Source organism: Acinetobacter genomosp. 33YU, from assembly GCF_001990725.1.
Classification (GTDB): Bacteria; Pseudomonadota; Gammaproteobacteria; order Pseudomonadales; family Moraxellaceae; genus Acinetobacter; species Acinetobacter seifertii.
Genome location: NZ_LFZQ01000011.1, coordinates 403,701 through 519,043, shown reverse-complemented (window position 1 = coordinate 519,043; position 115,343 = coordinate 403,701). Strand labels below are relative to the sequence as shown.

Sequence of the window (115,343 nt, the reverse complement as noted above, 5' to 3'; positions counted from 1 at the left end):
TTAAATTTGACCCGCAAGCCCGAGTCGAAACATGGGTTGAAACAGGTTCAACGGTGTCGTCTTTTTATGACCCAATGATTGCTAAAATCATTGTGACCTCTGCAACACGGGACCAAGCCATACAGGCAATGAGTGCTAGTCTTGCCAACACACAAGTGGCAGGCATCGAAACCAATCTGGAATATTTACAAAACATTATTGCTTGCGATGTGTTTGCTTTAGGTACCCAAACCACTCGTTTTTTAAATACGTTTGAATGGAAAACTCAAAAAATTGAGGTGTTGCAGGCTGGTATTCAAACTGCCATTCAAGACGTAACAGGTCGGTTAGGTTATTGGGATGTTGGGGTGCCGCCATCAGGTGCCATCGATCCACTCAGTTTAACTGTGGCAAACCAGCTTTTAGCCAATCAACCAAATACCGCAGGGCTTGAATGTACCTTGCAAGGGCCAACTTTAAAGTTTCACTGCGATAGCCAAATTGTGATTACGGGCGGTGATATGCCATCAAAACTTGAAGGTGAACTTGTACCGATGTGGCAAACCATCAATGTGAAAAAAGGCCAAGTTTTAAAATGTGGGATTATCCGTTCAGGTTGCCGTAGCTATATTGGCGTTAAAGGTGGTTTTGATGTTCCTGACTACTTAGGGTCACAGGCAACTTTCACTTTAGGGCAGTTTGGTGGGCACGCAGGCCGTAATTTATTAATTGGCGATATGCTGCCAATTACTGAATATTCAGCTCAATCGACCACTGCTTTGGCTCAAGCGCAAATTCCTAGCTTTACCCAAAACTGGGAAATTGCCGTGATGTATGGGCCACATGGCGCACCAGATTTTTTCACCAAACAAGATATTGATACGTTCTTTGCCAATGAGTTTGAAATTCACTATAACTCAAGCCGTACAGGCATTCGTTTAATTGGGCCAAAACCTGAGTGGGCACGTGAAGACGGTGGTGAGGCAGGCTTACATCCATCCAATATTCATGATAACGCTTATGCAATTGGGGCAATTGATTTTACGGGCGATATGCCAATTATTTTGGGTCCGGATGGTCCAAGCTTAGGTGGTTTTGTTTGCCCAGCTGTGGTGATTCATTCCGAGCTTTGGAAAATCGGGCAGCTAAAAGCAGGCGATAAGGTCAAATTTGTACCCGTGAGTTATGTGCAAGCAAAAGCGCTCGACCAAAAATATTATCAAAGTTTAACCACGGCTGATACGACTCAGATCGATTTTAATCCAATCATTCAAGCAGAACCCGACACTTTAAAAGATGCCGTTTTAGCCACTTTATACGGTGAAGATGATTTACCAAGCGTGACCTATCGACCAGCAGGAAATAGCTATTTGTTGGTGGAATATGGCGAGTTAGTACTCGACCTAAATTTACGCTTCCGTATTCATGCGCTTATGCAATGGGTCAAAGATCAAAACATTCAGGGCATTATCGACTTAACACCGGGCATTCGTTCACTACAAATTCATTTTGATTCAATCCAGCTCGATCAACTGGAGCTTCTACAGAAACTTCAACAAGCAGAAGCCGAATTACCCGATATTCAAAATATGCAGGTGCCTTCACGGACGGTCTATTTGCCTTTGGCTTGGGAAGATTCACAAACTCAACTTGCCACCGAACGCTATACACAAATTGTTCGTCCAGATGCGCCGTGGTGCCCAGATAACGTCGAGTTTATTCGCCGTATTAATGGCTTAGCTTCTAAGCAAGCAGTTAAAGATGTGGTCTATAGTGCGAACTATTTAGTGATGGGTTTAGGTGATGTGTATTTAGGTGCACCCGTTGCGACACCACTCGACCCACGTCAACGTTTAGTGACCACAAAATATAACCCTGCGCGAACTTGGACACCTGAAAATGCGGTCGGCATTGGCGGTGCTTATATGTGTGTATACGGCATGGAAGGGCCGGGTGGCTACCAGTTTGTTGGTCGTACCACTCAAATGTGGAGTCGTTACCGTAAAAATGCCGACTTCGAAGAAGGCAAACCGTGGTTATTACGCTTTTTTGACCAAGTCAAGTTTTATGAAGTTTCTGAGACTGAACTTCTGCAAATGCGTGAAGACTTCAAGGCGGGTCGTTTAAAACTTCGTATTGAAGATGGCGTACTCAACTTAAAAGAATACAACGCGTTTTTAAAAACGCATCAAGACAGTATTCAAGCTTTTAAAGACACGCAACAAGCTAACTTTGAGGCTGAGCGCCGCCGTTGGCATGAAGCAGGCTTGCAAGAATATATCTCTGAAAGTTTAGATGCTGTTGATGAAGGCGAAACCGTAGTTATTCCTGAAGGGGGCTGTGCAGTCGAATCACACATGCCAGGCTCAATCTGGAAAATCGAATGTGCATCGGGAGATATAGTTGAAGAAGGTGCAACCCTTGCGGTGATTGAGGCAATGAAAATTGAAATTCCAATTATTGCGCCCGAACGCATGAAGGTTGAAACTATTACTATTGAAAAAGGGCAAACCGTAAAAACAGGACAAGTGCTATTTACCTTGGCACCTGTGGCCTAAATTAAAAAGAGAGCATCAATATCGATGCTCTCTTTAAATCTTATGCTTCAGATAAATGCTTTAATACTTTATGACCATGTTCAACCGCTTTTAACTTAATTTCAGACTCTGAATGACCTGATAACGGAGAAACTTCGTAAAGCAAGAATGTGCTGCTTAATTGCATTTGCGTATATTGAATTGAATATTGAACCGCTTTTAAAAAGCTATCGATTAAGTTTTCTCGGTCGTTCACCATATCGGCTTCTTTTTGCCCGACTGTCATACTAATAATGACTTTTTTATCTTTTAATTTGTCGCCTTGAGAGCCATAAGCAAACTGATAAGTAAAAACTTCATCAAACCATAACTTCAAAATTGCCGGCATATTAAACCAGAACATTGGATATTGCAGAATGATGATGTCATGGCGTAGCAACGCTTCTTGTTCAGCACTCACGTCAATTTTATAGTCCGGATAAAGCTGAAAAATATCTCGCACTTCAAGGTCTGGATAGGTTTTTGTAAGTTCATTCACTATCGTTTTATTTGCAATGGATTGAGCGTAGTAGGGATGGGCCAAAATAAGTAAAGCCATAATAATGCCTTGTAGCTATAAAAATCATAGTCACTATAATTTTTATAGTATGGGTGTACAATAACTATCAAAGTTGATAGGTGGCGTTAAAAATGGCAAATACTGAAAATAAATGTGAAATCACCATGAATGGAAAAACTTATCCATGTCATATCAGTATGGCTATGGATTTTGTGGGTGGAAAATGGAAAGGCGTTATTTTGTATTACTTAAAAGATGGGCCAAAACGTTTTAATGAAATCAATCAATTAATGCCCACCATCACAGAAATGACCTTAAGCCTTCAACTTAAACAATTAGAGCAAAGTGGCTTAATATCTCGAACTGTTTATGGTGAAAAAGCACCGATTAAAGTGGTCTATGAAATGACTGAATTAGGCCAGTCTTTTAAACCTGTTCTAGAGTCTTTATCGCTATGGGCACATACGATGATTGGTCGGTAATAATAAAGATTCACTTTGTTTTAGAAGAGACTCTTTTAAAATAAATTTAGTTTTAAAAGAGCTCTTATTTAATTTACGAAGTTTTAGAAGCATTGCTGGTACTAATATGAATAAAAATTTTATCACAAAGCTCTCTTGCCGATTGAGTTAGTTCCCAGTCCATATGATCCATAAGTGTTAAAATTAAACGGCAAAATTTTAATTTTTCTTTAATTGTTCCTGATTTATCAGCGAAGCATCTCTTGGGTTTGTCATCTGAAGTTTGAAGTTCATCTACTTTGATTTGGTTATCTATTATTTGTCCAATACCATGTTCTTGATGAAAATAACTTACATCTTTTGATAAACGACTAATATCAAAACCTTCTTTACTTGAATTTTGCATACCATCAATAGACAGATAATCACTAAGTATAGTTTTTAAATTTTCATCTGTAGCTAAAGCTTCTTTTAAACCGGAAAATTTAATATGACATGCTAAATTTACTAGACTTGATGGAATTGTATTTTCTGTCTCTTTACATTCTAATAATAAAAACTTATCACCTAAACTTTGGTTTAATTGTTCTACACGGTTGCTTTTATTTTTTATATCACCATCTGCAATTAATAAAACACTGCTTGTAGTAAGTAAGGCATTCATACCTCGGTCATCTAAGTGCTCTGTAAATTCATCACTAAAATCCCAATGAACTAAATTACTTCCAGCGTACTCGACAAAGGTATAGTGATAATTGGGCATAAAACGACGATACTGTTTATATAATTCTGTCTTTTCTGTTTTTAATTCACTTAAGAATTTCTCCATATATTTTGTGATATAAAGCCGATCAGTTATGCCTTCAACCCAAATTGTACAGTTGGCTAAATAGACTGATGAGGGTTTTACGCCTAATGAAGCAAGTAAGTCTCGATCTCTATCACAACGGTAAATTTTAAATTCAAATTTTTTTGGATCTTCAGGTTTAGGCTGTTTAACAAATTTTTGGATAATAACTTGGTCCGATTCATCTGCCATATCTAAAAGATGATTCGAGTGTGTAGTAAAAAAATAATAATGTTTAGTTTCATTTAAATAAAAATTCATGAGCTGGCGAACCATGCCAGCATGCATATGTAACTCAGGTTCCTCTATAAAAAAGGAATAGATTTCATCTTTTTTGGTGAAAGCTTCATAAGTCAAAATAATAGCTTGTTGTAAACCGTCGCCTAACTGTGAAATAGGGAATTGCTTATCCCTTCCAATTTTAATATTAACAACATCTTGATCATGTTTAGGAATGAGAGAGACTGGTTCATTATCAAAGAAATATTGACTTAATTTCTCCTCATAAATTTTAATCAAGTCACGTTGTTCTGGTTCACCTAGTAGGTGGACTTTGAGTTCATAATAAAGGCATTCTCCAGTAATAATATTTTCTTCATTAACATCTTGTAAATCTTTAAAATAATCTTTTTTTGCTCGCTCAGTATATGGTTGCTTATTTTCTATTTCTGTAACAGGGCGCATTCCTCTAAGCGTAGGAAGATAGAATTTTTTAGTACCTAGATTTAAATTTACACTATCTTTATATTGTGTTTGGTATTCATTTTTTAAATTACTAGTATGGTTATTCGGACCAAATTTATGTAAAAGGCCCATCCTTTCTAAGTAATCAAGGCAGTATTTAAAGTAGTCACCAGAGTTATCAGCTAAAGAGTTTAAGTTTTTTTGAAAGCTATTCATTTGAGCAATGAAGTCATTATAAATTTCTTTCCCATGTAGATATTTATATTCATTTTTTTCTTGAAGTTCTTGTGAAACAGATAAAAGTTGTCTAAATAGTTTCATTTGATAACGGTGGAACGATGTTTTACTAATAAAAAAACTTCTTAGAAATCTACTTTTTCCAGCATTATTTTTACCAATAAAAAAATTTAATCTTTTTATTTCAATAATTTTATTATAATTATCTTCATTGTCAGAAGTATAATTATCAACGTTTTCAGGCCAATAATATAATTTGTTATTCATATTTCAAAACGGATAAAGGTTTCATTGTTAAATTAATGATATTACAAAATAATTTTAATTTAAAACTTATTTAATCAATCGTACTATATTTTTATTTCACTTTTGTATGCCCTGATTTAGCACAAATTTAAAGAATTTGCCCAAAAAACACTCATAAATTCCTACCAAGCCCATCAAAACGACGCTTAAAAACTGGCACATTTTCTGCATCTCTTATCGGTAATACAAAAACTGAATTTGGTAATACTAAGCTAGAGGTGTGATATGAACGATGTAAAACCCGTGGTTCAACCAAAGCAATCCTTAAAAGCCTTTTTAGTCGAATTGCTTAGCGTACGTGCAGGCGTATATATCAAACAAAACAATCAGCCGCCTAAAACAAAAGGATAAGACTGTGGCAAAACAAAAGTTGGCTCGAATCAGTATTACCGTACCTGAAACGACCCTCAACGCACTCGACCAAAAAATTGTCGAGCAGAACTATGAAAGTCGCTCGCAAGCGATTGTCGACATGATTAATAAACACTTGATTGCAGAGCAGGCGCAGGCCAATGAAGTCATGGTGGGCACATTAACGCTACTTTATGACGCGAGCCAAATGACCTTGCGTAATCAATTGGTCGATTTACAACAACAGTTTTTAGCGCAGGTGATTAGTTCACTTCATATTCAACTTGACCAACAAAAGATATTGCAAGTCATGTTGATGCAGGGCGCGAGTTCTGAGCTCAGACAAATTAGCCAGCAATTTATTGTGCTGAAAGGGGTGATTAAAGGGCATTTAGAACTAATGGATGCCGTGATGCCGCCTATACAGCAAAATGACTAAATGAGGAGTAGCGTGTTGAAAAATTTATGGACCATCCAAGACTGGAAAACAGCATATCAAAACGGACAAATCCATCTTGAAGATCTGATTAGTTACGTTGCAGAAATTAAAAATGATGATCATGCGTGGATTGAAATTGCATCGAACGAGCAGATTCAATTGCAAATTGATATTTTACAAGACCAGAATGTTGCTGACCTACCTCTATATGGTGTGCCATTTGCAGTTAAAGACAATATTGATGTTGCTGGTTTTCACACTACCGCTGCCTGTAAAGAGGTTCAATATTTAGCGAACCAAGATGCTGCCGTAGTTGCCAAGCTGAAAAAAGCAGGGGCAATTGTGGTCGGTAAAACCAACCTAGATCAGTTTGCGACTGGGCTGGTTGGCGTTCGCTCTCCCTATGGTGCAGTAAAAAATAGCTTTAACCCTAAATATATTAGTGGTGGTTCAAGCTCAGGTTCTTCTGTAGTAGTGGCTAACGGTATTGTGCCTTTTAGTTTGGGGACAGACACGGCGGGATCAGGCCGTGTACCTGCGGGCCATAACAATATTGTGGGCCTTAAACCGACAAAAGGCTGGTTTTCTACTACAGGTTTAATTCCTGCATGTCGCACCATTGATGTCATTTCTATTTTTGCGCTGCATATTGATGATGCTTGGACAGTTGCCAATTTAATGCAGGGCTACGATGAAACAGATGAATATTCACGAGCACATCCAGCCAATGTACCGACTCAATTTTCTAAACGAAAAATAGCTATTCCAGCTCAGCTTGAGTTTTATGGTGATCTTGAATCTGAAAAAGCCTTTTTAGTTGCAGTCGAACGCGTAAAAAAACTGGGCTATGACGTTGAGAGTATTGATTTCAGCGCGTTTAATGAGCTTGCTGCTGCACTGTATAACGATGCTTGGGTGGCAGAAAGAACAGTCGCCGTTGAACGCATGACAACACGTGAAAAGGCTCATCCAGTTATTGCTCAAATTATTGCGCAAGCAGATAAATTCAAGGCAACAGATGCACTTCAAGCAGAATATAACCGCGCCGTGCTTTCTCGAAAAATTAATTTGGCTTTACAACCTTTTGATGCATTGATGGTCCCGACAGCGCCAACCATTTATACCATTGCAGAAGTTGAAGTCGATCCTTTAACTAAAAATGCGAACATGGGTGCCTATACTAACTTTGTCAATTTTGCAGATCTTTCTGCTTTGGCTTTACCTAATGTACTCCGTGAAGACGGCCTTCCAAGCGGAGTAACCTTTATTGCACCAGCTTGGTACGATCAGGCACTCGCTAATTTTGCGCAGCTTTGGCAAGCCGAAACATCACTGAATTTAGGTAAATCAACTCAACATTATCAAAAAAGTATAAACATCCAGTCGAATCATTCAGTGCAGCTAGCTGTTGTGGGAGCACACTTAACAGGTATGCCGCTTAATTTTCAGCTGACTAGTCGTAAGGCCACTTTGCTTAAGAAAACCCAGACAGCAGACACTTATAAACTTTTTGCCTTAAAAAATACCACGCCACCAAAACCGGGGCTGCAATACGATGCAGCAGGGAAATCAATTGAAGTTGAAGTGTGGGATGTTCCCTTAGCAAATTTTGGAGCCATTGTGGCTGAAGTACCCGCACCACTTGGCATTGGGAACCTGAAATTAAAAGATGGCACATGGGTCAAAGGTTTTATTTGCGAAGCTTATGCCATTCAAGATGCAACCGATATTAGCCATTTTGGAGGCTGGCGAGCCTATATACAGTCACTCAATCAAACCGCTCAAAGTGTTGTTAGTAAAAATGTTGGGGAAGTTTCTATATGATTAAAAAAGCGTTTTTATCCGTATCTATTTTATCGGCAGTTGTATTGGGTGGTTGTGACAATACCGCTAAAGTGCCTGAGGCTAAACAAGACGCTCAGGCATCTACAAATACAAAACCAATTACCATTGGATATAGTGATTGGCCGGGCTGGGTGGCTTGGCAAGTGGCTATTGAAAAAGGCTGGTTAAAAGAAGCAGGGTTAAATGTAGAGTTTAAATGGTTTGATTATTCGGCTTCGCTTTCAGCCTTTTCCGCAAATCAGCTCGATGCTGTGTTGGTTACCAATGGCGATAACTTGGTAACCGCTTCTGGCGGTACGCAAGGCATGATGATCATGGCAACAGATTATTCTGCGGGCAATGATGTCATTATTGCAAAAGAGGGTATTAATACCATTCAAGACCTAAAAGGAAAATCGATCGGCGTCGAAAAAGGCTTGGTTGATCATCTTTTATTAGCAACTGCTTTAACCGACCATAACATTAAAGCGAATGAGGTAAAGCTGGTAAATTCAGCGACGAATCAATTACCTCAAGTATTTAATAGCCCCGATATTTCTGCGATTGCTGTTTGGCAACCTGTTGCAGGTCAGGCATTAAAAGCAGTGGCAGGCTCTAAAATTATTTATACTTCTAAAGACAAGCCGGGTTTAATTTATGACACCTTGACCGTCAACATGAGCCATTTAACTGCTCATCAAGAAGAATGGAAAAAAGTCATTCAGGTGTGGGACAAAACAGTTAAATATATTAATGATCCTGCAACCCATGCCGATGCAGTTAAAATTATGGCAAACCGTTCAGGGGTCGACCCAAAACAATATGAGCTGATGGTCAGCGGTACGCATTTATTAGATATCAATGCCAATAAAAAAGTATTTGCTAAATCTCAAGGCTTTGACTCAATTTATGGCTCGACCTATCACGTCAATAAATTTAACGTTGAAAACGGTATTTATAAAACCGAACAAAATGTAGATGGGCTGATTTATCCAACACTCATAGAGCAGCTCAAATAAGCCTAGTAAATAAAAAAGCCCAAGTTGAACTTGGGCTTTTTAATGTGTTTCTTATTTTTCTGTACTGACCTGAGTCATACGTGGAATTTTTGGTAAATCTTGTAAAGCTGGGTCAAGCTCATCTTCTTCGGCGTGAACTAAATAATCTACCCGTGAGCGGAGTTGTTTAAACTCAGGTGTAGTCATTAAGTCGAGTGAGCGTGGACGCGGTAAATTAACTTCAATAATTTCCTTAATTTCACCGGGGTTGGCTTTGAGTGCCACAATTCGGTCTGCCAGTAAAATGGCTTCATCCATGTCATGGGTCACAAAAATAATGGTGATATCAATGTTTTGCCATAAATCCATTAAGTGCTTTTGCATTTTTTGACGAGTGTGCGGGTCGAGTGCACCAAAAGGTTCATCCATGAGTAAAATTTTAGGTTGATTAACTAAAGCTCTTGCAATTGCAACGCGCTGTTTCATACCACCAGAAAGTTGGTGTGGATACTGATTTTCATACTTTTCCAAACCAATAATATTAATCCATTCACGTGCTTGCGCCTCTGCTGTCATTTGACTAGCGCCGCGCATTTGCGGACCAAACATCACGTTTTCTTTTACAGTTTTCCACGGGAAAAGGGTATAGCCCTGAAACACCATACCGCGTTCAGGACATGGACCCGTAATGCATTCTCCGTCTACTAAAACTTCTCCACTATGGTATGGGTCTAAACCTGCAATAACACGACTTAGAGTCGATTTGCCGCAGCCAGAAGGGCCAATCACACAAATAAATTCTCTTTTATGAATTTTTAAATCGAGCTTATTTAAAACAGTGCGTTCGCTTTGACCATGCTTAAACACTTGGCTCAGTTGTTTAGCTTCTAAAATCACAGGACGTTCATAAATTTTTTGAAAGTATTCATGCGCGTTAAATGTTGAATCGTTCATTATTTTGCTCCTACTTTCCAAGTGAACATCCGCTCACCTAATTTCATTAATAGCCAATCACAGACCAGACCAATCACCCCAATAATCAAAATAGCTGCATAGACATTGTCAAAGTTTTGATAGCGTGCCTGTTGGGTAATAAACCACGTAATACCTGAAGTCGTACCAATCAACTCGGAAACAATTAAATAGGTCCAAGCCCAGCCCAGTAACACACGTAAGTCACGGTAAATATCAGGTAAGGCAGCAGGAATCACCACATGAAATAAACTTTTGAGCTTATTGGTGCCAAGCGTATAGCCAGCTTCAATTAAGCTTCGATCTACCATTCGGGTGGTATTGGCAATAATCAGAATTTGTTGAAATAGCGTACCAATCACAATAATCGCAATTTTAGGTGCGTCATTAATCCCTAAAATTGCTACTGCAAGTGCGCCAAAGGCGGGAGCGGGTAAGTAACGGAAAAACTCGACAAACGGTTCAGTCAATAGGGATATACGCTTAGAAAAACCGCACAAAATACCCAGTGGAATCCCAATCAGGGAAGAAATAAAAAACGCTGAAAATACCAGTTTAATGCTGTGCCATAAACTTTGGTGAAACCACGGCGAATCAGGTTGTTCAGGTGGTGTGGTAAAGGCAGTGACCAAAGCCTTAGCGACCTCATGGGGAGCGGGTAAATAAATCGGATTGACCAAAATACCTTGTGGTGGTGCAGAATTTCGATTGACTGCATTTTGTGCTTCGAGATAGAACACATTTTTATCAACGCGACTTCCTACTTGTAAGTAAGGAACACTTCCCGAACTCGTGATTTGTACTTGAGGATGCCAAACAAAAGGTAAGTAACTGATTGCGCACCAAAGACATATTGGAATAACGAAAGAACAAATACTGAGAATCAGCTTGTTCTTTCGCGTAAATTCCTTTGCAACATAACCCATATCGAGAGCTCCCCATTTTGATCAGTATTACGATTTTCATAAAACGTAATATTGTTAAGCAAAATAGGTGCCATCTTTAAGGTGCTCCAGATGAGTTAAGAAGATGAGGGAACTAAAGTTTCATGTAAATAAACCCAATAACACTTTTCGTCTTCTACTTTAATGCAAGCTGTAGAGGTACGTAATGTTTCGGTTTCATCAGTTTGCTGATGTTCCTGATATTGCACCCAACAATAATTTTCAAATTCGTATAAAGCTGTACTCTTAATAATGTCGATTTTTAAAGATGGTTTGTTCCCGATATTCTGGCTAAATAAACTATGCACTTCGGCGAAACCAATGCTGTGACCTTGAACGGTAACCATCTTAAAATTTTGATCAAAGCTATCTAAAAGTGGGTTTAGACTTTGCTCTGCATTTTTTCCTGCAAATACATTTTCTATTAAAATATGTAGGTCAATGACACTTTGAATGGCCTGATCCATTTGATTAGACATGGGTTTTCTCCTTTAAAACGGGAATGAGTGAAAGTAAGCAGAACAAAGCTGCAATTAAAAAAGTATGTTGATAGCGCAGCAGATCGCTTGAGCCAGACATCAAGTTATATATCGAAATGAGAACGACAGTACCGACACTAAATGAAACCTGTCGATTAATATTCCAGAGCACGCTGCCTTGTAATAAATCTTGGCCTGAAAAATCAATCAATGAGCTAATTTGGGCAATATTGGCACTTAAGCCCCCTCCCATACCCATCAATAAATAAGCAATTACTAAAAAGCTCAAAGGGGTAGTGTTTGAAATACAAAACAAAAGAAATATGCCAAGGCTATGTAGGGTTATTCCAATAATTAGAAGAGACTTTTTTCCTAACCGTTGATAGAGCAGGCCACCACTAATCATGGCTGCAAGTGCCCCAGTTGCATAGAGCAACATGAATAAACCAGTTTGTTTTGCATTAAAGCCAAAGTTAAGTTGTAAATTAAAAATATTGAGTAAATTTACGCCTGTAAAAATACCTGGAACGGCATAATAGACAATAAATGCATGACGTAAATTTTTATTTTTTAATAACTGAAGATTAAGAACAGGACGGGAAATTTTCTTCGCATGTCGAATATAAAAAATAAGCATTCCGATCGAAAGTAGAAAACTCGTTAGAGTGAATGAGGCGTTATGGTAATTACTATAGAATGAAAAGGAGAGTAACAAACATAACAGGCTCATATTAAAAAAACCTAAGCCTTTTATGTCTGGTTTTTCACTCGACATATTCTCTGTTTTTTTAACCCATAACCATGCCAGAGCTGCCGCCAGTAAAGAAAAAGGAAGGTTAGATAAGAATACCCATCTCCAATTCAATGAATCAATAATTATGCCGCCAATCGCAGGTGAAAAAGCTGGTGCAATCAGAGCAATTGCCATAATTAATGTAGAAATGCGTTGGCGTTCTTGGTTCGGGAAGAATGCATACACGAGAGCTTGCCCGACTGGAATTAATAAACCTCCAGCTACACCTTGAATAAATCGCCAAAAAATTAAGCTATAAATCGATTCACTAAAGCCAATAAAGCAAATGCTTATCGAGAATAACAGCATTGAATAACATAATAATTTTTGGTTCCCCAGTTTGGTGGCTAACCATAAACTCATGGGCATAATTAAAATGAGGCCGAGAATATACGCATTTGTTACCCAAGCGACCATGGATTGGCTAACTGAAAATGATGATGCAATATTAGGCAATGCAATTGCAGACATAAAAATGTTGATGCAATCAATAAAGAACCCAAGTAAAAACACTGTTGCTATTTTATATCGATATGACATACCTACCTCCGTGCAGGCAGGGTAAGATCCAGCTCTTTTATTGTCGATGCAAGCGAAGTAAAATCATTGTTTGATAATTTTAAACAATTGGCTTAATTGTGCAAAAAAACCTCAAGCAAATTACCAGCTTTTTACAAGTCGTTGATTCCGGTTCTTTTACTAAGGCTGCTGAAATTTTAGGCTTAAGCCGATCAATGGTGAGTATTGATATAAAACAATTAGAAAAGCAGCTCAATACAAGCCTATTAATTCGCAACACCCGTAATATTGCATTAACTGAAATTGGCCAGCATTTTTATGAAGATTTTAAACAAATCCAACTTCATATTGATGAAGCATTTGAACGAAGCCAACACTTAGGGACAAGCATTACAGGCACTTTACGGTTTTCGTCTACCAATGAGTTTGGCCAACGTTTTATTCTGCCTTTATTTCCTGAGTTTTGTAGGCTTTACCCAGATTTACGTTTACAGTATTCATTTAATTCATCTCTCGATGATTTAGTCACTGAAAAATTAGATCTGGTTGTTCGCTTAGGAAATTTAAAAAACTCATCTCTAAAAACTCGGAAAATTGGGGAATATCCCATCTATCTTGTAGCTACTCCGCAATTTATACAAAACCATCCTGTAGAAAATATATCCGATTTGGCAGATGTCCCTTGGATTGGGCACACCTTATTAAATTGGCAAGATTCACAATATATTTTGCAAAACAGTTTAGGGGAGCAATATGCATTACCTTTTATTCAAAGTCAGTATGAATCAAATTCGGTAACAGCTATTCATCAAATGGCTCTTTCATCTTTAGGGGTTGCCATTTGTCCAGCGTGGTTAGTCGATGAAGATATTCAACAAAATCGCTTAATTCGGTTATTGCCCGAGTTCTCATTACCACTACAAAATATTCAATTACTTTATCCTCACACCTCTAGTTTGCCTGCCAAAACACGTGCCTTGATAGACTTTTTGGTGGCTCATCTTTCGTTTAAGTAAACTAAAATATGTAAGTTGCTGAAGATAAGTTATTTTAAATAAATAGACAATTCTGTCTTTTTTTTATAAAATGTTTTCCATCGAAATGGAGCAATACTTAAAAGCTATTTCGTGTACCACTAGGTTGTGCTTGTACTGACGTGGTATCCAAAAGTTGTGAGGCATTCGACTAAAAAGATGCTTTAAATAAAGCAGCGCAACGCTGACTTAATAATCAGTAAAAGAGTCTGAATGAAATGAAGGTTGAATAGACTTAAAAGTGTGAGAAGCATTCAAGAGTTTATTTTGAGATTTTTAAAATATATTAATGCTTATTTAAAAATAAATCTCATAATGCGACTATGCTTAAGATTCAGTATCATTTACCAAGCATATTTTGACTAAAAATAAGTTGATTAGGATTGGAAAATCCAGAGTAAATTAAGTTTTTACAAATATAGATTAACTTTATAAATTAAAATTTTAGACTATGTAAAGTGCAAAATTTATCTTTAGTTAGAATAAATTTTTCTATCTCAATTTTGATATCAATAATAAAAAATGCATCAGAAAATTCTTTTATGTGATAGTGGGTTATGGTTTTTTATATTTTATAAAATAAGTAGACAGATTAGTCTTGACAACTTCAATTATTTTATGTAATAAGCGGTGCTTTGTGACTCGATCTGATTTGTTACTAACCAAACAGAATTAACTTTAATGTCATTTAAGATTAAATATTTTTAAGAAAATGTTTCATATACAATATGAAGCCAATAATTTAATAAATTTCAAATAATTTTTATATTGTAAAAAAATAATAAATATCAATTGTTTATTTTTATTTACAAAAATAAACAATATTATTTTTTTGTTAGAAAAACTTTATTAAGCTATATTTTATAAGCATCTTAACTATTTGCTTTTAGTTTAAGTCGATATGATTTTTATATAAAATATGTTTGTTTATATGATAAACTGCGATCAAATTTTTTGAATATAAGGTTTAAACTTGATTTTTTAATATTTATAAAATGTTAATTTTTCAATAAAACCTTGATTAAATAAGAAGATAGAGGAATGAAAGTTGTGTTAAAGCAAAGTGTTTTGATACTTTTTTTAATTGGTAACTATGTTGGTTTATCTTGTGCACAAGCTGCAGAATTAGAGCCTATAAAACTAAAGAAAAGTTGTATTAAGAAAAATCCTATAATCGAGGGTCAAACTGATCCAGAGTTGTTAAGTCTTTTTAAACAAGTATGTGATACAGATAATTCTACTCAAAAGAATGATTTATTAGCTAAAGCAGCTATGCGGTTTTATCAGACCAACCAACCAGTTAAAGCATTAAATTTAGCTAATCAATTGCAGAGCCAAAACGTTCGTGGTTCATTATTAACAGATGTAATGTTTTTATCTGGTGTAAGTGTTGCAAATAACTCTTTGCAACAAATGCGCGGACAGGAAATGCGTTATTTAACAAATGACGTGACATATCCTCCAGCAAAGCAGTTAATTGAAAATATTCATACGGCAATGCCAGCACCTGATCCGTCAAGTTTTAAAAGTAGTTCGGAAGGTAGTTCGGCTGATAATGAAAAAAGAAGTTATAGAAAACAAAATGTAGTGCGTAATCGAGTTTCTAGTTCTCGATCAACAACTAAACATACAGTAACGCCAGTAAAAACACCTGTGGTTAAACCAAAAACTGCGCCTGTTGCGAGTGTTAGTAAATCAAAAAGTTCGCCTTTTGACCCTTTAACTAAATAATCTGGGATAGAACCTTATGGCTAAAAGAGAAAGCGTACAAAAGAAGCTTCAACGAATTCGACCTCCTCGTGTTCAGCTTACTTACGATGTTGAAATCGGTGATGCAAAAGAAGCAAAAGAACTCCCGTTTGTTGTTGGTGTGATGGGTGACTTTTCCGCAGCATCTGAGCTTGAACGTACAAAGTTAAAAGATAAAAAATTTATTAATGTAGATTTAGACAATATCGATGAAGTAATGGAGTCGTTGTCTCCAAGAGCTGCTTTTCAGGTAGATAATACGCTAACTGAAGAGGGTGGGCGAATGGCTGTTGATTTAACATTTAAGTCAATGGAAGATTTTCGTCCAGAAAACGTTGTTCAACAAGTTGATCCATTAAAGAAACTCGTTGAAGCGCGTGAACGTTTAACTGATTTAAGAAACAAAATTTCTAACAGTGAACGTTTAGAAGATTTGCTTGATGAAGTTCTTAAAAATACTGATCAAATTCGTAAATTAAGTGCGGAGGCTGATCATGAATAATACTCAATCAGCAGCGATGCCACTTGTTGAAAATGAAGAAGTTAATCTTTTAGATTCGATTGTTGAGCAAAGTCGTATTGCACGAAATGACGAAGAGCATACGCGTGCTAAAAGTCTAATTGGTGAACTTGCTAAAGAAGTAATGGCTGGAACCATTACTGTTTCTGAAAATATGACTTTATCAATTGATAAGCGTATTGCAGAAATTGATGCACTGATTTCAAGTCAGTTAAGTCAGATTATGCACAATGAACAATTTCAAAAAATTGAGTCAACGTGGCGTGGTCTTTATTACTTTTGCCAAGAAACTCCTTCAAATCCGCTCATTAAAATTCGTATGTTAAATACGACAAAGAAAGAGTTGGTAAAAGATTTTCAGGGCGCTACAGACTTTGATCAAAGCACTTTATTTAAGAAAATTTATGAAGAAGAGTACGGCTCTTTTGGTGGCGCACCATATTCAGCATTAATTGGTGATTTTGAGTTTGATCGCACACCATCTGACATGTATTTGCTTGAACAAATTTCTCATGTTGCTGCAGCAGCGCATGCACCATTTGTTTCGGCTGCTAGCCCAAGTATTTTAGGTCTAGAGTCATTTACAGATATTGATCGTCCTAGAGATGTTTCAAAAATCTTTGAAACGGCTGAATATGTTCAATGGCGTTCATTCCGTGACAGTGAAGATTCACGTTATGTTGCATTGACGTTGCCGCATGTTCTAGGTCGTCTCCCATATCATCCAAAAGAAGGTACTGCGACAGAAGGCTTTAACTTTATTGAGGATGTTTCTGGTGAAAACCACAATGAATATTTGTGGATGAACGCAGCTTATGCTTTTGGTACTCGTTTAACAAATGCATTTGATATGCATGGTTGGTGTGCTGCTATTCGTGGTGTTGAAGGTGGTGGTTTGGTCGAAGGTTTACCAGTCCATACATTTAAAACACAAGATGGTGAAGTCGTATTTAAATGTCCAACTGAAATCGCAATTACAGATCGCCGTGAGAAAGAGCTAAGTGATCTAGGCTTTATTCCGTTAGTACATTGTAAAAATACAGATTACGCAGCTTTCTTTGGTGCGCAATCAACTCAAAAACCTAAAAAATATGACAATGATACTGCCAATGCAAACTCGGCTTTATCAAGTCAAATTCAGTACATCATGGCTGTTTCACGTATTGCACATTACTTAAAAGCAATGATGCGAGATAAAGTGGGTAGTTTTGCTTCTGCTGGCAATGTTGAAGCATTTTTAAATGAGTGGTTGTCACAGTATGTATTACTTGATGACGGTGCTTCTCAAGAAGCAAAAGCTCAATACCCATTACGTGAAGCGTCTGTAAAAGTTGTAGAAGATCCTGCTCAACCAGGTCACTACAAATCTGTGGTTTTCTTGCGACCACATTTCCAGCTGGATGAGTTGTCGGTTTCTTTACGACTTGTCACTGAGTTACCTCAGTCCTCAAATTAATCAAGGTCAGCTAAAGAATAACTTTAAATTAAAAATAGGAAAGTTCTAAATGAAAGATATATACGTTGAGTTTCGCGGTAAATACAAAGTTGATGGAGAATCTCGTGATTCTGAGCACAAAGGTTGGTTAGAAGTTAACTCTTGGTCTCATAACATTCGTCAACCTAAATCTGCTACTTCAAGTAGCGTAGGTGGCCACACTGCTGAACGTGTTGAACATTCTGACATGGTTTTCGTGAAAGACTTAGATGCTACTAGCCCGAAATTATGGGAAGCATGTTCAGCTGGTTATACATTTGATGAAGTACAAATCGACTTTTATCGTGCAAATGGCGATAAACGTATCAAGTACTTACAAATCAAATTGAAGCACGTTCTAGTTTCTAGTGTGACTCCAACTGTTAACGAAGAAGGCGTTCCTACAGAAGCATTTGGCTTGAAATATGCTGCTGTTGAGTGGACTTATAACCAACAAGATATTAACGGTACTGCTAAAGGTGCTGTTACTAAGAAATGGTCACTTTCTAATAATACAGCTTCTTACGCAGCTTAATTATTTAAGTGAATATTTGGTGGAGGCTGACACAAAGTTAGCCTCTGCTGTCTCTAAATATGCTTTGTTGTGAACTCGAATGAACTTAGATCGGCTTTATCCATACGGATTTCGTTCAACTTTATTTGATCGCTTAATTCCAGAAAGTGAAGATTATGCAAAAGGTCTTTCTATTCAGCAATTAAGAGAATCAGTCGCAAACGATTTAGAAGACTTGCTCAATAGTCGGGTAGCAAAGTTAGATCATGTGGTTGATGACTATCCGCTTGTAAGAAAATCGATACTTCAGTTCGGGATTATTGATTTTGTTGGGCTTTCTACAGCCAATCCTCTGGATCGGGATAAAATCTGTCAATCAATTGAGCAATCAATAGCAGCTCATGAACCTCGGCTAAGACAAATACGGGTAGAGATGTTGTTAGATGGACATAATATGGGCGCATTATGTTTAAGTATTCAGGCTTATCTAAATATTCATCCTCTATATGAACCTGTTGTATTTGATGCATTGTTAAAACCAACAACGCAGCAGTATGTAATTTCAGCGAGAACTTAAGCGTAGTGGGTGTGTTGTGATAGAAGAGCTTTTACCGTTTTATGAAAAACAATTACAAGAATTTGGTCAGCAATCTCGAGAATTTGCCCAAAAATATCCAAAAATTGCTCAGCGCTTATCTTTAAATCAAGAGCAAATTGATGACCCGCATATTGAACGTCTGATACAGGCTTTTTCACTGATTGCCGCTCGAATCGATAAAAAGCTTACAGACAGTTATGATGTTTTTACTCGTTCTTTATTTGAGGTGATGTTTCCTCAATACTTGCGTCATTTTCCTGCTTGTTCAGTTGTTAGCTTTGAAGATATTAATAAAATTAAACAGCTTACAGAACCTCATCTTGTACCTGATCATACGGTTTTAAAATCTTGTAGTTTCAAAGGGGTACAGTGTGAGTTTAATACAACTCAAGATGTTAAATTACTACCTATTCATTTAAGTGGTTTAGATTTTAAAACTACACCTAGTGCACATATGCACTTAAACCAAAATGCGACGTTGAGCCTTAAATTTGAAATTTTTAATAGTGCTCATGCATGCTTAATTCATGAGAAGCTTCCTATTTATTTAGATGCTATCTCTAATTTTCCTTTACAAGTACTTGATAGTATTTTCAAAAAAGGGACCAGTTTTGCGGTTAAACATGGTCAAACGATTGTAGAGTTGGATAAGAATCCATTCGAGTTAATAGGTTTTTCTGAACAAGAAAGTTTATTACCTCTCGATCAACATACGCATCATGCTTATCGTTTGTTGATGGAGTATTTTTGTTTCCCAGAAAAGTTTAGCTATCTTAAACTCGATTTAGATTTCTTAAAGGCTGTACCTCAGCAAGTGTCAGAATTTGAGCTTTTAATTCATTTTAAATTAAATTTAAATGATCAAGCCGTTGTTAGAAACTATTCTGAATTAAATATTGCAAACTTTAAATTGTTTACTACCCCAGTAATCAACCTATTTGAAAAATATGCGGAACCTCAAAAAATAGTTCATAAGCAACTCGAATATCCACTCGTTACAGACGCTCACCATCCTGAATTTTATCAAGTATATTCAATACTTGAGATGAATATGGTGCGTGAAAAAACAAATCAGGAAGAAAGCTATGTTCCTGTTTTACCATTTTTTGCGATGAGCCATTATCACAATGATACAGCTCGCTTTTTTTACTCAGTGAATTATCAAAAGTTACAGTCTAATTTTGTTGAAATGGGCTATTCGATTATTTCTAAAAATCTAAATCCATTTTCAACACGTTCAGATTTTATTAGCACCAAATTATTATGTTCAAACCGTGACTTGCCTCATGAAGCGCTGGGTCAGTCTAATAACGTATTAAATTTAAACGATAGTAGCTTGGCGAGACGTGCCATTGTCTTAAAGCGGCCAACAAAGCCTTATAAGTTTGAACAAGGCCAAAGTGAGCAATGGCGTGTGATTTCGCATCTTTCATTAAATAGCTTAGCGCTTATGAAAGGGGATGCTGTTTCTCATGTTAAAGAGCTGTTGGCTTTATATAACTTACCTCAGTCAAAAGAAAATTATTTAATTATTGAATCAATTAAAAAATTAGAATTTTCACTTACCCATAAACTTGTAGATGGCAAACCATTTCCAATGTTTGTGAGAGGGGTAAAAGCTGAATTACAAATTGATTCATCAGTGTTTAGAGGGCATAGCTTATATATTTTTAGTCAACTATTAAGTCGTGTTTTTAATTTAAAGGTTCAAATTAATAGTTTTGTTGATTTGGTGGTTAAGGATTATTCATCTCAGCAGGAGTTATACCAATGCAGTCAGAACGTTGGTGGCAAGACTCTTCTATAACGGCTGAGTTATTTCAATGCCCTAAATCTTTTGAATTTATTCAAGCAACAAGGTTATTGCGTCATAGCCCAGCTAATGATGCTTCTTCGTCGTGGACTGATCATTTTAAGTTTGAGACCTCATTTAACTTAAACTTTCCGGCCACTGAGATTGAAAGTTTAGAATTAGTAGAAGAGCGTGTTCATTTAACAAACTTGATCGTTGGTCTTACTGGTATACAAGGTGCATTACCTTATACCTATACAAATAAAATTAAGCAGGCTCCACGGCAGCAACGCGCTGAAACTAAAGAGTTTTTGAGTTTATTTAATCATAAGCTGACGAGTCAGTATGTCGAGTCAAGTATTACTTATCACTTGCCTGTGCGATATGAAATAGAAAATAAAAATGATTATTTAGATATTCTGCATGCTTTAAATGGTTATGTTAGATCACAACATCAACAACAAGATTTAGATGAATATTTTGCCGAATTTTCAGGCTTAATGCAGGGGCAAAATAATACCGTTCATGCTTTGAAAACAATGTTGAGTTGTATATTTAAGCATGACATTACAATTAAAGAATTCATACAAGAATCATTTAAGTTGGCAAGTGATCAGTTAACAACTTTGGGCGGAAGCCAGCCTAGCTTACTTGGTATAAATACGTTTTGTGGAGAAACGATTCAACAAATTGATGGAAAAATTGAGATTCAGATTGGTCCGCTTAAGCGTCAGCAATATTTAAAGTTTTTACCTCATCAAGAGCTTAGTTTAAAGCTCAAAAAAATTGTAGAAACATGGTGCAGTCCAACTCTATCAATCGATTTAAGATTGATATTGGATGAGTCGGAAATACAACCCATTCGCCTAACTCAAAGCCAAGAAAGTGGCTTAGGGCAAGGTGCTTTTTTAATGTCTCGTAAGCCTAGTACACATAGCCATGAAACATGTTATAGCCTTATTGGAGAGCAAATATGATTAAAAAAATATTACTCTCATTCATCGCTATTTTTACAATTGTTAGTGGATTGATTATTTTCTACTGGCGTGATGTTCAATATAACCCTGATAAAGGAGATTTTTTCCTTTATTTTCTTTTGTTACCGGCAATCATTACACTGGCGATTTTATCGCCTTGGCTGATTTATAGTGCTTATAAAAGCTATAAAGAAAAGAAAGAGAAAGATGCAAATCAACGTCAAGATGATGATAGTCAAAAACAACAGACTACACCTGATCAGCCTTTAGAACAGTTAGATTTTCATATTTACTCTGCTTTCGCTATACATGCGTTAGGTGAGAATGAAACGATTATTGATGAAATACAAGATTTCAAAAGCCCAGAACTTGATGATCAGTTGTTAAATTCTTATGGATTGCCTCTTCTATCTTATCGAATTAAAGATTTAGCTGAGTCGAGTGAAGAGGATTTTCAATACACCGCTTCACCGAGACAAGTTCGTATCATGTCTTTAATAAGACAGCAATTAGAACAAAACATAGAGAATTTGTACCACTTGGCTGAACATTTAAAGCGTTCAATTTTATTTTATGAATCTCATCAGATCCGTGAATATCACATGCATCCTGCATGGGTTGATCCAAATTCTGAATATGAAGATACAGAAACACCTGTAGTTGAAGTACATCGTTTAAATCGTCTGAATTTACATATTCTTCTTCCAGAGGATTTATTGCATATATGGAATGATGAGCAAAGTAATGATTTGATTTTAGAATTCTTTACTGAAATTGGCATTATTTCCCAAAAAGTTCATATCGAATATCACTTTTTGGGAGAGCGTGTGGCTTATCAAGAATTTATTCATTTATTAAAACGTATTCAAAAGAAAGAGCATGAAGTATTTCTCGTGCTTGCTGTTGATTCAGAAATAGATCAAGACCTGATTGATGAAAAGTCTTGGATGGTTAAGGACTATATTCCGGCGGAGTTCGCGGCAAGCTGCCTTATTGCAGATCCCTCTTTAAAAATTGAAGAACTTGAACCCGCTAAAAATTTAAAAATTGTGATGGGTCAAGAAAAAACAGCAAAAGTTCTTAATACTCTGAACTTAAATGAATTGCCGCAGTACGCTGGGGAAGAGCCATATGTACTTATTCTTTCAGACCAGACAGATATAAAAGCAGCGAAGCATTTGCAGCAGCAATTTACACAAACTTCTGTTGAACCACATCACTTTATTTATGTGAAATCTTCATTGGGGCATACCCAGCATTTAGTTGATATTTATGGCTTTATGCTCAGTATGCATTTTCCTGAACATATCGTTCCTTTTGTCTTTGGAGAAAATACGGTGTCAGCACATACCTTTGTGCAGAGTGTCACTGAAAATTCAGAAGATGATGCGATGGTGTTGAATAGCTAATTTAAACTTTGAACTTAGAACGAGAATAGAATGCATACAATTTTAGGCTACTTGTGGCAGTACATCACGAATCCTAAAGCAATTATCGCCTTGTCATTGTTCGTGGCATTGATGTCTTCCTATACTTCAATTCCTCGCCATATATTTTGGGCTTTAGCATCTGCATATGCTTTAGGGCTCATTGTTTATGGAATTTATTGGCTAATTCAGCGCAAGAAGCATGCGGTTCAAGGTGAAGAGCTTGCTGAAGCGATTGAAAAAGATACTCAAGCAGAGTACGGTAAAAATAAAGATAAAGAAGAACTGCAACTTATCAGCCAACAAATGAAAGAATCTATTCAATTGATTCGTAAGTCAAAGTTAGGCGATAAGAAGGGTAATGCAGCACTATATGAATTGCCGTGGTATATGGTTATTGGTAACCCAGCTGCTGGTAAAAGTTCTGCGATCTATAATTCTGGTTTAAAGTTCCCTTTTGAAGAAACCCATCAAAAAATGGTTTCGGCTGGTTTAAGCGGTACCCGTAATTGTGACTGGTTCTTTTCTACAGAGGGTATTTTATTAGATACGGCTGGTCGTTATTCGGTATATAGTGAAGATCATTCAGAGTGGTTAGGTTTTTTAAATATATTAAAGAAGAACCGTTCTAAAGCTCCGGTAAATGGCTTAATTCTTATTGTAAGTATTGCTGAGCTGGTGAGCCAAAGCCCTGAACACTCATTGAAACTTGCTAAAAATTTACGTGCTCGTATTCAAGATTTAACTGAACGTTTAGAAGTTGTAGTGCCTGTTTATTTAGTCTTTTCAAAAATGGATTTGATTGCAGGTTTTACCGAGTTTTTCGAATTCTATGAAGTACAAGAATATAATCAGGCATGGGGTGCAACATTACCATATGAGCAAAACTCTTCTCATAATGCGGTAGATCTTTTTGAGAAACATTACACTATTCTTTATGACGGCTTAAAAGGGGTAAGTTCGACTCACCTTAGTCGTCGACATTCTCAAAATATCTCACCGAGTGTGATGACTTTCCCATTAGAATTTAAAACATTAAAACCTGCACTCAAAAGTTTTATTGCTACATTGTTTGAAGACAATCCTTACCAGTTCCAGCCAGTTTTCCGTGGTTTCTATTTCACAAGTGCCTTGCAAGAAGGTGTAATAGAAAGTCCAATGACTGAGCAAATTGCACAAGAATTTCAGCTTTCTCAAATTGCTCAAAATGAAGTAAGAGATCAATTAAAAACAACGCCTAACCATGGTTATTTCTTAAAAGGCCTATTTTCAGAAGTCATTTTAAAAGATAAAGATTTAGTGAAACAGCATGTTAATACAAGCAGAAAACGTCAACGCTACATTGCATTTATCGGTGCTTTAGCGGGTGTTTCAATTATTCTGGGTGTATGGATTTGGTCGTATCGCAATAACCAACAGCTTATTTCTGAAGTTCAAGCTGATTTAAATAAAGTCGTTCAGTTAGAGAAGGGTTCAAGCCAACAATTATCAACTCAATTGGAAGCGCTACTTATTTTACAAAGACGTCTACAACAATTAGATGAGTTTGATGAAAATAGACCTCTAAAATTTAGCTTTGGTTTATATCAAGGCAATGAGTTACGTGAAAAATTAAAAGCTGAATATTTAAAAGGCGTTAAACAAATTGTTTTAACACCTACTCAGCAAAATATTGCTCAGTATTTGCAACGTGTAAAAAATAACGAAGCGACTTTAAAAGCTAATCATACTAATGTTGAGATTAAGCAAACTGCTCAAACTCAGCAATATTTAGAGCCGTCAGATACCAATCCACAAGATGCTTATAATGCATTGAAAGCATATTTGATGATGAGTAATCCACAATATATGGATGCAAGTCACTTAAGCGATCAGGTAACGCGTTTCTGGCGTTCTTGGCTGGATGCCAATAAAGGGCAAATGCCACGTGCAGATATGATTCAGGAAGCTGAACAGATCTTATCGTATGCAATGACATTAGCAAATGACAAGCAATTCCCGATTTTGGATGCTGACTCTCAATTAGTTGATCAGACACGTCAAGTCTTGCTCTCTGTGATTAGAGGTATGCCAGCACGTGATCGCGTTTATAACGAAATTAAAATGCGTGCTGCTGTTCGCTTCCCAGCTTTGACAGTAAGTCAAATTGTTGGTGAGGCCAATAAAAATGTTGTATTGGGCAGCTATGCCTTACCAGGTGTATTTACTCAAAAAGCTTGGAATGACTATGTAGAAAAAGCTATCGAGGAGGCAGCAGATAAGCCTACAGATAGTAAGGACTGGGTGCTTAATAGCCGTCAATCTGATGACTTAACTTTCTCGGGTAGCCCAGAGCAAATTAGAAAGCAGCTCACAGCACTTTATAAGCAAGAATATATCGCGGAATGGAGAAAATTCTTAAGTGGTATTCACTATGCAAAAGCAAATCAATTTGCTCAGCAAGTCAAAAACATTGATGTATTAGGTGAGCCACAAAATTCGCCAATTCGTACGCTTATTGAACGTGTAGCTATTGAAACAAATTGGGATAATCCAGTTGTTCAGGCAGAGTTAGCTGCACCTCAAAAAGGATTTGTTGCATGGTTTAAACGTAAGGTCTTAAACCGTGATGATAAACAATTAGCTAACCAAGCAGTTGCAAATGCTCAAGGTGCTATTTCTCAAGAATATCAAATGTTCTATCAGTTGGTTCGTAAGCGTGATGATCAACAAGGTAAATCTTTACTTGATGAATATATGACGAATCTTGCTTTAGTACGTAGTAAGTTTAATGAACTTAAAAATGCGGGTGAGGTTGGACCAAGTGCAATGACATTGGTTAAGCAAACCCTAAATGAGCAGACATCGGTATTTAATCAGACTCAAAAAATTGTAGATGAAAAAATGGCGGTTGGTTTCAGTGAAATTGATCAACAACTTTTACAAAAATTAGTGGTAAGTCCTCTTACACAAGCCTTTGAAAGTTTAATTACGCCTACTCAAGATGAAATTAATAAACTTTGGGTTATGCAAGCGTATCAGCCATTTACTACAAATCTTGCTAAGAAATATCCATTTAACTCATCCGCTTCTTTACAAGCAACAAGTAGTGAAATTGGTCAAATTCTTGGTGAGAACGGTAGCATTTCTCGTTTTGTTAAAGAGAGCTTAGACCCATTTGTTATTCGTCGTGGCTATACCTTAACTTCAAAAACATGGAAAGATTTGGGTATTAGTCTAAACCCGCAATTTGTGATGAATTTCCAACGCTATGTTGCACCTACAAATGGTATGGCAACTGGGGAATTAAATAGTCAAGCACCAGCGGCTCCAGCAACGAATCAGTCTAACTTCCAGTTCTACCCAATTCAAAACCCGCAATTGCTTTCATATACCGTTGATATTGATGGTCAGCGTATGACTTATGAAAATGGTGTACAGCAATGGGTTAACTTTATTTGGCCAAATCAAGGCAGTATTCCTGGTGCGCGTATTACGGCTGTAGATTTACAAGGTCAAACGCATACGATTTTTGATGAACCAGGTGAATATGGTATTAACCGCTTAATTGATAGTGCACAGCGTAAAGAGCAGAACGGTGGGTTCGAAATGCTTTGGCGCAGTAAGACGGATCCATCATTGTTTGTGAAAATGAATTTCCGTCTTATTAGCAGTAACTCAGGCAGTATTGGTTCAAGTCGCGGTTACTCTGGTATGCAATTGGTTGACAAAGTTACTGCTGATAAAGCTGCCCGTGTTGTATCGGCGCAGCAAGCACCAGCTCAGGCTGCTGCTCCTACGAAACCAGCAAATCCCGTTGCTGCATTAACACAACCTGCTGCAACTCAACCAGCTGCGGGAGTTAAGCCATGACAGGGAAAATAACCTCAATATTAAAGGAGGAGGTCTAATGCATACATTAAAAACAACTCCTCTGTATTACGGGAAAAGTCCGGCACGCGGTGATTTCTTAAAAACAAAGGGTCAATATGCCTTAATACAGGTGCTTGACCAGTGGATTACAGAAGCACTGGAATATGCAATGCAATCCACTACGTTCAAAGAGGCATATGGTACGTTGCCTCCATTGGACTTCTTTATTGCAAATCCACAAGAGAATATGTTTTTAGCTGCAAATTTACTGGCGAGTGAAGATAGTTCAGGTCGAGCTTTTCCAATGGTACTCAGTCATTTACTTGAGATTGATTTACCTTACGAAAATTTATTATATGCACCTTATAGTTATAAGCATGTTTTAGTCGATTTATTTCAAAATAATCGTGCTTTAAGAGGTATTAAAGATTCTGACTTATTATTTGGTAAGCTCAATCATTTACCAAATCAAATTCAAGTCTTATCTGAACGTGAATGTATCGGTTTTTATGAAAACCATACAATGCATTCATTTGCTCAATTAATGAAGCTGAGTATTTATGAATTAGCTCAAAGTATGATTGGGCTAGGATTATTACTGCAGCCAATTTTACAAAATGGAACTAGTCGCTTAAATAAAGTGCTGATTTTGCCGATTAATAATCCTGCTTACTGTTATGAAATAGCAGCATTCTGGGTCAGTATCATTTGTCGTTTTTTAAAACAACATAATACTGAAGTCTTGATTGGATTGTTACATCGAGAGCAGCCAGTATTATTCTTTGGTTTTCAGGGTGCGGATATTTTAGCTCTTAGCGATATTTTTACTCAGAATATGGATAGTAAACATTGGGTTTCTTTAATAGAAGCTCAATGGATTGATACTTATTTGGAACAAAATGCTGGTTTAGCTACGCTAGAACAATCTTTATGCCAACGCCAATTAAGTTTAAATCAAGGTTTAAAACTATTTAGACAGACTTTTTTGGGTGAATAACAATGAATCAAAAATATCAAATTAAACTTTCACAATTAATAAAAGGCTGTTTTATTTATGCGATTGCAAATTATGCTTTAGCACAGCCAATTGTTGTTGAAGGTGTCGTGCCAAATGAAGCGAGTAAACAGGCCATTTTAATGAAAATGCAGTCTGTTTATGGTGCAGACCAAGTGGTAGATAAAATACAAGTTCGACCAGTAGCAGCTCCAAATGGCTGGAGTGATTCTGTAACAAGAGTGATTACACCAGATCTTAAAAAAGTTTCTCAGGGCAAGTTAAGTGTTAACGGCACGCGATTTGAACTGACTGGCAAAATGCTAAACCCTACAGAAATACAGCCAACTATTCAGATATTTCAAGGTTTAGTACAGCCACCATATCAATTATTTTCACAGCTTTCTGTAAATCAGGCTGAGCAGAAAGTCATTGATGATGCTTTAAAAAATCGAATTATTGAATTTGAATCTGGTAGTGCCGTGCTCACAGATGCTGGCCAAAAAATTCTTGATGAAATGGCGGTTGCTTTAAATAAAGTTGGCGGTAAAAAAGTCAAAATTGTAGGACATACCGATAGTTCTGGTGATGCGACTAAAAACTTAAAACTCAGTCAAGACCGTGCATTAGCAGTTAAAAATTATTTGGTGAGTAAAAACATTCCTGCTGATCATTTATCTGCAGAAGGATTAGGTTCGACTAAACCTGTAGCGGATAATACCTCTCCAGAAGGAAGAAAGAAAAACCGTCGAATTGAGTTCACCGTTTTATAAACATAAGGAGAAGAATATGGCTAGCCCTTATATTACGATTGGTTGCCCAACGACAGGTGGAGGGCAAGTCATTTCTGGTAATAGTGCATTTTTAATAGATGGAATTGCAATTGCGTGTGTAGGTGATAAAGCAACTTGTCCGGCGCATAAAACGGTTTCTACGATTGTTTCTGGAGATCCAAATATGCAGGTTATGGGAAAATCAGCAGCAAGAGTAAATGATTCATTATCTTGTGGTTGTAAATTATTACCGAAACAAAGTTTGGTTAATCAAGGATAACAGAGGATATATCTTTTCACTTAAACTGTTAAATTGAAAAGATATATGTACTAATTAAATGTTCTTAATGATATTAGATTTTTTATATAGAGATAAGAAATCGAACAAATCATATTAATGATTATGATGCTAGGTTATTTGTCGGATAAAGCTAAATTTTGGTAATATACGGGCATTATGATTTTAAGTATTAAATTATTTAAAAATATTGAGAGTGATGATGAGTAGTTTAAAAATTTTAATTACAAAACTTTCTACAGTTGCGCGCACTGCTTTAGAAAAATCAGCTAATGCTTGTGTTCTTCAGCAAAACTACGAAATTGAAATTGAACATTTATTTTTAGAGCTACTTAATCAGCCTTTAGAAAATGATTTAAAAATTTTATTAAAAAAATATAAAATCTCAGCTGACGCTTTGGCAGATGATTTAAAAGAGACAATCTCTCAATTACCAAAAGGGAATACCCGTACTCCAATTTTTGCCAAATCAATCGTACGTTTATTTGAGCAAGCCTGGTTGCTGGCTTCAGCAGAACAAAATCCTGTCATTCGTAGTGGTCATTTATTGGTTGCATTATTAACTGCACCAGATTTATATCAAATCGCAACAAGAGCTTCGAGTTTATTTGATCTTTTACCTATAGATTCAATGAAGCATAAGTTTCTTGAAATTTGTGAAAAGAGTGTAGAGCAGCAAGAAGGAACAGAAGCATCTTCACAAGAAGATGAGCTAGAACAAGTTGCTACTCCAACTGTAAAAATTCAAAAAACACCAGCTTTAGATCAATATACGATTAATTTAACTGAAAAAGCGAAGAATGGTGGAATTGATCCTGTTATTGGCCGTGAATTTGAAATTCGTTTAATGCTCGATATTTTAATGCGCAGACGCCAAAACAACCCGATTTTAACTGGCGAACCTGGTGTAGGTAAAACAGCTGTAGTTGAAGGGCTAGCGTTAAAAATTGCTCAAGGTTTAGTGCCTGAAGCTTTAAAAAATGTACATTTGCATGTTTTAGATATGGGCCTTTTACAAGCAGGTGCAAGTGTTAAAGGCGAGTTTGAAAACCGTTTAAAACAAGTGATTCAGGAAGTTCAGGCTTCGGCTCATCCTATTATTTTATTTATTGATGAAGCTCATACGCTTATTGGTGCAGGTGGCCAAGCAGGGCAAAACGATGCTGCTAACCTTTTAAAACCTGCACTTGCACGTGGTGAGCTACGAACGATTGCTGCAACAACATGGGCTGAATATAAACAGTATTTTGAAAAAGATGCTGCCTTAAGCCGTCGTTTTCAGGTCGTAAAGGTTGAAGAGCCGACCGAAGAAGTTGCTGTTGATATGCTTCGTGCAATGATTCCAGTAATGCAGAAGCACTTTAATTTACAAATTGATGATGAAGCAATTATCACAGCTGTACATGCTTCTCATCGCTATATCAGTGGTCGTCAACTCCCGGATAAAGCAGTAAGTGTTCTTGATACTGCGGCAGCACGTGTAGCGTTGACCCAAAATGCACAGCCAGTCAAACTTGATCAATTGAAGGCACAAGAACATAACTTAAAGCTTGAACAGCAAATTTTGGAAAATGAACATCGTCAGATTCCAATACATCATGAACGATTAGAGAACCTGAAAAATCACTTAGAGTCTTTACAAAATGAGATTCAAGAGACTCAAGAACAATGGCAAAAAGAATTAGAGCTAGTTCGTAAAATTCAGGAATTAGAAGCGCAGAGCCATTCTAATGAGTCTGAAGCCTACGATCAGATTAATTTAATGCGCAAAGATCTTGCTGATCTTCAAGGTCAACAGCCATTGGTTTTTGAGCGTGTAAATTCTCAAATTATTAATGAAATTATTTCTGATTGGACCGGTATTCCTGTTGGGAAAATGGTAAATGATGAAATTAAGCAAATCTTAACGCTTGAAGATAAATTAGGCGAGCGTGTAATGGGCCAAGATTATGCACTTACACAATTGGTTCAAGGTATTAAAACATCAAAAGCTAAACTAGAAGATCCGAATAAACCTCAAGGTGTATTCCTTTTAGTTGGCCCTAGCGGGGTGGGTAAGACTGAAACAGCAATTACCTTAGCAAATGAGCTGTATGGTGGTGAGCAGCATTTAATCACGATCAATATGTCTGAATATCAAGAAGCACATACGGTATCTTCACTTAAAGGTGCACCTCCAGGATATGTGGGCTATGGTCAAGGCGGTGTGTTAACCGAAGCAGTACGCCGTAATCCTTATAGTGTTGTACTACTCGACGAAATTGAAAAAGCACATAGTGATGTACAAGAACTGTTTTATCAAGTATTTGATAAAGGTACTTTAGAAGATGGTGAAGGTCGCGTTATTGATTTTAAAAACACGACCATTTTATTAACTTCAAATGCCGGTTCAAGTGCAATTATGCAGGCTTGTTTAAATCAGCCTGTTGAAGAATGGCCTACAGCAGAAGAATTAATCGAACATTTAAAACCAAGTTTATATAAACAATTTAAACCAGCCTTTTTAGGGCGTATGAGAGTTGTGCCATATTTCCCGTTGCATGACGATTTATTGGTTCGAATTATTAAACATAAATTGGGCAAAATTACAGCTCGAATTCAAAAACAATATGGAACAGAAGTTCAATATTCAGATGACTTGGTCGAGTTGCTACTCAGCCGTTGTACTGAAGTGGATAGTGGCGCCCGTAATGTAGATAACATCTTAAATTCGACAGTTTTACCTGCTTTGGCAACTGAAATTTTGGTAGCGCTAGCAGATCAAAAATTGCCGAAAGTGATCATGATTGATGCGAAAGATGATGAAATCCAATATTTATTAGATCCAGTGGCGAAGCCTGCTAAAAAACGGACTAGTAAAAAGTTGAAATCAGAAGTTTAAAATTAATAGAGCCAAAATTAGATGAGTATTGATATTTCTGAACTGCTTAAACCCATTAATGACAGCTTACTTTGTGGAGAGGATTATTCATTTTCTAATGAATTTCACGAAATAAAGAAAGCAAGAACAGAGGACGATCTACTATTAGATCAGGGGGATTGGGTTGCTGAGCGGAAACAGGCAGACTGGGATTTTGTTGCAAAGAGCGTAAGCACTTTGCTCACAGAAAAAACCAAAGATATCCGTCTATTAACATGGTTAATAGAAGCCTGGACTCATCTACACGGCTTTGAAGGTATGGTAAAGGGTTTAACGTTAACCCATACCATGCTGAACCAGTACTGGCAGGATATTCATCCGATTATTGAAGATGATGATTTGGACCAACGCATTGGTTTATTACAAGGTTTAATTAATCAGTTGCCTGGTTTGTTGAAGAAAGTCTCTTTAACTAACACAGTGCCTTATTACAATTTGCTTGATTACGATAATTTTCTATATCACGAGAACATTCGCCGTAAGCAAACTGAAGATTACGACAGCCAATCAGGCCCTTCTGAATTGGAACAATTTGATCAAGCGATCTTTAATACATCTAAAACCTTTCAATATTCAAATTATCAAGAATTTACTTCAGTTTTAACTGAATGGAATGTCTTAAAGCAGACGCTTGATCATTTAATGGGATTGGATGCACCAAGTTTTGCTTCAATTGATTCTGCATTTGAAACAATTCATAGCACTTTACGCAAGATTTATAAAGCAGAGGCTTTTGGTGCTGGGCTTACCCAAACCCAAGAACAGGCCGCTGTGATCATAACTCCATCTATAGAAAATCAAGTGCCTGTACAAATCGTATCGGAGCAGCCTATGTTTCAGCCCCAAGCACAAACTCACTTGGCTAACCGTGAGCAAGCAATGAAAGTGCTACAAGAAATAGCCGATTATTTTCAGGCCAATGAGCCACATAGTCCTGTGAGTTATATGCTTCAAAAGACCATTAAATGGAGTCAAATGCCATTACATGAATGGTTGGCACAAGTCATTAAAGATGAAAATCCATTACAAATGGTTCAGGAAATGTTAGGTGTACAGCCTAAAAATGAATACGAATAAAGATTGGTAAAGACATATGTTTAAAGCTGAAAAAGTCCTGTGGGGCGAAGGTTTATTTTTAAGACCTCAACATTTCCAAATTCAAGATACTTATCATGAACAACGCTTAAATCACACCGTTCGTGCTGTTGTGCCATTTTCATATGGTGTTCAAAAACTTAGTTTTGATGAAGCACAGCTTAGTACACATATTCTTGCGCTTGAGTCGGTAGAAATGATTTGGCAAGACGGTGAAATATACCAAGCACCGGCTTATGACTTATTACCTGAACCAATTTTGCTTGATGAGCTTAATTTGCGTGGTGAGATGGTCATTTATTTGGCATTACCACTACTCCAAGCCAATAAACAGAATTTAATTGATCAAAACCAGTCACAGAAGGGACGTTACCAATCGCATCTTGTGGAGACTCATGATCTTTTCACAAATGCGACAGAAGCAGATATCAGCTTGTTACGCCGTCGAGCTGTGTTTAAATTATTAGATGCAAACAGCAATCCTGATCATAATCTGGATGGTTTCCTCTATTTGCCAATAGGTAAAATCAAACGTCAGAGTTCAGGTGCTTTTGAAATTGATCGCAAATTTATTCCACCTATTTTGCATGTCGATGCATCTGAGACATTGGTTTCGAATTTAAAAAGAACATTGAATGTTATTAAGGCGAAAATTAAAACCATTCAAACCAACAATCGTGAAAATGAACAGAAATTAATTGAATTCCGTTCAGGTGATATCGTTTCGTTTTGGTTGGTTAATGCTTTAAATACTGCCCATGCTGGTCTGAACCATTTCTTACAATATCCGCAAATTCATCCAGAACGATTGTTTTTTGAATTATTGCGTTTAGCAGGTTCATTATTAACATTTTCGACAGCTTATGAAGTTGATCAGTTACCTGCATATAAACATCACAATTTGCAAGAAAGCTTTACTCAGCTCGACACCATTTTGCGTGATTTATTAGACACTATTATTTCTAGTCGTTATATCAGTATTGCACTTAAAGAAATTCGACCTTCATATTGGGTGGGAAGTCTTGAAACAGATAAGATTACTCGTGACACTAGACTTTATATAGCCGTATCAAGTAGTGCAATGCAGACTCATGAATTGATTCAGATTGTACCTCTACGATTTAAAATCGGTAGTACGTTGGATGTTGAGCAGCGTGTTGTTGCAGCATTGCCGGCCATTCCATTACACCACTTAATTCAAGTTCCAACGGCTATTCCGGTACGTTCTGGCGTGAGTTATTTCGAAATCGAACCGCATCATGAACTCTATCAGCGTATGTTAGATTCAGAGACGATTTGTATTTACGTTCCTGCGGGCTTCGAAGATATCAGTATTGAGCTGATTGCGGTCATGAACGCTTAAAGATAAAGGAGAGAAAAATGTCACAATCTACAGGTGCTCCTTCTTTATTTGATGACGGGCAAATCGGGACTGGAGGAAACAACAATAGTCAGTCCCAAGCAAAACTGCAGGCAATTAATCTGATTGATTTATTGCATGATGGTTTTTATTTAATCTTCTTGATTCGAAATCAGTATGTGCCAGCCGACCCACAACGGTTTCGTGAAAAAATTTTAGATTTGCTTAATCGTTTTGAACAACAAGCTAAAAAGTTGCAGTTTTCAGCAGATGATATTCATGATGCTAAATATGCATTTTGTGCATTGATTGATGAAACAATCGTGACACAACAAGACCCAAGCTACTTTAATTTGCAAAATGCTTGGTTGATTAGTCCGTTGCAATTGAGCTTATTTGGTTCTCAATTGGCGGGTTATCAGTTCTTCGAAATATTAGAACAATTGCGAAGCCGTGGAAAAGACCGTTTAGCTGCTCTTGAAGTATTCCATTACTGCCTATTATTAGGTTTTCAGGGTAAATATCGAATTGAGTCTATCGAAAGCTTAAATCATTTGGTTGCACGAGTAGGCGACGAAATTGATTATTTAAAAGGTAAAAAAGTTGCTTTTTCGCCGTTCTCGGCAATTCCCGATCAGATACGAAATATTATTCATCGCGAATTACCTTTTTTCTGGATTTTGATTTTCTTGTTGATTTTTGCATTACTTACTTTCGCGGGTCTAAGATTTATGTTGAATAATCAAAATGATAAAGCATTATCTAGCTATCAAAATGTGATTTCTGCCCCACAAGAGCAGGCACATATTACAATTTATTTACCTTGATGATGGAACGAAATGGCTCAGGAAAAACCAACTTCTATTCGAGTTTTGCAATCGAATAAAAAAAAGTCGAGATCACCAGTAATCTATATCATCATTGGTATTATTGCAGGGGTGTTTGTAAGCATCTCACTGTTCCTGTTCTTGTCTCAACCGTATTCGTCAGAACCTACAATTGTTGAGAATAAATCAACTCAAGATCAAGAACGTGATCCAGTATTAATGACGAGCTCCTCTACACATGAGCAAGCTACAAATGGTCAGCAAGAACAAACTGATCCAATGAGCCATGATGGTTTTGAACAACCCAAAGAAAATGAACTGAGTGGTATTTTTAAACCAGCTCCTCATAAAAATGTGGCTCCAACAACTCAGCAACGTGTTTCACCTTTTGATGCACAGTTAACAGGTGAACGGGTAGCACCTAAGCAACAAGTTGTGGCTAAACCAACTCAACCCATACAGCCAGCTCAGCAAAAATCTATCGCTCAACCTAAGGTAGTTCAAGCTAAACCTGCTGAAGCTAAGCAAGCTCCAGCTGAGCCAGAAGCTGAGGCGGAAACACCAAAAGCATCGGTTGATATCAAAGTGACTCGCAGTCCGTTTGCAGTGAATTAGTAAATTCATGATGATTTTTCTAATTTTCTTTTGTTTTGCCTGCCTTGCTATAGGGCTGGCATTTTTAATGTCTTACGAACTCAGAAGTAAGGGTAGAACATTTGTTCTATCTTTATTACCTCAAGGGCGCCGACAACTGAATCAAGTACGGCAATTTGCCCAAACCATGAATCAGGCAGCTGCACCTGAAAAATTACAATCTCATTGGCATTTGCAGCAATGGTGGATTGTAATTGCAGGATTTTTCTTATTTGCCAGTATTTTAGTTTTCGCTTTTACTCGCCCAATTAGCTCAACTCGGATTGAAGCCGAATATTTGAAAAAAACTGATCCGCAAATTTATGCGTTATTAAATGGAGAAATCTTATCACCACCGCCTGAAGTCGATGAAGGTCTGATTGAAGCGGCAATTGTTGAAGCGACGCAATTAGAACAGCAGTATGCTTCTCAAGACAGTGGTGCAATTAATTCTTCACCTATTGATAAAGCAAGTTTTGATGGTCGTGCAATTTTAGATACCAACATGGTCAATCGTAAGTGGGACAAAATGAACCCACGCTATAAGCAGCGTTTACTCATGGTCTTTAAAATTATGAAAGAGCAATATGGTTATGAACTTGTTTTGCTTGAAGGTTATCGCAGTCCAGGGCGTCAAAATATGTTGGCAGGCAACCCGAATACAACCAAGGCAAAAGGGTATCAGAGTTATCATCAGTTTGGTTTAGCAGCAGATGTAGCATTTAAACGAAATGGTAAAGTTGTTATTTCTGAACGTGATCCATGGGCTATGCAGGGGTATCGATTGTATGGACAAGTTGCAGAGTCAGTTGGACTGACATGGGGTGGTCGCTGGAAATCTATACAAGACTATGGTCACACAGAATATAGAATGCCTGGTTTGAGGAAAACTCAGGAAATGGCGGAAAAATTAATTGCTGAAAGCTTAAATGAAATAAGTTAAAAGCTTAAGAGAGCGATTTGAAACGATCGTGCAATAAAGTAGTCATCTTATCAGCAAGCTGGGAAATCAACCCAGCTTTTTCCCATGTGTAAATTGAAACTACCATAGGTGAAGCATCGCCTAATGACCTATATTTACGTACACGACGACCTATAGTGGTACTTACAGGGAGTAAAGATATTCCCAAACCTGTTTCGACACTGACCAAAACACTTTCTAAACTACTGCCTGTAAAAGCAATATACCAACGTCTTCGTTCACGCTCTAAGGTTTCAAACATTTCGTCTCGATAAAGTCCTCCTTGGGGGAAAGTCACTAAACGAATTGGATCGGATATCGGTGTGGTGGTATTTTCACTTTCAAACCACGCCATTTCTTCTGGAAAAGATGCATAACAATCAGCACTAGCGGCTGGTTCTTTTACAATAATAATATCCAGCTCACCATTTCGATAACGCTCTGTTAGGTTACGGCTTAGGCCAGAAGTAACATCTAAACGAATAGACCGATGGGCTTGTGCGAACATGCCGAAAATTTCTGCCATAGCGGTACTCATCATATCTTCTGGTAAGCCAATCCGAATAGGAACACTACCTGCTGGATCTTTTAGAACGGCTTCTGCTTCTTGTTGAAGTGTCAAAATCCTTTGAGCATAACCAATTAAATATTCACCTGAGGCAGTCAATTGTAAAGGTCGTGATGTGCGATCAATAAGAGAATGACCAACAGATTCTTCAAGACGTGCTAACTGCTGACTAATCGTTGATTGTGTCAGGTGCAACTTATCAGCAGCGGCGGTAAAACTGCCACTTTCGAAAATAGTCACGAATGCACGAAGAAGACGAGGGTCAAACATAAGAATTATCACCAACTAGGCAAAGAGCGGAACGCTTAAGTATTTATAATCTTAATACAATCGATTAAATAATTTAATTTCCAAATACTTTTAAGCACGCTTATTCTAGTTCCAAATTGTTCTACTCTTAAAGTTTACTTAGATCTTTTCATACTTAAGTTTCTTATATGGATCAATCTGCTCGTTGCTACGGCATGCTTGTTCAAGCGAATACCGTGAAATTGAAAAGTTACTTCTTTTAGCAGGTGCAAAGTAGTTGAGGATAACGGATGAAAGAAAATCAAATGTTTTTACGCCAAGCCATTGAACTTGCTTATCACAATATTGAAAAGGGGGGTAGACCATTTGGCGCAGTGATTGTAAAAGATGGTCAAGTGATTGCCACGGGTGTAAATCAAATTTTGACGACTAATGATCCAACGGCTCACGCTGAATTACTTGCAATTCGTGCAGCTAGTCAAGTTTTAGGGTCTGCTAACTTAGAAGGCTGCTCGGTGTATGCAAGTGGACATCCATGCCCAATGTGTATGGCTGCAATGCGTTTAGCAGGTATCAAAGCAGTTCACTATGCATATTCTAATGAAGACGGAACACCCTTTGGTTTATCTACAGCTGAAATATATGCTGATCTTGCAAAACCATTTGCTGAGCAGACTATGAAAATTGAATATGTACCTGTTCGATTTGAAGGCCGTACTGACCTATATGCACTTTGGCAAAATTATCAAACCAATAAGTCAGGCTCAGAGTAATGAAGCAGTCTGGAGCTTTCTTGGCTAGGCCCATGCTCATCGTAACAGTTGCTTTGGTTGGACTTAATTTAAGACCTTTTATGACGAGTATTGGTCCATTAGTCTCCAATATTCGGGCAGGAACTGGATTAAGTCTACAAGGAATAGCTTTACTCACTTTATTACCCATGATGTTGATGGGCGTTATTGCCTTTGTTGGTCCAATTGTACAGAGCGTGGTTGGGGAACGTAGCGTTGTTTTGGGCTCCTTACTGACTATTTTTATTGGATGCGTACTAAGATTTTTATTTCCTACTGCTGAGGGTTTAATTACCAGTGCAGTCGTGATTGGTTTAGGCGTCGCGCTGATACAAGCAGCTTTTCCTGGCATTATCAAAAGAGAGTTCAGCCAATATATTGGTCCGATGATGGGCCTTTATTCAGCCATGCTTATGGGCGGTGGCGCATTAGGCGCATGGTTAGCGCCTGTGGTCTCGAATATAACGGGTTTATGGTCTGTTGGACTGGCTTTCTTTGCTATACCAGCTGTATTGGCATTAATCTCAACATTTATTTTTTTACCTTCTATCGTAAGTTCGAATACACCTCCAGCCCCTGTAAAGATGTTGCTTAAGAAACCAAGAACATGGTTATTAATGCTGTGCTTTGGGCTCGTTAATGGTGGCTATTCCTCGGTTGTTGCTTGGTTAGCACCTTCATTTCAAGATCATGGTTGGAGTAGTGGACAAAGTGGAAAATTGCTCGCTTTACTTGCTTTAAGCCAAGCAGCATCAGCATTAATTTTGCCTATTTTAGCTAGACAATATAAAGATCGCCGTCCATGGCTATGGTTTACTCTATTCATGCAATTTGCTGGTTTTTCTGGACTTGCATTTATGCCCGAGTTTGCAGCTATTTTATGGGCAATTTGTTTAGGCATTGGCTTGGGAGGCTGTTTTGCTCTAACACTTATTGTTGCACTTGACCATTTTAAAGAACCTAGCAATGCAGGAGCTTTATCTGCACTGATGCAAGGTGGAGGTTTTTTACTTGCGGCAATACCACCTTGGGTTTTAGCAGCATTGCATGACTTTACAGGCGCTTATAAGGCGGGATGGATTTTTCATTTATGTTGTGTGCTGCTCGTGATGGCTTTAGTGGTAAGGCTGGCACCTGAAAGTTATAGCAAGATTCAACTATCAAATTTTAAGTGAGTCGACAATATTATCTACCTAAAGAAATGCTATTTGGCTACAAATAAGGTAAAAAAAGAATGTTAGGATAATACTGAAATTTTTAGATTTTAAATGAATACAACAATATTTGGTTTTTATGACATCTTCATTGAAAAAAATTACCTTACTCAAACAAGGCTTAGGAAAAAATAGTCTATTTGAGACAGGTATAGCTGGAACTTTACAGGCGATTGAACATTTAGGATATGTACAGATTGATACCATCTCTGTCGTTGAACGTGCTCATCACCATATATTGTGGAGCCGAGTGCCTGAGTATGATTTAAGTCATTTAAACAGTTTGGTTCGTGAAGGTCAGATTTTTGAATATTGGTATCATGCGGCGTCGTATCTTCCTATGAAAGATTATCGCTATGCTTTGCCTGCCATGATGTCAGTTAAGAATGGAGAAAGTCGTTATTTCAATAGAGGTGATCAACACCTGATGAATGAAATATTGGCGCGTGTTCGTGCCGAAGGTAAAATTCGGCTACGTGATATTGATAAGAAAAATAAAAAAAGTTTAGGGAATTGGTGGAATACAGGTCCGGGTCGCCGTGCTTTTCAGCAGTTGTATATGCAGGGCGATCTGATGATTTGTGAGCGTAACGGCATGGAAAAAGTCTATGATTTGACTGAGCGTTGCTTGCCTGAAAATATTGATTTAAGGATACCTTCGCTTTACGAATATGCGCAGTATTTATTTAATAATACGTTTCGAGCACATGGGGCATTTACATGGAAACAATTAGTTCATTTAAAGAAAAATGATTTAAAAGAGGCTATGCGTATTGTGCTCAAAGAGCAGGTTGATGCTGGTGTTGTATCAGCGGTTAAACTTGTCGACGGTCAAACCCTATATGTAGATGCAGCTGCAATAGAACAAAAAGTGGAGACTGATTTTGGTTTAAAAATACTTTCACCTTTTGATAACTCGCTTATTCATCGTGACCGCTTAACTTCTTTATTTGAGTTTGATTATCGAATCGAATGTTACGTACCAGCAGCCAAACGGGTATTTGGATATTTCTGTTTACCTATTCTGTATCAAGATGAGTTGGTGGGCCGAATTGACTGTAAAGCACATCGGAGTGTGAAAGAGTTAGAGGTAATTAGCTTACATTTAGAAAAAGCAGTAAAAGATAAAGCGCATTTCTTTTTCGAGTTAGATCAAGAACTCAAACGTTTCGCAGTATTTAACCAATGCTTAACTGTGAATGATAAGGTAAGTCAGCTTATTCGCAGCAAGAAGTAAATAAACACTATTTTGGGTTAAAAATAAAACACCAAAAGAATTATAGCTTTTGGTGTTTTTACTTTTTTAGGTTAAAGACATACGGTATTCAATAACACCTGGTTTTTGTGCAATCCAGTCATAGAGTTTTTGAGCTGTATGATTGGTTTCTTGTGTATGCCAGTATAAACGGTTACAGTTTTGTTCAATGGCTTGCTTCTGAACATATTCGATAAGTTGCTTACCAATATGTTGTCCACGAGCTTCAGGTGAAACATAAAGGTCTTCTAAATAGCAGTAATTATTCTCTGCCCATGTTGAACGATGAATAACATAATGCACAATTCCTAAAACATGTTCGCCCTGTTTGGCAACGGCACAATACACAGGTTCTTTTTCATTAAAAAAACGATCCCAAGTTATTTTTGTGACCTGAAGAGGTAAACTAACTTGGTAAAAATTTTGATAGGCAAGCCAATATTTTTCCCACTGTGAATAGTCTTGTTGCTGAACAGGGACAATTTGAATATCTTGATTTTGCATGAAAAACACACTCTATTTTTAAAGTAATGAAAAATTGACAACTGAAGTGTAGTTTTGAAAGTGGTATTTTTATAAGGTACACTTTTGATATTTTTTACAGTACCAGTTTTGTTATGGCTGCTTCAATTTCTGCGTCTTTTCCACATTTAATTTTACCAAAGGGCCAGATTAAAGACGGCCTATACTCAGCTCTACGTGATGCTATTTTAGATGGAAGGCTCACTGCCGGAACAAAATTACCCTCAAGTCGTGCTTTAGCAGACATGATGTCAATTTCACGAAATTCTGTATTAGCGGCTCTTGAACGTTTGCTCGATGAAGGGTATTTATTTACTAAACCGAGTTCAGGGACTTACGTTGCCGAGGTTGTACCAGATCAACTCATACATATCCAAGAAAGTTCAAAAAAAACGACAACAAGTAAGCCTCATACCTTAAATATTAATCCGAATATAGAAGCGTTATTGGCTTCATGGCGAGAGCAGTCATCGTCAAGTCAAAAGAAAAAAATGTTCCATGTGGGAGTGGGCTGTGTTGACTTGTTTCCGCATCAGCTTTGGGGGAAGCTATTAACTCAAGCTTGGCGACAATCTTATTATCAATTGGGTCAATTTCATGACCCTCGTGGTTATTTACCTTTACGTCAGGCAATTTGCGAATATGTGCGTTCAACCCGTGGGCTGAATTGTAATGAACAGCAAATTATAATTGTAAATGGAACACAGCAGGCCATTCATTTGACTGCCTATGCCTTACTTCAAACAAATGATGAGGTGTGTTTGGATGAGCCAGGTTATGATGCAGCCTTTAGTATTTTTCGAAGTTTTGGAGCTCAGGTCAATTTAATCGAGAGTGATGAAGAGGGTATGCAAGTCTCTGACATTACAGAGCATTATTTAAAAAGCAAACTTGTTTACACTGCGCCATCGCATCAGTTTCCTTTAGGTGGAACTTTAAGTTTGACTCGCCGTTTTGCATTATTAGATTGGGCCAACAAAGCAGAAAAATGGATTTTTGAAGATGATTATAATAGTGAATTCCGCTATGGCACTCACCCCATCCAAGCCCTACAAGGCTTAGATCAGCAGCAACGTGTTGTTTACTCTGGTACTTTTACCAAGATGATGTTTCCTGAGTTTCGCTTAGGTTTCATGGTCGTACCTGAGGCATTAATTGAAACCTTTAGTGCTGCTAAATATTATACTGACGTGCGAAGTTCATATTTAGAACAAGTTGCTTTAGCGCTATTTATACAACAAGGTCACTATGCTAGGCATGTTCGAAAAGTTCGAAAAGCGTGCTATGAACGCCAGCAGACACTAATTAAAGCAATTAATGAGTATCTTCCAGACATACTTGATGTTCAGCCCACAGACTCAGGCATTCATCTTATATGCTGGTTAAAAGGCGTATGGACTGAGCAAGAATTTATTACTCATTGTTCGACTTTGGGTTTGGCGGTTCAGCCTCTATCTCGATATTGTCAACGAACACCGAAAAAGGCTGCTGTTTTATTAGGCTATGCTGCGCATCAACCTGAGGAAATTATAGAAAATATTAAGAAATTGGCTTTAATTTTAGACAAATAAAATAGCGAGTTTTTTAAACTATATATGAAAGATTGGTTAATTTTACTTTTTAATAAATAAAGTAAATTATTCAGTAAAATTTAATAATTTTATGAAATTTAACTAAATAGCGAAAATATTTTAAATTTAGAATAATATTAATCTTATTTTAAGCTAGCTTTATTATTCTAAAAACATCAAAGCTCATCTAAGTACACCTTTTAGCCACATTCTCCAGATGTGGCTCTTTTTATGGAAAATTTAAAAAGTTAACAAAATAAATAAACTAATAAGATTAAATATATAGAATAATTTTAATCTTCTTCCATAGCATTACTATAAAACTTAACGCCTAATTTAATACGATCTCGGCCATTACTCATACGCCAGCGATTTGTATCGCGTAAAGAATATACACAACCACAATATTCTTGTTGGTAGAACTCTTCACGTTTGCTAATTTCGATCATCCGACTAGAGCCACCATTCTTTCGCCAGTTATAGTCCCAGTATTGAATTTCAGGATAGTGAGAAGCAGCACGAATCCCACAATCATTGATTTGCGTCATATTTTTCCATCTTGAAATCCCTAATGAGCTACTGATTAAGCTAAACCCATGTTCATAAGCATATAAAGCAGTACGTTCAAAACGCATATCAAAACACATGGTACATCGGATACCGCGTTCAGGTTCATTTTCCATACCTTTGGCACGCGCAAACCAGTTGTCTGTATCATAATCTGCATCAATAAATGGAATATTATGTTTTTCTGCAAATCTAATATTTTCTTCTTTACGAATAAGATATTCTTTTATTGGATGAATATTAGGATTGTAAAAGAATATAGAAAAATTTATTTCGGATTCAATTAATGCTTCCATTACTTCACCTGAGCAAGGCGCACAGCATGAATGAAGTAATAGTTTATTATGTCCTAATGGGAGCTCGATTTTTTGACGTTGAATGGTCATAATTTAAAAATTAACTTATGTTTCTATATATTTTAAGTTTTTTAAAATCATATTGGAATGAATTTTTTTCAATTTAAGATGAAAATTTTTATTTTTTTATTTTGTAATATTAATTTGGATTAAATAAAATTCAACGCTATTAATATAATAAATATATTATATTAACCTAATATCAATAAGGTGATTTTTAATTTTATAGCAAGAAAAATTATGGGTCACTAGAAATGATGATAATTCTACATTGCTGTAACTATTTGTCTTTTAGGTATTTATTTTTCATATTTTGATTGGGGATTAGTGTGATGGGTGTCACAAATAAGTATTATTTTTTAAAATTCAATTATTTTTTAGATTTATGTTTTTAATAATTTTATAATATAACAGTTATTATATTTTTCTAATTTGAGTATGTGATATTTTAAGATATGGACGATTGGCAATGTAAGTATTGTAATGGTTACATTATGGTTAATCATTCAAAGATAGGAGTAGGAGAAAAAGTTTACTTTTTGGTATATAAATTCGATGCAAAAAATGAAAGAAAAAAATTATATAAAAAAGGAATAGTGATTGCTCGTTGCGATAATATTTTACATATCGAATCAAGAAAAAAGACATATAAAATTGAAGAAGCTAAAGTCTATCCATTAGGTGCTCCTATGCCATTTGTTTACAACATGTTTTGGATATGTGGCTGTGAAAGAAGGCAATAGCATTTTATAAGGTCTAATAAAATTTGACTTCAAAACGGTGTCTATTTTTTTGTGCATTATTGAGTGCTAAATACTTTTACTAAATTTTAGTTGTTATAAACATTCCTCATAAATGAATGATTAAAATTTATGTTTCTCATTTGACAAAGTTTTCTCATGCTTTTATAAAACCTCAACTAAACTTGAGATTTATAAAAATGACTGAAACGAATCAGAGCCGTTTGTTGACTGTAGGTGAAGTTGCAAAGCGTAGTGGCGTTGCCGTTTCAACACTTCATTTTTATGAATCAAAAGGTTTAATTAAAAGTATTAGAACCAATGGAAATCAACGCCGTTTTACTTTAGTGGTTTTGCGTTACATAGCGATCATTAAAATTGCGCAAACTGTGGGTATTCCACTAGAGGAAATTAAACAAGCTTTAAGTAAGTACCCAATCGGGTCTAAATTAACTGCACAGCAATGGAAAGAGTTATCTCTTGATTGGCGGAAAAATTTGGATGAGCGTATTCAAAAACTTACGAGACTTAGAGATGAGATGGATTGGTGTATTGGATGTGGATGCCTCTCTCTAGAGCAGTGCCCATTAAGAAATCCAGATGATAAACTAGGACAAGAAGGCTCTGGACCACGTATTTTAGAAAGACCATAAACCTTCATTATAATTTACCGATCGGAATAACTTAATGTTTTGTAAGTTGCTATCTATAAAGGTTTTTTATTGTAAATAAGTCATATAAAACATGAGTTTTTTGATATCTTTAGCTTTTTTAGTAAGAAGTAAAATTTATGAAAAAAATTATCTTTCTTGGTTTAGCGCTCGTTTCGTTAACGGCTTGTTCAGCAGTACAACATAAAGAGTTAACTCCACCAAAAATTGGTTCACCAAACCCAGCAAGCAAATATTGTGTTGATCAAGGTGGAAAATTACAAATTAGAAATGAAGCAAATGGTCAGGTTGGTTACTGTCATTTGCCAAATGGTCAAGTGATCGAAGAGTGGAAATTATTCCGCGACAACCAAGCTAACTGCGTAGCTGAAGAAGCTCAAAAATTAGTGGGACAATCTGGCTTAACTGATGACCAAATCAAACAAAAAACTCAATCAGAAATTGTACGTAGAGTCGCTCCAGGTCAGCCAATGACAATGGATTATCGTACAAACCGTGTCACTGTTACGATTGATCCAGCAACTAAAAAAATTACCAACGCGAACTGTGGTTAATTTTTTAATTAAAAATTGATTTAAGACCGAACAAGAAAGCCTGTCAGAAGATGGGCTTTTTTATGCTAATTACGAGGCTTTAGTTAAAAAGATTGTAATTATGCAGCCAGCTTATTAAACATGCTCCTTAAGTTTATTAATTTTTAGGAGAATGAATAACAGGGTATTCCTTTTGTTGGGGAAGTTCTTGTAATGCTTTGTTAATATTAATTAAAAAAATATCAACTTTAACTTGTCTTGGATTGTTTGTGTTATAAGATGCTCTTTCTTGATAGTTAATTCCACATCCAATAATTTTCATATTTGAAGGATTAAAGCTCCAGTCATTTTTATTCTTTATGGATATATTCAAATCACTATCACATTCTTTCCAAAGTTTTAAAAACTGGTTGGAATATACGACAGGGACTTCTTGAGCTCTATAAACGGTAAATCCTTGCATCTCTGAATTGGCAAATTGAAGTAGATCATTTGCAGGCATTCCTCCCCAAAGGATTGCAGTGTCTTTCGGTAGTTTTATTGAGGTGATATTTTCTTCTTTAAGTGGATTAACTTGTTCACTTTTTTCTTTTGACTTTTGAGATTTGTAAACCAGTTTTGTTCCAACAGGAACCATTACGCCTTTGACTTGAGTGGTCTGAGTTGTATAGAAATAAGGTGAAGTATCACGGTTACAACCCGTTGGATTGTAACAGCCAATACAGCCAGTTAATAATAAAATCGGAAGGCTTAAAGCGCTCAATTTAAAAATTTGAGTCATATTTTTCTCTTTAATTATTTATTACATCAAATTTAATATAGCAGCTTTCTAAGCTTTCATAAAAAAAAGCCTCTAGCGGACTAGAGGCAGAAAAACTTCAGATGCAAGAACAGGTGAATTATGCATCTGAGTTAAGTAGGTTGTATCAAACCATGTAAAGCACTTTACCAGTAAAAATGAGTAAAAATAGGGGCGTGCGACTAATGGCTAATATATGCTGTTTGTTATTTATACAAATTGATGTATTAAATTAATTTAAGAATCGTTTTAAACATCTACTAAAAAAAGAAGTCTTAAAATTTATGACTATGGACTCATGAGCTTAGGGTTCTTGTTCAACCGTTGTCTTTTTGTGCGACTACCCAAGAGTTATTCGTGATTTGTATTTGGCTTAATGATAATTTTAGAGCTATCCGTAAGGACACAATAATGACGAACATACGAATAATAATGAATCTAAGGTAGGACCCAGTGTTTATTAGTGTATTTGATCTTTTTAAAATTGGCATCGGCCCATCTAGCTCCCATACAGTTGGACCAATGCGAGCGGCATACAGTTTTGTAGATGATTTATTTAAACAAAACAATTTACAAGCAACGGTTAGAGTTCAGGTGAAGTTATACGGTTCGCTTGCAGCAACGGGTGTTGGTCATGCAACAGACAAGGCTGTTCTGTTAGGTTTAATGGGCTTTGACCCTGAACATATCGATACTCAATTGAGCACAAGCTTGATTGAAGATGTTATTGAAAATAAAGCCATCCAGCTTAATCAACAAAAGAGTATTTGTTTTGACTATAAGCATGATGTGCTTTTTTTAGATGAATCTTTGCCTTATCACCCCAATGCAATGGAACTGATTGCCTATAATGAAGCCGAAGAAACTTTGTACGCAGAAACTTATTATTCGGTTGGTGGTGGTTTTATTGTTAGTCAAAGGCAATTAACACACACCCAAACTGAAACCAACGACGTTAAGGTTCCATATCCATTTCACAGTGCGGCTGAACTTTTAAGCTTATGTAAAACTCATCATTTATCAGTGAGTGAGTTAATGCTTGAAAATGAAAAAAGCTGGCGTAGTGAAGCTGAGATTCGTAGCAAGATTATGGAAATCTGGAAAGTGATGCAGCAGTGCATTCACAACGGATTAATTAATGAAGGCATATTACCGGGCGGATTAAACGTAAAACGTCGGGCTAAAAAAATTCACGATAAGTTATTAAATAAGAAAAACTCAAACCTGATTGTGACGACTTTCCATGCGATGGAATGGGTCAATTTATTTGCCTTAGCGGTAAATGAAGAAAATGCTGCTGGCGGTCGAGTGGTGACGGCACCTACAAATGGTGCAGCAGGGATTATTCCGGCAGTTTTATATTACTACGTGACTTTTTCTAAAGACTTTTCTGAAGATAAAGTGGTTCGCTTTTTTCTAAGTGCGGCATCCGTCGGCATTTTATGTAAACTTAATGCTTCTATTTCTGGTGCAGAAGTAGGGTGTCAGGGCGAAGTCGGCTCAGCATGTGCGATGGCTTCGGCGGGTTTAGCCGAGATTTTAGATGCATCACCTGAGCAAGTGGAGCATGCGGCTGAAATTGGGCTTGAACATAATTTAGGTTTAACGTGTGACCCGATTGGTGGTTTGGTTCAGGTGCCTTGCATTGAACGAAATGCAATTGCGGCTGTAAAAGCGATTAATGCAGCACAAATGGCACTTCATGATGAAGGTGAGCATTTTGTGACTTTAGATAAAGTTATTCAGACCATGAAGGAAACAGGCAAAGATATGTCTGAGAAATATAAAGAAACTTCAAAAGGTGGCCTCGCTGTTAACGCGATTGAGTGTTAAAAAAATGAGATGGGGACGAGGAGACCCCATCTCATTTTAAACATTAAGCCTCGCGAGCAACTAAAGTTAAAATGTCGTAGGTTGCGACAAGTTCACCACGTTGGTTTTTGACTTTAATATCCCATACCACAACCCCATGTGCAGGCTGAGATGGGTCTTTTTGTGGTTTAGGTGTTTTTTGTTTACAGGTGAGTTCAACCTGAATCGAGTCACCAATTTTAACTGGTTCAACAAAGCGTAAGTTGTCCATACCGTAGTTGGCAATCACAGGGCCTTGTGCTGCATCTACAAATAGACCTGCTGCGGCAGACACAATGAAGTAACCATGTGCAACGCGCTCACCAAAGAAAGACTCGGCAGCTGCAATTTTGTCGGTATGCGCATAGAAATAGTCACCACTTAAACCAGCAAAGTTAACAATATCTGCTTCACTTATGGTGCGACGAGCCGTTAATAGACGTTCACCAATCACTAACTCATCAAAAGACTTTTTAAATGGATGTACGCGGTCTTCGTTAACTTTCGAACCGGCAGTCCACGAGTGGGTAATTTGCGTTAGGCTATTTGGAGAACCTTGAATTGCAGTGCGCTGCATATAGTGTTTAACGGCGCGAATACCACCTAATTCTTCACCGCCACCTGCACGACCAGGACCGCCATGTACTAAATGCGGGAGTGGTGAACCATGTCCTGTACTTTCTTTTGCTGACTCTGCATCGAGTACATGGACACGGCCATGCCAAGGCGCAATTTTTTGGATAATCTGTTCAATATTCTCATCGTTATTTTTAACGATTGAAGCCACTAAGCTACCTTCACCACGTAAAACAAGATCACCTAGTTCTTCAATGTTTTGATATGGCATGAGTGTACATACCGGACCGAAAGCTTCTGTGGTATGAACATTCTTCGCTTGTAAAGGCTGTTCGCATAGCAATAAAGTTGGAGCGAAAAAAGCACCTTTTTCAGGATGGTCTGCATTAAATTTAAAGCTATCGTTGCCACCAAAAACAATTTTTGCGTCTTTGCTGAGTTCGGCAACTTTTTCTGCAACGTCATGTTTTTGTTTAATGCTCGCTAAAGCGCCCATGGTGGTTTCTTCTTTTTGAGGATCACCCACAACAACTTTAGCAAGTTTGGCAGTTAGCTTCTCTTGTACAGTCGCTAACAAACTTGAAGGAACGAATGCACGACGGATTGCTGTACATTTTTGGCCTGCTTTTGTGGTCATTTCACGGAAGACTTCACGCACAAATAAATCGACAGTTTCTTCATTTGCCTCAGGGCTTAAAATTGCACTGTTTACCGAGTCGGCTTCCATACTAAATGGAATCGAATATTTATTGAGGTGAGGGTGGTTACGCAGTTTTTGGCCTGTGTAAGCAGAACCTGTAAATGTCACACAGTCTTGTGGGCCTAGGTGCTCTAATAGGTCATAGGTCTGACCGCAAATCAGTTGTAGCGAACCTTTCGGTAACACATGTGCTTCTTCAATCGCTTTTACAACCGCTTGAGTTAATTGGGAGCCATCGGTTGCTGGTTTCACAATACATGGCACGCCTGCAAGTAGAGTCGGTGCAATCTTTTCAAGCATTCCCCAAATTGGGAAGTTAAAAGCATTAATGTGAACAGCAACACCCGCTTTAGGGCTTAAAATGTGTTTAGCACCAAAAGTTCCATTTTTAGAGAGTTGAATCCAGCTATCTTCAGTAATAATTTTTTCGTCATTGAGTTCACGGCGAACCAGACTTGAATAAGCAAATAAGGTCTGGATCCCGCCTTCAATATCAATCCATGCATCTTTACGAGTCGCACCCGTTGCATAAGCAAGTTTGTAGAAGTCTTCCTTGCGTTCAAGTAAATGCTGGGCAATTTGTTTTAATGAATTGGCACGTTGGTGAAATGTCCAGTTTGCCAGTTCTGAACCATTTTGTTTGGCATATTGAACAACACGTTTCATATCTATGCCATGACTACTTACGGCATAAATCGATTCACCTGTAATGGCATGATAAACAGGGCGTAGTTCTTCGTCAGACGAATGCCATGTTCCATAGACATAAGAAGCCAGATGAGGCAGTTGATGCTCAGGCTGCTGAAAATCTGTGTCAGTTGAGGTTCCTTCTAGGTGTGCTTGTTCAAGCATGACCAAACTCCTTTTTTATTTGATACGTCAATTATAAAAATTGCAAAAATATGATTCATAATTTCAGATTAATTTGTTTAAAAGTCAACTTTATTTTGATTTATAAAAGTAAAAAGGTTTTTTTCAATTGGATTAAAATTAATAATTTCAATGATTTGATGCATTTTATTGTGGCAGATTTAATTTGATACTAAAAAAGTGATTGACTTTGTTTTTAGTGTATCGAAAAATAGATTTAAGGGTGATACCTACAGGGAATGAAAGAATGGAAAACAACTACCAGAAATTTGAACAAAATATTGCCAATGAAATTACGATCGAGGCTAAGGATCAAATGCCCGATGCCTACCGCAAAACATTGATTCGTCAAATCGGACAGCATGGCCATTCTGAAATTGTAGGTATGTTGCCTGAAGGGAACTGGATTACGCGTGCGCCGACTTTAAAACGTAAAGCGGTTTTGCTTGCAAAAGTACAAGATGAAGCAGGTCATGGTTTGTATTTGTACAGCGCAGCAGAAACATTAGGTGCTGACCGTGATGACATGATGGAAAAGTTGATTGATGGAAAAATGAAATACTCATCAATTTTTAACTATCCAACTTTAACTTGGGCAGATGTCGCTGCAATTGGTTGGCTTGTCGATGGGGCAGCCATTGTGAACCAAGTTGCGCTTTGCCGTACCTCTTACGGACCATATGCACGTGCAATGGTACGTATTTGTAAAGAAGAAAGTTTCCACCAGCGCCAAGGTTTTGAAGCCATGATGGCTTTGGCAGGCGGTACACCAGAACAAAAACAGATGGCGCAAGATGCGGTAAATCGTTATTGGTGGCCAGCACTGATGATGTTTGGCCCAAGTGATGAGCATTCTCCAAACAGCGCACAAAGCATGGCGTGGAAAATCAAACGCTTTAGTAACGATGAATTACGTCAAAAGTTTGTCGATAACACCGTACCACAAGTGTTGCAACTTGGCTTGGAAGTACCGGACCCAGATTTAAAGTTCAATGAAGAAACAGGCCACTATGAGTTTGGCGAGATTGACTGGCACGAATTTAATGAAGTGATTGCCGGCCGTGGACCATGTAATCACGAGCGTATCGAAGCACGCCGTAAAGCATGGGAAAACGGCAAATGGGTTCGTGATGCAGCAGTAGTCTACGCGAAAAAACAGCAGCTTGAAGCGAACAAAGTGGCTTAACAAGATTTATGGAAAAATTTGAGGAAATCAAAATGGAAGATAAAAACAACTGGTCGCTCTACGAAGTATTTGTACGTAGTAAACAAGGCTTAAGCCACCGTCATGTAGGCAGCTTAAGAGCACCTGATGATGAAATCGCATTGCAACATGCTCGTGATGTTTATACGCGCCGTAATGAAGGAATTAGCATTTGGGTGGTTCGTTCAGAACTGATTAAGTCATCACAGCCAGATGAAAAAGCAGAATTCTTCGATCCTTCTTTAGACAAGGTTTATCGTCATCCGACTTTTTACCATATCCCAGACGGCATTGAGCACATGTAAGGGGAATGGCAAATGAATCATTCAGTTTTATCTAAATTCTTATTACATATTGGCGACAGCCAACTCGTTTTATCTCAGCGTTTGGCTGAATGGTGCGGGCATGCACCTGAGCTAGAAATTGATATTGCTTTAGCCAATATCGGCTTGGACTTGTTGGGTCAGGCAAGAAACTTTCTGACTTTGGCTGGTCAATATGATGAAGCTAAACGTGACGAAGACCAACTTGCGTATTTCCGTACTGAACGTGAGTTTTTAAACCTATTGTTGTGCGAACAACCCAATGGTGACTTTGCACAAACGATTGTACGCCAGTGGTTGATGGACCATTACCATCTTCATTTATTTACGGCTTTAGCGCAAAGCTCACTTCCTGAATTAAGCGCCCTTGCTGTGAAATCTTTAAAAGAAGTGAAATACCACATCCGTTTTTCGACAAGCTGGATGGAGCGTTTAAGTTTAAGCACAGATGAAGCGCATCAACGTGTACAAGACGGATTAAATAATTTATGGCGCTTTACCGCTGAATTATTTGAACTGAGTGCAGATGAAAAAGCATTAGTTGCAGAAGGCGTGATTCCAGATTTTTCAAATGAAAAAGAGCAATGGAACCAAACCATTGCGGATGAGCTTAAGCGCTTTGAATTAAATGTTGCTATGAACGGTGCTTATCGCCGTGGTGCGAAACAAGGATTGCATACCGAGCATTTAGGTTATTTGTTGGCTGAAATGCAATGTATTCAAAGAACTTATCCGGGCATGACCTGGTAAGACAAGGAGGTGAGCCATGCAAATGATTCGTCATTGCATCGACCAATGTTGGGATGTTCTACAAACGGTAAGTGACCCTGAAATTCCGGTTTTATCGGTTGTCGATTTAGGCATGATTCGTGGTGTAGAAATTAACGATCAACAAGAAATTATTGTTCGTCTAACTCCGACATATAGCGGATGCCCAGCAACAGATATGCTCAAAGCACAAATTGTTGAGGCATTTACCGCAGAAGCTTTGACACCGGTCAAAGTCATGGTCGATTTATCAGAAGCATGGACCACGGACTGGATGTCTGAAGCAGGGAAAAAGAAACTGCAAGTTTATGGCATTGCACCACCTGAAGGGTTGGCGCATCAATGTGGGACTCACGTTCATTTAAATGATGGTGTCGAGTGCCCACGTTGCAAAAGCCGACATACCCGACTGTTAACAGAGTTTAGTTCTACCGCTTGTAAAGCACTTTATAAATGTCAGGACTGTCTTGAGCCTTTTGATTACTTCAAATGTATTTAAGTCTTTAGATAAGGAAATCAGCCATGAGCCAATTTGTACCATTAAAAGTAAAAAGTATTACACCGCAAACCGATCAGGCAATTTGTATTGCATTTGACGTTGTACCTGAACAACAAGAACAATTTCAATTTCAACCGGGTCAACACTTAACCATTCGCCATTTAACCGAAGCTGGTGAAATCCGCCGTTGTTATTCAATTTGTAGCTATGCGGGTAAAGAAGACATCAGCATTGCGGTTAAAAAGATTGATCAGGGTCAATTTTCAAACTGGGCAAATGACCATTTAAAAGTGGGCGATGTGCTTGAAGTCATGCCACCCCAAGGTGTGTTTTTTCAAAAAGCAGCCAAGATGGGCGGACAAAACTATTTAGGCGTTGCTGCGGGCAGTGGTATTACCCCAATTTTATCAATTGTTAAGCAAGTTCTGTTTGAACAACCTGAAGCTAAATTTACCTTGCTCTATGGCAATCGCTCATGGAAACAAACCATGTTTGCCGAGCAAATTATGGATTTGAAAGATCAGTTCAAAGAACGCTTTCAACTCATCAATATTTTTTCTCGTGAGTTCAACGATAGTGAGCTGATGAATGGTCGTATTGATGCAGAAAAGCTAAAACAACTTTTTGATTTTGAAGTGCTTGAAACGAGTTTCGACCATGTTTTTGCCTGCGGCCCAGACGAAATGATGAATGCCGTAGAAAATACGTTGCCGAACTTTGGTATTGCCAAAGAGCGAATCCACACCGAACGTTTCCATACAGGGCAGGCTCGTAAACGTAGTGTTGAAGCGGATGCAAACCGTAAAGAAGAAAAAGTAAACATCATTTTAGATGGTCGTGAACTGATTGTTTCTGTGGCTCAGGACGATGAAAGTATTCTTGATGCGGCTTTACGTGCAGGTGCTGACTTACCGTATGCCTGTAAAGGTGGGGTGTGTGCGACCTGTCGCTGTAAGGTACTTTCAGGCGAAGTCGACATGTTCCTTAACTATAGTCTTGAAGAAGACGAAGTCGAAAAGGGCTATGTGCTGAGCTGTCAGACCTTACCAAAAGGCTCAAATGTTCGTTTGAGTTTTGATGAATAGAGGCTGCCATGCAAGAGTTGATCAAAGCCAGTACAGCAACTGACGGTGTTTTGTTATTAACCTTAAACCGTCCGGAAAAAAGAAATGCCTTAAACAATGCAACATTGCAGTGTTTATGCGAGTTGCTCGAAGAAGCTGAACATAATGCTCAAGTCAAAGCGGTGGTTTTAACGGGTAATGCCCAGTGTTTTGCGGCTGGAGCAGATCTTGGTGAGTTGGCAGCAATGGACGCCGTGTCTTTGCAACTCGATATTCGCCCGAAGCTTTGGCAAAAAATTGATGCGTTTAGTAAGCCACTCATTAGCGCAGTCAATGGTTATGCCTTAGGCGCCGGGTTTGAGTTGGTTTTGCATTCGGATATGGTGATTTGCGGTGAAAATGCCCGTTTTGCTTTACCTGAAATTACCTTGGGTATGTTGCCGGGTGCAGGCGGAACACAGCGTTTAGCACGCTTGGTTGGGCAACAGCTCACCATGCGCTGGGCCATGACAGGTGAGATGATTTCGGCAAAACAGGCAGAGCAACATGGCATTTGCAGTCAAGTGGTGCCGACCGAATTAACCGTTGAATATGCGGTTCAACTTGCAGCCAAAATTGCCAAACAAGCGCCTTTAGCGATTCGCGTGATTAAACAATCAATTAAAAATATTCATGAAACGACTTTAAGTCAGGGACTCAAGTTTGAACGTCAAAACTTTGTCTGGCTGGCGGCTACAAAAGATCGAAACGAAGGGATTAATGCTTTCTTTGAGAAAAGAAAGCCAGTGTTTAGAGGTGAGTGATGGACTATCAAAATATTATTGCTGAAGAAAAAAATGGTGTTGGCTACCTGACATTTAACCGCCCAAAAGCACTGAATAGCTTTAACGTTGATATGCACCGTGAAGTGGCTGAGGTTTTAAACCAGTGGACCAAAAATCCGGATGTTCGCTGTGTGGTGATTAGTGGCGAAGGCCGTGGCTTCTGTGCTGGGCAAGATTTAGGTGACCGTGTAGTTGACCCAAATGCTGAAGCTCCAGATTTAGGATATTCCATTGAAACTTACTATAACCCGCTCATTAAGACGATTGTAAATATGCCAAAGCCTGTGATTTGCGCCGTAAATGGTGTAGCAGCAGGTGCAGGGGCAAATATTGCACTGGCATGTGATTTAGTGATTGCAGCAAAATCGGCAAACTTCGTACAAGCCTTTTGCCGTTTAGGTTTGGTTCCAGACTCTGCGGGTACATGGTTTTTACCACGTGCTGTAGGCCATGCGCGTGCGATGGGATTGGCTTTGTTAGGTGACAAGCTCCCAGCAGAAACCGCAAAAGAATGGGGCATGATTTGGGATGTCGCTGAAGACGCTGAGCTTAAAACAAAGGTGACTGAACTCGCGGAACGTTTAGCAAAACAGCCTACATTTGGTCTATCTCTCATTAAAAAAGCCATTCATCAATCAAGCAACAACACCTTTGATGAGCAAATGTTGTTAGAGCGTGATTTACAACGTATTGCGGGCCGTTCCGAAGACTACCGTGAAGGTGTGCAAGCCTTTATGAATAAACGTGAACCAAATTTTAAAGGGCGCTAAGCATGACAGATTTAGACTTATCTCGTGCCCGAATTGCCGTTATTGGTTCTGGCACCATGGGTATCGGCATTGCCCAGTTAGCCATTGTTAATGGGCACTCGACCGTTTTATATGATCTGGACGCTCAAAAAGCGCAACAAGCCGCCCACGGCTTAGAGCAGACTTTTAAAAAGCTGGTTAAAAAGAGCAAGCTCACACAACAGCAAGCTGATGAAGCTTTAGCGCGTTTGACTGTGGTGAATCAAGTTGAAGCACTACGTGATGCCGACTTGGTGATTGAAGCAGTTGTTGAGAAAAAAGAAGTTAAACAGGCTTTATTTAAACAGCTCGCTGAAATTTGTAGTGAGCAAACCATTTTTGCAAGTAACACATCTTCAATTTCAGTGACTGCAATTTCGGCGGGTATTGCTCACCCTCAGCGCGTAGTAGGTTTACACTTTTTTAACCCTGCGCCAGTCATGAAACTGGTTGAAATTGTACAAGGCTTAAAAACACCAAACAGCTTATGTTTGGCTTTAAAAAACTTGATGCTGGGCTGGAAAAAAATTCCGGTACTCACCAAATCGACTCCCGGTTTTATTGTTAACCGAATTGCACGTCCGTTTTATGCAGAAGGCTTTAGAGCACTGCAAGAACAAGTTACCAGCTACGACCAGCTAGATTATGCATTAAAGCAATGCGGCGGTTTTGCGATGGGGCCGTGTGAACTTACCGACCTCATTGGGCAAGATGTTAACTTTTCGGTGACGCAAAGCGTTTACCAAGAGTTCTTTTACGAACCACGCTACCGTCCAAGCCTCATTCAAAAAGAATTGGTTGACGCAGGTGCTTGGGGCCGTAAATCAAAACAAGGCTTTTATACCTATAACGAAAAAAATCAGTACGAGACATTTCAGCCTCAAGCTGTGGTTGCCAAGCCAGTCGATGCCCATATTCAGCTAAAAGGGACTTGGTCTCAGCTACCTGCGTTTTTAACCCGTTTAGGTTTAAAAAGCGGATCTGCGAGCGACGACAATATCCTTCAAATTGATGATATCGACTTGCGTTTAAGCCAAGGTGAGTCTGCCAATATTCATTACCTAAGCCGTAAAGTGGTTTTAATGGATTGGCATCATGATTTTGAGCAGGCGCAGGCTTTAGTACTCAGTCATAACGAGCTTTGTGAAGCAAGTGATCTGGCTAAAGTTGAGGCTTACTTTGCGCAGTTTGGTATGAGTGTGATGTGGATTAAAGACCATCCGGCACTGTTAACCTTACGCACCATCGCTTTACTCATTAATGAAGCCTGTGAAGCAAGTTTACATGGTGTTGCGAGTCTGGAAGATATTGATAATGCCATGAAATATGGAGTGAATTATCCTAAAGGTCCTTACCAGTGGTTGACACAAATGGGCGGTGCTTATGTGCTCCAAACCTTAAATAACTTATATGCACTGTATGGAGAGGAAAAATATCGCGCGAGTATCTATCTCAAGCAATACGTAGCGAAAACTCAAAACATTGCTACTCAATATTCACGTGATATGACCGAATTTGCATAATCAGGAGTCAACATGGAAGACGTTTTAATTTGCGATTTTATTCGTACCCCAATTGGACGATATGCAGGTGCCTTAAGTGCTGTACGTGCAGATGATTTAGCTGCATTGCCCATCAAATATTTAAAAGATAAACACCCGAACTTACCGTGGAATACGGTAGACGAAGTGTTTTTAGGATGCGCTAACCAAGCAGGTGAAGACAACCGTAACGTTGCACGTATGGCAACACTGTTGGCTGGTTTACCTGATACAGTTCCGGCCATGACGGTCAATCGCTTGTGTGCTTCTGGCTTAGATGCAGTAGGCCTTGCAGCACGTTCAATTAAGGCTGGTGAAGCGCAGTTTGTGTTGGCAGGTGGTGTTGAGTCAATGAGCCGTGCGCCATTTGTACAAGCTAAACCAACTGAAGCGTTTAGCCGAACCCCTGAAATTTATGACACAACGATTGGCTGGCGCTTTGTAAATAAGCAACTTAAAGCGCAATACGGCACAGACAGCATGCCTGAAACTGCTGAAAATGTAGCTGAGAAATATCAGATTAGTCGTGAAGACCAAGATGCGTTTGCATTGCGTAGCCAACAAAAAACGGCTGCTGCACAACAAAACGGTTTCTTTAACGATGAGATTTTACCTGTCGAGATTGTAGATCGTAAGAAGAATGTGAATGTGGTGAACCTCGATGAACATCCGCGTGAAACGACACTTGAAGCACTCGCAAAACTAAAAGCCCCATTTAAAAAAGAAGGTGGTTCGGTGACTGCCGGAAATGCCTCTGGTGTAAATGATGGCGCTGCGTGTGTGTTAATTACTAACCGTGAATTTGCAGATACACATGGTTTAAAACCTTTAGCACGCGTGATAGGCATTGCAAGTGCAGGGGTTGAACCCAAATATATGGGTATAGGTCCTGTTCCGGCTGTACAGAAAATTTTAAAGCAAACAGGTTTAACGCTAGATCAGATGGATGTGATTGAACTAAATGAAGCATTCGCAGCCCAATCTTTAGCTTGTATGCGTGAACTCGGTCTAAAAGATGACGATAAACGCGTGAACCCAAATGGTGGTGCGATTGCTCTCGGACACCCGCTTGGTATGAGTGGTACACGCTTAGTAATTACCGCAACACGTGAGCTAAAAAAACGAGGTGGACGCTATGCACTTTGCACGATGTGTGTGGGTGTGGGACAAGGCGTTGCGCTGATTTTGGAAAATTTGAATTAATTTAGACGGTTTTAAAAATTACATAATGAGGAGATAGGCGATGGACAGCCTTACAACGGATAATGTTGAACAATTAACACTTGCAGAGCTTAGAGAGCTGCAAACTAAACGGTTAAAACAAACCCTGACTTTTGTATATGAAAATAGTCCGGTCTATAAGAAAAAGTTCGATGATGCAGGTGTACATCCTGATGACTTCGTGACTTTAGATGATTTGGCAAAGTTTCCATTTACCACCAAACAGGATTTAAGAGACAACTATCCGTTTGGAATGTTTGCCGTACCGCAAGAGCAAATTGTGCGTTTACATGCATCATCGGGCACAACGGGTAAACCGACCGTGGTGGGTTACACCCAAAAAGACATTAACACTTGGTCGGACATTGTTGCGCGTTGCTTACGCATGGCCGGTTTAACCGCGAAGGATATGGTTCAGGTGGCTTATGGCTATGGACTATTTACAGGTGGTCTAGGTGCACATTATGGCGCTGAGCGCTTAGGTGCGACGGTTATTCCAATGTCTGGCGGTCAAACTGAAAAGCAAGTTCAGCTCATTCAGGACTTTAAACCGACTGCAATTATGGTTACGCCATCGTATTGCGTGAGTATTATTGAAAAGCTCGAACAACAATTTGGTACTGCACGTAATACGTCTTTAAAAGTGGGTATTTTTGGTGCCGAGCCGTGGACCAACGAACTGCGCCGTGAAATTGAAGAACGTCTCAATATTAAAGCACTTGATATTTATGGTTTGTCTGAGGTAATGGGGCCGGGCGTTGCGATGCAGTGCTTAGGTGAGGGTGAGGGATTAACCATTTGGGAAGATCATTTCTACCCAGAAATTATTAACCCTGAAACAGGTGAAGTTTGCAAAGATGGCGAACTTGGCGAGCTCGTCTTTACGACTATTACCAAAGAAGGCTTACCGATTATTCGTTACCGTACTCGTGATTTGACTCGCTTACTGGCGGGTGAAAATCTGGCAATGCGTAAGATGGATAAAATTGTGGGTCGTAGCGACGACATGCTGATTATTCGCGGCGTGAACGTTTTCCCGACCCAAATTGAAGAGCAAATTTTACAAGTTCAGCATTTAGTTCCAAATTATGAAATTTTGGTGACTAAAAAAGGACATATGGATACTTTGCATATTCGTACAGAGATGTGTCATAACTGTACTATACAGGCCAATCAACTTGCTCAGGAGTTGATGAAACGCATTAAAACCATGATTGGGATTAGCGTTACTGTAGAAGTTGTGACAGAAGCGACCTTACCTCGTTCGGAAGGAAAGGCAAAGCGGGTAATCGATATGCGTCAGATTGCTTAACATCAAGATCATTCAGGGTATAGAATCTATACCCTGAAACTAAACGCCAAGACATGAGTATGAGTGCAAAAATACAGCAAATAATTGATTCTGTTGTAAAGAATGAAACCTTAAGTGGAACTTCGCTTATTTCGACAATTTTTGGAGACTCAGTACTTCATCGGGGTGGAAACATTAGTCTTGCAAGCCTGATTCAGTTATTAGAGCTATTTGGTTTTAATGACCGCGCTGTAAGAACTTCTGTTTTTCGTTTAGTTAAAAATGATTGGTTATGTTCGGACAAAATCGGCAGAACCAGTTTTTATCGAATTACCGATTCGAGCCGTTCGACTTATTTGCAGGCTGAACAACGTATTTATAACGACCAGATGAAAGAGTGGGACCATTATTGGGATCTTATTCTGATGTCTAGCCTCGATACTGAAAATAAAGCGTTGCTAAAGAAAGAACTTGAATGGCTAGGATTTGCCAATATTTCGACAAATTTAATGGCTTATCCGGGTTGTAACCGTATTGAACTGCAACGCTTGTTGGTTGACTTAAATATGAGTGAGCAAGTGGTGGTGTTTAAAGCCGAAACATTGCAGCTCTTTAATAACTCGGTCGATACCATTGGCCGTATGCTCAGAACCAACTGGCCAATCGATGAATTGCGCCAAAGATATCTACAGTTTCTCGATATTTTTAGAGAAATTGGCGTGTTGCTGATGCAGGAAAACGAACAACTCGAACCTGTTCAGGCCTTTCAAATTCGAACTTTGCTGATTCATTATTATCGACGGATTTTGTTGAAAGACCCAGCACTACCGCTTGAACTATTGCCAACTGACTGGCCAGCGATTAGTGCGCGAACGTTATCAATGAATATTTATAAAAAAGTATTTGAACCTGCCGATGAATACTTCTTGTCTGTTGCCGCAACAGCAGAAGGACCAATGCCAAATGCCACAGCACATTATTGGCGCCGTTTCGGAGGTTTGGTTGCGACAAATGAGAGGTTAAATCATGCCTTGTTATAGTATTGACGGTGTTATTCCAGTCGTTAGCCCAGAGGCTTTTGTACACCCAACGGCTGTTTTAATTGGTGATGTGATTATTGAAGCGGGTGTATATATCGGGCCATTTGCATCATTGCGTGCCGATTTTGGTCGTATTCATATTAAGCAAAATGCCAATATACAAGATAACTGCACCATACATGGTTTTCCGCAAAGCGTGACTTTAGTTGAAGAAATGGGGCACATTGGGCATGGCACAACTTTACATGGCTGCCGTATTGGTAAAAATGTTTTGGTCGGCATGAACAGCGTAATTTTGGACTATGCTGAAATTGGTGAAAACACCATTATTGGTGCAAATAGTCTGGTCAAAACCAAAGATATTATTCCGGCAAATGTATTGGCAATGGGTAGTCCTGCCAAGGTTGCACGTGAGTTATCAGAACAAGAAAAAAAGTGGAAAACTAGAGGCACGCAAGAATACATTGAACTTGCACAGCGATGCTTAAACTCAATGCAAGAAGTTCAGCCTTTAACATCAGAGTTGGATGACCGCCTGACCTATAAGGACTTTAGTTCTTCAAACTATCAGATTAAACAAGATAGTGTTTAACGGCTATTCATAAGTCGATTTCAATACACATGAGTTTATAAAACTTAAGGAATACTCGCACGAGTAGGGAGACGTTTGTGCAAAAAATGGAAAATACTGCGGTTGATCAATTCGCAGAGCTATTGGGTGTTCAAGTGCTGCATCGCAGTTTTGATGAAGCACGTTGTCAGCTTAATGTAAAAGACGAACACATGAATGCTTTGGGTGGTGTGCATGGTGGGGTCATATTTTCATTAGCTGATATTGCTTTTGCGATGGCTTGTAATGCAGGCGAGGCGCCATATACAGGCCTACAGGCGGATATTCGCTATATGAGCGGTGCTAAAGATAGGGTGTTATTTGCAACGGCAACCAAAGTCGGCAGTAGTAAAAAATTCGCGCATTATGAAGTGGTGATAACAGACGGTTTGAATAATAGAGTCGCTTTATTTACATCTACGTGTTACAGACTTGCGCCGTGATAGACGGCTATTTATCTTATTTCACAATATTTATAAAGCTGCTTAATAAATAAGGCTCTTGGTAATCTAGCATTTGAAAGCATTGTTTTAGAGGGAAGAGTATTCATAAAATACTCTTCAAGTATTTAATTTTGTTGATTTTCAAGATTTAACACTTTATGCCAGTGTTGTTCGAGTTGTTTTGTATCATAGTCAAATGGATGAAATGACGGACGAACATAGTCGAGGAATTCTTTAATAACAGTAATATTAAATAGGCCTTTTTTCGGGTGCGTAATTTGACTGATAGATTGTAGATGTTTTTTTGATAGAAACTTCTTATCTGCTACTAAAAGACGAGCTGTTCCATAGGTCATTAATCCTGCAAAAGTACTACATCCAAGTACCATCCATACCATGCGTCTAATATATCCACCACCTGCGGCATGATAGGCATCAAAAAAAACTGCTTTATGTTCATTCTCTTCAACCGCATGCCAAAGCCATAAATCACGTAGAGGGCCAACCATCTTTTGATTCCACGTATTATTGCGTAATAACTCTGCTCCAAAAGTTCCATTACAGTGTTCAATTGCACAGCCGATTGCCATACGGTCCATTAACGGTAAAGCACGATCTAGCAGACTATATATCTGAATTAATTGACGCTCAAAAGTTTCAATATCAATGTCATTTAGATCAGCATAACGATGATATCTAGTATGTTCTTTGGCATGCATGGCTTCTTGACCTATAAATGCACTGATATCAGCCTGTAATACAGGGTCAGTTATACGTTCTCTAAGCGTACGTAACATTCGGATTAAAAATAATTCACCTTGTGCTGTTATTGCCGATAACGTATTCAAAAAATGACTATAAAGAGGATCTTGATCAAACCAATAACGTGTAGAAGGATCAAAATCAAACTTAATATTTCGAACAGGAAAGGAGGATTTAACTTTTTGTACAGCATTAATTGTAGTTGACATGATAATTATTACTCCAATTTAGAGAGATGATGTATATGAATAATCACTGATGCTGCTGACCTTGCATAACGAATACTCTACAAAAGAACCAAGTGGTTCTTTTGTAGAGTATTTGCATCATGCTTGTCAATTAGTTTTTGACAATTCGGGTTGTCAATAAAAAATAAATTATGATATTCCTATATATTTCATTTACTTAATATGGTTATTTAAATGTGATTTGTTGGATGTGTTTTTTAAAGGCCTATAATTTATATAGTGATTATCTGAAATCGAACTCAGGAAAGAAGATATTTTTATACAGTGCATTACAATTTTTCATAGCCATCAAAATAACTTACCCCTTATTTAGCTTTAGTTTTTTTAATAATGTGATTCAAAACAAATGTCGTTTCGTATACTTTACTGAAAAAGGGTGTGGGCACTTATTTTTATGTTTTGATCATTTACGATTTTCGACAAAACTAATTACTGAATTCTGTTGTAAAACTTTGTCCATCATAAGGTGATTAGTTCCAGATAAAACTTATCAGGTACTCAACTTATAACCAAAATGATTAAGGCATACGTTAATTCCATTAAGTGAGTAGTCGGTACAACCTTTATGAATGCACATGTTTTCTGAAAAGCCTTCATGAGCTAAAACAACTAAGAATTGCTTAATACTGTTTATTCGATTTTGGCTTAATGTTTGGTTCACATTTGAAAGTTTAATTCCAAAAATAGGCGCTGTTGGTGTATCTGGATAACACTCGAAATACCATGCTTGCTCACACTCAGAGCAGGCATAATAAAACGTATCATAGTCAAATTTTGGATGAGTTTCTTCGCATGGAGCTTCTTCAATTATGTAGTGAGGAAACCTATTTTTCATTTCATAGTTATTGCTGAAAATATTTGAAAAGCTGTCAGGGCATACAAAAAATTCACCGACATTTTGACATTCACACATAGATTTTTTCTTTAATGTTTTCCTAAAAAGTCTAAAAGTAGCTTATACGAAATTGATCAGTTCAATAAGTAAAAACCTGAGTGTTTCTAATTGGCTGATAAACCATATTGTATCTAAATTGCCGCATCAAATCTTTTGAAACTGGTTGAGGTTGCTGTATCTGCATCATCAAAAGCTGTAAAAACTGTCCATGACTAAATACAGCCAAATTCTTTTGGACATAATTTTCATTTAATACTCTTAACTTCTCATGAAAAGCTTGAACCCGCATATATAGATCTTCAAAAGATTCTGCATCGTCGGCATCTTTGTGCTGATAATCCATTTTTTCCCAGTAAGCATTTACCCAAGCTTTACGGTCATCCATATTGGTATTGGCACATTTGCGTTCAGACAAATAGCTAAACTCATGCAAATGCTCATCTACTTCAAAACTGAGATTATATTTTTCTAGTAGTGGGGCGGCGGTTTGATGTGTACGCAAATATTGAGACACAATCACATGATCAATTTTAGGAAGTTTTGAACACAGTGCTTGAGCTTGTTTATGCCCATTTTCACTTAAAGCAATTGAAGCATGTGAAAGGGTTTTTCCATTAATGTTGGCTTCACTTTCAGCATGTCGGATTAGAAAAATACTCATATTAATTCCGTTTTGATAAAACCAATTCCTGACTTTCATTGTAAAAAGTTAAGGTATAGCTTTTTAAAGTTTTCCCATTCGAACTGATAAAAAATTTGCCTGAGACTGGAACTTTCCATTCTGATCCAACATTGCTTGCTAAGCCAATCCATGCGTGTCCATTAAAAGTAAATACTCGTTCCTTTTCTATATGGAAGTCTTCGAAATAAATGGCATCACACCAAAATTTGTCGGTATTATCAAAGTCTTTTTTAGAAAATTTCCAACAACTTAAAATTGAAAAGTTACTTTCAAACCATTCATCCTTGTAGTTGAGGTGAGTATAGTTATGAATGGCCTCGGCCGTAAGTTTCTCTAATTGCAGAACTCTTCGCTGAATGCGTCTTTTACTCGAATAAATGAACTTTGTGTGTTTTTCTTCTTGGTATTCATTTCTTTCCATAGTTTTAAATATTACTTAGCAATTTGTCTAAAGTTAGTTAGCGTATTCATAAAATTTGAATAGAGGCCGGTTTAGGGGAGTGTCGCTACATATTTTATTAATTCACTTAGAGCCGATTCAACTGAATTAATCGGTACATGTTCAGCGTATATAATTTCTTCAGTTAAGTTTGGATATATAAAAAATGGATTTTTATGTAACTTAAATAAGAAAAAAATGGATTCTTGATTCCGAACCCCAATTTTTGAAAAATCGTCAAAAGTTTCTTCTAAGGTTAATCTGTAATGCTCAATCAACTCTTGGTTTACGCAGAGATTTTCTAAAAAGTTTTCAATAGTTAAATTATAGTTTTTATGGAAGGGCCCTTGCACTAATGCCTTTAAATCTCCAATAAAGCTAGGCATGTATGTTGGTGAATCTAATGTACCAAATGAAAGCCCATTAATATTGATTGTAAGAGGTAAAAGATTCTTTTGAGGATTGATATTAAGAATAGTAAAAGAAAATTCTTTCGTACCAATTTCAATGTAATTTGGTTCTGCCATTAACTTATAGCTCCTATTTTTTATAATATAATCTTTATTTTTGAGATTCTTTCCAACTTTCTAAAATATATAGACCTATTGTATGAGCAGCATGAATGGCAAGTCTGGCATGTCTTGGTTTTAAATTGTACTGCTTCACTCCAGCACCATGTGCTGAACTAGCATGAGTTCTTAAAGAAGCTATTCCATCTACTACAGAAATAATTCCTGAAATGATTCTCAATAGATCTTCATCTTCAACGGAATCTCTTTGAATATTTAACGACTTCCTCACGACATCAAATAAATTCTTCAAATCTTTTTTACTAGGCATAGTCAGTTGATTTTCTGATATATAAATCTTACAAATTGACTCTAAAATATTACTTGCGGCTGATACTGCTTCTCTCGGACTATTGTCTACATGTGTTAAAGCTCTCATAAATTCTTGATCTAACGCAGGTATTTCTAATCTTCTTATAACATTCTCTAAACTTTTTGTAGGTGTTGTAAGTGAACCACTAATTATTCCTCCTTTTATGTAAAGTAGTGAGTTATCAGATAAAATTTTTCTAATACTTTCTAACTGATTATCAAAACGATCTTGATTTGGAGGATAAAGAATTCCTCCATCCAAATACTTCTCTAACACTTTCCCTAAAACTTTTAGGGGGTCTGAATTAGTTTTATTCACATTCATTAATACTTGCTGAACTTTTACAGGCTTACTGACATCAGGAATTTCAGAATCGATTTCAGCATATAAAAATAAATTATCTAAAGTTGCATGAGTTTCATGCTCTGAAAGTACCTCTGAAAGAACAGCTATAAGGTTTAATGGAATTTTTGACATAAATATTTAATAAAATTATAAAAATAATAATTATTTCTATCATATAAACTTGATATTTCATAGAAAATTTCTTATTGAGAATCAAGGTCTAATAAGTAGCTAAAACGAATAAGTAAATTTTGAATTTCCTTGTAATTAAGAAGGGTGCATAATTTATATGAATGAAAATTAATAATACACAGTTTCCCCTCTATACCCCCACTTAACAATAACCCACCCATTATTTAGCCTTACTTTTCTAATGATTTAATTTAAAACAAATGGCATTTTGCGTGCTTGACTGTAAAAGGGTTGGGCACTATTCTTTGCCTGCTGGCCACATTGCCAGCCGGTCGTCGCGGACCGATTACAACAACATCAGAATTATTCCTTTCTGAGGGATAATTTTGTGTGAGCATCTCCTCGTCTCCTCCCGTAGCGGTAGGACGGGAGAGGGACACCCTCGGGTGTGCTGGTTGTTGTACCAGTCCGCGAACCCTTTCTCGTTCTGCCACCATAATTTCTATTCATGTCGGCAGAACTCCCAATAAAAAGGAGTTGGCTTTGCACATCCATTATTTCTTGGCTTTCAATGCCAAAAGCTATAACGACACAGCTTAAAAATTAAAGCAGCTTGATTGCCTTTAGGGTTTTCAGGCTTAAAGTCATTTTTACTTAAAACTTAGCAACAACAAACTTGAGATGTGCCAAGCACCGTCTTACGGCTTTGCTGTGCCTTTTTTTCTCCCAAAAAGGGCACAGGCTTTTTTATCTCATTTAGAAACAACAAGAATTTATAACGGAAAAATTATGCGAAATTTAGAAATCTCTTCCAAAAAACTACAGGTTGTTCAAACTGCAATTCAACTCTTTACCACTCGTGGCTTTCACACCGTAGGTGTAGACCTGATTGCTAAACAATCCCAAATCACCAAATCTACGTTTTATAAATATTTTGGCTCAAAAGAACGCTTAGTCGAAATGTGCATCGCCTTTCAAAAAAGCCTACTCAGAGAGAAAGTGCTCGCTATTATTTACTCAAGCTGTTATTACGCGTCAAAAGATAAACTCAAAGAAATTATTATTTTACATACCAATTTAAACAGCCTCTATAACCTTTTACTAAAAGCTATTTTTGAAATAAAACTACTTCACCCGCAGGCTTACAACATGGCGGTTGAATATAGAAAATGGCTGCACCATGAAATTTTTGACTTGATTTTTAGCGGAGAAATCTGCGAGCCACAATTCGATGCCAACATGGTGGTAAACCTGATAGATGGTTTACTGCTACAGGTTTTAGGCTCGCAAGGTTTGGATGAACGGGATGTCGTATTGGATTATTTTTTAAACTCTTTTGTTAGAAACTTTAGCCCACGATTACGGGAAGCATAAGCCCTAATGATAAATAGCGATTAGATGAGCTTTGAGCGTTGCAATAACAGAGCAATAAGTTGACTTCAAATCGTGGCTTAAGTGGTCTGAGGTCAAGTTTTTTTAAAGATACTTAAGCAATATGGTTTGCGTAACTTCAATCAAGTACTGAAATATGTCGAATTAGCGTATGAGTTGCCTACGTCATTCATCGTCTCGCGCAAAAGTATGCTGAATATAAATAGAGGAGTCATTCATGGGTACGCGTTCAACCATTATGGATACCAATAGCTTTCGTCCAGAACATGCTGCTGAGCTGGACCATGCTACCCGCAAACTGACCGATAAAAGAAATAAAATTTTAGGTGAATCCTATCGCTTGTTTTATCGTAATCCCGTGCATCTGGTGAAAGGACAGGGGCAATATTTATGGGATGCAGCAGGTCATCAATATCTGGATGTTTACAACAATGTTGCTAGTATTGGTCATTGTCATCCTGCGGTGATTGAAGCGGTAAATGAGCAAATGAAAATGCTTAATACCCATACCCGTTATTTACATGAAAATATTTTGGATTATACCGAAGAACTTTTACAAACCACTCCCGATGAAATTGACCGTGCCATGTATATGTGTACGGGTTCGGAAGCAAATGATTTAGCGATTCGTATTGCCCGTGAATATAGCGGCGGTACAGGAATCATTGTATCTCAAGAGTCGTATCATGGAACCAGTAGCTTAACCTCAGGATGCTCTCCAGCGCTTGGAACTGAGCAGCCTTTAGATGCTACAACTCGTCTAGTTCCAGCACCCGATTATTATCGAATTCAAACTGATGATTTGGGCACATGGTTCGCGCAGCAAATTCAACAGCAAATTGATGATATGAATGCAAAAGGTATTAAGTTTGCAGGTTTTTTAGCGGACTCAATATTCTCTTCTGACGGTGTAATGCCTAATCCTGTTGGGTTCTTACAAAAAGCGGTTGATGTTGTGCATGCAAATGGCGGTATTTTTATTGCCGATGAAGTACAACCGGGTTTCGCGCGCACTGGTGATTCTTTCTGGGGCTTTGGTCGCCACAATGTTGTGCCTGATATCATTACCACAGGTAAGCCAATGGGTAACGGAGTTCCAGTGTCAGGACTTTTAGCCAAGAGTGAAGTCCTTGCTGCTTTTAGCGACAAAATTCCATATTTTAATACCTTTGGCGGTAATCCTGTTTCTATGGCAGCGGCACAGGCTGTACTTAAAGTTATTCAGGAAGAAGAATTACAAACCCATAGTAAATATGTGGGAGGGCTACTTCTCAAAGAACTCACTAAACTTATGGATAAACATGAGATGGTTGGTGATGTCCGTGGCGCAGGTCTGTTTATAGGTTTTGAACTGGTCAAAGATAGAGCCACAAAAGAACCAAATAAAGCATTGGCTTTGAACCTTATTGAAGAGCTCAGAAATACTCATCGAGTTTTAACCTCGGTTGCAGGTCCTTATGGCAACGTATTAAAACTGCGCCCACCTTTGGCTTTCCAAATAAAAGATATCGATTGGTTAGTTGGCGCTTTGGATCAAGCATTAACAAAATTAAAGTAAGTCACTTTAAATATAAAAAATACCCTTCAAGTTGGATGTTAAATCTAATTTGAAGGGTATTTTGTTGTTCAATTATCTTATGTGTCTTTAGACGTTATCTCGAATTGCTTAAATAATAAAAAGGCCTTTATTCAAGGCCTGTATTTGCGATTTTTTAGTGTCTTAATTGACGTGGTGTAACACCAAACCAGCGTTTAAACGCACGCGATAAAGCACTTACTTCTGAGTAACCTAGCAGGAATGCCATTTCTGAAATTGGAATGTTTTTCTGCTTAATATAATGCTCGGCCAACTCACAACGAACCTGATCGACTAAATGGGTAAAGGTCAGGCCTTCATTTTTTAAACGGCGGGTAAGGGTGCAACTGGTTAAACCAATATCGTGAGCGATTTTTTCAAGGTTTGGTTCACCTTCACTCAGTTCAAGTTGGATGTGAGAACGTACTTGATCTGCAAGACTTTGACTTTGAGAAGAGCGATTGAGTAACAGCAGCGTATCTAAAATTACTGTTAATAAAATAGAATCACGCCCCGGCATAGTATGCTGGACGTCTTTTTTTGAAATGATGATGGAGTTAAAAGGCTGATCAAAATAAACAGGCGCATTAAATAATTTGCTATGTTCTTGCCAGAATTCAGGTCGAGTATGCTCAAAGTGAATCGCGCGTGGTGAATAATGAGGACCCATCACTTCACGAATCACATTCATAAACATGCCCATGGTCAGTTCTGCATCTTGGCGTCGAGTTAAAATCGCGCCGTGTTGAACCTGATAATCTATGCGCCAGCTATCTCCTAAATCGACCATTCGATTAAGCGTATCTTTCTGATGCAAATAAAAGTTATTGGTCATGTTCATGAGTGCAGACTCTAATGTGTTTGAACAAAGACCAATGTACCCAATGAGCCCTAATGATTTCGGTTGAAATTGTTGACCATAATGCAGGCCAAAATTATCACAACCAGAAACCAGTGCTGCCTGTTCTAGCACCTTGCAATAATTGGGCAATTGTAAGCTCAACGTTGGGCTGATTAGAAGTTCAGGATTAATACCACTAATACCTAAAACGCGATCAACATCTGCACCTTTTTGACGAATAAACTCGCTTAATCCAGAGGCAGCTGCAGACAATACACCTTGATTACACATATTTGAATCGACAAGATGAGCTGGGTTGAGATGTAACATGTCAAGTCTCATGATATTTATTCCTAACTATTCTTATATTAAGCAAAAGCCATACCAGTTTTTGCTTACGTCCATGATTTTGTGTTGTTAAAAGTATTTATAAAATAATGACTTATGTGTTGCTGTTTTAAGTTTCAGATTTGATTCTTTAAGAAGAGATCAAGAGTTGTATTTAAGGTTGGGTAGCGAACTAAAAGAAGGCAGAAAATGCATTAGAGATAGGCAAACAGGGCAGAACTAAAACAAGAAATTAATCGGTTTCTCATGCATACAACATCTATTGTAGGCATGAGAAAATAAGTGAAATATTAATTTTTTGTAGTTTTTGCCGTTTGCGCGCCATAACTTAAACTGGCCATTGAGGGTCTAAATTGACCTGTATTGGCATCGCGGCCCTGTAGTAAGAACTTAGTATTGGCTTGACCATAGCTCTGCACAGCCTGCTGAGAAAACTTTCCAATATCAGAGCTTGGGCTGCGCAATCGGTTAATAATCAGAACCTTCTGAGTCGCTGCAAAATCTTGCATCATATTTTGATCGCCTTCACTGTCACCCGCGATAAAAATTGGTCCGTAACCATATTTAGAGACTAAAAAACGCTGGATGGTTGCGGTTTTGCCTTTACCTTGAGTTTGCGCATAGCCATGACGAAACTCGGGTAAAATTCGATTTTGTGCATCTCGTTCCAACTCCATCGCGTAGGCATTTTTTTCATTAATGTTATAGCCGATATCCGGATTAGAAATAATTTCCTTAATCACATCAATAAAAGATGCTGAACAGACATAGACATCAATGCCATTGTCCTGAAAGGCCTTAAATAGATTTTGCATTTCACGGTATGGTCTTAAACCATTTTCCCAAGTGGTTTTCACAACACCTGCTTTGCCCGAAAGTGCTACGGGAGAGGTCCATGTCACAGGTCCAATCGGTTGCTGCATTTGCCAAGCCACCGTTGCTTTTACCAAATTACGGACTTCTTGTTCGGTAAGCCCAGTAAATAAATAAGTGACCCATGGATATGCAACTTCATGATCAAAGGTGTCTCCAATCGCCGCATATAGATATCTCATTTTAGTAATGAAATCGAGATAATGCGGATCTTGTTTAATTTGATCCAGACTCTGCTTACCTTTTAGACTGCTATAGTGGTGATAAAGCCATGTGTAGCTCGCAATAATATCTGGAACGATTTTATCAATATTGACGGCTTGACCTTGCTGGTTATTGTAGGCCGCTTCAAAATTTTGCGAGCTAATTCCTTTACGAATAATCTGATTAAGCTGCTCTGGCGTGACATTAAACGCTAAGTGTTCAAGCTGATAAATTAAAGTTGCTTCTTCGATGTCTAAAAATACCGAAGTATTGTCAAAGTCAGTGACAATATACGGCCGCTTGTCAGGATTGTAGTTTGGGCTATCTTTTCCATAGCTAGCAATTAATTGATTAAGTTGGTCAAAGTTAAAAGCGTCCCATTGACCTTTTTGGATATATTCCTTTTTTTGAATAGTGACTGGGGGAGATGTGTTTTGTAGAGGGTTGTAGTTACATGCGCTTAGAGCAATCATGCTTGCCAGACTACTGGTGAGTAATAGTGCTTTGGCAACTTTGCTCAGTTGATGGGTAGCTTGCATAAACCCTTCCTTTAAATTCTATAAAATTTAAAAACTAAAAATTGAAAATGAAGAAAAGCGATCGAAATCACTTTTCAAATTCCAACAGGCATTTGTCCGTTTAGATATTTTTTACAAAGACGCACAGTTTCATTGGACCATTGGTCTCCAAGACTTTGAGCCATTTCTGTTTGTGCGTGAGAACCATTCCAAGCCATCATTTGAATGCGGCGTTGCATAATAAAAGTTGGGATCATTTCATATTCTTCAGACTGAATATGACCTACGCGCTCGTAGCCTTTTAACCAGTAATCAACCCAATGAGGCGCATTTGCATAATGTTCATTGAAGCTAATCGCAGCGGCGAGATCATGCATAAACCAGCTCATTCCGCAGTCATCAAAATCGATCACACCGATACGTTCTTGTTGTAGTAATAAATTGGTTAAACGCAAATCTGCATGAATCAGGCCATAGCGTTCTTGGGTTTTGCCAAAGAAATTTAAATCTTTCGAAATCTGTGCAATCGCTTCTTCAATTACGCCGTGATCTTGTGGTCTTAAATGAGGTGCATTTTTCCAGTTTCCCCAGTGTCCATCTGCACCAACCATGGTTTCATGGTTCCACACAATACGTTGAAAGTTTTCAGGCGCTTGCCATGTCTTACTATGTACGTGCAACTTTGCGGTAATTTGTCCTAATTGTTCAAATGCAGTGGGGTCAACTTCAACCGTTGGCATATCGCCCTCAACCCAGTTGAAAAGGACTGCATAACGATAAATATCATTCGATAGTTTCAAGGTAATGACGCGTTCACCCGATTGATCTGCAATCGCAACAGGAACTTGAATACCGCTGGCATTTAAAGCATCTAACCATTCAAGCTCACTTTGTATATCGAGTTTGCTGTGATAGTTCGGACGGTGAATTCGAAGTGCATATCGGGCAGATCCAGTCGAAACTTGATAGGTTGCATTTTCAGACTGACACAGTAGTTTGACCTGTCCTTGATAGTCTGATGGATACTGCTTAATTGCTTGTTCTGCCAGTATTTGTAATTGAACTTGGCTTAAAAATTCATTTTGTTCTACAGACATAACCCATCTCCTCAATTTAATTTTTAAACACGTTTCGTGTTGAGATGCCGTCGATCTTATAAAAGAAAAAATGAATCAACTTGACTTCAAGTGGTCGGGGAGATGTTTTGCTGTCAAGTTTTATGAATATCTTTTGCGCAACTATTGGTGGTGTAAATTTAGTCGATAAGGCATACGACAATGAAAGAGTCAGAATTAAGCGTGGATGTTGGTGCTTTACAACAGGACGCAGAGTATTTTGCAAAACGTCAGTTAAAAAAGGGGGCAGTAGGTTGGTTACTTTTAGTGGGGCTGGGTGTCTCTTACGTCATTTCAGGTGACTTTGCTGGTTGGAATTTTGGGCTGGCACAAGGCGGCTGGGGTGGACTCTTTATTGCAACAGTCATCGTCGCATTTATGTATCTCTGTATGAGCTTTGTGATGTCTGAGATGTCGACGATGTTGCCCACTGCTGGCGGTGGTTATAGTTTTGCCCGCGTTGCATTTGGTCCTTTTGGAGGATACCTCACAGGGACTGCGATTTTAATTGAATACGCAATTGCACCTGCTGCCATTGCCGTATTTATTGGGTCATATTGCCAATCACTCTTTGGAGTTGGCGGCTGGGCTGTTTATTTAATTTGCTATTTAGTTTTTATGGGCATTCATCTGAAAGGTGCAGGTGAAGCGCTTAAAATCATGTTTGGAATTACCGCCGTTGCTTGTATTGCGCTGGTCGTATTCATTGTCGCGATGCTTCCACATTTTGACAGCGCACGTTTATTTGATATTCCAGTCAGTTCTCATGCAGGTGCAAGTCAATTTTTACCATTCGGCTATATGGGAATATGGGCCGCAGTACCTTATGCCATCTGGTTTTTTCTTGCAGTTGAAGGGGTACCACTGGCAGCCGAAGAAGCAAAAGATCCAGTACGTTCATTGCCGCGCGGTTTGATTGGTTCAATGTTGATATTGGCGTCGTTTGCACTTTTAATTTTATTTTTAGGAGCAGGCGCAGCGGGTTCAAATGCTTTAAAAAATTCAGGGGCACCTTTGGTTGATGCTCTCATTGCGGTATATGGTCAGCACACATGGTTGGCAAGCTTTGTTAACTTTGTGGGTCTTGCTGGACTTGTCGCAAGTTTCTTCTCAATTATTTATGCCTATTCACGCCAGATCTTTGCATTGTCACGTGCAGGATATTTACCAAAAAACTTATCGCTTACCAATGAAAATAAAGCACCATATTGGGCCATTATCATTCCGGGCATTATTGGCTTCTTACTCTCTTTAACAGGTGAGGGTGACTTACTCATTTTAATGGCAGTTTTCGGTGCAACCATTTCTTATGTGTTGATGATGCTTTCACATATCAAATTACGTTTGTCTCGCCCCGAATTACCACGCCCTTATAAAACGCCTGGTGGAATGTGGACGTCTTGTATCGCTTTAATTCTTGCCGCTGTTGCTGTTGTGGCAGGGTTAATGGTAAATCCAAAAGTTTGGTTATTGGCCGCGCTGATTTATGTCGGATTTATACTTTATTACTTGTTATATAGCCGTCACCATTTAGTGAAAGGTACGCCTGAACAAGAGTTCGCCATGATTGATGACTAATTTTAAGTGGTTAAAAATAAAGAGGCTTCGGCCTCTTTTAAGTTTTTATAAGTTATATCTGACTCATGGAATCAATTATTTTCGCCAGTAAAAAAAGATCACCTCTTCGGACTCTCTCTGTCAATGTGGGAACTTTTACATTTTTCGTTCCCATGCTTTATTTATATGCATTCAAATGTTAATAAACTTAATACTAACCTCACGGTACGTAACTTATATGGCCCAGAAATAAATATTATATTAAGGCTTATCACTATTAGATCCAGAAATTCCGGGATTTTATTTACTCAGTTAATTTTGAACATAATTTCATCAAATTAAGTAATACTCTTTTTATAGGATCAAACTGTTTTATAAATGCAGCTATATAATTTACACAGGATGAAGAATGAATAATTTGAATTTTAAAAGTCTAAAAAAGTATGGGTTGCCCTTAGCAGGTATTGCTTTAATTGCAGGTTTTTTAGTATTGGCATTTGCTTGGACTGCTGGTCTATTTGGACATCGAACAACATCCAAAACTTTTTTGGGTGACACAATAAACAACTTTGATCCCGGATATCGACGTGCACACGGTAAAGGGATTTGCTTTGATGGCACTTACCATAGTAATGGTGCAGCAGCAGCACTCTCTAAAGCTACTGTATTTGCTAAGTCTGATATACCAGCAATTGGCCGATTTTCTATTGGAAGCGGTAACCCGCATGCGGCAGATAATTCTACCGCAACAGTGAGTATGGCTTTATTACTTTCTCCAGCCGATCATTCGCAGTGGCGCATGAAATTAAACAACTTTCCCTATTTCCCTACGCGAAATGCTGAAGGTTTTTTGGCGCAGCAAAAAGCATTTAAACCGGTTCCATCTACTGGTAAGCCTGATCCAGCCCTTGTTGAGGCGTTTTTAAAAGAATATCCCGAAGCGCGTAAGTCTATTGAGCAAAAGGCCAAGATGCCATTAACCGGTAGTTTTAGCGGCGCAGAATTTTATGTCGTAAATGCCTTTATATTGCGAGCCGCCAATGGACAAGAACAGCCAGTCCGTTGGTCTATGCGTCCTCATTCAAAATTTATTAGTCTGACCAAAGAACAACGTGATCAAGCTGACCATGATTTCTTATTTAAAGACATCAAAAAACGTTTGGCTGAAGGGCCGCTCTATTGGGACTTAGTTTTGCAACTTGCCGAGCCAGGAGATCCAGTGAATGACCCATCTCAGCCTTGGCCAAAAGACCGTAAAGAAGTTATAGCCGGAACATTAGAAGTCAAAAATGTGACTGATCAGGTAAATGGCGCATGTCGTGATATTAACTTTGACCCAACTTTGGTGCCACCCGGAATTGAGTTATCAGATGATCCCGTACTCGCAGCACGAGCGGCGATCTATTCACAGTCTTACAATGCTCGATTACGTGAAATTGGATTTGGCAAAGCAACCGATGCTGTGGGCAAATAGGAGAGCTGAACAATGCAAAATAAATCTAACGTTAATGCTCCACGTCATTTTAATTTGACTGCGCGAATACTGCATTGGCTTATGGCAGTAGCAATTTTAGCTATGCTATTTATTGGGGTAGGAATGACCACCTCAATTACGTGGCGCCCGTGGTTAATCGATATTCACCGTCCTTTAGGAATCGCAATCTTACTATTGGTCATCATAAGATTAATAAATCGACTTTGTTATCCAATTCCACCTTTGCCGCCGTCTGTGCCGCGCTGGCAAGCGTTTCTTGCCCATGCATCACATTGGCTACTTTATATTTTGATGTTTAGTTTGCCATTGCTTGGATGGGCAACGCTATCAGCAGGTAATTGGCCTGTCACTTTATTTCCGGGTTGGGACCTTCCGCCTATAGCACCCACTAACTCTACGCTTTACGCTTGGTTCCGTACATTACATGGAATTTTGGCTTGGCTATTATTTGCTGTCGTTATTGGTCATCTCTCTGCTGCATTACTACATGCATGGATTTATCGCGATGGCGTATTTTCGAGTATGGCTTTGGGGCCGTCTTCTAAAAAAGAGGACGCTGACTAGTTTGCTTGAAATTTTTTGATTGAAATACGAGTAAATTCTATTGAGCCACATCTTTGCATGTGGCTTTTTTCTAAAAAAGATTAAGTTTGATCTATATACATTATGACATTCACAAAGCAAGCATGACTGCAAAAGGCCTTGTTTATTTTAAACTTGTCTGTTTAGTTCAGGGGGTAAATGCTGCGCCAAATAATCAATTGCAAGACGGGTTTTCAGTGGCATAAACGGCAGCGCAGGCCATAGCAAATGAATCGCAAAAGCAATGCTCGACATGGTTTCTAATACTTGTACGAGTTTACCATCCTGTAATTCATTTTGAATGAGCCAATCGGGTAGCCAAGCGATACCTGCTCCAGCAAGCGCTGCATTTTTAATGGCTTGTAAGTCATTTAAAAGAAGTTTTGCTTTGGGCTTAATAAATAACGGCTCGCTATTTTCCTTTTGAAGTTGCCATTTTTTTATTTGACCAAAATGCGGATCGGCAATCGTGGCGTGATGGTCTAAGTCCTCAATATGTTCTAGGGGACCTGCTTCATTTAAATAGTCAGGTGAGGCACAAAGTAGCATTCGATGCTCACCAATCGGTTTGGCAACGAGCTGAGTTGTATCAGGCAATATTCCGATTCTTATACATAAATCAAAACCTTCTTCGACCAAGTCTACAGTTCGATCATTAAATGAAATTTCTAGCTGTAAGTCCGTATGCTGCTGAGCAAATTTAACCATGAGCGGAGCAGCAAAGAGTTGCCCGAACAGCACTGGCACAGACATCCGTAAACGGCCTGTTGCGTTAATTTTGCCTTGGTCTAATAAAGCCGCCGCATTTTGTATTTCACTTAACGCTCGGCGGCTATGTTCATAAAACAAAGCGCCTTCATCAGTCATGCTGAGCGAACGTGTTGTTCTTTTGAATAAAGCCACGCCAAGCTGATCTTCAAGACGAGCAATATTTTTACTTATGGCTGAGCGAGTTAAATGCAATTGTTCGGCAGCTTTTACAAAACTTCCAGCTTCAACCACAGTCACAAATATAGATATTGCACTTAGTTCATGTTGCATGATTGTTGCCTAAAAGGAACCAATATAAAGAAATAATATCACCACTGTTGAATTTGTTGCGAGGTTAATATGGCTTTATTGAAAATGTGGAGATAGTCATGGCTAAAATATTGGTATTAAAATCTAGCATTATGGGTGAGGGCTCACAAACCAATCGCCTCATTGATGTAATGCTTGAACATCGAAAAGACCAAGGTTTGCAAGATGACATTACCATACGCAATTTAGCTGAAATGAACCTGCCTGTATTAGATCTGGAAATTTTTCAGGCGCTGCGTGGGGCTGAAAATGTAAATCAAGACATTCAGCAGATCGTTGCTTTGTCGGACAAATTAATTGCTGAATTAAAAAGCGCTGATTTATTGGTGATAGGCGCACCCATGTACAACTTAAATGTGCCGACTCAACTCAAAAACTGGTTTGATTTAGTGGCACGAGCAAGACAAACATTCCGCTACACCGAAACTTACCCTCAAGGTTTGGTTGAAGGGGTAAAAGCGGTGGTGGTAAGTAGTCGGGGCGGCATTCATGTTGGCCAAGAAACTGAGGCCGTCACGCCTTATCTCAAAGCAGTGTTAGGGCTAATGGGTATTCATGACATCGATTTTATCTATGCAGAAGGCTTAGACATGCAAGCCTATCGCAGCAACGCTTTAGATTTGGCAAGCCAGCAAGCCAAAGAATTCGCCATTTAAAATCATGAGTTGAAACTCTTGTACTTCTAATAGATAACAAGAGTTTCTAAGTCTATTTAAATTACATTCCTGAGTTCATTTGCCGTGTTGCGTAGCAATGGCAAAATTTGCTGAACCAAATAATCTTCTTGTACACGGTTGGTTTGAGACATGCAGTTAAGTGCTGCAATGGCTTGACCTTGGGCGTTAAAAACGGGTACAGCAATCGCAATTACGCCAAGCTCATGTTCTTCTTTAGAAAGACAATAATCCGATAACGAAATACCCTTAAGCACTTCAAAAAACTTTGACTCATCTATTATGGTAAAAGGCGTTAAGCGTTTTAAACCGTAAGTTTTGACCCACACATGCTGAGCTTCTTCAGACAATGCTGCCAGCAATACTTTACCCGTAGACGTTGCATGGGCAGGGAGTCGGTTTCCTAAATGCATGCCATAAGGACTAACGCGTAAGTTATCTTGCTGCGGTAAATAACTACGAGCAATCGGCACCACTTCGTTATCGTCTAACACCACAATTGAAAAAGTAAGTGATGTCTGCGCACACAAAAGATTTAAAAATGATTGAGCAACTTTAGGCAGGTGGGCCGAGCTTAGATAAGAACTCGAAAAGCGCAGTACGCGATGAGTGAGCCAAAAGTAATGTTCATCGGTTTCTAAATAGCCTAAGTATTTTAAAGTTTTTAGATAACGCCTTGCCGCGGTACGGCTAATACCGGTTCGTTCGGCTACTTGAGTGACATTAAGCCGTTGCCGATCTGTTCCAAAAGCTTCCAATAAAGCCAAGCCTTTTGCTAATCCTGCAATGTAGTCATCTTGACGAATTTTCTCATGCGAGTTCGGGTGCTCTAGAAAAGCATCGAGAGAAGGCATCCTTTCATTCCTGTTATTTTGATTGTTTCTGTCCGCTATTCGGACAAACTAGATGATAAACGGTTATTTTCATCTTGGATACATAGTGAACAAAAGTTAAAGCCAGTAATTTAAAAGTCAGGATGAAACAAGGATGAAGTTATGGATATTTTAAAGACACAGGTTGCAATTATTGGATCTGGACCAGCAGGGTTATTGCTTGGGCAACTTCTATATAAAGCTGGCATCGATCATATTATTGTTGAGCAACGTAGTGCTGAATATGTGGCTTCACGGATTCGTGCAGGAATTTTAGAGCAAGTGTCGGTCGACTTACTCAAACAAGCCGGTGTTGACCAAAACTTAAAAGAAAAAGGATTACCACATTCGGGCATTGAAATTTTGACCAATGGTGAGCTACACCGAGTTGATTTGGCCGCACTCACGGGTGGAAAACAAGTGACAGTATATGGTCAGACCGAAGTGACTAAAGATTTAATGACTGCACGTGAAGCAGAGCAGCTCACTTCATTTTATGAAGCTCAAAATGTACAGGTGAAAGACTTTTATACTGCCCCAAAAGTTGAGTTCGAGCATCAAGGTAAAGCTTTTCAAATTCAGTGTGACTTTATAGCAGGGTGTGATGGCTACCACGGTGTCTGCCGTGCCAGTGTGCCCGAAGATAAAATAAAGACCTTTGAAAAAGTTTATCCGTTTGGCTGGTTAGGGGTGTTGGCAGATGTCCCACCTGTAGCCGATGAACTCATTTACGTACAGTCTGAACGTGGATTTGCTTTATGTAGTATGCGCTCAGAAACACGTAGCCGCTATTATTTACAAGTCCCTTTAACAGATCACGTTGAAGACTGGTCGGATGAAAAGTTCTGGGATGAGTTAAAAAACCGCCTAGATCCTGAAAGCCGTGAAAAGTTAGTGACAGGACCTTCTATTGAAAAAAGTATTGCGCCGTTACGTAGCTTTGTGACTGAACCAATGCGTTTCGGAAAACTATTTTTAGCTGGCGATGCTGCGCATATTGTTCCCCCAACAGGAGCAAAAGGGCTAAATCTCGCGGCTTCTGATATTGCTTATTTATCAAGTGCACTTATTGAATATTATGCCGAAGGTTCCGAACAAGGTATAAATGAATACTCAGAGAAATGCCTGCAACGCGTATGGAAAGCAGAGCGTTTTTCTTGGTGGATGACTCATTTATTACATCGCTTTGAAACTGAAAGTGAGTTTGACCACAAGATTAAACAAGCCGAGTTAAGTTATGTACTGGGTTCTATTGCTGGTAAAACAACCTTAGCCGAAAACTATGTCGGTTTACCTTATGAGATCAAGCAAATTGATAGTTTTAAGCATGCAAGCTAAAGACTAAATAAAAGGGGCATGAAAATGCTCTTTTTTTATATAAGAATTTAAGTAGGATGTAATAGATTAAGAGATATGGTCATACTAAAAGTAGCCCTGATACTTTTTGAAATATAGGGCTACTTATCAATTCACCTAAAGTTTACTCAGCGGTTGCTGCAACTTGATGATTACTGATTTGCGTTGATTGCTGAGATTGAATAGGTTTAATCACTTGTGGATTAGAGTTACTCCATGGAGTATAGGCCTCTGTCAAAATATGGCCTGTAAGACTTGTTAAATCACTAGATTGAACCTCAGCATTGCCTTGACGTCCAAATAATACAACTTCATCGCCCGCTTTGGCTTCTGGAATATCTGTTACATCAACCATAACAGTATTCATGGATACTCGACCAACCACTGGTGCTTTTTGTCCATTTACTAAAACAAAAGCTTTATTACTAAAACTACGACGGTAGCCATCCGAATAACCTACAGGCAAGTTTGCAAGTTTGGAGTCACGTGTCAACGTATAAGTTTGGTCATAACCTACAGTTGAACCTTTAAGGTAATTATTAATTGCAGCAATTTGTGTTTTAAATGCCATCATGCGTTTAAATTCAGGGTGATTAGGAAAATCTCCATAAATAATTGCGCCTGCACGGACCATATCTAAATGTGATTCAGGAACATTTAAAGTAGCAAATGAATTTGCTGTATGTAATGTTAATTCTTTACGATTCAGTTTGGCTTTTTTAATCAACCATGCTGTTTGTTCATTAAATTGATCTAGGCGCTCACGAACATATTTTTCATCTTCTACAGCATAATGGGTCATAATGCCGTCAATTTTAAGATTTGGAAGCTTAGTGATTGCAACAGCTTGTTCTTTACCTTGAGCTGTAGACATTTCAAGACCATTACGATCCATACCACCCGAATTTAAAGCCAAGCTATAATGAACATTTGTATTGTTCGCTTCTGCCCATTTAGAGATACGGGCAGCCTGATCATAATTACCCAAAAGCTCTTCGATATTTAACGCATGTGCATTGATGATTTCACTATCAGTTGCTGTACGTAAACGTGTAATTTTGCCTTTATAGCCATGCTTACGCACCATCGCCGCTTCTGCATTACTGGTGATGCCAATACAAGACACATTTAATTTCATAACACTCGGCATAAGTAGGTCAATACTATGCCCATATGCATTTGCTTTCATGACTACACAAAGTTGTGTTTTGCCATTAAGTAATTGATTTGTCCTTTTAATATTATCTTCAAAAGCTTGAGTGTCAACTTCAACCCATGCATTTGCTGTAGGTGCAGGGCTGACTTCATTTGTGATATGAGACGTGAGTAAAGGTGCAGCATGGGCAAATTGTATGGAACCGAATAATACCAATGCACAGCTATAAGCGAGATGCGAAAAATTTGTTTTAAGTTTCATGAGTTTTTTAATCTTTCCTGGCTGAATATGATTTAACGCTGGGTGGATTTTTATGGTTAAGTACAGAGATATAATTAATTTAAAATGTCACACGATTTGATCAAAATAATACTTTCTCCTTAAAATATTATAGTCAGTGTTAAGTAAAATTTAATTTTGCTTAAACTGTATTCATAAAATACAAATGTGATTTTAAATAATCTTAATTAAATCTAAATATACATTTGTGAAAAAACAAGAAGAAAAATCATTATATTTTTTTGAATGTTATTTTTTTAATCTAATTATTGGTGATATTTTTAATAACAATTTTTAAAATATAACATTTGGTAAATAATTAACTTTATTATTAAAAGGGGTTTTTATTTTTATTATTTATTAATTATGATTTTTTTATCATTCGGTAAAATATAAAAAATATATGGAGGTAAACATCCGAAACTTTGTTTTAGGGCATATGAAATATTAAAATTATTATATTTATCAAATGTTTATATTTTTTTATTAAAATTATTTAGAAATTTTTGGTTATACCGTGACAAATTTTTATGCATCAAATGTCATATTTAATAGTTTTTAATTAATTAATTTAAATTTTATAAATGAAATATTAATTAGATTGAATAAATAGTTGAGTATTATTTAACCGTGGAGGTGTAGTTATGGTTTTGTGTAATAAATCGACGAATTGGCCTTATCTTGTTTTTTTAATTAAATTTGTTGTTTGAAATTTTGATTAAATTAAAATTTTATGTTTATTTTTAAATCAGGAAATTTTATTAATATTTTAGTTTTTATTAAATGGGTGATTTTATATTGAGAGTTTTTAAATATAAGATGGTAGGTTGTTTTTTAAATTACTCAAGAAGTTTTGGGTTTTATTGACCATACTATTCTAATTCTACAAGGCAGTAATATTGGAGGACGGATATTTAGTGTTAGGGCAAATCCTCAATTCCTGTGTAAGAGTCAGTACAAAATATGAATTTTTATCTTAAATAAGTGTCTCAATAAATATGATGTAATGATTAAGCTATGCCGTTTTCCTTGATAAACAGATGAGTCAAGGAAAGTTTTCCGAAGCCAGAGTATGCGTGCACACACGATTTTTTATGGAAAAGTTGAATTGAAAAAAGCGGGGTATAGGACGCGTTTTGCTTAAAAGATCAGCATTAATAAAAGCTTTTGTCACATTTTTTCAGTATATTGCTATTAATTTCTTTATTTATAAATTCTAAGTTTGTATGGAACAGGACCAAGCTCGCATACCTAAATATATTCCTATTCGCGATGCGATTGCCCATGATATTGAATCTGGTGTATTAGAAGCCCACGCAAAACTCCCATCAGAAAGAGTGCTGTCTGAACAGTTCCAAACCACTCGTGTGGCTGCACGTGAAGCTTTATTGGCTTTGGAAACTGATGGCTTGATTTATCGCTTGGACCGCCGTGGTTGGTATGTTCGTTCTCCTCGCATTATTTATCACCCGCAATCGACAAAAAACTTTAACCAGTTTGTGATTGAACAAGGCTATGAACCTTCTACAGAAGTAATTTCGAGTGAACTTACGCAAGCTACTTCTTGGGATGCCAAGCATTTAAAAGTTGAAAAAGGGCATCCGATTTATTCAGTTTGGCGACGTCGTTGTATTAATGGACGACCTGTTTTGGTTGAGCATTTACGGGTGAATGCGGAACTTTTCCCTGAGTTTTTAACTCATGATCTCAAGCAATCCATTACTTTACTGATGGCAAATCAATATAACTGCCATATCACCAGAGCTGACATTAACCTCTATCCAACCGCTTTATCGGAACAGCAGGCTAAAGCACTGCATGTGAATGTTGGCGCGCTCGGGTTATATATTTGCCGTAGTAACAGAAATGAAGAAGGCGTAATTACAGATGTTGACCAAGAATATTGGCTACATGATGTTTTAGATTTACATTTCGAAGCGCGAGCATAAAAATGAAATCTGGTTTAAACCAGATTAATTAAACTGTCATATAAAGCTGTTGAAATACCATCATCAAATAATTGCATTCGATGGTTTGCAGATGAAACAGTATGTTCAACAGACAATTAAACTCGGTACTGCATCAGTTTTAGGTGTAGTGGTCGCTATTCAAATGGGATGTTCATCAGCAACATCAAAACAATCAGAAGAAATTACAGTCTATACGGCAGTGGAAGCCGACCAACTTAAGCAATACCAAGAAGAATTACACAAAGCCTATCCTGAACTCAAAGTAAAATGGGTACGTGATTCAACAGGTGTAATCACCGCTAAAGTTTTGGCAGAGCAGAAAAACCCACAAGCGGATGTGGTTTTTGGTGTGGCTTTAACCAGTTTGCTGGTCATGGAAAAGAAAGACATGCTTGAGCCTTTTAAACCAGAAGGCATCCAAAATTTAAAACCAGAATTTGTAAGCCAAAAACCTGTACCGACTTGGACGGGTATGGATGCATGGGAATCTGCAATTTGTGTCAATAAAGTCGAATTAGAAAAACGTAAGTTACCTATTCCAAAAACTTGGAAAGATTTAACCAACCCGATTTATAAAAACTTAATTGTGATGCCAAATCCGGCTTCAAGTGGCACAGGCTATTTAGATGTCACAGCTTGGATGCAGATTTGGGGTGAAAAGCAGGCATGGGACTATATGCAGGCTTTAGATAAAAATATTTCACAATATCCTCACTCGGGTTCAAAACCTTGCAAAATGGCAGCGCAGGGTGAAATCCCAATTGGTGTTTCTTTCGGTTATCCGGCATTTAAATTAAAAGCAGAAGGTGCACCTTTAGAAGTGGTTTATCCATCTGAAGGTTTAGGCTGGGAAATGGAAGCCTCAGCAATTGTGAAAGGAACCAAAAAATTAAGTAGCGCACAAAAATTTATAAATTGGTCGGTAAGCAAAGCGGCAAACGAAGCTTATGCACATAACTTTTCAATGGTGGCTTATAAAGGCATTGAAAATACCACTATGGACTTCCCGAAAAATCTTCCTCAAATGCTCGTAAAAAATGATTTTTATTGGGCGGCCGAGCAGCGTGAACGTATTTTGGCTGAATGGTCAAAGCGTTTTGAAAAGTGATCTTTTGGATAAGGGCCTCATTATGCAAATTCCTTCGTCATTGCAATCATCGCTGCTAGGTCAAAACCAGAAGGGTGAGTTAGCAGGGCATTTACTGTCGTCATTAACGACCTATAAATATCCTGAACATGGTCCGTCGGTTTTAGAAGTGGTGGATATACAAAAAAAGTTCCAACACTTTCAGGCCCTAACGCATATTAATTTAGACCTGAAAGCTGGCGAGTTCGTGAGCTTTTTGGGACCTTCTGGATGCGGTAAAACCACTTTACTACGCATCATTGCGGGTCTAGAAAAACCTGATTATGGAAAGGTTATAAAAAAGGGCGCAGACATTACGTTGCTCAGTGCTGAAAAGCGTCACTGTGGCATTGTGTTTCAGAACTATGCGTTATTTCCAAACTTAAACGTCGAAGAAAATATTGCTTTCGGCTTAGACAAAAAAAAGTGGGATAAGGCACAACGTAGCCAACGGGTTCAACAGTTATTAGAACTAATTGAGTTACCTGATATTGCTAAAAAGTATCCCAACCAATTATCAGGCGGGCAGCAGCAACGTGTTGCGCTTGCTCGGGCAATTGCACCGAAGCCTGATATTTTACTGCTAGATGAACCATTGTCTGCTCTCGATGCTCAGGTACGTCTAAACCTAAGACAAAAGATCCGTTCGATTCAATCACAGCTTAATTTGCCTACTATTATGGTCACACACGATCAAGAAGAAGCATTAAGTATTTCTGACCGTGTGGTTGTCATGAATCATGGCGTTATTGAGCAGATTGATACGCCGCACAATATTTACTACAAGCCACAAACCCAATTCGTTGCAAAGTTTATTGGCACCATGAACTTTTTGGCAGCTACTTGTTCAGTAGTTAATCAGCTCGAGGTTTTAGGTTTTATTCCTTTAAATTTGCAGCAGCAAAAACTTAAAGCAGGGCAAAGCTACAACATTGGTTTTAGGCCGGAAGCCGTCGAGTTGGTTGATAATTTCGGCAGTGATAAAGAGTCTTTGTATTTGCCAGTTAAAGTATTAAGCACAGAATTTTTAGGTGCCAAACGTCGTTTGTTTTGCACTATTCATATCGATGGAATTGAGCAAGCAAAACATCTTTTGCAAATTGAAATTGAAAATACCAAGTTCAAATCTTTGCAAGAACTCATGTTTATAAAAGTGCCTAATCAGCTCATTCATGTCTTTGACGAACAAGGGTACGCACTATGTTAAATGAAACTGCTTCAGCGGTTTTAAAAACACAGCCGCGTCGAAAAACTGAATATTCATTAAGATCAAATATTGCTTTAGCAAGCGTTGCAATTGCTTTGACTTTAGTGATTATTGCTCCATTAATCATGCTGTTTGAAACTGCATTTTTTGATGAAAATCAAAATTTTGTTGGTCTTGAAAATTTTTATCATTATTTTGGCAGTCCAGCTTTACTCAACTCTGTATTTAACTCAGTGTGGGTTGCTTGTACTGCTACTGTCATTACAGTATTGCTTGCCAGTATTTATGCTTTTGCACTCACCAATGTGAATATAAAAGGCAAAGGCTTCTTTAAACTGGTGGCTTTTTTACCCATTTTAGCGCCATCACTTTTGCCTTCTTTGGCATTGGTTTATTTGTTTGGTAAGCAAGGCGTATTAAAACCCTTACTAGGTGATATGCAAATTTATGGGCCAATCGGTATTTTAATCAGCTACTGCTTTTGGCTATTTCCAGCAATGTTGATGTTGATGATGGTGTCTTTTCGCAGTGTCGATCAGCGTTTAATTGAGGCATCTTTGTCGCTCGGCAAAAATATCTGGAAGACCCATTACCACGTCACGCTACCTGCAATTCGGTATGGACTCATCAGCGCAAGTCTAGTGGCTTTTATTTATGTATTGACCGATTTCGGAATTCCGAAAGTCATTGGCGGTTCATTTAACATGATGGCACTTGATGTCTATAAACAGATTATTGGTCAGCAAAACATGAGCATGGGTGCGGTAATTTCCATCTTATTGTTGTTACCGGCAGTTTTTGTGTTCATTTTCGACCGAATACAAAGCAAGCGGCATGCACGGTTTCAAGCTTTTCAGGCTAAACCTTATGTTTCAGCCCCGAATAAAAAACTTGAAGTCATTCTGAGCCTATTTTGTGGTTTGGTTTCAGGTGCAATTTTACTGATTATCTTTACGGCTGTGCTGGCGTCATTCATTCAGTCTTGGCCTTATGATTTGTCTTTAACTTTAGCACATTACAGTTTTGAATATGTCGATGGTGGTGGTTGGACTGCATACTTCAACTCGGTTCGTATGGCACTCTTTAGTACGGTTGTGGGCACGGCACTTATTTTTATGGTGGCACTGTTAACCGAACGTTTTAAAGCGCATCCACTGATTAAAAACTATGTACAAGCTTTGGTTTTATTGCCACTCGCTGTGCCGGGATTGGTCTTGGGTATTGCTTATATTTTGTTTTTTAACCAGCAAAGCAACCCGTTAAATGTGCTGTATGGGACCATGACCATTTTGGTGATTTCAACCATTGTGCATTATTACACCGTGCCACATCTTACTTTAACCAATGCTATTAAACAGATTCCGCTACAACTCGATCAGGTAGCACAAACTCTAGGAACATCAAAATGGAAAACCTTTTGGAAAGTGTATTTGCCCATGTGTTTTCCAGCGCTGTGCGATGTATCGGTCTATGTTTTTGTCAATGCCATGACCACTGTGTCGGCTGCGATTTTCCTCTATTCACCAGACACCAGTTTAGCTGCGGTGGCAGTTTTAAATATGGATGATGCAGGCGATACGGTTGCTGCTGTTGCCATGAGCATTCTCATTTTAACCACCTCATGTGTTGTAAAACTCATTCATTGGTTATTTACCCGAAAAATTATGGCAAGAAGTCAGCAATGGCGTGAAAGTGCTCAATAAGTTTAGCTAAACACAATTTTTATTTAACCGACTGAAACGAAATGCTTTGTTCAACAAGGCAAGGGTTTGTTCATCCTAAATTTCGCAAATTGGAAGTCTTATGAATAACACACAGTTTGATTTAATTGTTGTCGGAGCCGGTATTTTAGGTTTGTCCGCTGCCATACAAGCGCAAGAACAAGGCTTAAAAGTTTGTATGTTCGAGAAAAATGCCAAACCTGTGGGCGCAACTCGTCGTAATTTCGGCATGGTCGGAACTTCGACATTAACCGATCCAGAGCAACAGTGGCGAAAGTATGCACTTGAAACGCGTTCTTTCTATCAACGCATTCAGGCTGAAACCGATATTTCATTTGAGCAAAGACAAGGTGTCTATCTCGCCAATACGTCACTTGAATGGCGAGTTTTAAATGAGTTTGTCGAGCGTGCAAATCATTACCAAATTCCAGTTCATTTGCTAAAGCATGATGAACTGGTCACCCAATTTTCTTATTTAAATCCCGAAAAGCAGTTTCAAGGCGGCTTGGTTTTTGAAGAAGATTATTCGGTCGAACCACATGTGATTGGGCAGCGACTGTTGGCATATGCCGAAAGAAAAGGTGTAGAGATTTATACCAATGCTTGTGTTGTTCAAACTCAATATCAACATAGAAGCTGTCACGTTCGTTTGGCAAATGGCGAGGTATATCAGGCAAATAAAGTTTTGATCTGTCACGGTGAAATCATCGATGTTTTATATCCAGATCTATTACAAAGTTTAAATCTGAAACGTTGCGGCTTACAAATGGCCCTGACTCAACGGTTTCGCCAAAACTTAAATGCTTCCCTTTATTCGGGCTTATCCATTTCACGTTATCCAGCTTTTGAAATTTGTCCAAGTCATGCAGAGCTAATTAAAGCGTCACAACAAGGCTTCATTAAAGAATTCGGTATTCATATTCTGATTAAACAAAACGAATTTGGTGAACTGATCGTGGGCGATAGTCACGAATACCATCCGATTAATGAAGCGCCTCAGTTCGAGCAGCGTGAAGAGATTAATGAGTTTATCCAAGCTTACTGTCACGAAAAATTAGGGCTGACTTTACCTCCAATTCAAAAACGCTGGAATGGTTATTACCTGACCCATGAACATGATTTGGGATGCGTCACTGAAGCCGAAAAAAACATTTTTCTGGTAAGTGCAATTGCTGGTAAAGGCATGACTACAGGGGCTGGATTTATGAAAGAAATATTAGAACAAAATATTTACTAGTTTGTCATGTGGTTTAAACCAGATTAATGTATATTGAAATGAACGCAAAAGAAATGAGTAACATTATGAACATGCAACCCCAACTCGATATGGATTTAGAGAACAAGTATTTGCTTCTCACACCAGGCCCATTATCAACTTCGGCAACAGTACGCCGTGCCATGCAAAAAGACTGGTGTACTTGGGACCAAGAATACAACTCGTTAGTACAAGATATCCGCTCTCGTCTAGTCAACTTGGCAACCAGCCAACCTGAAAAATATGCGGCTGTGTTAATGCAAGGCAGTGGTAGTTTTGCTGTGGAGTCTGTGCTTGGTTCAGCGATTCCGCGTGATGGAAAAATCTTGATTATTAATAACGGTGCATACGGTGCACGTATGGTGCAAATGGCACGCTGCCTAAATATTGAAGTGATCGAGCTGAACTATTTAGAAACCCAAACACCAGATCTACAAGAGATTGAGCGTGTTTTACAAGATAAAACCATTAGTCACGTTGCCTGTGTGCACTGTGAGACCACCACAGGAATTTTAAACCCGATTCAAAACATTGGCCGTTTGGTGAAAGCAGCAGGAAAAATCTGGATTGTGGATGCCATGAGTTCATTTGGCGGTGTGCCAATGGATATGGCTGAGCTTGAAATTGATTTTCTAATTTCAAGTGCGAATAAATGTATTCAAGGTGTTCCGGGCTTTGGTTTCATTTTGGCAAAACGTGATTGCCTAGAAGCGTGTAAAGGTTTGGCTCGTTCAGTCAGCCTCGACTTATACGATCAGTGGCATACGATGGAACAGCATAAGGGTAAATGGCGTTTTACCTCGCCAACTCATGTGGTACGTGCATTTTATCAAGCATTACTTGAGCTTGAGACAGAGGGCGGAGTAGCTGCACGTTATCAACGTTATTTACAAAACCAGCAAACCTTATCTAAAGGTATGCAACAACTGGGCTTCGAATTGGTACTCGGTGAAGAGTGTCCACAATCACCCATCATTACCACTTTTCTGTACCCGACAGCCGAAACATTTAGCTTCCAGTCATTTTATGAAACCCTAAAAAAATCAGGCTACGTAATTTATCCGGGCAAAGTCACAGATCTTAACTGCTTCCGTATTGGTAATATTGGCGAAGTTTATATACATGATATTGAAGGGCTTCTTGCTGCGATTGAGAGTTACTACAAAAGCCATCTAAATCAAGCGGTAACAGCATAACTTTTATTAAAATATTTGAATTAAAGGCAATACACCATGACGACCAACAATACACAAATTCAAGCTGTGGTTTTTGACTGGGCAGGCACAACAGTAGATTTTGGTTCACGCGCACCAATTTTAGCTTTTATGGCTTTATTTAAAGACAATAAAGTTGAAATTACGGTTGAAGAAGCGCGTGCTCCAATGGGTTTAGAAAAACGTGACCATATTGCTGCCGTTTTAAAAATGCCACGTGTGGCAGCTGCATGGCAGGAAATTTATGGGCAGGCGGCAACTGAGGCAGATATCGACCGTTTATATAAGGACTTTATTCCTTATCAGATAAATTCTATTCCAACATGCTCGGCTTTAATACCGGGTGCATTGGAAACGTTTGAAAATATTAAAAAGCGTGGTGCAAAAATCGGCAGTAACACGGGTTATGCATCCATGATGATTGGTCGTTTGGTTAAAGATGCTGCCGATCAAGGCTACCGTCCAGACTGTATCGTTACTGCCAGCGACGTGAAATTTGGCCGTCCATATCCTGAAATGTTATGGAAGAACTTAATTCAACTCGATGTATCTGATATTAAAACAGTTGTAAAAGTAGACGATACCGTGGTGGGTATTGATGAAGGTTTAAACGCAGGATGCTGGACGGTCGGGCTTGCGATTAGCGGTAACGAAGTCGGTTTAAGCTATGAAGAGTGGAGTGCATTATCGGCTGGTGAACAGATTGTACTAAAAGATAAGGCATACCAAAAAATGAATGCATCGGGCGCTCACTATGTGATTGATAGCGTCGCTGACTTACCAAATGTACTTGATGATATTGAACGCCGTTTGGGGCAGGGTGAACGTCCTTAAACAAATACTTTTGTAAAAAAAAACCTGCTATAAAGCGGTTTTTTTTTATAAGTTAAAATAACTTTTGGTGCTAATATTTTATTCATATTTAACAATAAACAAATTTTTGTTCAGTGAATTTGTAATTTTAGACTCATCAGTTTTTGGTAGGAAAAACCAGTTGAGCCAAAGAAATAGAGGGTTAACATAAGCATTAAAACGTGAATTTTCATCAAATATTGATGTTGGACAAGGACTAAGGAAAGAAAATCATGAATGCTTATTATCAATTACTGAATAGAACAATTGGTCCTCAAGGTGAAGTGATTGCTCATTATTGCTCAACTGTTCATGCACAAGGGGCTTGGAACCCTCATGAACAGCACATGGCACCTGCAAGTGGTGTCATCGCAGCTGAGTTAGAGCAATTTTCACCACGACAAGATATGCGAATTGGTCGAATTAGTTTTGATATTTTTGGATTGATTGCATTTGGTGAATTTACGATTAAGACACATGTGATTCGTGCCGGTAAAACCATTGAGCTGATTGAGGCTGAAATGCAAGCACAAGGTAAAACCTGTATTGTGGCTAGAGCATGGCGCATGTGTACTCAAGACAGTTCCGAGATTGCGGGGCTTGAAGATCAACCAATTCATCATCCCGATACTTTTACCGAATGGACAGGTATGAAAAGATGGCCGGGTGGTTTTATCCAGACACTCGTCACTAAAACGGATGATCAGCATCGCGCAGGTAAAGGCATTGTTTGGCTCAATAATGATAAAGAAATGGTTGAAGGGCAGCCGACGACAGATTTTGCCCATTTGATTGGCATGATAGATACAGCAAACGGGATTGTACCAAGACAAGAAGGCGAATTTACTTGGGGTTTTCCAAATCTTGATTTACAGATTCACATGCACCGTTATCCGCAAGGTAAATGGTTGGGGCTGGAAACCGTTCAGCAATATGGCTCAGATGGTATTGGTTTAACCAGTGCTGTTTTACATGATGTGTATGGTCCATTTGGACGAAGCGAGCAGATTTTAACTTTACGTAAAATGACTAAATAAATTTTAAGTCAATAAAAAGTCATCCCTAAGGATGACTTTTTTATTTTGAGATTTAAATTTTAAGCAATTTCTTAGCTACGAACTTTAACAAGTGTTGGGGTAAGTTCATCCCAACGTTGTTTTGCAGCGTCCATTGCTTTCATTTTGATATGCCCATAACCACGAACTTCTGCTGGTAATTTTGCAATTTGTTCAGCAACTGCCAAGTTATGATTGTCTGGTGCTTCAACAAGTGCCTCAACAAATGCGATGTAACGGTCACGCCATGCTTGTTCGTGTTGACGTTCTTCTTGACGTGCAAATGGGTCAAGGAAAGTTTCACGAAGCCATTGTAAGCGAGCGAGCATCATCATCGGGAAACGCATCCAGTAACCAAACGCACGTTTACGGACATTTTTCAGGCCACCAAGTAACGCTGGCGGAGCAAGATGATACGTTAAACGTAGGCCTTTACCGAACTGTGTTTCAATCGATTCTTTGAAGCTTTTACCTGTTAGTAGACGTGCAACTTCATATTCATCTTTATAAGCCATAACTCTGTATAACTGAGTTGCAATCGTACCTGTTAATTCTTCAGGTAACTTTTTAGCTGCTAGTTCGACAAGTGTGCGGTATTTAGTTGCATAAGCTTCATTCCAATAGTCTGTTAGACGAGCAGAACGGTCTTCAACAAGTTCAGCCAAAGTTTGCGGAGTTTTAGTTTTTGGCATTGCCGTAACTAAACGTGCAGCTAAAGTTGGGTCACTTGCAAGATGACAACCCACACGGAAAGCTTCGAGGTTCTTTTCAACGGCAGTACCATTTAAGCGAATTGCTTTTTCAATACTTTCACGCAGTAATGGAATGCGACCAGATTGCCATGCCATACCGAGTAATAACTGGTTGGTATAAATTGAATCACCTAAGAGTTGTGTTGCAATGCGAGCGGCTGGCAGAGAAACCAGTTGTCCTTGACGAACACGACCACGTAGGCGATCAATTAAATCGCTAATCGGTGCATACCAGTCACGAGATTTAATAAACTCAGAAGTAGGGGTGCTGTCTTCATTCACAATAACCAATGCATCATCTTTTAAGCGAGATAGAGCAGCGCTACCACCAGCCACTACCGCATCTGCACCGATGAGTAATTCACATTGACCCGCCGGAATTTTGGTAGAAGAAATTTGCTCATCACTTGCTGCAAGTTGTACGTATGAATAAACCGTACCACCTTTTTGCGCAAGTCCAGCCATATCCATAACACGTGTTGCTTTACCTTCGAGGTGAGCTGCCATACCAAGGAGTGCACCAATAGTCACAACACCTGTACCGCCAATACCACCAACCATAATACGACTTGGAACATCGTATAACTGAGGAATAACTGGTGATGTTGGCCAGCCTGCACCAATACCTTCAAATTTAGCCGGACGTTTCATATCACGTGTATGAACAGTCACAAAACTAGGGCAGAACCCTTCTGCGCAAGTGAAGTCTTTGTTACAGCTACTTTGGTTAATTTGACGTTTAGTCCCTAAAGCTGTTTCTACTGGCTCAATCGATAAGCAGTTTGATTTTTTCGAGCAGTCGCCACAGCCCTCGCAAATATCACTGTTAATGTATAAACGCTCAGCCGGATCAGGGTAGGCATCACGTTTACGACGACGGCGTTTTTCACTGGCACAGGTTTGTACATAAATTAAAGCGGTTACACCTGAAACTTCACGAAGCTCGCGTTGCACTGCATCGAGCTCATTACGGTGACGAATTTCTACACCCGGTGCAATGCCGTCTTCTTCGTTTAATAATTTAACTTCATCAGTGACAATCACTTGTTTTTTAATACCTTCGGCAGCGAGCTGGCGAGTTAACTGTGCAACGCTCAAATGCCCATCTACATGCTGACCACCTGTCATAGCGACCGCATCGTTGTAGAGGATTTTGTAGGTAATATTGGTTTTTGCAGCGATAGACTGACGGATTGCTAAGTAACCTGAGTGGAAGTAAGTTCCGTCACCAAGGTTAGCAAAAATGTGTTTTTCATTGGTAAATGGTGATGCACCCACCCAACTTACACCTTCACCGCCCATTTGAGAGAACGTTTCAGTACCACGGTCAAGTGAAACAGCAATATAGTGACAACCAATACCGCCTAGTGCACGGCTACCTTCAGGAACTACTGTTGAAGAGTTATGTGGGCAACCACTACAGAAATACGGTTTACGCTCAGCAAGATCAATAACACGTTTCGATTCTTGCTCTGCTTTTAGCAGTAAGTCGATTCTGCTTTGGATTTGTGTTTTTAAGCTTTCTGGAATATCGAGTTTTAAGAAGCGAGCAGCCAGCATTTTTGCAATCGGTTCAGGCTGATACTCATAGTGACCAATGAGCGGTGCTTCTTCAATAGAAGTACTCCATTCGCCTTTGCCATCAGTTGCTTTACCAATCACATGTGGGCGTTTGCCATCAGGCAGTGAGTACAGCTCATCTTTAATTTGTGTTTCAATAATTGGACGTTTTTCTTCAATAACGATCAGTTCTTGCAAACCTTCGGCAAACTCACGAACGCCTTGAGGTTCTAACGGCCAAATCAGACCAACTTGATAAACACGTAGCCCAAGCTGCTGAGCAGTTTCATCTTCAATGCCTAAAATGCGTAAGGCTTCAATGGTATCTAAATAACCTTTACCACTTGCGGCAATACCAATACGGGCATTTTCACAAGGCCATGTAACGGTATTGATTTTGTTCGCGCGGGCATAGGCCAAAACAGCAGGTAAGCGATATTTATAAAGACGTTCTTCTTGCTGAATGCCGTGATCTGGCCAACGAATATTGACGCCGCCCTCTGGGAAATTGACATCTTCCGGTATAACTGGAGTGACACGGTCTAGGTCAACATGAACTGAAGCAGAAGTTTCTACAATTTCACTCACCAGCTTCATTGAAGACCAAAGGCCAGAAAAACGTGAAACTGCAATGGCGTGAACACCAAAGTCTAAAATTTGTTGAACGGATGTTGGGTAGAAAATTGGAATACCGCAACCAATCATGACATGTTCAGACTGGTGAGGGATTGTAGAAGATTTACATGAGTGGTCATCACCAAATAAAGCAACGACACCACCACGTTCAGAGGTACCAGCTAAGTTCGCATGGCGGAGTACGTCGCCTGAACGGTCAACACCCGGGCCTTTACCATACCACCATGAAGACACTCCATCATATTTGCCTTGGCCTGAAAGGTTAACTTGTTGCGTACCCCAAATTGCGGTAGCAGCCAAGTCTTCGTTTACACCAGGTTGAAATACAACATTATGGGATTTAAGTAATCCTTGAACTTGCCAAAGGAAACTATCATAGTTACCAACAGGAGAACCGCGATAACCAGAAATAAAACCAGCAGTATGATAACCATTAATCGCGTCACGGCGAGTTTGGGCAAGAGGCAACCGAACAAGTGCCTGAATGCCAGTCATATATGCTGTACCGTTATCACTTACATATTTATCTTCAAGTGACACATCCTTTGTTGCAATAATATTTGGAGTGACTTTTGTAGCTATATTCATTTATATCTCCTTAGAATTTTTAGTAGCTCGGACTACTTTCTTTTTTCAACATCCAGTTGAATATTTGGAGCAAGTGACATACGAAATAAAAAAGATCGGTTCCTCTTCTTAAAAAGAATTAGTGCCAATGTATGTACATTTAGTCATTGTGGTTGAACTAAACTGGTGCAACAATCCGTAATTTAGGAAAACATATTTACGTTATGCGCAAAAATCTCGATGGTGGACTATTGCATGCAATGCATGCATTCCTGAAAGTGATTGATAGCGGGAGTTTCACAGCAGCAGCTGAGCAGATGGATCTGACCACAGCACAGGTTTCACGTCTTATCAGCGAGCTAGAAACACGCTTAGGTACAAAATTAATACAACGCTCCACGCGCCAGCAGGCACTGACCGATATTGGTGCGACTTATGCAGAGCGCTGTCGCCAAGTCATTTCAATGGTGGATGAAGCGGAGTCAGAAGTAACAGGGACGGCTTCTAAACCCAAAGGGCGTTTACGCGTATTAAGCATGGGAAGCTTTGGGCATCATTATGTTTTTCCAGTAATGGCCGAATTTTGTAAGCATTACCCTGAACTAACCGTGGAATATACGACTTCACAGTACGTTCCAGACCTATTGGCAAAAGGGGTGGATGTCAGTCTTTATCTGACTGAATCATTAACAGATTCTCGGTTTGTTGCACGCAGAATTGGGACCATTTTTTCTGTTTTATGTGCTTCACCTGCGTATCTAGAAAAATATGGTGTGCCGAAGTCCCCAGAAGACTTAAAAAACCATGCCTGTTTACGCTTGGTAAACCCATCTATTACACCAGATTGGCACTTGTTAAATGCAAAGGGTGAGTCTTACCAAATTGATACTGGCGGGCAACTCATTGCAGATAACCCTGAGTTATTGTTAGATGTGGTGCAACAAGATATGGGCGTGGCGTTATTGCCGATGTTTTCGGCTTTAGATGCAGTTCAAAATGGAAGATTATGTCATATCTTGCCAGAGTGGCGTTCGCCCGATATAGGGGTTTATACCTTATTGCCTTCACGTCATTTTATTGATGCTAAAACACGTGCATGGTTAGATTGGGTGGAAGAACATATTTCGCCAAGAATTGAAATGGATGCATCTTATTTTTATAAATAATGAGATAATTTTTTTAAGGACTAAGCTAGAAAAGGATGAAGAATAATACGGATTTAGAATAAAAATAGGGTAGAGAATGCTTCTGTTGAGAGGGGCATTTGATACAGAGATAAATGATAAATTTTAAAAAAATTGCATGAGGAACTTAGTCCCAATTTCTGAACGAAATGAGATAAAGATGAGATAGGATGATCTGGTACTCAGCCTAATATTAAGCTTTATACCAGATGCTGAGCTACTTTAATTGATGACTAGGCACACTTAGTTTGCCAATAAGCATTTGCATAATTCGACAAGCTTTTTCGGTTTAATACATTGCTAATATTTTGGCTGGCTTGCATCAATTTTTCTAAGTCAATGCCAGTTTCAAAGCCCATATGTGACAGCAAATAAAATAGATCTTCGGTCGATACATTACCCGAAGCTCCTTTGGCATAAGGGCAACCACCAAGTCCTGCAAGGGACGAATCAAAAACACGAATGCCTTGCTGTAAAGACTGATAAATATTGGCTATCGCCATGCCGTAGGTATTGTGGAAATGTCCTGCCAAAACCTTGCTGTCGAGTTCAGCAAGGCAGGCTTGCCAAACCTTTTGAACGCGATCAGGTGTTGCTGTACCAATGGTTTCACCTAAAGATACTTCATAGCAGCCCATGTCATAGAGTCGTTTAACAACTTTTATCACTTGCTCAGGGGCAATTGCGCCTTCATAGGGACAATTGACAATACAAGAGACATAACCGCGTACACGAATGTTATGGGCTTTTGCCGCAGCCATGACATCGCTAAATTTTTCAAAGCTCTCATCGATTGAGCAGTTAATATTTTTATGGGTAAAGCTTTCAGAAGCTGCGGTAAACACCGCAACCTCTTTGCATCCTACTGCTTGAGCAGTTTCAAAACCTTTGATATTGGGGGTGAGCAGGCTAAATTGCACATCGGTTGTTTGGGGGAGTTGCTTAAATAGCTCATCACTTTGAGCCATTTGAGGTACCCATTTTGCCGAAACGCAAGAACCGACTTCAATCGATTTCAGACCTGCATTAATCAGGTCATTAATAAAGTTTAAACGCTGTTCAACGGTTAAAGCCTGTTTTTCGTTTTGGAGGCCATCTCTGGGACCGACCTCCACGATTTTGACAAACTCACTCATGCAACTTCCTCCTGTGCAGGCTGAAATTCCACAAGCTCATCGCCAGCTTTGACCTGATCACCGACTTGGAAATAGGAGTCTACAATTAAGCCGTCTTTAGGCGCACGAATGGTATATTCCATTTTCATGGCTTCAAGCGTCATTAAAATATCGTCTTTCTTCACGCTATGATTTGCGCTTACTAACACTTGAGTGACCACACCCGGCATAGGTGCTTTTAGGTGGCCTTCATCGGCTTGGCTATCTGTTTGATTAAAATCTTGGCGAATATAAGCAAACTTATAGCTTTGTCCATTTTGGAATAAGGTAATGCCTTGCTGACTTTGGTTAAAAGACAGTTTTTGCTTAGTCCCAGCAATTTGAACAGAGGCAGTATGTGCATCAATCAATTGACCTGAAATCGGGTAGCTTTGGCCGTTATATTCTGCGGTGAAGCCATCTTCATTTGAGGCAAATTTGATTTGGATATTTTGGTTTAAATAATTCAGTTTAATGCTGTGCTGATAAGCAATATTTAAACGCCATAGAGGTTGAGCTTGCCAAAGCTGTTTTTGACTTGAGCTGTTGTTGTTAAGTTTGCTTAAAAACTCAATAAATGCCGCTGCCACCACCAGTTCTGGTTTGATCTCTTCAGGATTAAACAAGAAGTTTTGTTCACGTTGAATCAGGTTGGTATCAAGCTTGGCTTGTTTAAACGATTCGCTACGAACAATTTTCTCAAGGAAAGCAATGTTGTTGCCTAAACCATCGACATGGAATTGGCTTAAGGCATGCTGCATTTGAATGAGCGCAGCTTCACGGTTTTTACCCCATACGATCAGTTTGGCAATCATTGGATCGTAATACGTCGTGATTTCATCGCCTTCAACAATACCGCTGTCTACTCGCACATATTGGTTTTGAGTTGGGTAACGCAAATAGTCAATTTTACCGATGGCAGGTAAAAAACCTTTTTCAGGTTCTTCGGCGTAAATACGAGCTTCGAGTGCGTGACCGTGAATTTGCAATTCGTTTTGTAGTTTAGGTAAAGGTTCACCATAAGCCACACGAAGTTGCCACTCGACCAAGTCTTCACCTGTAATCATTTCAGTGACGGGGTGCTCGACTTGTAGGCGGGTATTCATTTCCATGAAATACGCCGTACCGTCTTGTTCTACAATAAACTCAACCGTACCGGCACCGACATAGTGTACTGCACGTGCAGCATCAATTGCAGCTTGGCGCATTGCATCAAGCTTCTCGCTTCGCATTTGTGGTGCAGGGGCTTCTTCTAATACTTTTTGATGGCGACGTTGTACAGAACAGTCGCGTTCAAACAAATGTACATAGTTGCCATGTGTATCGCCAAACACTTGAACTTCAATATGGCGTGGTTGAATCACATAACGTTCAATTAAGACGTCATCATTGCCAAAGCTTGATTTTGCTTCACGTTTACAAGAGGCTAAGGCATGCAGAAAATCTTCACTGCGTTCAACCAGACTCATGCCTTTACCGCCGCCGCCCGCACTGGCTTTAATTAAAACAGGATAGCCAATTCGGTCTGCCTGTTGTTTTAAAAAGTCTGCATCTTGGTTGGTTCCGTGATAACCCGGTGTTAAAGGAACACCTGCTTTTTCCATTAAAGCTTTAGAGGTCGCTTTTAAGCCCATCGCTAAAATGGCATCCACTGGCGGGCCAATAAAGCAGATGTTGTGTTGTTGACAAGCGAGCGCAAACTGGTCATTTTCAGAAAGGAATCCGTAGCCCGGGTGAACCGCTTGGCTACCTGTATCAATGGCAGCTTGAATAATACGATCAACCTGTAAATAACTTTGTGTTGCAGGGGACTGACCAATATAAACTGCTTCATCTGCAAGTTTGACGTGTTGTGCGTTTGCATCTGCATCTGAGTAAACGGCAACCGTTGCAATCCCTAATTTTTTAGCTGTACGAATCACACGGCAGGCAATCTCGCCACGGTTCGCAATTAAAATCTTTTCAAACATGATGATCGTCCTTAATTGTTGTTATTCGAGTTAGAAACCCAAGCAGGCTGTTGCTTATTTAAAAAGGCACTCAGACCTTCTTTTGCCTCACTGCCTTGACGAACTTGAGCAATATGATGTGCTGTCTGTTGCAGTAAGTCATTGCTCATGGTCTGGTTGCTCACCATTTGAATGAGTTGTTTTGAAGCCGCTTGAGCGTGCGGGCCACCAAGTAATAGAGCATCAATAATTTCTTGAACTTTTTTATCTAAATCTTCGGCATCTGCTACTTCGTGTGCCAAACCAATGTGTTTAGCTTCACGTGCTGAAATTCGCTCGGCAGTTAAGAAGTAACGAGAGCCTTGTCTTGCACCAATTGCACGAATTACATAAGGACTAATGGTAGATGGAGCAAGTCCTAAACGAACCTCAGATGTTGCAAACTTGGCATCCGTGCTGGCAATGCAAATATCACACGCTGACGCTAAACCCATTCCGCCACCAAAGGCAATGCCATGTACACGAGCAATGGTCGGTTGCTTAAGTGTTGCAAGTGCATCAAGCATTTGTGCAAGTTTTAATGCATCTGCTTCATTTTCTGCTGAAGATGCTTGACCTGCCTGTTTCATCCAATTGAGGTCGGCACCTGCCGAAAAGCTTTTGCCGCGACCCGCTAGAACGACCACACGTATATCATCACGGGTATTGATTTGCTTAAAGCAAGCATGCAACTCTTCAATGACTGTCGTATTAAAGGCATTGTGTAATTCAGGGCGGTTCAGCCAAACATAGGCAACCTGACCTTGTTGTTCGAGTTGTAAAAATTGATAGCTCATATACACCTCTTACATGCGGAACACGCCAAATTTGGTTGGCTGGATTGGAGCATTCATAGCAGCAGCGAGGCTTAAACCAAGGACCTGACGAGTTTGAGCTGGGTCAATTACACCGTCATCCCAAAGACGTGCAGAAGCATAATATGGATGACCTTGACGCTCGTACTGTTCACGAATTGGTTGTTTAAATTCATCTTCTTGCTGAGCTGACCACTCGGCACCTTTTTGCTCAATCTGATCACGTTTTAAAGTTGAGAGTACACTTGCCGCTTGCTCGCCGCCCATGACTGAAATACGAGAGTTCGGCCAAGTCCATAAAAAGCGTGGTGAGTAAGCACGTCCACACATACCGTAGTTACCTGCACCAAAAGAACCACCAATAATCAAAGTGAGTTTTGGTACATTTGCGGTGGCAACTGCCATAACCAATTTGGCGCCGTTTTTAGCAATTCCTTCATTTTCATACTGGCGGCCAACCATAAAGCCCGTAATGTTTTGTAGGAATAACAATGGAATATTGCGCTGTGTGCATAGCTCAATAAAATGCGCGCCTTTTTGTGCGGACTCGGAAAATAAAATTCCGTTATTGGCAATAATGCCGACTGGCATACCATAGAGTGAAGCGAAACCGGTAATGAGTGTTGAACCAAAGCGTGCTTTGAACTCATCAAAACGCGAGCCGTCTACAATACGGGCAATCACTTCACGTACATCAAAAGGTTTACGTGCATCACTTGGAACCACACCATAGAGTTCCGATGCATCAAACAATGGTTCATCAACTTGTTTATTTAAGTCGTTTGGCTTTTTATTTAAGTTAGCGACAATGTTTCGTGCAATCGCAATTGCATGTTCATCATTTTCGGCTAAATGGTCAGCCACGCCTGAAAGACGTGTGTGTACATCGCCACCGCCTAAATCTTCACTGCTCACCACTTCGCCAGTTGCAGCTTTTACCAAAGGAGGGCCACCTAAGAAAATCGTACCTTGGTTACGGACAATAATGGTTTCATCAGACATAGCAGGCACATATGCACCACCTGCGGTACAGCTCCCCATCACCACAGCAATTTGGGCAATACCTAGACTCGACATGCGTGCCTGATTATAGAAAATACGCCCGAAGTGATCGCGGTCTGGGAAAACCTCATCTTGCATTGGCAAATAGGCACCGCCTGAGTCCACCAAATAAATACAAGGCAAGTGATTTTGTTCAGCAATTTCTTGTGCGCGTAAATGCTTTTTAACTGTAAGGGGATAGTATGTTCCACCTTTTACTGTTGCATCGTTGGCAACGATCATGCAAGTGATGCCGTTGACTTGACCAATACCCGCAATTACACCCGCAGCAGGAACATCATCTTCATAAACGTTGTACGCTGCCAACTGACCAATTTCTAAAAATGCCGTACCGACATCAATGAGTTGATCAATACGTTCACGAGGTAAAAGTTTACCTCTAGCCAAATGTTTTTGACGGGCATTTTCACCGCCGCCTAAAGCAATACGCTGGGCAACTTGTTTTAGATCTGTGACCAATGTTTGCATGGCTTGCTGGTTTGTTTTGAAGTCTTCACTTCGAACATTAATCTTGCTTTGTAATTGGTTCATAAGATGCGTCCTTATTTATAATTATTATTTGGTTTCATTGAAAAGTTCGCGGCCAATCAGCATGCGGCGAATTTCAGAAGTTCCGGCACCAATTTCATAAAGTTTTGCATCGCGCCATAAACGTCCAGCAGGGAATTCATTGATATAACCATTACCGCCTAAAGTCTGGATTGCTTCACCAGCCATCCATGTTGCTTTTTCAGCAGCATATAAAATGGCACTTGCAGCATCTTTACGTAGGCTGCGGTCATGGTCAGCTTTGTCACATGCAGCACCAACAGCATAGACAAGAGCTTTACATGCCAACCAAGTTGAATACATATCGGCAAGTTTGCCTTGCATGAGCTGGAATTCACCTAAAGCCTGACCAAACTGTTCACGTTGGTGTAAGTATGGAATGACCACATCTAAACAGGCATCCATAATACCTAAAGGTCCGGCACTTAAAACTGCACGTTCATAGTCCAAACCACTCATGAGTACTTTTGTACCGTTACCGACACCGCCGAGTACGTTTTCAGCAGGTACTTCTACATTGTCAAAGAACAGCGGGTAAGTGTTAGAGCCACGCATACCGAGTTTGTCTAAATGGTTACCGTGACTAAAGCCTTTCATGCCTTTTTCAATTAAGAAAGCGGTCATGCCTTTCGCGCCAGCTTGCGGGTCAGTTTTAGCATAAACCACGAGTACATCTGCATCACCGCCGTTAGTGATCCACATTTTTGAACCGTTTAAAACGAAGTGATCACCTTTTTGTACAGCACGTAATTTCATGCTGACCACATCAGAACCCGCATTCGGTTCAGACATTGCAAGAGCACCCACATATTCGCCAGAAATCAGTTTTGGTAAATACTTTTGTTTTTGCTGTTCGTTACCGTTACGGTTAATCTGGTTTACACATAAATTAGAATGAGCACCGTATGACAAACCAATGGCTGCCGAAGCACGGGAAATTTCTTGCATAGCAATAATATGAGCTAAATAACCCATATTGGCACCGCCATATTCTTCAGAAACCGTCATGCCTAAAAGGCCCATATCTCCGAACTTTTTCCAGAGGTGTGCAGGGAATTTATTGTCTTGATCAACTTGTTGGGCAATAGGTGCAATTTCCTTTGCACAAAATGCCGCTACTGAATCTTGAAGTGCAATTAAAGTTTCATCTAGACCGAAATTCAAGCTGCGTAGGTTCATGATATCTTCATCCTATTGGTTATATTTGTTGTCCATAAAATATTTTGTGGGTATTTGATAATTACCATACAATGATTTTTTGAAAAAGTGAATACGGATTCATAAAATGATTTACAATTCATTTTATTTGTTAGAGAATAAATTATGAGCTATAAACGATCATCTTTAATGCAAGAGAGGATGGAGCAAAATCGTAAATCGATTTTGAATTCAGCCAGAAAAATAATTTCAGAGGGAGGATTTAAAGACGCGCAAATACAAACAATTGCAGAGCAAGCGGGTGTATCTAGTGGGCTGGTTTATCGCTACTTTGATAATAAAAGCCAAGTGCTGATTGAAGTTTTGTCCGAGGCTATTAATACAGAACTATTGGTCATCGATACGATTACCGAAAGTGATTTATCGGCAAAGCAGAAATTACACAAGGCGGTGGCAACCTTTGTAAAACGGGCACTGAATAGTCCTCAGCTTGCATATTCACTTATGTTTGAACCCGTCGATTCAACGGTTGAACATGAGCGTTTTCGTGTGAAGCAATTGATTAAACAAAGTATTAAAAAAATACTTGCAGATGGAAATGCAAGTGGTGAGTTTGTCTTGGATGATTTAAACACAGCAGCACTTTGTGTAGTCGGTGCTATGACTTATGTGGTGGTTGAACCCCTAGACCCAGCTCAAAATACAAAGTTTGATCATGCGCACAAAGACTATTTTTCAAAACAGATTGCTGACTTTTGTGTGGACGCTGTGCAGAAGAAATAGGGCATATAAAGAGTAAAACAACACAAAATAAGTAGTTTGGAAAAGTAGTTGCAGTAACAACAATTAGATCAGGTAAGAAGAGAATTAGAAGAATCAAGGAGAATGATTCAATGCAACAAGAACGGTTAAGCTACGCCTCGGGACCAAGCACACAGCCCTTATTGGGTATGACCATTGGTGAAAAATTCGATCAGGCCTGTCGGCAATATGCAGAAAAGGAAGCGATCGTCAGTTTCCACCAAAACAGACGATTAACCTATAAAGCTTTGCAGGATGAAGTAAATGCTTTTGCGTGTAGCCTTTTAAAATTGGGATTAAAAAAAGGAGATCGATTAGCCATCTGGTCGCCTAACTGTGTGGAATGGACCATTACGCAGTTTGCAGCCTTTAAAGCAGGGATTATTTTAGTTAACCTAAATACAGCTTATAAGAGCCATGAACTTGAATATGTGTTGAATAAAGTCTCATGCAAAGGATTGATTATTGCTTCTCAATTCAAAACGACTGATTACCAAGAATTACTCACAAAAATTGCCCCTGAATTAACCAATAGCCCAGATAAAGTGCTCAGTTCAGCGCGACTGCCGCATTTAAAATTTGTCATTAAAATTGATGACCAACAACATACGGGTATTTATCGCTTTAGTGATTTAGTCACTACACCAACTTCTGAGCAACTTGAACAATTAAAACGATTAACCAAGCAGCTCCAGTTTGATGAAACCATTAATATTCAATTTACTTCAGGTACAACAGGTAACCCTAAAGGGACCATGTTGACCCATCATAATATTTTAAATAATGGTTATTTTGTCGGTGAAGGCATTCGCCTTACACCTCAAGATAAAGTCTGTATTTCTGTGCCGTTGTTTCATTGTTTTGGCATGGTCATGGGGAATTTAGCATGCGTTACGCATGGTTCAACCATGGTTTATCCATCGGCGGTATTTAATCCTTTAGAAACTTTAAAAGCGATTCATCAAGAACGCTGTACTGCAGCTTATGGCGTGCCAACCATGTTTATTGCCACCTTAGAACATGAACAGTTTAATGAATTTGACCTGTCGAGCTTAAGAACAGGAATTATGGCAGGTAGCCCTTGTCCACGTGAAATTATGCAACGTGTCATAGACCGAATGCATATGTCTGAAATCACCATTTGTTATGGTATGACTGAAACCTCGCCAGTGAGTGTGCAAAGCTCGGTAAATGATTCGATTGATAAACGAGTAAGCACAGTTGGACATGTTCATCCGCATGTTGAAATTAAAATTGTCGATTTAGAAGGGCAGATTGTTCCGCAAGGCACTTTAGGTGAGCTATGCGTTCGCGGTTATTCAGTGATGGCTGGCTATTGGGGCGAAGAAGAAAAGACCAAAGAGGTCATTGATGCTGCTGGCTGGATGCATACAGGTGATATTGCCGAAATGGATCAAGACGGTTTTATTAAAATTAAAGGCCGTATTAAAGATGTGGTGATTCGCGGTGGGGAAAATCTCTTTCCAAAAGAAATTGAAGACTTTTTATACACTCATCCAGATGTGAGCGATGTGCAGGTGATTGGTTTACCAGATGCGAGATATGGCGAAGAACTCTGTGCTTGCATTATTTTGCATGAACATCATCAAATTGATGAAGACAGCATTCGCCAATTCTGCAAAGAGCACATTTCTCATAATAAAGTGCCGCGCTATGTCCGATTCTTTAATGAGTTTCCAATGACTGCTTCGGGCAAAGCACAAAAGTTTAAATTGCAGGAAATTATGCGAGCTGAACTTAATTTAACTGGGAATGTGTTTGACTAAAGAAGTCGTAAGCCCATTCAAAGTGCAGCAAACTATAAGTTGAAAGGCAGTTTAAATAGAGGATAAGTAAAATGGCAAAAGACTTTAATAACCCAAAGGTAGTCGAAGGATATGACGAACATATTCGTAAATTAATTCCAGGTTATGAAGTTATCCATCAACAGGTGGATGCCATTTTACAATCGTTGTTGAAACCTAATGCTCATATTTTAATTGTGGGCTGTGGTACGGGGTATGAACTCGAATATTTACTTAAACGACATCCGAACTGGAAATTTACAGCAGTTGATCCATCTTTGACCATGCTGCAAAAAGCTCAGGAACAGGTTGAACTTTTAGATAAATCTTCACAAGTAACCTTTGTACATGGTGAAACTTCGGCTTTGCCTCTGGAAAATTGCTTTGATGCTGCACTTTCTATTCTCGTGGCTCATTTTATTACAGATGAGATAAAACCCGTTTTTTTTAAAGATATTTATGATCGCTTAAAGGAAAAAGCGGTTTTACTTACTTACGATTTAATGACGTGTGTAAACCCACAGCAGCTTCAAGCACTACGTTATTTATGCTTGGATCAAGGTTTGACGGAAGAGCAATGTCAGAAAATGTTAGAGCGTATGGCACAAGACTTTTTTAGCTTAAACACTGAAGGATATATCAAACTTTTGCAAAAGACTGGTTTCGAGAGCGTACAGCCATATACGCAGATTTTGACTTATCAGGGTTTTATTGCAAAAAAATAATGTCAGTAGAGACAAAGGAATGTTGTCTTAACACCTAAATATTCTCAATGAGGATGAGAATATAAAAAAACGAAAAAATTAGAAGAACTAGCTTTACCTATAACACATTAAAAAGTGGCCTCAATGCTGCTTAAGGGAGGTTTTGTCTAAAAAATATGAGGAAGACTTTCTTGAGGAAGAAAGTCTGATGTTTAAGGGCCTGTTTTAGATAGGTATACAACAAAAAGGATGTCGAGATCTTTAAGTCTAATTAAAGATCAAAAAAGGAAAGTTTTATGATAAATGCTTTAAATACAACGGTTCAAAAAAGCCTATTGGCAGTTTCTGTGACCCTGTTTGTGTCTTCTGCTTTTGCAGGTCAAACAGATCCTGAAATAGAACAACTTCGCCAAGAAGTAAAAGAACTACGGGCTATGCTACAAGCCAACATGCAAGCTCAAAAATCTTTATCGCAACAAAGAGTGGAGCTAGCAACTTCGGCAATGCCCCAAGCTGCTCAGCCTACAAAACAAGTGTTAACTAAGTCTGGTGCAGAATTTAATTTATACGGTTATGTACGGGCAGATGCTTCTTATCAAATGAAGGGGGCTTCTACCATGTATAACAATATTAGTGGGGTTCCACTCGAAAATACGCCAGAAGAATCTGCTCAAAAAGACCAATTACACAGTACCGTTAATGTGACACGTTTCGGGTTGAATTTTAAAACCCCAACTGCTGCGGGTGATGTGGGCGGGAAACTTGAAATGGACTTCTTTGGGGCTGCTACTCGGGATCAGTTTCGGATACGCCATGCTTATTTAACGTTTGATAAATGGCTCATTGGTCAAACGTGGTCAACATTTATCGCACCTGAATATTACCCAGAAACAATTGATGCAGCTACATTTGTAGGTAGTGCTTTACTTCGATCGCCAATGGTTCGCTATAGCGATAATTTAACGGCAAATACAAGTTTTGCAGTATCAGTTGAAGACCCGAAATATACTGCTGCAACAGATCCAGATAACAAAATGCGTTTACCCGCTTTGGTGGGGCGTTTAAATCATAAATTTGCCAATGGTTCGATGCTTTCGGGGCGTAGTTTTGCCGCTGAAAAAAGAACCAATAATGACAGTGAGTGGGCTTGGGGCGTAGGCTTCGGCGGTAAATACCAAATTACGCCCGATACATTACTCAAAGCCGATTATTACCATGTCAAAGGAGATGGGCGTTTCTTGCTATGGAGTAACAGTGGCTATGCAATAGATGATCAAAATAATATGCATAGCAATGAATTTGACACTATTTCTTTAGGTATTACTCATCAATTTACACCACAAATTCGTTCAACCTTAGCTTATGGCTATATGAAAGCCAAAGATGACAACCGTTTTGCCGAATTACAACGTAATAGCACCACTCAAAACAAAGAGCTTTGGCAGGGCTGGATAAATGCACTGTATAACCCTTACAAGCCAATTACCTTGGGGGTCGAATATGTGTATGGCGAACGAGAAACTTTTGATGGCAGTAACGGGATTGATAACCGCTTCAATATGATGGCGAGTTATGACTTTTAATTTATTCAATAAAACCTTGAATAATTTGTTTTTTCTTTAGGGTGCAGTATGTCGTTTTAAAAAATTGAATATGAATTTATCTCACAAAGGAGGTGAGTAAATGACAACATCTAAATTAAATGTAAATGAAGTTATTGATCAGGCCAGATTTACCCCTTTTCACTGGAGTATTTTACTTTGGTGTTTATTAATTATTATTTTTGATGGTTACGATCTGGTGATTTATGGCGTTGTATTGCCTTTGCTAATGCAAGAGTGGTCGTTAACAGCTGTACAAGCGGGGATGTTAGCAAGTACAGCACTATGCGGAATGATGTTTGGGGCAATGTTCTTTGGAACATTGGCAGACAAAATAGGCCGTAAAAAGGTAATTTTAATCTGTGTGACTTTTTTTAGTGGTTTCACCTTTTTAGGTGCTTTTGCATCAAGCCCACTTGAGTTTGGGATACTTCGGTTCTTGGCGGGACTAGGCATTGGTGGGGTTATGCCAAATTTAGTTGCACTTACATCAGAATATGCGCCTAAACGTATAAGAAGTACTTTGGTGGGGAGTATGTTTAGTGGTTATGCAATTGGGGGAATACTTTCAGCCTTAATTGGTAGTTATTTGGTTGAAAGTCAGGGATGGCAAATTATGTTTTTAATTGCCGGTATTCCACTATTTTTATTACCTGTCATTTGGAAGTTTTTACCTGAGTCTTTAACCTTTTTAGTTAAGACAGGTAAGACTGAGCAAGCACAGCGCATTATTCAAAAAATTTCACCTGAACAAAATCTAATGATTAATACGCAATTAGTGCTTAATGAAGATAATGTTCAAACAGGCAGTTCTGTAAAGGGATTATTTCAACAGGGCCGTGCTTTCAATACACTCATGTTTTGGCTCGTATTCTTTATGTGCTTACTCATGGTGTATGCCTTAAGTAGCTGGTTACCAAAACTCATGCTGGCAGCAGGTTATTCACTCGGAAAGAGTATTTTGTTCTTGCTTGCTCTAAATGTTGGCGCAATGATCGGTTCAATTGGCGGTGGTATTTTGTCTGATAAATTCCATCTAAAACCGGTAATTATGGGAATGCTACTGGCAGGTGTTGTTGCTTTAATCGGTTTAGGCTTTAAGTCTCCAGCCTATATTTTATATGGTTTGGTTACTGTTGCAGGTGCTGCAACGATTGGGACCTCAATTCTGCTTTATAGCTACGTTGCACAATATTATCCATTAAGTGTGCGTTCTACTGGAATTGGCTGTGCCTCTGGTGTTGGTCGTATTGGGGCAATTGTTGGTCCAATCTTAACGGGCATGTTATTAGTATTAGAATTGCCACATAAGATGAATTTCGTGATGATCGCAATCCCTGCAATTTTGGCGCTTTTCGCTGTTATGGTTCTGCGACGACATGCTGTTGAAGAAAAAATTATTGCTCCAAAACTCTCTGCTGAACTAGAGGGTGGTTAATACATATTTATACAGGTAGGGAAATCATTCCTACCTGTATCTGGAAATTTCATTTGTTAAGTAGCTGGTTTAAATCAACTAGATTTGCCATTTGCTGATTACCTTTATCATTTGGATGTAAATGATCTCCAGAATCATAAATTGGTTTTAATCGATCGGAATGTTTTGAATCTTTTAAGCCTTGCTCAAGATCAAGAATCCCATCAAATGTTTTACTGGTTCTGATCAAGTGATTAATACGCTGGCGTAATTCATCTTTGTTAGGCTGATAATAGTTATCTAAAGGTGTATTGGGTAAAGCGCCTGAAAAGGGAAGTAACGTCGCCCCAATCACTTGAATACCTTGGCGATGTGCTTCATCTACAATACGTTTATAACCTTCAGTTAAGGTTTCAAACGACGGTATTTGTTGTTTAGGTGCAAAAGCTGTACCAGGCCATGAAATATCATTAATACCAATTAAAACAATCAAAATTTTAACACCTGAGTATTGAAACACTTCACTGTTTAAACGTTTTAAAGCACTTTCACCCATACCGTCTGTAAGTAGTCGATTCCCTGAAATTCCACTATTAATCACTGCTACTTGGTGTGCTGATAAACGTTTCGCTAAAAAATCGGTCCATCTCGTATTTGCATCTAAGGTTGCAGTTGCACCGTCGGTAATTGAGTCTCCAATAACAGCAACCACCTGAGCTTTCTGTTTGGGTTTTACCTCGATTGTGATAATAATAATCGCGCCGTTGTTGTTTTGGCATCGGTTGGCGTAGTTAAATTTGTTGTCTGATTTCCAGCAATGATCCAACTGGTTTGTTTAGCATCCCAATGGAAAGTTTTAAACGTTGTAGGCTTTTGAATAAAACTATTTACCACCAATTGAGTGTGGTCGGGTACAGGCAACGGAATTGGATCACTAATCAGTTGTTTGCCCGGTAAAATTTTTGCTTTAGGTTGACCAGAAAAATAAACAGGATAGGTACTCTTAGATTTTGGAGTTACTCCGTTCACTAAACCAATTGTTGTTTGATCTATATAAAGTGGCTGCTCGCCATATTGATTGGTAAAAACAAGCCGAATAGCTTCACCACCTAAACTAATTTGACTGATTTGTTTGATGGTCTGATTAGATATTTGCTCTGGAATATTGGTCGGGAAAACGAAATCTTTATTCCAGACTTTTTGGGGGCTGGCTGCCCAAGTAGTAATCCACTGGTGCTTTGGTACTTCAGCTTGTGCAACACTCGTAAATAAAGTTAAAGAAAATACGGTGGCTTGATAAAGTTTCATCTCGTGAACTCTTTAAAACGAATTAAAGTTATCTTGAAATAAATTGATGCCTTGTTATAGCGGGCTAAGCGGAATAAGATTTGTGAATACAATTCATAAATAAATTTTGTTATGGCTTATTTTGATATTAATCGATCTGGCGAGTTAGCAATTTTTATTCGAGTGGTCGAGCTTGGAAGTTTTTCAGCCGTTGCAAGAGCTTATGATATGACGCCGTCTGCGGTCAGTAAGTTAATTTCTCGGTTGGAAAAAAGACTTGGTGTCAGGTTATTGAACCGTTCGACACGCCAGTTTCAGCTGACGAGTGAAGGATGTCAGTTTTATGAGCAAGGTCTTCAAATACTCAATAACTTAGATGAACTAGAACAATCTGTTACTGCAAATCATATACCACAAGGGCGAATCAGAATTCATACCAGTCTTTCATATTGGACGCATTTTTTATTGCCTTGTATTTCTCGATTTAACAAGTGCTATCCACAAATTGAGTTACAGGCTCATTTGAGTGACGAAGTGATTAATTTGGTTGAGCAAAGAATTGATGTTGCAATTCGGACAGGACCATTAAAAAGTTCAAATTTGGTGGCTCGCTCACTTGGTAGTACGCACAAAGCTTATGTATGTTCTCCTGCATACATTGAACAGTATGGTTGTCCTGAACATCCAGATGAACTGCATGAACATCAGCTTTTAGATGTAAGCTATCAGCGCCAGAACAAAACTTGGCTATTTAAAAAAGCAGATCAGGAAATTAACCTAGCACCCTCTAAGGTTTTAAAAGTAAACAACGGTGAAGCTATTTTACAATTGGCCCTTGCAGATGTAGGTATTGCTCAGCTTAATGAATTTCAAATTCAAAATGCATTACAGCAAAAACAACTCGTTAAAATTCTTGAAGACTGGAATATCAAAGCTTTTGAAGAATTTCATGCTGTTTGGATTGGTCATGATAAATATGTTCCTAAACGTGTACGTGTATTTTTAGATTTTCTGGTAGAACATGCCCTTATAAGGTAGATAGCTATTTTCTAGCACTAAATTGGCACTGTTGCATTGTTGTATTCATGGTGTCTACAAAGTTCATTTTGGCATCAATATTCTGCAAACTCACTTTTGGTAAGTTTTCAACAAATTGTGGTGAATAGTGTTGTTCTAAAGAGTTATAAATACAATTACACTGTGAAAGGTCATGTCCTGCCCAAACACAATGTGCATTAAATTCTTTTTTGCTCAATGGTCTGCATCCTATTAAATTTAAAACACTTATCGCAAGCAGGCTCACCAGAACAAAACGACGGAGAAAAAACATTATTGTTACTCTGCATAGGTTGTTGTTATCGCTAAGTGATGTTGATAGAAGTTCTTATCTTTATGCGGTTTTTTTGAATACATAAAACTCTTACCTAAACTTATATAGATGGGTAGGTAAAAGGATTAAATAAACAATTTTTGAACTCTATATAAGGTTTTTATTTTAGAGAAAGGTGAGGGGCGATCTCTAAAAAATGCCTGAATAAGTAAAAGATGTCGAATATAAATATGATTAATAAAAGAATTTAAAAAATATAAAATAATAGTCATGAGTGACTCCTTGATTAAAGAAGTTACGCCCATTCATTGCTAATCATTATGGTGGTGAAACGAAAGAGGGTTAGCAGACTGATACCTAAGAAACCAGCACACCCGAAGGTGTCCCACTCTCGTTCCTCCATCAAAGGCACGAGGGGCTTCACACCAAAAAACGTGTTTTTAGTGCACTTAGGTAGACGGTCTGCTAAAACCGACTGACAAAATTGGTCAGCGCGAGCATCATAAGCTGAGCATTAGAGTGGGTCAATTGCAAAAATAAAAGATTGATTTATATAATTTGATATAAATATTTGCCTGTTTTTATTTAGAAAATAGAAAAACTAAAACGCATAACATTAATATAACTCATTTTTATTTTACGTGAGGTGTTGTTTTTTAATCATATATATCAATTATTTATTAATTGTTTATTTATATAGTATATGAGTGTCATTAATTGGATGTATCGTTTTGCTAAACTATTTAATAATTCTGTTTTTATAAGTTGGACTATGGAGTGTATACACTGCATGCCAAAAAATAACCAGAATTTCAATTGCAATAAATATAATTTTACTCATCATATTTTAGGTTTTTACATAAGCTTGCATAATCTACAAAAGTTAAGAGAACCACAGCAGTAGGCCAACATAAGATAATGCTATTCATAAACCTACATTTTAATATTTATAAAGGTGATTTAAATGGTTAAAATCTTTTGTGCAGTGAGTATGGTACTTGTAATAGCTATGGGCGTGAGCGCATGCCAAGACCGCAATTCAAGAAATGATGGAATGCATGGAGCAAGTGATCCAGCAGTACCTCATGATATGAATAGAAAGTCACAATAATTAGTTTTACTTAACAAAGCCTACTTATTAAGTGGGCTTTTTTTATTGTTATTTTATCTAAAAAATATAGCATAATAAAAATTAAATATATGAAAATATAATGTTTATCAGTTATTTATTATCTATTTTCTGCTTGGCAATCTAAGTGTTACTGAATTGTTGTAAAATGAATATATCTTTTAAAAAAAAGTTAATAAAACAAACACAATAGCTTACTTATATTCATCCAAAATTCATTTTAGTAATAATGAACTATAAAGGTAAGGATATGCCCCAATATTTAAAAATAGCTGAGAAAATATATCAAAATGTCAAAGAAAAAAAAGGGTTTACGGATGAGCCGATGGAAGATCTTAACAACTTGATGATCGAACTCAGACATGAAATAAAAGGGACACAGCTAAAGCTTTTATATAATTATATTGATTTGGCTGAGCTGCTAATTAAGCCTTTGCAAGAGTCAAAAATTAAATTGGATTTAAGTCTTATTCCTAAAAGTAAAAATACACAGGAGTTTGTACTCTGGCTTGCTGGTTTTATTGAGCGGATTACTACGGATGGACAAGAGAAATTACCTTCAATTCGGGCCAAAATTACATTACCAGCTTATGCATATGAGGAAACTTATCCTTCACAGAAAAATCCGGTAAATAATGGTGAAGAAATAATTGAATATTTTAAGAAAAATCAAAATTGATTTTTATCGAAAACCTGACTTGATTATCTAAGTCAGGTTTTTATTTTGATAAGCTAGTAATTATTGATATTCAAGTTGACATGTATGTTTGTATATTTTACACAAGTAACTTGCATTAGCGATTCGGAAATTTATGGTGTAAAAGCAAAAGTGAGCAAAACAAAACGATAAAAAAGCTTATTTCCCAGGGCCAATAGGAAATAAGCTTATAGCTTTGGACCATTTGAGGATGTTAAATATCATCCCATGCATCTTTAATGGCTTGTTTCGCATGTTCCCATTTTAA

At 38.5% G+C, this 115,343-nt stretch carries 100 protein-coding genes and 2 pseudogenes (2 of these 102 cut by a window edge); 69 read left to right on the top strand and 33 right to left on the bottom strand.

Translation table 11 applies throughout. From position 1 onward, the window contains the following. Positions 1 to 2,537, top strand: the 3' portion of a protein-coding gene (uca, locus tag AC056_RS16010; RefSeq protein ID WP_077164192.1) for an urea carboxylase. It extends 1,069 nt beyond the left edge of the window; the window shows 2,537 of its 3,606 coding nt (coding positions 1,070–3,606); the start codon falls outside the window, past its left edge; it ends in the stop codon at positions 2,535 to 2,537. A gap of 40 nt (positions 2,538 to 2,577) precedes the next feature. Here the strand turns inward: uca and AC056_RS16005 are convergent, their stop codons facing one another. Then, positions 2,578 to 3,114, bottom strand: a complete 537-nt coding sequence (locus tag AC056_RS16005; protein WP_077164191.1) for an NAD(P)H-dependent oxidoreductase — start codon at positions 3,112 to 3,114, stop codon at positions 2,578 to 2,580. A gap of 92 nt (positions 3,115 to 3,206) precedes the next feature. On the opposite strand from AC056_RS16005, the gene AC056_RS16000 reads away from it, so the two are divergent. Beyond that, the gene (locus tag AC056_RS16000) at positions 3,207 to 3,557 is read left to right on the top strand and encodes a winged helix-turn-helix transcriptional regulator (protein WP_077164190.1); all 351 of its coding nucleotides are present in this window, start codon (positions 3,207 to 3,209) and stop codon (positions 3,555 to 3,557) included. Between the two features lie 73 nt (positions 3,558 to 3,630). On the opposite strand, the gene AC056_RS15995 is transcribed toward AC056_RS16000, so the two are convergent. Further along, positions 3,631 to 5,571, bottom strand: coding sequence for an AAA family ATPase (locus AC056_RS15995; RefSeq protein ID WP_077164189.1), 1,941 nt, complete (start codon positions 5,569 to 5,571; stop codon positions 3,631 to 3,633). 264 nt (positions 5,572 to 5,835) lie between these two features. Here AC056_RS15995 and AC056_RS15990 point away from each other — a divergent pair, with 264 nt between their 5' ends. Genes AC056_RS15990 through AC056_RS15975 form a run of 4 tightly spaced genes read left to right on the top strand, consistent with a single transcriptional unit; the run spans position 5,836 to position 9,243 of the window. After that, the gene (locus AC056_RS15990; protein WP_001000627.1) at positions 5,836 to 5,961 is read left to right on the top strand and encodes a hypothetical protein; all 126 of its coding nucleotides are present in this window, start codon (positions 5,836 to 5,838) and stop codon (positions 5,959 to 5,961) included. Between the two features lie 4 nt (positions 5,962 to 5,965). Next, positions 5,966 to 6,400, top strand: a complete 435-nt coding sequence (locus AC056_RS15985; RefSeq protein WP_001118705.1) for a CopG family ribbon-helix-helix protein — start codon at positions 5,966 to 5,968, stop codon at positions 6,398 to 6,400. A gap of 12 nt (positions 6,401 to 6,412) precedes the next feature. Next, on the top strand, positions 6,413 to 8,224 hold the full coding sequence (atzF, locus tag AC056_RS15980) for an allophanate hydrolase (protein ID WP_077164188.1): 1,812 nt from the start codon (positions 6,413 to 6,415) through the stop codon (positions 8,222 to 8,224). Further along, on the top strand, positions 8,221 to 9,243 hold the full coding sequence (locus AC056_RS15975; protein WP_077164187.1) for an ABC transporter substrate-binding protein: 1,023 nt from the start codon (positions 8,221 to 8,223) through the stop codon (positions 9,241 to 9,243). Before atzF ends, AC056_RS15975 begins: the two co-directional genes overlap by 4 nt. A 51-nt stretch (positions 9,244 to 9,294) precedes the next feature. On the opposite strand, the gene AC056_RS15970 is transcribed toward AC056_RS15975, so the two are convergent. The 4 genes from AC056_RS15970 to AC056_RS15955 all read right to left on the bottom strand — a co-directional run bounded on the left by AC056_RS15970 (position 9,295) and on the right by AC056_RS15955 (position 12,950). Next, positions 9,295 to 10,176, bottom strand: coding sequence for an ABC transporter ATP-binding protein (locus AC056_RS15970; RefSeq protein ID WP_077164186.1), 882 nt, complete (start codon positions 10,174 to 10,176; stop codon positions 9,295 to 9,297). Continuing rightward, positions 10,176 to 11,120 (bottom strand): ABC transporter permease, encoded by a 945-nt coding sequence (locus AC056_RS15965; protein ID WP_072618256.1) that lies wholly within the window; start codon positions 11,118 to 11,120, stop codon positions 10,176 to 10,178. Before AC056_RS15965 ends, AC056_RS15970 begins: the two co-directional genes overlap by 1 nt. A gap of 95 nt (positions 11,121 to 11,215) precedes the next feature. After that, a complete protein-coding gene (locus AC056_RS15960) occupies positions 11,216 to 11,617 on the bottom strand; it encodes a hypothetical protein (protein WP_077164185.1) in 402 nt (133 codons plus the stop codon). Next, positions 11,610 to 12,950, bottom strand: coding sequence for an MFS transporter (locus tag AC056_RS15955; RefSeq protein ID WP_077164184.1), 1,341 nt, complete (start codon positions 12,948 to 12,950; stop codon positions 11,610 to 11,612). The genes AC056_RS15960 and AC056_RS15955 overlap by 8 nt, the downstream gene beginning before the upstream one ends. 98 nt (positions 12,951 to 13,048) lie before the next feature. On the opposite strand from AC056_RS15955, the gene AC056_RS15950 reads away from it, so the two are divergent. The 19 genes from AC056_RS15950 to AC056_RS15860 all read left to right on the top strand — a co-directional run bounded on the left by AC056_RS15950 (position 13,049) and on the right by AC056_RS15860 (position 36,709). Continuing rightward, positions 13,049 to 13,945 carry a LysR family transcriptional regulator gene (locus tag AC056_RS15950; protein WP_077164183.1) on the top strand — a complete coding sequence of 299 codons (897 nt, stop codon included), beginning with the start codon at positions 13,049 to 13,051 and terminating at the stop codon, positions 13,943 to 13,945. Between the two features lie 1,059 nt (positions 13,946 to 15,004). Next, the gene (locus AC056_RS15945; protein WP_077164182.1) at positions 15,005 to 15,694 is read left to right on the top strand and encodes a hypothetical protein; all 690 of its coding nucleotides are present in this window, start codon (positions 15,005 to 15,007) and stop codon (positions 15,692 to 15,694) included. Between the two features lie 16 nt (positions 15,695 to 15,710). Then, positions 15,711 to 16,214: a type VI secretion system contractile sheath small subunit gene (tssB, locus tag AC056_RS15940; protein ID WP_004702470.1), complete on the top strand. Its 504-nt coding sequence runs from the start codon at positions 15,711 to 15,713 to the stop codon at positions 16,212 to 16,214. Next, entirely contained in the window at positions 16,207 to 17,688 is a 1,482-nt protein-coding gene (gene tssC / locus AC056_RS15935) for a type VI secretion system contractile sheath large subunit (protein WP_004702469.1), read from the top strand. Before tssB ends, tssC begins: the two co-directional genes overlap by 8 nt. A gap of 49 nt (positions 17,689 to 17,737) precedes the next feature. Continuing rightward, positions 17,738 to 18,241: an Hcp family type VI secretion system effector gene (locus tag AC056_RS15930; RefSeq protein WP_000653195.1), complete on the top strand. Its 504-nt coding sequence runs from the start codon at positions 17,738 to 17,740 to the stop codon at positions 18,239 to 18,241. A 79-nt stretch (positions 18,242 to 18,320) separates the two neighbouring features. After that, entirely contained in the window at positions 18,321 to 18,797 is a 477-nt protein-coding gene (tssE, locus tag AC056_RS15925) for a type VI secretion system baseplate subunit TssE (protein WP_077164181.1), read from the top strand. Between the two features lie 16 nt (positions 18,798 to 18,813). Further along, positions 18,814 to 20,625 (top strand): type VI secretion system baseplate subunit TssF, encoded by a 1,812-nt coding sequence (gene tssF / locus AC056_RS15920; RefSeq protein WP_077164180.1) that lies wholly within the window; start codon positions 18,814 to 18,816, stop codon positions 20,623 to 20,625. Beyond that, a complete protein-coding gene (gene tssG / locus AC056_RS15915) occupies positions 20,589 to 21,587 on the top strand; it encodes a type VI secretion system baseplate subunit TssG (protein ID WP_077164179.1) in 999 nt (332 codons plus the stop codon). Before tssF ends, tssG begins: the two co-directional genes overlap by 37 nt. Then, positions 21,584 to 22,996, top strand: coding sequence for a hypothetical protein (locus AC056_RS15910; protein ID WP_077164178.1), 1,413 nt, complete (start codon positions 21,584 to 21,586; stop codon positions 22,994 to 22,996). Before tssG ends, AC056_RS15910 begins: the two co-directional genes overlap by 4 nt. 30 nt (positions 22,997 to 23,026) lie before the next feature. Continuing rightward, a complete protein-coding gene (gene tssM / locus AC056_RS15905) occupies positions 23,027 to 26,866 on the top strand; it encodes a type VI secretion system membrane subunit TssM (RefSeq protein WP_077164177.1) in 3,840 nt (1,279 codons plus the stop codon). Between the two features lie 37 nt (positions 26,867 to 26,903). Beyond that, a complete protein-coding gene (gene tagF, locus AC056_RS15900; RefSeq protein WP_022574835.1) occupies positions 26,904 to 27,863 on the top strand; it encodes a type VI secretion system-associated protein TagF in 960 nt (319 codons plus the stop codon). Between the two features lie 2 nt (positions 27,864 to 27,865). Next, on the top strand, positions 27,866 to 28,633 hold the full coding sequence (locus AC056_RS15895) for an OmpA family protein (protein WP_022574836.1): 768 nt from the start codon (positions 27,866 to 27,868) through the stop codon (positions 28,631 to 28,633). A gap of 16 nt (positions 28,634 to 28,649) precedes the next feature. Continuing rightward, on the top strand, positions 28,650 to 28,913 hold the full coding sequence (locus tag AC056_RS15890) for a PAAR domain-containing protein (protein ID WP_002048345.1): 264 nt from the start codon (positions 28,650 to 28,652) through the stop codon (positions 28,911 to 28,913). Positions 28,914 to 29,130: 217 nt separating this feature from the next. Next, the gene (gene tssH, locus AC056_RS15885; protein WP_077164176.1) at positions 29,131 to 31,812 is read left to right on the top strand and encodes a type VI secretion system ATPase TssH; all 2,682 of its coding nucleotides are present in this window, start codon (positions 29,131 to 29,133) and stop codon (positions 31,810 to 31,812) included. A 21-nt stretch (positions 31,813 to 31,833) separates the two neighbouring features. Further along, the gene (gene tssA, locus AC056_RS15880; protein ID WP_077164175.1) at positions 31,834 to 32,928 is read left to right on the top strand and encodes a type VI secretion system protein TssA; all 1,095 of its coding nucleotides are present in this window, start codon (positions 31,834 to 31,836) and stop codon (positions 32,926 to 32,928) included. Between the two features lie 16 nt (positions 32,929 to 32,944). Next, positions 32,945 to 34,309, top strand: a complete 1,365-nt coding sequence (gene tssK, locus AC056_RS15875; protein ID WP_077164174.1) for a type VI secretion system baseplate subunit TssK — start codon at positions 32,945 to 32,947, stop codon at positions 34,307 to 34,309. A 17-nt stretch (positions 34,310 to 34,326) separates the two neighbouring features. After that, the gene (icmH, locus tag AC056_RS15870; protein ID WP_019457587.1) at positions 34,327 to 35,133 is read left to right on the top strand and encodes a type IVB secretion system protein IcmH/DotU; all 807 of its coding nucleotides are present in this window, start codon (positions 34,327 to 34,329) and stop codon (positions 35,131 to 35,133) included. 12 nt (positions 35,134 to 35,145) lie between these two features. Continuing rightward, positions 35,146 to 35,748: a hypothetical protein gene (locus AC056_RS15865; RefSeq protein WP_068935603.1), complete on the top strand. Its 603-nt coding sequence runs from the start codon at positions 35,146 to 35,148 to the stop codon at positions 35,746 to 35,748. A 7-nt stretch (positions 35,749 to 35,755) separates the two neighbouring features. Beyond that, positions 35,756 to 36,709 (top strand): M15 family metallopeptidase, encoded by a 954-nt coding sequence (locus AC056_RS15860; protein WP_019457589.1) that lies wholly within the window; start codon positions 35,756 to 35,758, stop codon positions 36,707 to 36,709. Positions 36,710 to 36,713: 4 nt separating this feature from the next. Here AC056_RS15860 and AC056_RS15855 read toward each other — a convergent pair whose 3' ends face one another. Next, positions 36,714 to 37,565, bottom strand: coding sequence for a LysR family transcriptional regulator (locus AC056_RS15855; protein ID WP_077164173.1), 852 nt, complete (start codon positions 37,563 to 37,565; stop codon positions 36,714 to 36,716). 269 nt (positions 37,566 to 37,834) lie between these two features. Between AC056_RS15855 and AC056_RS15850 the strand changes: the two genes are divergently transcribed. From AC056_RS15850 to AC056_RS15840, 3 genes are all read left to right on the top strand, one after another. Next, the gene (locus AC056_RS15850) at positions 37,835 to 38,317 is read left to right on the top strand and encodes a nucleoside deaminase (protein WP_077164172.1); all 483 of its coding nucleotides are present in this window, start codon (positions 37,835 to 37,837) and stop codon (positions 38,315 to 38,317) included. Then, positions 38,317 to 39,510 (top strand): cyanate transporter, encoded by a 1,194-nt coding sequence (locus AC056_RS15845; protein ID WP_077164171.1) that lies wholly within the window; start codon positions 38,317 to 38,319, stop codon positions 39,508 to 39,510. Before AC056_RS15850 ends, AC056_RS15845 begins: the two co-directional genes overlap by 1 nt. 118 nt (positions 39,511 to 39,628) lie before the next feature. Next, positions 39,629 to 40,786 carry a winged helix-turn-helix domain-containing protein gene (locus AC056_RS15840; protein WP_077164170.1) on the top strand — a complete coding sequence of 386 codons (1,158 nt, stop codon included), beginning with the start codon at positions 39,629 to 39,631 and terminating at the stop codon, positions 40,784 to 40,786. Positions 40,787 to 40,852: 66 nt separating this feature from the next. On the opposite strand, the gene AC056_RS15835 is transcribed toward AC056_RS15840, so the two are convergent. Next, the gene (locus AC056_RS15835) at positions 40,853 to 41,308 is read right to left on the bottom strand and encodes a GNAT family N-acetyltransferase (RefSeq protein ID WP_039255191.1); all 456 of its coding nucleotides are present in this window, start codon (positions 41,306 to 41,308) and stop codon (positions 40,853 to 40,855) included. 113 nt (positions 41,309 to 41,421) lie between these two features. On the opposite strand from AC056_RS15835, the gene AC056_RS15830 reads away from it, so the two are divergent. Beyond that, on the top strand, positions 41,422 to 42,897 hold the full coding sequence (locus tag AC056_RS15830; RefSeq protein ID WP_077164169.1) for a PLP-dependent aminotransferase family protein: 1,476 nt from the start codon (positions 41,422 to 41,424) through the stop codon (positions 42,895 to 42,897). Positions 42,898 to 43,190: 293 nt separating this feature from the next. Here AC056_RS15830 and AC056_RS15825 read toward each other — a convergent pair whose 3' ends face one another. Then, positions 43,191 to 43,850, bottom strand: a complete 660-nt coding sequence (locus tag AC056_RS15825; protein WP_004702432.1) for an epoxyqueuosine reductase QueH — start codon at positions 43,848 to 43,850, stop codon at positions 43,191 to 43,193. Between the two features lie 425 nt (positions 43,851 to 44,275). On the opposite strand from AC056_RS15825, the gene AC056_RS15820 reads away from it, so the two are divergent. The 3 genes from AC056_RS15820 to AC056_RS15810 all read left to right on the top strand — a co-directional run bounded on the left by AC056_RS15820 (position 44,276) and on the right by AC056_RS15810 (position 45,785). Next, positions 44,276 to 44,563, top strand: a complete 288-nt coding sequence (locus AC056_RS15820; protein WP_004702430.1) for a hypothetical protein — start codon at positions 44,276 to 44,278, stop codon at positions 44,561 to 44,563. A gap of 197 nt (positions 44,564 to 44,760) precedes the next feature. Further along, a complete protein-coding gene (gene soxR, locus AC056_RS15815) occupies positions 44,761 to 45,213 on the top strand; it encodes a redox-sensitive transcriptional activator SoxR (protein WP_039255448.1) in 453 nt (150 codons plus the stop codon). Positions 45,214 to 45,350: 137 nt separating this feature from the next. Further along, positions 45,351 to 45,785, top strand: a complete 435-nt coding sequence (locus AC056_RS15810) for an I78 family peptidase inhibitor (protein ID WP_039255447.1) — start codon at positions 45,351 to 45,353, stop codon at positions 45,783 to 45,785. Between the two features lie 136 nt (positions 45,786 to 45,921). Here AC056_RS15810 and AC056_RS15805 read toward each other — a convergent pair whose 3' ends face one another. Next, on the bottom strand, positions 45,922 to 46,545 hold the full coding sequence (locus AC056_RS15805; RefSeq protein WP_077164168.1) for a hypothetical protein: 624 nt from the start codon (positions 46,543 to 46,545) through the stop codon (positions 45,922 to 45,924). 471 nt (positions 46,546 to 47,016) lie between these two features. Between AC056_RS15805 and AC056_RS15800 the strand changes: the two genes are divergently transcribed. Then, positions 47,017 to 48,396, top strand: a complete 1,380-nt coding sequence (locus AC056_RS15800; RefSeq protein ID WP_077164167.1) for an L-serine ammonia-lyase — start codon at positions 47,017 to 47,019, stop codon at positions 48,394 to 48,396. A 43-nt stretch (positions 48,397 to 48,439) separates the two neighbouring features. Here the strand turns inward: AC056_RS15800 and paaZ are convergent, their stop codons facing one another. Continuing rightward, positions 48,440 to 50,542: a phenylacetic acid degradation bifunctional protein PaaZ gene (gene paaZ, locus AC056_RS15795; RefSeq protein WP_077164166.1), complete on the bottom strand. Its 2,103-nt coding sequence runs from the start codon at positions 50,540 to 50,542 to the stop codon at positions 48,440 to 48,442. A 265-nt stretch (positions 50,543 to 50,807) separates the two neighbouring features. On the opposite strand from paaZ, the gene paaA reads away from it, so the two are divergent. The 13 genes from paaA (at position 50,808) to AC056_RS15730 (ending at position 62,176) form a co-directional block, all read left to right on the top strand. Continuing rightward, complete coding sequence (paaA, locus tag AC056_RS15790; RefSeq protein ID WP_046879723.1) at positions 50,808 to 51,746, top strand: 1,2-phenylacetyl-CoA epoxidase subunit PaaA; 939 nt, start codon at positions 50,808 to 50,810, stop codon at positions 51,744 to 51,746. 32 nt (positions 51,747 to 51,778) lie between these two features. Then, on the top strand, positions 51,779 to 52,069 hold the full coding sequence (paaB, locus tag AC056_RS15785; protein ID WP_000389648.1) for a 1,2-phenylacetyl-CoA epoxidase subunit PaaB: 291 nt from the start codon (positions 51,779 to 51,781) through the stop codon (positions 52,067 to 52,069). Positions 52,070 to 52,081: 12 nt separating this feature from the next. Beyond that, the gene (gene paaC / locus AC056_RS15780) at positions 52,082 to 52,837 is read left to right on the top strand and encodes a 1,2-phenylacetyl-CoA epoxidase subunit PaaC (protein ID WP_077164165.1); all 756 of its coding nucleotides are present in this window, start codon (positions 52,082 to 52,084) and stop codon (positions 52,835 to 52,837) included. A gap of 16 nt (positions 52,838 to 52,853) precedes the next feature. Further along, positions 52,854 to 53,354, top strand: coding sequence for a 1,2-phenylacetyl-CoA epoxidase subunit PaaD (gene paaD, locus AC056_RS15775; RefSeq protein ID WP_001177938.1), 501 nt, complete (start codon positions 52,854 to 52,856; stop codon positions 53,352 to 53,354). Between the two features lie 23 nt (positions 53,355 to 53,377). Beyond that, a complete protein-coding gene (gene paaE / locus AC056_RS15770) occupies positions 53,378 to 54,439 on the top strand; it encodes a 1,2-phenylacetyl-CoA epoxidase subunit PaaE (protein WP_077164164.1) in 1,062 nt (353 codons plus the stop codon). Positions 54,440 to 54,447: 8 nt separating this feature from the next. Next, entirely contained in the window at positions 54,448 to 55,221 is a 774-nt protein-coding gene (locus AC056_RS15765) for an enoyl-CoA hydratase-related protein (protein ID WP_077164163.1), read from the top strand. Then, complete coding sequence (gene paaG, locus AC056_RS15760) at positions 55,221 to 56,012, top strand: 2-(1,2-epoxy-1,2-dihydrophenyl)acetyl-CoA isomerase PaaG (protein WP_077164162.1); 792 nt, start codon at positions 55,221 to 55,223, stop codon at positions 56,010 to 56,012. Before AC056_RS15765 ends, paaG begins: the two co-directional genes overlap by 1 nt. Before the next feature lie 2 nt (positions 56,013 to 56,014). Beyond that, complete coding sequence (locus tag AC056_RS15755; protein ID WP_077164161.1) at positions 56,015 to 57,553, top strand: 3-hydroxyacyl-CoA dehydrogenase; 1,539 nt, start codon at positions 56,015 to 56,017, stop codon at positions 57,551 to 57,553. A 12-nt stretch (positions 57,554 to 57,565) separates the two neighbouring features. After that, entirely contained in the window at positions 57,566 to 58,774 is a 1,209-nt protein-coding gene (gene pcaF / locus AC056_RS15750; protein WP_077164160.1) for a 3-oxoadipyl-CoA thiolase, read from the top strand. Positions 58,775 to 58,814: 40 nt separating this feature from the next. Further along, positions 58,815 to 60,104 carry a phenylacetate--CoA ligase PaaK gene (paaK, locus tag AC056_RS15745; RefSeq protein ID WP_077164159.1) on the top strand — a complete coding sequence of 430 codons (1,290 nt, stop codon included), beginning with the start codon at positions 58,815 to 58,817 and terminating at the stop codon, positions 60,102 to 60,104. A 53-nt stretch (positions 60,105 to 60,157) separates the two neighbouring features. Beyond that, a complete protein-coding gene (paaX, locus tag AC056_RS15740; RefSeq protein WP_000062822.1) occupies positions 60,158 to 61,123 on the top strand; it encodes a phenylacetic acid degradation operon negative regulatory protein PaaX in 966 nt (321 codons plus the stop codon). Then, complete coding sequence (locus AC056_RS15735) at positions 61,110 to 61,715, top strand: DapH/DapD/GlmU-related protein (protein WP_077164158.1); 606 nt, start codon at positions 61,110 to 61,112, stop codon at positions 61,713 to 61,715. The genes paaX and AC056_RS15735 overlap by 14 nt, the downstream gene beginning before the upstream one ends. A gap of 77 nt (positions 61,716 to 61,792) precedes the next feature. Then, entirely contained in the window at positions 61,793 to 62,176 is a 384-nt protein-coding gene (locus AC056_RS15730; protein WP_077164157.1) for a PaaI family thioesterase, read from the top strand. A 125-nt stretch (positions 62,177 to 62,301) separates the two neighbouring features. Here AC056_RS15730 and AC056_RS15725 read toward each other — a convergent pair whose 3' ends face one another. The 6 genes from AC056_RS15725 to AC056_RS15700 all read right to left on the bottom strand — a co-directional run bounded on the left by AC056_RS15725 (position 62,302) and on the right by AC056_RS15700 (position 66,561). Next, positions 62,302 to 63,147 carry a metal-dependent hydrolase gene (locus AC056_RS15725; protein WP_081410808.1) on the bottom strand — a complete coding sequence of 282 codons (846 nt, stop codon included), beginning with the start codon at positions 63,145 to 63,147 and terminating at the stop codon, positions 62,302 to 62,304. Between the two features lie 529 nt (positions 63,148 to 63,676). Beyond that, positions 63,677 to 64,099 (bottom strand): hypothetical protein, encoded by a 423-nt coding sequence (locus AC056_RS15720; protein ID WP_077164156.1) that lies wholly within the window; start codon positions 64,097 to 64,099, stop codon positions 63,677 to 63,679. 61 nt (positions 64,100 to 64,160) lie between these two features. Then, positions 64,161 to 64,742 (bottom strand): histidine phosphatase family protein, encoded by a 582-nt coding sequence (locus AC056_RS15715; RefSeq protein WP_077164155.1) that lies wholly within the window; start codon positions 64,740 to 64,742, stop codon positions 64,161 to 64,163. A 1-nt stretch (position 64,743) separates the two neighbouring features. Beyond that, the gene (locus AC056_RS15710; protein WP_077164154.1) at positions 64,744 to 65,184 is read right to left on the bottom strand and encodes a hypothetical protein; all 441 of its coding nucleotides are present in this window, start codon (positions 65,182 to 65,184) and stop codon (positions 64,744 to 64,746) included. A 71-nt stretch (positions 65,185 to 65,255) separates the two neighbouring features. Further along, entirely contained in the window at positions 65,256 to 65,729 is a 474-nt protein-coding gene (locus AC056_RS15705; protein ID WP_081410807.1) for a hypothetical protein, read from the bottom strand. Between the two features lie 34 nt (positions 65,730 to 65,763). Continuing rightward, positions 65,764 to 66,561 (bottom strand): abortive infection family protein, encoded by a 798-nt coding sequence (locus tag AC056_RS15700; protein ID WP_077164153.1) that lies wholly within the window; start codon positions 66,559 to 66,561, stop codon positions 65,764 to 65,766. Between the two features lie 789 nt (positions 66,562 to 67,350). On the opposite strand from AC056_RS15700, the gene AC056_RS15690 reads away from it, so the two are divergent. Both AC056_RS15690 and AC056_RS15685 read left to right on the top strand, forming a co-directional pair. Then, a complete protein-coding gene (locus AC056_RS15690) occupies positions 67,351 to 67,935 on the top strand; it encodes a TetR/AcrR family transcriptional regulator (RefSeq protein WP_077164248.1) in 585 nt (194 codons plus the stop codon). Between the two features lie 235 nt (positions 67,936 to 68,170). Further along, a complete protein-coding gene (locus AC056_RS15685) occupies positions 68,171 to 69,511 on the top strand; it encodes an aspartate aminotransferase family protein (protein WP_002157177.1) in 1,341 nt (446 codons plus the stop codon). A gap of 154 nt (positions 69,512 to 69,665) precedes the next feature. On the opposite strand, the gene AC056_RS15680 is transcribed toward AC056_RS15685, so the two are convergent. The 3 genes from AC056_RS15680 to AC056_RS15670 all read right to left on the bottom strand — a co-directional run bounded on the left by AC056_RS15680 (position 69,666) and on the right by AC056_RS15670 (position 73,410). Continuing rightward, on the bottom strand, positions 69,666 to 70,700 hold the full coding sequence (locus AC056_RS15680; protein WP_002157169.1) for an AraC family transcriptional regulator: 1,035 nt from the start codon (positions 70,698 to 70,700) through the stop codon (positions 69,666 to 69,668). A gap of 308 nt (positions 70,701 to 71,008) precedes the next feature. Next, positions 71,009 to 72,334: a phosphoserine phosphatase gene (locus AC056_RS15675; RefSeq protein ID WP_077164151.1), complete on the bottom strand. Its 1,326-nt coding sequence runs from the start codon at positions 72,332 to 72,334 to the stop codon at positions 71,009 to 71,011. A 74-nt stretch (positions 72,335 to 72,408) separates the two neighbouring features. Then, the gene (locus tag AC056_RS15670; RefSeq protein WP_013198390.1) at positions 72,409 to 73,410 is read right to left on the bottom strand and encodes a phosphotransferase enzyme family protein; all 1,002 of its coding nucleotides are present in this window, start codon (positions 73,408 to 73,410) and stop codon (positions 72,409 to 72,411) included. A gap of 180 nt (positions 73,411 to 73,590) precedes the next feature. Here AC056_RS15670 and eat point away from each other — a divergent pair, with 180 nt between their 5' ends. After that, entirely contained in the window at positions 73,591 to 75,006 is a 1,416-nt protein-coding gene (eat, locus tag AC056_RS15665) for an ethanolamine permease (protein ID WP_077164150.1), read from the top strand. A gap of 74 nt (positions 75,007 to 75,080) precedes the next feature. On the opposite strand, the pseudogene AC056_RS20040 reads toward eat, so the two are convergent. After that, positions 75,081 to 75,160 (bottom strand): annotated as a pseudogene (locus AC056_RS20040) (transcriptional regulator); the annotation flags it as partial. 234 nt (positions 75,161 to 75,394) lie between these two features. Between AC056_RS20040 and AC056_RS15660 the strand changes: the two are divergent. Then, a complete protein-coding gene (locus AC056_RS15660; protein WP_077164149.1) occupies positions 75,395 to 76,459 on the top strand; it encodes a catalase family peroxidase in 1,065 nt (354 codons plus the stop codon). Between the two features lie 12 nt (positions 76,460 to 76,471). Continuing rightward, entirely contained in the window at positions 76,472 to 77,044 is a 573-nt protein-coding gene (locus AC056_RS15655; RefSeq protein WP_077164148.1) for a cytochrome b, read from the top strand. Between the two features lie 147 nt (positions 77,045 to 77,191). On the opposite strand, the gene AC056_RS15650 is transcribed toward AC056_RS15655, so the two are convergent. Next, the gene (locus AC056_RS15650; RefSeq protein WP_077164147.1) at positions 77,192 to 78,103 is read right to left on the bottom strand and encodes a LysR family transcriptional regulator; all 912 of its coding nucleotides are present in this window, start codon (positions 78,101 to 78,103) and stop codon (positions 77,192 to 77,194) included. A gap of 98 nt (positions 78,104 to 78,201) precedes the next feature. Between AC056_RS15650 and AC056_RS15645 the strand changes: the two genes are divergently transcribed. Next, on the top strand, positions 78,202 to 78,798 hold the full coding sequence (locus AC056_RS15645; RefSeq protein WP_077164146.1) for an NAD(P)H-dependent oxidoreductase: 597 nt from the start codon (positions 78,202 to 78,204) through the stop codon (positions 78,796 to 78,798). 56 nt (positions 78,799 to 78,854) lie between these two features. Here AC056_RS15645 and pobR read toward each other — a convergent pair whose 3' ends face one another. Beyond that, on the bottom strand, positions 78,855 to 79,670 hold the full coding sequence (gene pobR, locus AC056_RS15640) for an IclR family transcriptional regulator PobR (protein ID WP_077164145.1): 816 nt from the start codon (positions 79,668 to 79,670) through the stop codon (positions 78,855 to 78,857). A gap of 141 nt (positions 79,671 to 79,811) precedes the next feature. On the opposite strand from pobR, the gene pobA reads away from it, so the two are divergent. Then, complete coding sequence (gene pobA, locus AC056_RS15635; RefSeq protein WP_077164144.1) at positions 79,812 to 81,026, top strand: 4-hydroxybenzoate 3-monooxygenase; 1,215 nt, start codon at positions 79,812 to 79,814, stop codon at positions 81,024 to 81,026. Positions 81,027 to 81,168: 142 nt separating this feature from the next. Here pobA and alr read toward each other — a convergent pair whose 3' ends face one another. After that, positions 81,169 to 82,461, bottom strand: a complete 1,293-nt coding sequence (gene alr / locus AC056_RS15630) for an alanine racemase (RefSeq protein ID WP_077164143.1) — start codon at positions 82,459 to 82,461, stop codon at positions 81,169 to 81,171. A 1,244-nt stretch (positions 82,462 to 83,705) separates the two neighbouring features. On the opposite strand from alr, the gene AC056_RS15625 reads away from it, so the two are divergent. From AC056_RS15625 to AC056_RS15590, 8 genes are all read left to right on the top strand, one after another. Further along, complete coding sequence (locus AC056_RS15625; protein ID WP_000434318.1) at positions 83,706 to 84,428, top strand: UTRA domain-containing protein; 723 nt, start codon at positions 83,706 to 83,708, stop codon at positions 84,426 to 84,428. Between the two features lie 91 nt (positions 84,429 to 84,519). After that, positions 84,520 to 85,557 carry a putative 2-aminoethylphosphonate ABC transporter substrate-binding protein gene (locus AC056_RS15620; RefSeq protein WP_077164142.1) on the top strand — a complete coding sequence of 346 codons (1,038 nt, stop codon included), beginning with the start codon at positions 84,520 to 84,522 and terminating at the stop codon, positions 85,555 to 85,557. A 22-nt stretch (positions 85,558 to 85,579) separates the two neighbouring features. Then, positions 85,580 to 86,782 carry an ABC transporter ATP-binding protein gene (locus AC056_RS15615; protein WP_077164141.1) on the top strand — a complete coding sequence of 401 codons (1,203 nt, stop codon included), beginning with the start codon at positions 85,580 to 85,582 and terminating at the stop codon, positions 86,780 to 86,782. After that, on the top strand, positions 86,776 to 88,485 hold the full coding sequence (locus tag AC056_RS15610; protein ID WP_077164140.1) for a putative 2-aminoethylphosphonate ABC transporter permease subunit: 1,710 nt from the start codon (positions 86,776 to 86,778) through the stop codon (positions 88,483 to 88,485). The genes AC056_RS15615 and AC056_RS15610 overlap by 7 nt, the downstream gene beginning before the upstream one ends. 100 nt (positions 88,486 to 88,585) lie before the next feature. Continuing rightward, positions 88,586 to 89,740: a TIGR03364 family FAD-dependent oxidoreductase gene (locus tag AC056_RS15605; protein ID WP_077164139.1), complete on the top strand. Its 1,155-nt coding sequence runs from the start codon at positions 88,586 to 88,588 to the stop codon at positions 89,738 to 89,740. 26 nt (positions 89,741 to 89,766) lie between these two features. Beyond that, the gene (phnW, locus tag AC056_RS15600) at positions 89,767 to 90,954 is read left to right on the top strand and encodes a 2-aminoethylphosphonate--pyruvate transaminase (RefSeq protein ID WP_077164138.1); all 1,188 of its coding nucleotides are present in this window, start codon (positions 89,767 to 89,769) and stop codon (positions 90,952 to 90,954) included. Between the two features lie 36 nt (positions 90,955 to 90,990). After that, on the top strand, positions 90,991 to 91,806 hold the full coding sequence (phnX, locus tag AC056_RS15595) for a phosphonoacetaldehyde hydrolase (protein WP_077164137.1): 816 nt from the start codon (positions 90,991 to 90,993) through the stop codon (positions 91,804 to 91,806). Positions 91,807 to 92,057: 251 nt separating this feature from the next. Next, positions 92,058 to 92,861 carry a thioesterase family protein gene (locus AC056_RS15590; protein WP_077164136.1) on the top strand — a complete coding sequence of 268 codons (804 nt, stop codon included), beginning with the start codon at positions 92,058 to 92,060 and terminating at the stop codon, positions 92,859 to 92,861. A 71-nt stretch (positions 92,862 to 92,932) separates the two neighbouring features. Here the strand turns inward: AC056_RS15590 and AC056_RS15585 are convergent, their stop codons facing one another. Further along, positions 92,933 to 96,415, bottom strand: a complete 3,483-nt coding sequence (locus tag AC056_RS15585) for an indolepyruvate ferredoxin oxidoreductase family protein (protein ID WP_077164135.1) — start codon at positions 96,413 to 96,415, stop codon at positions 92,933 to 92,935. A gap of 203 nt (positions 96,416 to 96,618) precedes the next feature. On the opposite strand from AC056_RS15585, the gene AC056_RS15580 reads away from it, so the two are divergent. Next, a complete protein-coding gene (locus AC056_RS15580; protein ID WP_077164134.1) occupies positions 96,619 to 97,560 on the top strand; it encodes a LysR family transcriptional regulator in 942 nt (313 codons plus the stop codon). A 251-nt stretch (positions 97,561 to 97,811) separates the two neighbouring features. Here AC056_RS15580 and AC056_RS15575 read toward each other — a convergent pair whose 3' ends face one another. The 5 genes from AC056_RS15575 to AC056_RS15555 are packed head-to-tail and all read right to left on the bottom strand — an operon-like array spanning position 97,812 to position 104,325. Continuing rightward, positions 97,812 to 98,714 carry a hydroxymethylglutaryl-CoA lyase gene (locus AC056_RS15575; protein ID WP_077164133.1) on the bottom strand — a complete coding sequence of 301 codons (903 nt, stop codon included), beginning with the start codon at positions 98,712 to 98,714 and terminating at the stop codon, positions 97,812 to 97,814. Further along, complete coding sequence (locus AC056_RS15570) at positions 98,711 to 100,702, bottom strand: acetyl/propionyl/methylcrotonyl-CoA carboxylase subunit alpha (RefSeq protein ID WP_077164132.1); 1,992 nt, start codon at positions 100,700 to 100,702, stop codon at positions 98,711 to 98,713. The genes AC056_RS15575 and AC056_RS15570 overlap by 4 nt, the downstream gene beginning before the upstream one ends. Positions 100,703 to 100,713: 11 nt before the next feature. After that, positions 100,714 to 101,517, bottom strand: coding sequence for an enoyl-CoA hydratase/isomerase family protein (locus AC056_RS15565; RefSeq protein ID WP_077164131.1), 804 nt, complete (start codon positions 101,515 to 101,517; stop codon positions 100,714 to 100,716). A 9-nt stretch (positions 101,518 to 101,526) separates the two neighbouring features. Next, complete coding sequence (locus tag AC056_RS15560; protein ID WP_009390945.1) at positions 101,527 to 103,128, bottom strand: carboxyl transferase domain-containing protein; 1,602 nt, start codon at positions 103,126 to 103,128, stop codon at positions 101,527 to 101,529. A 24-nt stretch (positions 103,129 to 103,152) separates the two neighbouring features. Next, a complete protein-coding gene (locus AC056_RS15555; protein ID WP_077164130.1) occupies positions 103,153 to 104,325 on the bottom strand; it encodes an isovaleryl-CoA dehydrogenase in 1,173 nt (390 codons plus the stop codon). 144 nt (positions 104,326 to 104,469) lie between these two features. On the opposite strand from AC056_RS15555, the gene AC056_RS15550 reads away from it, so the two are divergent. From AC056_RS15550 to AC056_RS15530, 5 genes are all read left to right on the top strand, one after another. Beyond that, positions 104,470 to 105,087 (top strand): TetR/AcrR family transcriptional regulator, encoded by a 618-nt coding sequence (locus AC056_RS15550; RefSeq protein ID WP_213033506.1) that lies wholly within the window; start codon positions 104,470 to 104,472, stop codon positions 105,085 to 105,087. A gap of 110 nt (positions 105,088 to 105,197) precedes the next feature. Continuing rightward, positions 105,198 to 106,892 carry an AMP-binding protein gene (locus tag AC056_RS15545; RefSeq protein ID WP_077164129.1) on the top strand — a complete coding sequence of 565 codons (1,695 nt, stop codon included), beginning with the start codon at positions 105,198 to 105,200 and terminating at the stop codon, positions 106,890 to 106,892. Between the two features lie 71 nt (positions 106,893 to 106,963). Beyond that, positions 106,964 to 107,635: a class I SAM-dependent methyltransferase gene (locus AC056_RS15540; protein WP_077164128.1), complete on the top strand. Its 672-nt coding sequence runs from the start codon at positions 106,964 to 106,966 to the stop codon at positions 107,633 to 107,635. Positions 107,636 to 107,913: 278 nt separating this feature from the next. Next, positions 107,914 to 109,197 (top strand): DcaP family trimeric outer membrane transporter, encoded by a 1,284-nt coding sequence (locus AC056_RS15535; RefSeq protein WP_100291058.1) that lies wholly within the window; start codon positions 107,914 to 107,916, stop codon positions 109,195 to 109,197. 100 nt (positions 109,198 to 109,297) lie between these two features. Continuing rightward, complete coding sequence (locus AC056_RS15530; RefSeq protein WP_077164126.1) at positions 109,298 to 110,653, top strand: MFS transporter; 1,356 nt, start codon at positions 109,298 to 109,300, stop codon at positions 110,651 to 110,653. Between the two features lie 49 nt (positions 110,654 to 110,702). Here AC056_RS15530 and AC056_RS15525 read toward each other — a convergent pair. Continuing rightward, positions 110,703 to 111,940 (bottom strand): annotated as a pseudogene (locus tag AC056_RS15525) (SGNH/GDSL hydrolase family protein). A gap of 111 nt (positions 111,941 to 112,051) precedes the next feature. On the opposite strand from AC056_RS15525, the gene AC056_RS15520 reads away from it, so the two are divergent. Next, on the top strand, positions 112,052 to 112,957 hold the full coding sequence (locus AC056_RS15520; protein ID WP_077164125.1) for a LysR family transcriptional regulator: 906 nt from the start codon (positions 112,052 to 112,054) through the stop codon (positions 112,955 to 112,957). 4 nt (positions 112,958 to 112,961) lie between these two features. Here AC056_RS15520 and AC056_RS15515 read toward each other — a convergent pair whose 3' ends face one another. Next, positions 112,962 to 113,249 (bottom strand): hypothetical protein, encoded by a 288-nt coding sequence (locus tag AC056_RS15515; RefSeq protein ID WP_077164124.1) that lies wholly within the window; start codon positions 113,247 to 113,249, stop codon positions 112,962 to 112,964. A 1,379-nt stretch (positions 113,250 to 114,628) separates the two neighbouring features. Here AC056_RS15515 and AC056_RS15505 point away from each other — a divergent pair. After that, positions 114,629 to 115,057, top strand: coding sequence for a hypothetical protein (locus AC056_RS15505; RefSeq protein WP_077164122.1), 429 nt, complete (start codon positions 114,629 to 114,631; stop codon positions 115,055 to 115,057). A gap of 232 nt (positions 115,058 to 115,289) precedes the next feature. On the opposite strand, the gene surA1 is transcribed toward AC056_RS15505, so the two are convergent. Then, a protein-coding gene (gene surA1, locus AC056_RS15495) for a surface antigen protein 1 (protein WP_004702331.1) crosses the window boundary here: on the bottom strand, positions 115,290 to 115,343 show its end. 264 nt of this gene lie beyond the right edge of the window; 54 of the gene's 318 nt are visible here — the last part of the coding sequence; the start codon falls outside the window, past its right edge; it ends in the stop codon at positions 115,290 to 115,292.

Excerpts from the sequence above, each read along its gene's own strand:
- AC056_RS16005 (WP_077164191.1), bottom strand. The coding sequence starts at position 3,114 with ATGGCTTTACTTATTTTGGCCCATCCCTACTACGCTCAATCCATTGCA.
- AC056_RS16000 (WP_077164190.1), top strand. The coding sequence starts at position 3,207 with ATGGCAAATACTGAAAATAAATGTGAAATCACCATGAATGGAAAAACT.
- AC056_RS15995 (WP_077164189.1), bottom strand. The coding sequence starts at position 5,571 with ATGAATAACAAATTATATTATTGGCCTGAAAACGTTGATAATTATACT.
- AC056_RS15990 (WP_001000627.1), top strand. The coding sequence starts at position 5,836 with ATGAACGATGTAAAACCCGTGGTTCAACCAAAGCAATCCTTAAAAGCC.
- AC056_RS15975 (WP_077164187.1), top strand. The coding sequence starts at position 8,221 with ATGATTAAAAAAGCGTTTTTATCCGTATCTATTTTATCGGCAGTTGTA.
- AC056_RS15970 (WP_077164186.1), bottom strand. The coding sequence starts at position 10,176 with ATGAACGATTCAACATTTAACGCGCATGAATACTTTCAAAAAATTTAT.
- AC056_RS15965 (WP_072618256.1), bottom strand. The coding sequence starts at position 11,120 with ATGGGTTATGTTGCAAAGGAATTTACGCGAAAGAACAAGCTGATTCTC.
- AC056_RS15960 (WP_077164185.1), bottom strand. The coding sequence starts at position 11,617 with ATGTCTAATCAAATGGATCAGGCCATTCAAAGTGTCATTGACCTACAT.
- AC056_RS15955 (WP_077164184.1), bottom strand. The coding sequence starts at position 12,950 with ATGTCATATCGATATAAAATAGCAACAGTGTTTTTACTTGGGTTCTTT.
- AC056_RS15945 (WP_077164182.1), top strand. The coding sequence starts at position 15,005 with ATGAAAGTTGTGTTAAAGCAAAGTGTTTTGATACTTTTTTTAATTGGT.
- tssB (WP_004702470.1), top strand. The coding sequence starts at position 15,711 with ATGGCTAAAAGAGAAAGCGTACAAAAGAAGCTTCAACGAATTCGACCT.
- tssC (WP_004702469.1), top strand. The coding sequence starts at position 16,207 with ATGAATAATACTCAATCAGCAGCGATGCCACTTGTTGAAAATGAAGAA.
- AC056_RS15930 (WP_000653195.1), top strand. The coding sequence starts at position 17,738 with ATGAAAGATATATACGTTGAGTTTCGCGGTAAATACAAAGTTGATGGA.
- tssE (WP_077164181.1), top strand. The coding sequence starts at position 18,321 with ATGAACTTAGATCGGCTTTATCCATACGGATTTCGTTCAACTTTATTT.
- tssG (WP_077164179.1), top strand. The coding sequence starts at position 20,589 with ATGCAGTCAGAACGTTGGTGGCAAGACTCTTCTATAACGGCTGAGTTA.
- AC056_RS15910 (WP_077164178.1), top strand. The coding sequence starts at position 21,584 with ATGATTAAAAAAATATTACTCTCATTCATCGCTATTTTTACAATTGTT.
- tssM (WP_077164177.1), top strand. The coding sequence starts at position 23,027 with ATGCATACAATTTTAGGCTACTTGTGGCAGTACATCACGAATCCTAAA.
- tagF (WP_022574835.1), top strand. The coding sequence starts at position 26,904 with ATGCATACATTAAAAACAACTCCTCTGTATTACGGGAAAAGTCCGGCA.
- AC056_RS15895 (WP_022574836.1), top strand. The coding sequence starts at position 27,866 with ATGAATCAAAAATATCAAATTAAACTTTCACAATTAATAAAAGGCTGT.
- AC056_RS15890 (WP_002048345.1), top strand. The coding sequence starts at position 28,650 with ATGGCTAGCCCTTATATTACGATTGGTTGCCCAACGACAGGTGGAGGG.
- tssH (WP_077164176.1), top strand. The coding sequence starts at position 29,131 with ATGATGAGTAGTTTAAAAATTTTAATTACAAAACTTTCTACAGTTGCG.
- tssA (WP_077164175.1), top strand. The coding sequence starts at position 31,834 with ATGAGTATTGATATTTCTGAACTGCTTAAACCCATTAATGACAGCTTA.
- tssK (WP_077164174.1), top strand. The coding sequence starts at position 32,945 with ATGTTTAAAGCTGAAAAAGTCCTGTGGGGCGAAGGTTTATTTTTAAGA.
- icmH (WP_019457587.1), top strand. The coding sequence starts at position 34,327 with ATGTCACAATCTACAGGTGCTCCTTCTTTATTTGATGACGGGCAAATC.
- AC056_RS15865 (WP_068935603.1), top strand. The coding sequence starts at position 35,146 with ATGGCTCAGGAAAAACCAACTTCTATTCGAGTTTTGCAATCGAATAAA.
- AC056_RS15860 (WP_019457589.1), top strand. The coding sequence starts at position 35,756 with ATGATGATTTTTCTAATTTTCTTTTGTTTTGCCTGCCTTGCTATAGGG.
- AC056_RS15855 (WP_077164173.1), bottom strand. The coding sequence starts at position 37,565 with ATGTTTGACCCTCGTCTTCTTCGTGCATTCGTGACTATTTTCGAAAGT.
- AC056_RS15850 (WP_077164172.1), top strand. The coding sequence starts at position 37,835 with ATGAAAGAAAATCAAATGTTTTTACGCCAAGCCATTGAACTTGCTTAT.
- AC056_RS15845 (WP_077164171.1), top strand. The coding sequence starts at position 38,317 with ATGAAGCAGTCTGGAGCTTTCTTGGCTAGGCCCATGCTCATCGTAACA.
- AC056_RS15840 (WP_077164170.1), top strand. The coding sequence starts at position 39,629 with ATGACATCTTCATTGAAAAAAATTACCTTACTCAAACAAGGCTTAGGA.
- AC056_RS15835 (WP_039255191.1), bottom strand. The coding sequence starts at position 41,308 with ATGCAAAATCAAGATATTCAAATTGTCCCTGTTCAGCAACAAGACTAT.
- AC056_RS15830 (WP_077164169.1), top strand. The coding sequence starts at position 41,422 with ATGGCTGCTTCAATTTCTGCGTCTTTTCCACATTTAATTTTACCAAAG.
- AC056_RS15825 (WP_004702432.1), bottom strand. The coding sequence starts at position 43,850 with ATGACCATTCAACGTCAAAAAATCGAGCTCCCATTAGGACATAATAAA.
- AC056_RS15820 (WP_004702430.1), top strand. The coding sequence starts at position 44,276 with ATGGACGATTGGCAATGTAAGTATTGTAATGGTTACATTATGGTTAAT.
- soxR (WP_039255448.1), top strand. The coding sequence starts at position 44,761 with ATGACTGAAACGAATCAGAGCCGTTTGTTGACTGTAGGTGAAGTTGCA.
- AC056_RS15810 (WP_039255447.1), top strand. The coding sequence starts at position 45,351 with ATGAAAAAAATTATCTTTCTTGGTTTAGCGCTCGTTTCGTTAACGGCT.
- AC056_RS15805 (WP_077164168.1), bottom strand. The coding sequence starts at position 46,545 with ATGACTCAAATTTTTAAATTGAGCGCTTTAAGCCTTCCGATTTTATTA.
- paaZ (WP_077164166.1), bottom strand. The coding sequence starts at position 50,542 with ATGCTTGAACAAGCACACCTAGAAGGAACCTCAACTGACACAGATTTT.
- paaA (WP_046879723.1), top strand. The coding sequence starts at position 50,808 with ATGGAAAACAACTACCAGAAATTTGAACAAAATATTGCCAATGAAATT.
- paaB (WP_000389648.1), top strand. The coding sequence starts at position 51,779 with ATGGAAGATAAAAACAACTGGTCGCTCTACGAAGTATTTGTACGTAGT.
- paaC (WP_077164165.1), top strand. The coding sequence starts at position 52,082 with ATGAATCATTCAGTTTTATCTAAATTCTTATTACATATTGGCGACAGC.
- paaD (WP_001177938.1), top strand. The coding sequence starts at position 52,854 with ATGCAAATGATTCGTCATTGCATCGACCAATGTTGGGATGTTCTACAA.
- paaE (WP_077164164.1), top strand. The coding sequence starts at position 53,378 with ATGAGCCAATTTGTACCATTAAAAGTAAAAAGTATTACACCGCAAACC.
- AC056_RS15765 (WP_077164163.1), top strand. The coding sequence starts at position 54,448 with ATGCAAGAGTTGATCAAAGCCAGTACAGCAACTGACGGTGTTTTGTTA.
- paaG (WP_077164162.1), top strand. The coding sequence starts at position 55,221 with ATGGACTATCAAAATATTATTGCTGAAGAAAAAAATGGTGTTGGCTAC.
- AC056_RS15755 (WP_077164161.1), top strand. The coding sequence starts at position 56,015 with ATGACAGATTTAGACTTATCTCGTGCCCGAATTGCCGTTATTGGTTCT.
- pcaF (WP_077164160.1), top strand. The coding sequence starts at position 57,566 with ATGGAAGACGTTTTAATTTGCGATTTTATTCGTACCCCAATTGGACGA.
- paaK (WP_077164159.1), top strand. The coding sequence starts at position 58,815 with ATGGACAGCCTTACAACGGATAATGTTGAACAATTAACACTTGCAGAG.
- paaX (WP_000062822.1), top strand. The coding sequence starts at position 60,158 with ATGAGTATGAGTGCAAAAATACAGCAAATAATTGATTCTGTTGTAAAG.
- AC056_RS15735 (WP_077164158.1), top strand. The coding sequence starts at position 61,110 with ATGCCTTGTTATAGTATTGACGGTGTTATTCCAGTCGTTAGCCCAGAG.
- AC056_RS15725 (WP_081410808.1), bottom strand. The coding sequence starts at position 63,147 with ATGTCAACTACAATTAATGCTGTACAAAAAGTTAAATCCTCCTTTCCT.
- AC056_RS15720 (WP_077164156.1), bottom strand. The coding sequence starts at position 64,099 with ATGTGTGAATGTCAAAATGTCGGTGAATTTTTTGTATGCCCTGACAGC.
- AC056_RS15715 (WP_077164155.1), bottom strand. The coding sequence starts at position 64,742 with ATGAGTATTTTTCTAATCCGACATGCTGAAAGTGAAGCCAACATTAAT.
- AC056_RS15710 (WP_077164154.1), bottom strand. The coding sequence starts at position 65,184 with ATGGAAAGAAATGAATACCAAGAAGAAAAACACACAAAGTTCATTTAT.
- AC056_RS15705 (WP_081410807.1), bottom strand. The coding sequence starts at position 65,729 with ATGGCAGAACCAAATTACATTGAAATTGGTACGAAAGAATTTTCTTTT.
- AC056_RS15700 (WP_077164153.1), bottom strand. The coding sequence starts at position 66,561 with ATGTCAAAAATTCCATTAAACCTTATAGCTGTTCTTTCAGAGGTACTT.
- AC056_RS15690 (WP_077164248.1), top strand. The coding sequence starts at position 67,351 with ATGCGAAATTTAGAAATCTCTTCCAAAAAACTACAGGTTGTTCAAACT.
- AC056_RS15685 (WP_002157177.1), top strand. The coding sequence starts at position 68,171 with ATGGGTACGCGTTCAACCATTATGGATACCAATAGCTTTCGTCCAGAA.
- AC056_RS15680 (WP_002157169.1), bottom strand. The coding sequence starts at position 70,700 with ATGTTACATCTCAACCCAGCTCATCTTGTCGATTCAAATATGTGTAAT.
- AC056_RS15675 (WP_077164151.1), bottom strand. The coding sequence starts at position 72,334 with ATGCAAGCTACCCATCAACTGAGCAAAGTTGCCAAAGCACTATTACTC.
- AC056_RS15670 (WP_013198390.1), bottom strand. The coding sequence starts at position 73,410 with ATGTCTGTAGAACAAAATGAATTTTTAAGCCAAGTTCAATTACAAATA.
- eat (WP_077164150.1), top strand. The coding sequence starts at position 73,591 with ATGAAAGAGTCAGAATTAAGCGTGGATGTTGGTGCTTTACAACAGGAC.
- AC056_RS15660 (WP_077164149.1), top strand. The coding sequence starts at position 75,395 with ATGAATAATTTGAATTTTAAAAGTCTAAAAAAGTATGGGTTGCCCTTA.
- AC056_RS15655 (WP_077164148.1), top strand. The coding sequence starts at position 76,472 with ATGCAAAATAAATCTAACGTTAATGCTCCACGTCATTTTAATTTGACT.
- AC056_RS15650 (WP_077164147.1), bottom strand. The coding sequence starts at position 78,103 with ATGCAACATGAACTAAGTGCAATATCTATATTTGTGACTGTGGTTGAA.
- AC056_RS15645 (WP_077164146.1), top strand. The coding sequence starts at position 78,202 with ATGGCTAAAATATTGGTATTAAAATCTAGCATTATGGGTGAGGGCTCA.
- pobR (WP_077164145.1), bottom strand. The coding sequence starts at position 79,670 with ATGCCTTCTCTCGATGCTTTTCTAGAGCACCCGAACTCGCATGAGAAA.
- pobA (WP_077164144.1), top strand. The coding sequence starts at position 79,812 with ATGGATATTTTAAAGACACAGGTTGCAATTATTGGATCTGGACCAGCA.
- alr (WP_077164143.1), bottom strand. The coding sequence starts at position 82,461 with ATGAAACTTAAAACAAATTTTTCGCATCTCGCTTATAGCTGTGCATTG.
- AC056_RS15625 (WP_000434318.1), top strand. The coding sequence starts at position 83,706 with ATGGAACAGGACCAAGCTCGCATACCTAAATATATTCCTATTCGCGAT.
- AC056_RS15620 (WP_077164142.1), top strand. The coding sequence starts at position 84,520 with ATGAAACAGTATGTTCAACAGACAATTAAACTCGGTACTGCATCAGTT.
- AC056_RS15615 (WP_077164141.1), top strand. The coding sequence starts at position 85,580 with ATGCAAATTCCTTCGTCATTGCAATCATCGCTGCTAGGTCAAAACCAG.
- AC056_RS15610 (WP_077164140.1), top strand. The coding sequence starts at position 86,776 with ATGTTAAATGAAACTGCTTCAGCGGTTTTAAAAACACAGCCGCGTCGA.
- AC056_RS15605 (WP_077164139.1), top strand. The coding sequence starts at position 88,586 with ATGAATAACACACAGTTTGATTTAATTGTTGTCGGAGCCGGTATTTTA.
- phnW (WP_077164138.1), top strand. The coding sequence starts at position 89,767 with ATGTATATTGAAATGAACGCAAAAGAAATGAGTAACATTATGAACATG.
- phnX (WP_077164137.1), top strand. The coding sequence starts at position 90,991 with ATGACGACCAACAATACACAAATTCAAGCTGTGGTTTTTGACTGGGCA.
- AC056_RS15590 (WP_077164136.1), top strand. The coding sequence starts at position 92,058 with ATGAATGCTTATTATCAATTACTGAATAGAACAATTGGTCCTCAAGGT.
- AC056_RS15585 (WP_077164135.1), bottom strand. The coding sequence starts at position 96,415 with ATGAATATAGCTACAAAAGTCACTCCAAATATTATTGCAACAAAGGAT.
- AC056_RS15580 (WP_077164134.1), top strand. The coding sequence starts at position 96,619 with ATGCGCAAAAATCTCGATGGTGGACTATTGCATGCAATGCATGCATTC.
- AC056_RS15575 (WP_077164133.1), bottom strand. The coding sequence starts at position 98,714 with ATGAGTGAGTTTGTCAAAATCGTGGAGGTCGGTCCCAGAGATGGCCTC.
- AC056_RS15570 (WP_077164132.1), bottom strand. The coding sequence starts at position 100,702 with ATGTTTGAAAAGATTTTAATTGCGAACCGTGGCGAGATTGCCTGCCGT.
- AC056_RS15565 (WP_077164131.1), bottom strand. The coding sequence starts at position 101,517 with ATGAGCTATCAATTTTTACAACTCGAACAACAAGGTCAGGTTGCCTAT.
- AC056_RS15560 (WP_009390945.1), bottom strand. The coding sequence starts at position 103,128 with ATGAACCAATTACAAAGCAAGATTAATGTTCGAAGTGAAGACTTCAAA.
- AC056_RS15555 (WP_077164130.1), bottom strand. The coding sequence starts at position 104,325 with ATGAACCTACGCAGCTTGAATTTCGGTCTAGATGAAACTTTAATTGCA.
- AC056_RS15550 (WP_213033506.1), top strand. The coding sequence starts at position 104,470 with ATGAGCTATAAACGATCATCTTTAATGCAAGAGAGGATGGAGCAAAAT.
- AC056_RS15545 (WP_077164129.1), top strand. The coding sequence starts at position 105,198 with ATGCAACAAGAACGGTTAAGCTACGCCTCGGGACCAAGCACACAGCCC.
- AC056_RS15540 (WP_077164128.1), top strand. The coding sequence starts at position 106,964 with ATGGCAAAAGACTTTAATAACCCAAAGGTAGTCGAAGGATATGACGAA.
- AC056_RS15530 (WP_077164126.1), top strand. The coding sequence starts at position 109,298 with ATGACAACATCTAAATTAAATGTAAATGAAGTTATTGATCAGGCCAGA.
- AC056_RS15520 (WP_077164125.1), top strand. The coding sequence starts at position 112,052 with ATGGCTTATTTTGATATTAATCGATCTGGCGAGTTAGCAATTTTTATT.
- AC056_RS15515 (WP_077164124.1), bottom strand. The coding sequence starts at position 113,249 with ATGTTTTTTCTCCGTCGTTTTGTTCTGGTGAGCCTGCTTGCGATAAGT.
- AC056_RS15505 (WP_077164122.1), top strand. The coding sequence starts at position 114,629 with ATGCCCCAATATTTAAAAATAGCTGAGAAAATATATCAAAATGTCAAA.